This is a genomic window from Streptococcus cuniculipharyngis (assembly GCF_007859195.1).
Classification (GTDB): Bacteria; Bacillota; Bacilli; order Lactobacillales; family Streptococcaceae; genus Streptococcus; species Streptococcus cuniculipharyngis.
The window spans coordinates 460,495-575,837 of the sequence record NZ_VOHL01000001.1 but is presented as its reverse complement, the minus strand read 5'-3'; the positions used below and the strand labels follow the sequence as shown (position 1 = coordinate 575,837).

Below are 115,343 nucleotides of genomic sequence, written 5' to 3'. Positions count from 1 at the left end.
AGCGACTTTAGTCATCGGCGGATTATTCTTGGGTATAGTGAGGTTGGCTCTGTTTCTTTTCGGCGAGTTGAGTTGGTTAAGGGGGCGGTTTTGACGGATGCGGGACCGGCACCAGAAGATGGCTTGACTGAGGTGGAATCCCTGAAAACGACGATTCGTCAAACGGCCAAAGGGGTTGAACAATTGTCTAGTCAAATCGTGGCATCCGAGAGGAAAATGTCAACGGCGGAAACGCAAATCAGGCAGTTAATCGGTGACGTGAGTTCAAAGGTGTCGCAAAAAGATTTTGACCAAACTAAGCGCTTGGTTAATCGTCAGGAAACCCTTATCCAACAGACCAGAGATCAGATTCAGCTGAAAGCTGATCAAGTGACGACGGATGATTTGATTCGGCAAGTTAGCCAGGCTCAGTCAGAGTTGAGACTGACGGCTAAGGGCTTGGAAGGTAAGGTCTCACAGACAGATTTTGACCAAGTTACAGGACGCTTGACGACAGCTGAAACCAAACTGAGTCAAACGGTTAGTGGGATTGAGCAACTCTCTAGGAAAGTCACTGCCTCAGAACAAGGGCTTTCGACTGCGGAAACCCAAATTCGGCAGTTAGTTGGCGAAGTGAGTGCCAAGGTGGCTCAGACGGACTTTGACCGTGTCAAGCAGACGGTAGATCGTCAGGAAACCGCTATTCGTCAAACCAGCTCTGCGATTTTGCTCAAGGCTGATAAGACGGTGACGGATGGTTTGCAGCGGACGGTTAGTCAAACCCAGACGGACTTGACGGTTTTGGGCAATGCGGTGAGGACCAAGGTGGCCCAGACAGACTTTGACCGTGCTAGTCAGCGGCTGACGACTGCGGAAAGTTCTATCCAGACCATGGCCGGCAAGATTGAGACCAAACTGTCACGGGCGGATGTGACTGGCATTGTGTCTCACAGCATTGAGCAATCTGAGCGGGGCATGACGGCAAGAATCAGTCAGGTGGAGGGGAAAATCCCTCTGGAAAGTTCTGGTAATCTCTTGGTAGATAGTGGAGCTGGCTGGACCAATCTTCATCAGAAGGACTTTGTCATCAGTGAGCCGATGTATGTAGGCTCCACCTACACCATCACGACGAGGTGGTGGCGAAGTGATAATAGTCGGCTGAATTTTGGTCTGCGGAGACATGCTAGTGATAGCTGGCAGTGGGTGGACTTGGCCTACCATCAGCGAATTGATGCTTGGACGGCGACCTTTACCTTGACCAAGCGGCTCAATGCTGGTGACGTGGTTTCTTTCTTCACGATTGAGACTGATGGGCGTGGTAGCGCTGCATGGGCGACCTTGACCAAGGGGAATATTCCCTTGTCGGTTTGGGAGCCTAGCTACAAGGAGCTGGTAACCACCAGTAAATTTCATGAGGTTAGAGACACGGTGGATAGTCATACGAGAACCATTGCTGAGCAGGGACAGTCACTGAGTCAGGTGGTGCAGACGGCTAATGGCTTGGTGACCAGGGTGGAGAATCTGTCGGTCGGTGGACGAAACTGGGTACGGGGGTCTAGTCAGATGAGAAAGGGCTCTGGGACTTGGGAGAGTGGCACCTTTAGGCATTCGGGGTCTGGGCGTTCAGAACAGATGACAATTCTCGATTTTCCAGGCAATGAGCTGGTGTCAGGGATAAGGTTGGTTGGTCAGGGAGCTGGTATTGCTCAAGACGCTTGTTTTGTCACTGAGGGCCCTTGGACAATGTCTTACTGGGTCAATGGGCAAAAGGGGACTCAAGTGAGGCTACAGGCCTATTGGTCAAGCAGTAATTCTCAAACGGGGGTATCGCCCACTGTGACGCTGAAAGGCGGTTGGGAGCGCCTCAGTTTTTCGGCCCAGAATCGTGAAGCTGGGCGTTGTAGTATTGCTTATCTGTACTTGGTGACGGGTCAGGAAGTGGTAGTGGCAAGACCTCAGTTGGAAAATGGGGCCCTGTTGACGGACTATCGGCCTGCGCCAGAAGATGGGGAGACGGCCTTGCAGGCGGTGAGTACGCAAACCAGTCATTTAGCTGGGTCTTATGCGATACGGAATTTGACCAGTTCAGGGACCATCCTCAATCAACTGAATCTAAATCGTGATGGCTCTGTAAAAATTGATGGTCAGCTTGTTCAAATTACAGGCCAGACTTATATTCAAGATGGGGTGATTACGTCAGCTAAAATTGCTGATCTTGATGCTGGTAAAATTAGGACAGGTCAACTGAATGCGGCTAATGTGGATATTGTCAATCTTAATGTCAATCAACTGGTTGGTCTTGATGCGAGTTTTATTCGTTCCAAAATTGAATATGCTTTAATTGATTGGTTAAAAGGAAAAACCATAGCGGCTCAAAATGGTGCCATGATGATGGATTTAAATGAGGGTGCCCTTAACTTTTTCACTGAAAATCCAGCCATGAGGCGGGCAGTTCCGGGCTATGGCAATCAGTTTATCAAGTTTGCGACGGGTCACTTCAACCAGACCGGACAATGGCAGGATAGTTTTGAATCTAATCAGACCATTATCGGGTCCAATCGTAATGGGATTGAGAGTGTTGAGGACGGTGGTTTTGCTGGTTTTAGGATTTGGAACATGCGGGTCAATAATGGGCGTCAGGCTGATATGGCCGATATGATTGACGTGATTGGCGACCGAATTGTTTTTCAGGATGCGGCAACGGGAAGCACTCGGTCACCTTGGATTTTGGAGACTTATAGTGGCAGTCATGATTTGCGCTTTTACCCACGTAATGACAATGGCCGTCGTCACCATTTGGGGGCTGAGGGCAATAAGTTCAAGACCATCCATGGGGAGGACATTTATGCCAATCAAATCATTATTGGTGGGGAACGGTTGGCCATGATGTTAAAAGATTTGGCTAATAAAATTGGCTACAGTGGTGTTAATGGCTGGGCAGATAGAATGAGATAGAAAGGAGTAGCGGATGGAAGAGGTTAATCAGGCGTTGCGGTTGGCGATTCAGGACTTGACTAGTCGTCTGGCTGATGAGCTAGCCACCAAGTATTTATGGGAGATTCAGTTAAGAGAGGTAAGGTCGCTTAATGAATCACTTCAAGCACGAGTGAATGAGCTGGAAGCTCTGCTTGATGAGAGAACACAACCGGCTGAAACAGATAAGGGAGGACAAGCATGAGGAGTTGGAAGCTAGAGGGGAAGTACCCTGTCTATAATGACATGGGGGTTATCACGCATACGGTGGTGACTCTGTCTGCGACTAGTGGGGGTTATGCGACCTTTTCAGAGAAGCTCTTGGGAGATCAGACAGCTAAGGGTGAGATGGACTTGGTGGATTTGGCTCGTGAGGCTTATTTTAAGTCGGAGTTTGCCGACCGTGCCATGGCTGAGTCGGTGCAGAAAATTGATGAGCTGGAAGCAACAACTGCTAGGGTCAAGGCTTTTATGACGGAGGCCAAGGCCTTGTTTGATGAGATGCAGGGCTCACAGAAAGCTTTGGAAGAGCGTCTAGGTCTGGCTGAGGCAGAACGCAATCAGCGTTTCCAACTCATTGAGGAGAAGTTTGTGATTCTCAATGGTTCGGTGATGGAGATGGTGAATGAGTTTTATGCTGGTGCAGAAAAGGATGAAGACGATGAAACAAGTTTGGCGACAACTGGCAGTGATGAGCAAGTCGGCGGTAGCGACAGTCCTACCGATCACACAGATGAAGAAACGGAGTAAGAAGATGATGGTAATGTTAATGGCGATGAATATTGTGGATGAGAAGTTTGATTTTTCTTTTAAGGATGTCCCTCGGGTGTTCAAAAAGAAGGTCAAGGCCCAGCTGGAATTGATGGGTTATCCGGAATTGGCTGATGACAAGGTGGTCAATTATAGCCCTAAGCGAGATGAGAAAGGGTGATATGGTGACCATTTTAGATATCATTTCTAACTATGCCCCCACTGTTGGGATGATTGCGACAGCCTTTTTTGGCTATAAGGCCTCGACCAATGAGAGTGTGGGCAAGGCTCGTTTTGAGGAGTTGAAGGGTGAGCTGGGTGCTATCCGCAGTGATGTCAATGTGGTGCAGGAGATTGGCCAGCTCAACAACAAGGAGGTCAAGCAGGTCAATGACAAGCTGGACCTGCACGATGAGAGCCACCTCATTGTCATGTACAATCGCTTGAAAAAAGACATCAATCTTGCCTTCAAGCGGGGTTATACGACCAGTGAGGAGTTTGCCTTTATCACCCGGATGCATAGTAATTACAAGGCTCTGGGTGGTAATGGCTATATTGACAGGCTCTATGATGATTTTAAGCAACTAACCATTAAGGAGGTAGAGGAATGACAAGTGTTCAAGAATTGATGATGGCAGGCTTTTTGTCTGTCTTGACAGGGTTGGCCCTATCCTTGGTGCAGGCCATCAAGCGTTATTTACTGGCCAAGGGTGGGGAAAAATTGGTTAAAATCGTTGAGATTATCGCCAAGAATGCCGTTAATGCGGTGGAACAAATGAGTCAGGACCAGACCATCAAGGGGCAGGCCAAGCTAAACCGTGCCTTGGGACTGGCTCAGGGTGAGCTGGAGAAATACAAGATTAGCATGACGGACCAAGAATTGGCTCTCTTTTTGGAGAGTGCGGTTAGGCAGTTGCGTCAAAGCTGGAAGGAGGAGTGAGAATGACCTATCAAGCATTCAAAAGTGAGGTGCTGGACAAGGGCTTTGACCTGGATGGCTCTTTTGGTTGGCAGTGTTGGGATGGCTATGCCAAGTGGTGCCAGTATGTCGGTGTGCCCTATGCCAACTGCACGGTGTCTGGCTATGTCAAGGACATCTGGGAGCAGCGGCAGACCAATGGCACGCTGACCTATTTTGACGAGGTGCCCATCAATAGCCTAGGGGCTGGCGATGTGGTGGTTTTTAAGGTCAGTCAGTCCACCCCTTATTCTCATATTGCGGTTTTTGATAGTGACGCAGGCAATGGCTGGGGGCTTTTCCTTGGGCAAAATCAAGAGGGAAAATACCGTCATGCCAATGGTGGGTCTTCCTTTAATCTGGCCAAGTTGCCCTATTCAGCCCTGTACCCAACAGCCTTTAGGCTCAAGTCAAGCTATCAGAAAGGAAAACAAGGCTTGGGGATTCCGACCAAGCGGGTCAATGGCGACCTCTTTTCTGGCTTGGTGACCCATGTTGACCCTAATGTCATGAATGCCGATAACAACCGTGCTCGGGTCAATCTGATTGTCATCCATCATAATGCGGGAACATCCGACGAGGCAGCACGGCGGACCTGGTATGTGGCAACTGGTGTGGGAACATCTGCCCACTACCAAGTGGCTGATGACAAGATTTGGGGCTGTGTCGGTGAGGAGTCTGTCGCTTATCATGCGGGCGATTATCCGACCAACCAACGTAGTATCGGGATTGAGCACCTCAACAATAGCGGAGCCCCTAACTGGACCATTTCGGAAGCAACCTATCGTAATTCGGCCAAGTTGATTGCGGATATTTGCCAGCGGTATGGTATTCCCATTGACCGTAACCATATCGTGCCGCATCAGTCCATTAGTGCGACAGCCTGTCCAGGTGACATTGACCTTGACAAGCTCGTCCGCATGGCTCAAGAGGTGGCTAAGGGGGCAAGTCTTGCAAAAAGTGAAACAGTTGCCCAATCAGGGAGTTTCCGTGTCAAGGTGGTGGTCAAGGACCTAAATGTTAGAAAAGCTCCGAGCCTGTCGGCTGCCAAAAGTGGGGTGGCCAAGATGGGTGTTTATACCATTACCGAAACCAAGACGGCAGATGGCCATGAGTGGGGCAAGCTCAAGAGTGGCGCAGGGTGGATTGCTTTGACTTATGTGAAACGATTATAAAACTCAAGTCCTTTGGATTTCTCCAAAGGGCTTTTTTTGTTTTAATCGGGTTTTATCGGCTTTATCTTGACAAAAGATGATACGATATGAGACAATATGGATGAACAAGAACGGTAAAATTAGCCCTTTCCTCTGTTCCGACCTATCAGTCGTTAAATCTACTCACTTATCTATGGTGACATAGACGTATAGTTGAAGCACACTATGCGGCTTGGCAGAGCTAAAAAACTGTTCCCTGGTGATAAGCCTAAGAAGCACTAAGGGGAGTTAGTGATTTACCCCTCACTAATCGTTGACCTAGCAGGGGTCGAAACCTGCTCAGTGCTTTTTTATTTTGTCATGGAGTTGATTGTGGAACTAAAAAAGCTTGTCAGTGATTATCGGGAACATTTTGTTGGGAAAACTTGTCAAGTTTCAACCAACTATAAAGATTTGGCTCAGTTGATTGTCACATTTCAGGCGACGGATTTACATCATCTTTTTGGTTTGCATAAGTTAACAAGCGATTATGCTAGTCAAACCTTAGAGCAGATTGAAAGTGGAATTTTTTGTTTAGAAAAATTCAGTAAATTACCGAACTTTCGTGAGGTAAAACAAAGGGTTGAGCTTTATCCTTTTATTGCGGATGTGTTTATCAGACAAGCTACGGAGTATTGTCTTATTCGCAAGGATTTATCAAGAAACACGATGAACCTTGATTTGGTTTTCTTTGAGGGAAATAGGCGTCATGTCACTGTTTTGGGCTTGAGAAAATCAAAAGAGGGTTATTATCGGTTGATAACCTTACATCGGTCACTAGCTCAAAAATATAACAAGGTTAGAAAAACAAAAATTACGGGTATCAAGTGGCTATAAAAATGATAATGAGGTCAGAAAGGCTCCTGACGCACTCGCAAGAGTACCTGAGATGTTGGATACGCCGCCCAACCGCTATCATTGTATTTCAGATTAAGTCCTTTGGAGAAATCCAGAGGGCTTTTTTGATACCCAAAATGATACCCATAATTATTGAATATGGTATTTTGGAGGAATCTTTTAGAAGTTAAACTGTTGATTTATTAAGGTTTGCAAGATTATTATAAAATAGTTTTCTTTTATTATATACAACAAGTATCTGTTTACCCAATCGCTAAATAATTCGTAAACACTAGCCTTGCCTAGTGTTTTTTTGTGCAATTTTTCGGCTTAATAGCTAAAATTTTGTTATAATGGGAGTATTAGACTGGAAAGAGAAGCGAATAAGGATGAATATTCAACAATTACGTTATGTGGTGGCCATTGCTCGCAGCGGCACTTTTCGTGAGGCGGCGAGCAGTCTCTTTGTGAGCCAGCCTAGCCTATCGGTTTCCATCAAGGATTTGGAGGAAGAGTTGGGGTTTAAGATTTTTACCCGCACGGCAACGGGAGCGGTCTTGACCAAACGGGGCAGGCTCTTTATGGAAAAGGCTCAGAAGTTGGTTACTAATTTTGAGAGTTTTGAAAATCAATATTCCCAATTAATCGGTCGTGATCGTGATTTTTCCTTGGCTAGTCAGCACTATGATTTCTTGCCTGATTTGATTTTGCAGTTTGCTAAAGCCTACCCTGAGTATAATCAGTTTCGGATTTTTGAGTCAACAACCATTCAGATTTTGGATGAAGTTGTGGAGGGCTATAGTGAGTTAGGCCTTATCTATCTCAACGAGCAAAATCGTCCCAGTCTCTTGGCTAAGATGGAACAAGAAGGTTTGGAATACATTGAATTAGCCACCTTCCAAACTCATATTTACCTAAGACAGGCACATCCTTTGGCGGAAAAGTCTCTCTTAACCATTGATGATTTGGCTAATTTGCCCACGGTTCGTTTCACGCAAGAAAAGGATGAATACCTCTACTATTTTGAACATTTGGTAGATCGTCGTTCCAGTTCAGCCATTTTTAATGTGACGGATCGGGCAACGTTGACGGGGATTTTGGAACAGACAGATGCCTATGCGACGGGGTCCGGTTTTGTCCCCCCTTCTTCCGGTCAAATTATTGCCCTCCCCTTGGCTGATGATTCCGTCAATCACTTGGTTTACGTTAAGCGCTCAGAAATGGCCTTATCGCCTTGTGCCGATAAGTTCGTGGAAACCATGAAAACCTATTTTGAGCAAGCAGGGAAAGGAAGAAAAGCATGAAAAAAGTTAGTGTGATAGGCTTGATTGTTATTTTGATTGCCCTTGAACAGGTGACAAAGTGGTGGACGGTTAAGAACATTGACCTAGGAGAGTTGCGTCCTTTTTTGCCAGGTCTGGTTAGCCTGACTTACTTAAGAAATTACGGAGCAGCCTTTTCCATGCTCCAAAACCAGCAGCTCTTGTTTACCTTAGTCACCATCTTGGTTATTAGTGGGGCAACTTACTACCTGTTCCGGACTTTAGGAAAAAACTGGTTGCAAAGCCTGGCTCTGGTCTTGATTATTGCGGGTGGTTTGGGCAACTTTATTGATCGCCTACGTCAGGGCTTCGTGATTGATATGATTCATTTGGATGTTATTGATTTTGCTATTTTTAATGTAGCAGATATTTACTTGACCTTGGGGGTGATCCTGCTCATGCTAGTATTTTGGAGAGAAGAAGATGAAATTAGAAATTAAAGAAAATAGCCTTGGCAGCCGTTTGGACAAGGTTTTGGCAGATTTGACCGTCTTGTCACGTTCCCAGGCTAATGAGGAAATAAAAAGGGGGACGGTTCTGGTCAATGGGCAGCCCAAGAAAGCTAAGTACGCGGTCCAGTTGGGCGATGTTATTAGCTACCAGGTGCCAGAAGTCGAAGAGCTAGACTATGTGGCAGAGGACCTTCCCTTGGCCATTATCTATGAAGATGAGGACCTTGCAGTGGTCAATAAACCTCAAGGTATGGTGGTTCACCCTTCAGCGGGTCATACTTCCGGTACGCTAGTCAATGCCCTGCTCTACCATATCAAAAACCTATCCAGTATTAACGGTGTTGTCCGGCCAGGTATCGTCCATCGGATTGACAAGGACACGTCGGGCCTTTTAATGATTGCTAAAAATGATTCAGCCCATCAGGCACTAGCTGCTGAATTAAAAGACAAAAAATCGCATCGGCAATATTTGGCTCTGGTTCATGGCAATTTACCAAATGACCGTGGTGTTATTGATGCCCCGATTGGTCGCAGTGACAAGGACCGTAAAAAACAAGCTGTCACTGCCAAGGGCAAGGAGGCTATCAGCCGTTTTCAAGTCCTAGAACGATTTGGTGACTATAGTTTGGTGTCAGTGGTTTTGGAAACTGGTCGTACCCATCAGATTCGGGTTCACATGGCCTATATTGGTCACCCAGTGGCGGGAGATCCCTTGTATGGGCCGCGAAAAACCCTCAAGGGTCAAGGTCAGTTTTTGCATGCTCAAACTTTGGGCTTTACCCATCCTAAAACAGGAGAATTACTAACTTTCGAAGCTGAGTTGCCAGAGATTTTTCAGGAAACCTTGGAAAAATTACGAAAATCTCAAAAAAACTCTTGAAAACTTCTGGAAATATGTTATACTAATCAACAATGAATAGAAATCCTTTAAGGACTGTCCCGTGAGGCAGGTAAGGAGCAACAAAGACAAGTAATGCAGTCGTGGATTGTATTGATATTTTTGTGGAGCCTCCTTGCTTAAAGGAGGCTCTTTTCTAATGACAAAAGGAGGTTGACATGGCAGTTAAGGAAATCTTAGATGATTTGACTATCAGACGGACTATTGTACGGATGACATACGAGATTATTGAACGGCACAAAAGTCTGGATAATGTAGTTTTGGTAGGCATTAAGACACGGGGGGTCTATATTGCTAGACGGATTCAAGAACGGATAAAGCAAAGTGAGGGGCTTGATCTGCCGCTTGGCGAGTTAGATACGCGTCCCTTTCGTGATGATGTCAAGCTCGCTGAGAACACGACCACTATGCCCCTAGATATTACTGGCAAGGATATCATCCTGGTTGATGATGTTCTATATACTGGAAGAACCATTCGAGCAGCCATTGATAATCTAGTCAGTTTGGGTCGGCCAGCTCGTGTTGGATTGGCTGTGCTGATTGACCGTGGGCATCGTGAATTACCGATTCGGGCAGATTATGTTGGTAAAAATGTACCAACGAGTTCTCAGGAGCAGGTGATTGTTGGCATGAAAGAGATTGATGGGCAAGATCGTGTTTGTTTATCAACCTTAACGGATGTAGGAGGAAAATAATGGAAAATGTAAAATATGATGTGCATGATGTGCCCCGGCCAGGTCAATTGTTAGGTCTCTCCCTACAACATCTCTGTGCCATGTTTGGGGCGACAGTTCTCGTTCCTATTTTGGTTGGTATCGACCCGACAGTAGCCCTGTTATCCAGTGGTTTGGGAACTTTGGCCCATTTGTCAGTGACTAAATTTAAGATTCCTGCTTATATGGGGTCGAGCTTTGCTTATATTACAGCCATGCAGGGCTTATTAAAGACCGATGGGATGGGAGCAGTAGCTCAGGGAGCTATTGTTGGAGGCCTAGTCTATCTTTTAGTGGCAATGATTGTTCGCTTTGCCGGCAATGCCTGGATTGATAAGATTTTACCGCCCATTGTAGTCGGACCTATTGTTATGGTTATTGGTTTAAGTTTGGCAACGACTGCGGTCAATGATTTGATGTTAAAAGATGGCCAGTATAATATTCACTATGTGGTGATTGGTCTAGTCACGCTCATGGCAGTTATCTTCTTTAACATATATGGTCGTGGACTCATTGCCATTATTCCAATTCTGCTCGGTCTTTGTACGGGCTACCTCTTTGCCTTACTCTATGGTTTGATTTTGGGGCAGGATTTTGTCAACTTGACGGAAGTTGCTGCAGCTAGCTGGTTGAGTTTACCTAAACTCTATATTCCCTTGATGAGTGAACCATTCAAAATTTACCCAAGTGCTATCTTGACCATGGCGCCCATAGCTTTTGTGACCATGACTGAGCATTTTGGCCATTTAGTTGTCCTAAACAGCTTAACTGAGCGTGATTTCTTTAAGGACCCAGGTCTGGATAAGACCTTGACAGGAGATGGTTTGGCTCAAATTATTGCTGGATTTATTGGTGCCCCTCCAGTTACCTCTTATGGAGAAAATATCGGTGTCATGGCACTTAACAAGGTTTACTCAGTGTCTGTTATTGCTGGAGCAGCTGTTTTGGCCATTGTTCTTAGTTTTGTTGGCAAGGTATCAGCTTTGATTCATTCTGTTCCTAAGCCAGTCATTGGAGGTTTGTCTGTCGCCTTGTTTGGAGTTATTGCAGCCAGTGGATTGAAAATTCTTATTGATTCAAAAGTGGACCTGGATAATAAGAAGAATTTATTGATTGCTAGCGTGATTCTAGTGTCAGGTATTGGGGGACTCATGCTGCAAATTCAAGGCTTCCAAATTACGGGAGTTGCTTTCTCAACTCTCTTGGGAGTGATTCTTTATCAAATCTTACCAGATTTAGATTAAAAAACGGTGGAAGCTTGGCTTCCATCGTTTTTTAGTGGCCGAATAATTTTTTGAAAAAAGATTTTTTCTGTGTTTGTTCGGGTGCTATAGCAGTTTTTTCCGGTAAATAGGCACTTAAGTCGGTGGAAGAAACTGTAACCGCTCGATCATGATGAACCACGATACCATAGGGAGATTTGGCAGTTGTTTCATTGACAATAGTGGCAGTTGCTTTTGCTTGCTGAGAGAGTTTGAGGTAGGTCATTTGGTGGTTGAGTGTTAATTTTGGAGAAATTTTCACAGACAAGTTAGGGAAATCTCCCTTTAATTGAGCAAGAATCTGGGGAAAGACGTCAAGTGTGAGGTCTTGGTCGGCCTGTTCCTCTTCAATAGCCAAGATGACCCGTTCGGCAAAGGTGCCGAGATAGATTCGCTGTTGGTCAGGATTTAGTCGACGTTCACCAGCCGAGGCCTCTAAAATTTTTTTATCAAGATGTTCCATAGCAACTCCTCATTGATCTAATATCCTTATTCTACCATCAAATGATGAGAAATAGTGTTTTCAAGGCTTTTCATCTCTTTTTTTCAAAAGATATACCTTTGATTTGCCTAATGGCTCGAATTGTGGTATGATAAAAAGGTAACAAATTAAACTCAAAGGAGAGTAATAACATGTCAATTATTACTGATGTTTACGCTCGCGAAGTCCTAGACTCACGCGGTAACCCAACACTTGAAGTAGAAGTTTATACTGAATCAGGTGCTTTCGGCCGTGGTATGGTACCTTCAGGTGCTTCTACTGGTGAGCATGAAGCAGTAGAACTTCGTGATGGTGACAAATCTCGTTACGGTGGTCTTGGAACACAAAAAGCTGTAGATAACGTTAATAATGTTATCGCAGAAGCTCTTATCGGTTATGATGTTCGTGATCAACAAGCGATTGACCGTGCAATGATTGCGCTTGATGGTACACCTAACAAAGGTAAACTCGGCGCTAATGCTATTCTTGGTGTGTCTATCGCTGTTGCCCGTGCAGCTGCTGACTACCTTGAAGTACCACTTTATAACTACCTTGGTGGCTTCAATGCTAAAGTTCTTCCAACACCAATGATGAACATCATCAATGGTGGATCACACTCAGACGCACCAATTGCCTTCCAAGAGTTCATGATTTTGCCAGTTGGCGCTCCAACATTTAAAGAAGGACTTCGTTACGGTGCTGAAATTTTCCATGCCCTTAAGAAAATCCTTAAAGAACGTGGTCTTGAAACAGCTGTTGGTGACGAGGGTGGTTTTGCACCAAAATTTGACGGTACTGAAGATGCTGTAGAAACAATCCTAAAAGCGATCGAAGCTGCTGGTTACAAACCAGGTGAAGAAGTCTTCATTGGATTTGACTGTGCTTCATCAGAATTCTACGATAAAGAGCGTCAAGTTTACGATTACACTAAATTTGAAGGTGCAGGTGCTGCCGTTCGTACAGCAGCAGAACAAGTTGACTACCTTGAAGAATTGGTTAACAAATACCCAATTATCACTATCGAAGACGGTATGGATGAAAACGATTGGGATGGTTGGAAAGCTTTGACTGAGCGTCTTGGTGACCGTGTTCAATTGGTTGGTGATGACTTCTTCGTAACTAATACAGAATATCTTGCAAAAGGTATCAAAGAAGGTGCAGCTAACTCAATCCTTATCAAAGTTAACCAAATCGGTACGTTGACTGAGACATTTGAAGCGATTGAAATGGCTAAAGAAGCGGGTTACACTGCGGTTGTATCTCACCGTTCAGGTGAAACTGAAGATTCAACAATCTCAGATATCGCTGTTGCAACTAATGCTGGCCAAATCAAGACAGGTTCATTGTCACGTACTGACCGTATTGCAAAATACAACCAATTGCTTCGCATCGAAGATCAACTTGGTGAAGTTGCAGAATACCGTGGATTGAACTCATTCTACAACCTTAAAAAATAATCAAACTAAGGCCTTCGGTGCTTTAAGATGAGAGAAACATTCTAGGATATTCCTAGGATGTTTTTTCTGTTTTTCTTGAAAAATACTGAAAAACATTAAACATCATTCGGTTTATGTGATATAAGCCTTATAACCTATAAAATTATTTAATTATGATACTAATTTGTGGAGTAAAGATACCTTTTTTTGCTATAATAAAGGTGTAAATGGGTGTAAAATGGAGGAAGGAAAATGAATCAAAAGAAGACAGATTTATTTAACAAACATTTAAGATTTTCGATTAGGAAATTGTCAGTTGGTATCGTCTCTTTGGCGATAGGAGCCTTTTTTGTCGGAGGCGGCCTAAGCAGCCCTGTCCAGGCAGATAGTCAGGTGACGACTAGCCTGTCTCACAGTCCCCTGACCCAGTATAATTATGTGACCGAGGATGAATTGAGTGCAGATGAAAAGGCCCTTATTCAAGAGGGGTTGCCGACAACTCATGATGCACATTGTCATAATTATTACTTGGTCTATCGTCCAGCAGGCAATAGTATCCTGCCAAGTACAGCCAGCCAGGCCCTCTCTCTATTAACAGTAGGTGGTCAGGTCTTGTTTGTGGTCTTGGGCATTAGTCTGGTGGCAAGTAGCCGAGGTAAAAAGGAGCGTCTGGTCTCATCTATCATGTTGATTACCCTATCAGGGACAATCTTTGTGCCAAGTATTCAGGCCCTACAAAGTCAGAAATTATCAGCCTATAATCAAGTTTACCACTTACAAACCGGCCAAAAAATGCCAGACGTGGCCGAGATTCCAGGCTACAAGTATATTGGTTATCTTTCCCTTTGTAGCTGTCAGGACAAGGTAGTGACAGATCTCTTGCCGACGAGCTCCAGTGAGACAGAAACCAGCCTAAGCTCTAGCAAGACTGAAGCAAGTTCAAAGATTTCTGAGCCAGTCTCAAGCTCAGTGGTCACTGGTAAACCAGAACAAGTGGCGACTGTTCCAGGCTCCTCAACAGCACCCTTGGAAGAAGTTAAGGGCCCAGTAGCTGAGCCAAAGCCGGAGAGTGAGTCCATCCAGCCAGAACCAGCTCCAAGTCAGCCGACTAAAGAGAGTCAAGCAGTAGTGACTGTTCCATCTTCAAGCCAGGTAGTCAAGGAAGTGGAGAAAGAGGTCCTAGTTCCGTCATCAAGTCAGGTCATCAAGGAAACCGAAGCAGTAGTGACTGTTCCATCCTCAACTCAGGTCGTGAAAGAAGTAGAGACGATAGTGACTGTTCCTTCAGCGACCACAGTGACGACAACTGAAGAGGTTGTCAAGGAAGTTCTTGTGGATGTTCCAGTGGTCAAGACCAGTGAGACAATTAGCTCAACTACCACCTCAGAAGGGAAAGTAGAAACCATTGTATCTGAGGTAGAGACGATAGTGACTGTTCCTTCAGCGACCACAGTGACGACAAGCGAAGAAGTTGTCAAGGAAGTTCTTGTGGAAGTTCCAGTGGTCAAGACTAGTGAGACGGTGATTGAAAGTTCAACAACGGTGGAAACGACAGTCCTTGTACCAACGGAGACCAAGACAGAGCAGACACTGGTGCCATCAAGTACTAAGGAAACTGTTGAAGAGACCGTGCCAGCCTCTTCAACAGTCAGTCCTGTTCCAGAGCTACCAGCAAGTTCAACCAGTGTCGTTAAGGAAGTTCCAGTAAGCCCATCTAGCACTTCTCAACCAGAGTTAGGCAGCAGCGAGCCATCAAGTAGTGCAAGTGCTTCTCAGCCAGAATCAAGCAGTAGTGAGCCATCAAGTAGCGCAAGTTCTTCTCAGCCTGAATCAAGTAGCAGCGAGCCATCAAGTAGCTCAAGTTCTTCTCAACCAGAGTCAAGTAGTAGTGAGCCATCAAGTAGCTCAAGTGCTTCTCAACCAGAGTCAAGCAGTAGCGAGCCATCAAGTAGCTCAAGTTCTTCTCAGCCTGAATCAAGTAGCAGCGAGCCATCAAGTAGCTCAAGTTCTTCTCAACCAGAGTCAAGTAGCAGCGAGCCATCAAGTAGCTCAAGTGCTTCTCAACCAGAAACAAGCAGCAGCGAGCCAGATAGCACGCCAAGTTCATCAACCGAAGAGCCTGTTGTGGACAAGTCAGCCCTGGCCCAATTAGTTAGCCAGGACCCAGAGCTGCAAGAAACCATTCGATATGTTTACGCGGATGTACAGGCCAAAGAGCAGTATGACCAAGCCTTACAAGCGGCGCAACAGGTGTTGTTGACTAATCAAGTAACCCAGGAACAGGTGGATGCCAGTCTCTTGTCCTTGAAAGAGGCTATGGAGCGGCTGAATGGACGCTTAAAAGCGACACCAGAATTGAGCTTAACCAAGGTAGAAAAAGATGATGATGCGGCTAATGCTCAATTATCCTACCGTTTAAGTGATCCCGATCAAGCTGTTGAGCGGTTGATTGTACGTGTCTATGACGCTGATAAGTTGGTAAAAGAAGTAAGCGTGACAGACTTGAGTCAACCGTTTGAGATTAAGGACTTGTCTTATGGTGTGCCGTATACTTTTGAGTCTGAGTTGGTTTATAATCTGAGAGATGGTCAACAATCTAAGACGGTCTCTCATGACCAGACAGTGGAGTTGAGCCTGAAAGCAGAGCCAAGCCTAGCCTTAGTGGAAGTCGTCAAGAATGATGACACCCGAAGTGCCCGTTTGACCTTTGAGTTAACCGATAGAGATAAGACGGTTAGCGGTGGTTTGGTCAAGGTGTACAATGGAGACCAGCTAGTTAAGGAAGTAAGCGTCACTGACTTTAGTGAGCCAGTAGACTTGTCCGACCTGTCTTATGGTGTGCCGTATACTTTTGAGTCTGAGTTGGTTTATAATCTGAGAGATGGTCAACAATCTAAGACGGTCTCTCATGACCAGACAGTGGAGTTGAGCCTGAAAGCAGAGCCAAGCCTAGCCTTAGTGGAAGTCGTCAAGAATGATGACACCCGAAGTGCCCGTTTGACCTTTGAGTTAACCGATAGAGATAAGACGGTTAGCGGTGGTTTGGTCAAGGTGTACAATGGAGACCAGCTAGTTAAGGAAGTAAGCGTCACTGACTTTAGTGAGCCAGTAGACTTGTCCGACCTGTCTTATGGTGTACCCTATCGTTTCAAGACGGACTTAACTTACGACTTGCGAGATGGTCAACAATCTAAGACGGTCTCTCATGACCAGACAGTGGAGTTGAGCCTGAAAGCCGAGCCCAGCCTAGCTTTAGTGGACGTCGTCAAGAATGATGACACTCGAAGTGCCCGTTTGACCTTTGAGTTAACCGATAGAGATAAGACGGTTAGCGGTGGTTTGGTCAAGGTTTACGAAGGAGACCAGCTAGTTAAGGCAGTAAGCATCACTGACTTTAGTGAGCCAGTAGACTTGTCCGACCTGTCTTATGGTGTACCCTATCGTTTCAAGACGGACTTAACTTATGACTTGCGAGATGGTCAACAATCTAAGACGGTCTCTCATGACCAGACAGTGGAGTTGAGCCTGAAAGCAGAGCCAAGCCTAGCCTTAGTGGAAGTCGTCAAGAATGATGATACTCGAAGTGCCCGTTTGACCTTTGAGTTAACCGATAGAGATAAGACGGTTAGCGGTGGTTTGGTCAAGGTGTACAATGGAGACCAGCTGGTTAAGGAAGTAAGCATCACTGACTTTAGTGAGCCGGTAGACTTGTCCGACCTGTCTTATGGTGTACCCTATCGTTTCAAGACGGACTTAACTTATGACTTGCGAGATGGTCAACAATCAAAGACGATCTCTCATGACCAGACAGTGGAGTTGAGCCTGAAAACAAAACCGGTGCTTGAGCTGAAAACTGTTGAAACAGATGATGAGGCCAAGCAAGTCCGCCTGACTTATCAATTGACGGATTCAGAGCAGGCTTACCAGGCAGCTGTGGTTAAATTCTATGACGGGGAAAAATTGATTAAGGAAGTGCCCGTGACAGACTTGAGTCAACCAGTTTTGGTAGAAGGCTTGGCTTACAATCTTCCTTATACGATAAAAACAGAGATGACCTATGACCTTCGTCGTGGACCTGAACAAGAAACTCAAACTTACCCAGATCCAGTAGAGTTAAACCTGAAAAAAGTCGTCTTTAAAGATGTTTATCAAACGACTCTCTATAAATATGACAATGGGCAATTGGTCAAACAAACTGATTTGACTGGTATTCCGGAGGATCTATCAACTTACTTTGTTAAACTTGAATCTGATAAGATTAAAGATGTTTTATTACCAGTTGATCAAATCGTTGCAGATGGTGATAGCTATAAGGTCAAATTAGCATGGCCGGAAATGGTTGAGACAGTAGATGGTCAGACCAGCTACCGTGATGGTTTTGAGTTTACTCTTGGAGAAACTCAAGAACGTCGAGTGGATTATAGTCAGCTACCGGGTTATCATAGTGCTAATCAGATGGCTTATAACAATATTGAAAAACTATTGCCACTATATAATGCAGAGACCATTATCAAATATGGAAATCAGGTGGACAAGTCTAGCAAGCTCTACACGACGGAGTTGGTTAGTCTAGTGCCGATGGTTGACAATCAATTTGTAACGGATTACTATAGTCAGCATGGACAGATCAATCGCTTGATGTTGCATTATCTCGATGGAACAGTTGATTATGTTGACTTAACCAACGGTCAGTTCTTTAAGAATAGTCAGGTTAAGGAGTATAGCCTAGCTGGTACAGCATTGATCTATACCCCAGATCAATTTATCCAAGATCAGGAGGCTCTTCTAGATGAGTTGACAGAGAGTCTTCAAGCTGTCGATTATTTCAATGGATTAACTAAGCTTTATCCAAACTTGAACTATGACAATAGTCTTCTGATTGCTGAAAGAGAGCGGATAAAAGCTAGCAACAATGAACAGGCCAAACAATCCTTAATGGCTCGCCAAATAGATCCACTCTACCTTCAACCAACCTATGATAAGGTTAAAGAGAATATCCGTACTTATCTCAAATCACTTTTATCTCAAGAAGCTATTTATGCAACGAAAGCTGATGGTAGGGCTAATCTAGATTACCTGCGAGATAAATTCTTGAAGAACAAAGAAAAGCTCCTGCTGGGCTTGGCCTATGTGGACCGTCTTTATAATGTTAATTATGGTGATAAGAACATTAAAGACCTGTCTCTCTTCAGACAAGATTTCTTTGGTCAAACAGTTAACCCAACTGACCTAATCATCAATCTGGGTGCTAGTGGTGTGAATAACTTGATGTTTAGTAAGAGTTCTGAAACGTATCAGACTTATCTAGGTAGTAAGAATGGTAAAACAACCATTATGGATTACCTCAGCGCCTACAATAAGTTATTGACCAGTCAATCCGATAATGATTGGTTCAAATCTTCAAGTAAGGCCTATATTGTTGAGACCCCTTCACAAGAAGTCCCAAGTGCCAACACAGAAGTTTACCAATCCTTATCATCCCGGCCAAACCTACAATCTTATCTTCTGCCTTTGTTGACCCTGTCAGATGAAGGAATCTTCATTATCAACAATATGACAACCATTAACTTTGGCATGTATGACCGTGGTATTGACATGTCGCTTAAGGAGAAAGATCCAGCAGCTTATCAGAAACAAGTAGAAGATTATCAAGCTAAGGTGAGAAAGGCGGCTGAAAAACAACGAGATTATTACGATTTATGGTATCGAATTGCTAAACCAGAGGTAAAAGATAGGTTACATACGAATAGAGGGATGCCAATTCCAAACTGGGATGGTTACCTCTACAACAATCGAAAAACCTGGATGCAACCTTATGGGGAGACCGCTTCTAATCGGATGTTGGACTTCTTTGGTCCAATCGGTAAATGGTATGCGCCTAATGGAACAGGGGCCTATGCAACAGGTAGCCTAACCCACTTTGTTGTTGATACTATGATTAGTGATTATGGTCAAGCCTTGACAACCCATGAGATGACCCACAATCTAGACGGTCGGGTGTATCTCGGCGGTTATGGTAGAAGACCGGGTCTAGGTGCGGATTCCTTTACAACTGGTTTCTTTGAAAGTGTTAATGGTGCCCAAAATAAACGTATCGGCCTAAACTTACATGCGGATTATCTCAATGACAATGATGGTAAATTTGCAACGCAAAGGAATTATAATGCTAATGTTGACCGTTTCCAAAATATGGCTGACGTTGATGAGTACGTTCGGGGGATGTTTGATGTTATTTATACCCTAGATGCCATTGAGGGAGAAGTTTACCTTGCTAGCCCACTCCAAAAACAAAAACAATTGTTTAGACGGATGGATGCTGTTAATGAAGGTAAAGTTCTAGCGCGTAACCGTGCTATTACGGCAGAGGAATGGGCGAGTCTAAGCTTTAATAGTTTGGCAGATTTGGTTAATAACCAAGTTGTGATTGCGACTAACGATGAATATGCTAAAGATCGCGCTTATGAAAATACAGGTTACAATGTTAGTTTAATGTTTGTTCCAATGTATGGCGCCTTGACTTATGACAAGTCACCAGATAACCTAACCTTCAAGCGTTTATCCTATGAATTATGGGCGGAACTCGGTTATGAAGGTATGCTTAATTACGCTTCTGATAAATTGAGACGAAAAGCCATTAATGATCGTCAAGATTATAATGATCGCTACATTTTGAAAGAAACTTTCGGAGATAAATACCAAGATTTTGCAGCCTTTAAGTTGGATATGTTGGAAGGTCGATTAGCTAAGGCTAAGGCAGGCAATTTGAAACCTGTCAGCTTTACCTATAAAGGCAAGACCTATCAGGCGACTTATGAGCAAATCAAGACCTTGATGACTCAGACAGTTGCTAATAATCCAAAAGAAACAGCAGTCTTGAAAGAGGCTATTTATCGAGCTTATCTATTAGATACCGATGATTTCCGACAATCAATCTATCAGTAGAGTTAATCTAAAAAACCACCTCAACACTTTTAGTTGGGGTGGTTTTAGTCGTTGATTTCAATAGAAATAGCAAAGGATTTAACCTCATCAGGTTAAATCCTTTGCTTTAGATTGAGATGGTTAGGCCTTCTTTTTTAATAGAATATTTAAAACTAGGGCGACTAAGGTTCCTGTTGAAATGCCAGATGAGAAAATCATTTGGAGAGCAGTAGGAAGATTTTGTAAAAAGTCAGGGCGAACAGTGACACCGATACCGAGAGCAAATGCGATAGAAATAATCAAAAGTTCCCGGTCGCCCAGGTCAATTTGACTGAGAATTTTTAAGCCTTGTGCTGCAACTAGGCCGAACATAATCATCCCCACACCTCCTAGAACAGGTTGTGGCATGACTGAAATTAGCGCACTTAATTTAGGAAAGATACCGAGTAAGGCTAGGATGGCACCCGCTACAATCATGACGTGAGTGCTGGCTACCTTGGTTAGGGCAATGAGCCCAACATTTTGTGAGAAGGCGGTGTTAGGACCAGCGCCGAACAGGCCAGAAATCAGTGAACCTAGGCCGTCCGCTAGAACACCAGCAGCAGCACGGTCTTTAGAGACCTTAACCTGTGATGCTTGGCCGATAGCCATCATGACCCCGACGGTACCAATGCTTGAAACAATGTAGGCAGGAACAAAGGAAAGGGTCGAAGCTAAATCAAATTTGAGGCCGTAGCGGAGAAGATTGGGAATCTCTAGCCAGCTGGCTTCTTGAACTGCACTGAGGTCCACCATGTTTAAAGGAATACAGATGAGATAGCCAAAAACCATACCAATAAAGACGGCGGCTGTCTTCCACATGCCTTTGCCAAAATGATTCAAGAAAAGGGTAAAGAGCATGATCGTAAAAGCAATGGCGAGATTTTTTAGGGAGCCATAATCAGCAGCACCGTAGCCACCAGCTGCCCAATCGATACTGACAGGCAGGAGGGTAATTCCAATGAGGGAAACCACAATTCCAGTAATCAGAGGTGGGAAAAATCGCATGAGGGGTTTAATAAATTGGCTGAGGATGATTTCAACGACAGCCCCTGTAATCGTTGCTGTGACAATACCTGCTACACCAAATTTGGCGCCAACACTAATGGAGGGATTGACAAAGGTGAAGTCAGTTCCCATCATTCCTGCTAGACGGGAGCCAACAGGACCGAGTCCCCGTGATTGAATCATGGTTGTGATGCCAGAGGCAAAAATGGTAGCTCCAACCATGAAGGAAATGTCTTGCACCTTCATATTGAGGGCACTGCCAATGACGAGAGGAACGGCGATGATTCCGGCGAAAGCAGCCAAGATATGTTGGCAGGCTAGAATTAGGGTGATGGCAAAGGGTGGTTTATCATCAATCCGGTAAATCATCTCTTGCTGGGTAGTAGTAGATGGATGTTTTGACATGTGAAACTCCTTAATGTTAAGATAGGGCTATTATATCAGAAACAAAAGAAAAAAACAACTGATTATCATGTGGTATAAACGAATAATTCGATAAAACAAAAAATAAACTCTCTTTCTAGTATTGGCAAAGAAAAATATGTGTAAAAAGCGAATGTTAAATAATTTCAGGGTTAAGAAAAAGACCCACATAGAGTAACTGTGGGTCTTATGTGATGAGTTAATCATCATCGTCATCATCTGAACTGAAGAGCATGTCATTGATTTTCATGGTGTTAACTTTGGCAAATTCAACCAAATCTTCATCAAGATTAACCAATTCATTATTGATAAAGCCGATGACCATTGGCATGCTCATGCCGGCATAGAGGTCAAACTGGCGACCTTCAAGGAGCAGGCGAGAAGCAACGTTACATGGTGTGCCCCCTTGCAAATCACAGAAGACAACAAATTCTTCAAAATCTTTGATGGTGTCTTCTAGCTTTTGCCGGAAATCATCAGCTCCCTCGCTTGGTTCAAGGACAACAGTGTGGATGTTGTCTTGAGGTCCCATCAGCATTTCTGTACTGGCCTTGAGGCCTTCACAGAAACTACCATGACTGATTAGTACAAGTTGTTTTGCCATATCTTACCCCATTCCAAAGAAGAAGTGACCGAAGGCAGAAACACCAACTGCAAGCAGGATGATGATTAGGATAGCCTTGGTAGGAGTCATGCCCTTACGGCCAAGAATCCAGAACACAAAACCAGTAAATAGAGCAGGAACAAGTCGTGGGAAGATTGAGTTCAAGAGGTCTTGGACATCAATGACTTTTTCACCGATTGTTGGTGCCCAAGAGACTTCAAAGTTAATCATTGTTGCAATCAAGGCTCCGACCATGAATACCCCCATGACAGAAGCAGCATCAACAAGAGCATTGAGTTGGCTACGCATGGTTGTTACCAGTTTGGTTCCTTCACGGTAGGCAATTTCTAGCTGTTTCCAGCGGAAGACGTTGATGGCCATGGCAACAGCCACCCACATGAAGATACCAACAGGGCTACCTTGTGAGGCCATGGTTGCTGCGATTGTTCCCATGATAGCTGGAACGAGTGAGGCAAAGACAGAGTCACCGACTGGGGCAAATGGTCCCATGAGACCAGTCTTGATACCGTTAACCGCATCTTTTGAAGCCACCCCTTCAGTTTCTTCAAGGGCAAGGTCAATACCAGTAATGATGGTATGGAAGTAGTTTGAAGTGTTGAAGAATTGAGTATGCAACTGCATCATTTCTTTCAATTCAGGTGTTCCATCACCATACATTTTACGCAACTGTGGCAAAATAATGTAGAGATAGCCTGAACCCTGCATACGCTCGTAGTTCCAACCGAGTTGGTAAGCAAAGAGACTACGTTTGTTGATTTGGTTAAAATCTTCTTTTGTTAATTTGTAATTAGATTTCGTCATCTTCAATTTCCTCGCTTTCTACAGATGATGCTGGTGCAGCGACAACAGTGCGTTGGCTGTTTTTATAGTGTTGGACTGAGAGGAAGATACCGACAATGGCGATACCAATCATTGGAAGTCCTTTGAAGTTATTGCTAAAGGCAACTGCAGCATCTTCTGGCAAGAGTTTGTTAACTGGTTCAAGCATGCTAGCAACAGCACCACCAAGACCTTGGATGTTAGCGTAAACCACCATGAGCATAGCAGTAATGGCAAAACCAAAAGCTAGGTAGTGTAGGTTACGTTTAAGTGGTAGGTAACGAAGCAAGATAGCAAAACCAAGACCTGGCAACATGCGACCTGCTAGGGTTAGACCATTAGCCAACCATTGAACTTGTTCAACGCCAGCAACCAAGGACTCAACCAAGCTACCACCAAAAGCAAGGGCAAGAAGTACGGGAACTGCACGAGAAGCAGCCCAAGGGATTGCTCCCATCAAGTAGTTGCGTTCGATACCTTTGTAGTCAAAGCGTTCCACTGCAGCATCGATACGGTGAGCGAAGAAAGTTGTTGAGAAACGTCCAAGAACGTCTGTATAAGTAAGTAGAGAAGCTACTGGTACGGCGATAGTCGCAACGGCAATTTCAGGCTTAATCCCTTGAGCAATTGAGAAGGCAGTTGCAAGAACAGCACCTGAAGTTGCGTCGATACGAGATGCTCCACCGAAAGTTCCGACACCAAGTACCATGAGCTGCAAGCTAGCACCGATGGCTAGACCAGTTGCTACATCTCCCATAATCAAGCCAGAAACAAATCCAGCGAAAACTGGCGATCCAGCAGATGATACGATGGTCAACTCATCACAGATTTGATAAGCTGAGTACAAGGTTAGTAAAAGTATTTGCCACCATTGAATCATGATGTATCCTCCTAAAAAATTTATTTCTTTATTATCTTACTTTATCAAGTAGTGGTAGGAAGGGTTTTGCCGTATCTCCTGGCACCATTTGAGCAATCAGGTTAACCCCTTTGGCATTAAGCTCATCAAAGACGCGGATATCTTCGTCAACCACATTGATTGATTGAGTCACTGAGCGCGTTTCTGGGCTGTGTGACATGTTACCAACGTTAACTTCTTTTAAGTCAACACCGTGTTCTACCAAACCAAGGAAGCGGTCAGGTTTTTTAGCCACAATAAGCAAGCGTTGGCTATCATATTTACCCGCTAGGATATTTGCTGCGGCTTTTTCTACGGTTAAAATAGAAAGTTTGACACCAGCAGGGGTAGCTAGTTTCAAACCAGCTTTTTCAATATCACTGTTAACCACTTCATTGTCAACAACCATGATACGAGTAATGTTGAGTTTTGTCGTCCATAGGTTAGCGACCTGACCATGAATCAGACGACCGTCAATACGTGTTGCAATAATTGCCATAAGAATTATCCTCCATTATATAAGATATTTTTTTGTTTAACTTCTGATGGTAGGCGATTATCAAGGAGCTGATACACTTTATAGAAGATTGTTATCGCTTCTTGGAAAACGCTTACCTTATACCTATATCTTACCCCCATTTAAAAAGAAAAGCAATCTTTTAATTTAACAATTTTAGTTTTTTAGACAATATTTTTACAAGAATAAAGGGTTTTCATTTAATAAAGTTAGTTTTGCATGGTATAATAAGAGCATAGAAAGGGAGGGAGAGCATGTTCACTAAAACCTCTGCAATCGCACAGAATAGTTATTTTAAATCAGTTGCCAGTAGTGGTCCCAAGTCTTATGCCAAAAAGATTGTTGATGTGGATAATAAGGCCATTAATTACCTATTTTCCTATGATCGGCCCGTTTTTCTGACGGCTAAATCAGGCATTACCATGTTGGCAGTGGCTCAGGAACCTGATGGGAGGTTTGAAAAATTCATGCTGCACGGTAGTATTAAGATTAACCCACATGTTTATTTCAATATTATCAGTGTGTCCGATGAAAGTCAGGTGATTTTTAAGCAATCGGTGGCTTCTAAAATTTCAAAACACCCCTTGACGGCTTCTTTGGAGTGGCAATCAATTGAACAACAGGTTCAGATTGATGAAATTTTTACGCTCTATTATCAGGTGAAAAAAGCTCCTTACCATTTTCCAACAGAAAGTCATAACTATTGTGAATTAACGATTGTTGAGCAAGGGAGTTTGGAAACAACCGTTGATGGGATTTCCTATCATTTAGAGCGTAACGATGCGATTCTCTACCAGCGCAATCAATCGCATTCTCAATCGGTGGTTGTTGATAAGACCACGACTTATATTACTATCTTATTCAATATGACCCTTCTTGATACGCAGTTTTTTGATCGCGTTTTTCACTTAACACAGGGGCAAATTGCTCAACTAGAAACCTTTGTACGAATTAGCGAGGAAGAAAACAAGCCCTATAAAAATGATTTATTATTGGGGCATTTGAAATTGTTTATCCTGTCCTTGATTTTTGAATCTTCTTCGCAAACCGAGCAATCTAGTCCAATTTCTTCGATGAAAGAGAAATATGATCAAGATATTTTCCAAAAACTCACAGCCTATATTAAGGAGAAACCAGATATTCGAGTGGCTGATTTGAGTGAAACTTTTGGGATTTCTCGGTCGAATATTCAAACCCTCTTTCAGCGTTTCATGGGGATGGCCCCCCATACCTATATTGGTCAACAACGGTTGAAGCAGGCCAAAATTTTGATGAGGGATTCGAGTTACTCCTTGGCTGAAATAGCTGTGCTCAGTGGTTATAGTTCTTTGCCGGCTTTCTCTAGGGCCTTTAAAACAACTTTTGGTTATTCTCCTTCGCAGTATTCAAAAAAATTATATAAACAGATTTAAGCCTGACCAAGTTTTGGTCAGGTTTTTGCGTCTTGAGAGTCAGGTCAGGACCAGGTAGAAATCATCTTATACTGTTAAGAAAGCGCTTAAATTTGTTAAATAAAGCGGTAGCACTTCCTAAAGGACTTGGTTATACTGAGAGTAGTTGGAAGTATTCCACTTAATATCCTATATTATTGGTTACCAAACTTATTGTGGTTAATTATTTTCTCTTTATCATTGAGGAAAAAGGAGGTCTTTTATGTTTCAACTATCTAAAGCTGAACTAGAGCAACTGGGGGCTGAAATCACAACACGTGAAATCAAGCAGCAACCGGAACTCTGGACAGAAGCTTTTACCTATTATCAAGATAACCTTGAGCGTATTCAAGATTTTCTCAACCAATTGCCTTCAGGCAAATTGCGTGTGATTTTTACTGGTGCAGGAACATCTCAATATGCCGGAGATACCGTCCTACCTTATTTGAAACGTGTGGGTGATGAGAAACGTTTTGAATTCCAGTCGGTAGCAACAACTAATCTGGTGTCTAACCCACATGACTACTTCAAAAAGGATGAGCCAACTGTCTTGGTATCCTTTGCTCGCTCAGGCAATTCGCCAGAAAGTGTAGCCAGTGTTGAATTAGGTCAGCAAATCGTTGATGATTTCTACCAAATCACGATTACTTGTGCTCCAGAAGGCCAGTTAGCTCAAAAAGCAGCTGGCGATGAGAAAAATCTCTTGCTCATGATGCCAGAACGAGCTAATGACGCAGGTTTTGCCATGACAGGAAGCTTTACCTGCATGACCTTGACAGCTACTCTCTTGTTTGATCAAGCGTCTTTGGAGGAAAAGGCTGGCCATGTGGGAGCTATTGTCAAGATGGGCGAGCAAGTTTTGGCTGCTGAGGAGCAGTTGCAGGCCTATGTTGACCTTGATTTTGACCGTATTGTTTATCTAGGTTCTGGAGCTTTGGCAGGTTTGGCACGTGAAGTTCAACTAAAAATCTTAGAATTGACAGCTGGTAAGATGGCAACGGCCTTTGATTCTTCTCTTGGTTTCCGTCACGGTCCAAAATCCTTTGTGAATGAAAAGACTTTGGTCTTTACCTTTGTCTCAAACGACGCTTACACGCGTCAATATGACCTAGACATCTTGGAAGAGTTGGCTGGCGATGAGATTGCTAAATTGGTCTGTGGGGTCCAAGTCCAACAGGAGCGTAATTTTGCTGGTGAGAACTTTAGGTTTGAAGAAGGCTATTGCACTATTCCAGATGCCTATCTGGCTCTGCCATACGCTGTCTTTGGTCAAACCATCTCCCTCTTGGCCTCAATCAAGGTTGACAATAAACCAGATACACCATCGCCAACAGGAACGGTCAACCGTGTGGTTAAAGGAGTTATTATTCATCCCCTAGCTTAGAAAGTTAATGCTTATGACATCTTATCTTTACGCTAAACGTTTCTACTATCTTAATGAAGAAAAAGAGGCCGGTTATCTGCCAATTTTAGAAGATGGTCGCTTTGGAGATTATCAAAAAGAAAAGCCGACAGATGGTCAGATTATTGATTACGGCAACTTTAGCATCGCCCCAGGTTTGGTTGATACCCATATCCATGGTTTTATGGGGCATGACGTCATGGATGCTTCAGCGGAAGGTTTGGAGAAAATTTCTGAACATCTTCCCTCTTGTGGGGTAACCTCCTATTTACCAACGACCTTGACCGCAGCCAAGGAAGAATTGGATAAGGTCTGTCAGTTGATTGGTCAAGTTGCTCCGCATGCCAAGGGGGCAAAAATGCAAGGGATTTTCCTTGAAGGGCCATTTTTCACCGAGACTTACAAGGGGGCACAAAATCCGAGTTATATGGGGGATCCAGATAAGACTCAACTAGACCAGTGGCAGGAACTATCACAAGGACTGGTCAGGAAAATTGCTCTAGCCCCTGAACGTCAGGGAGCGGTTGACTTTATTCAACATGCCAAGCGTGAGGGTATCTACACTGCCCTAGCTCACACGGATGCCACCTATGACCAATGCCAAGCAGCGGTGGAAGCAGGAGCCAACATCTTTGTTCATACCTACAATGGTATGCGGGGGCTTCATCACCGAGAACCCGGTGTGGTCGGGGCAGCTCTTACCTTGGGTCAATTCAATGAGCTGATTTGTGATGGTCACCATGTTCACCCTGTATCAGCCAAGATTGTCAAGGAAATGTCGGCACCAGACAGACTGGTCTTGATTACCGACTGTATGCGGGCTGGCGGCTTGGGTGATTGCCAATCTAAACTGGGAGAATTTGATGTAGAGGTCAAAAATGGGGCAGCTCGCTTGACTTCTAACGGTAGCCTGGCAGGTTCAGTCCTTGAATTAATGACTGCCGTGCAAAACGTCATCAAATGGGGGCTAGCCAGTCCAGCCCAAGCCCTGCAAATGGCCAGCTACAACCCAGCCTTGTCTGTCGGACTGGAAAAGGTGTGTGGTCAACTAGCAGCCGGTCACCCAGCAGACTTTATCGTCCTTGATGACGACTTTAATTTACAAGCAACTTATATCAATGGGCAAGCCCATTATGAAAAATAGTTTGAAGAAAGGAACTATCATGAAAAAACTAACACTTACACCAGGAAAATTGCAACACATGAAAAACTTGTCTAGCGACGACCATGTTATTGGAGCTCTTGCCATTGACCAACGTGGTGCCCTTCGCAAGATGATTGCAGCAGGTGGTGGCTCTACTGGTGAGGACGGTATCGTACGTTTCAAAGAATTGATTTCGCAAGAATTGACACCATTTTCAACCTCAATCCTGCTTGACCCTGAGTACGGTGTGCCTGCAACCAAACTTCGTCATGAAAATAGCGGTTTGATTGTGGCTTATGAAAAAACAGGTTACGATGCGTCAGCAGTTGGTCGTATTCCAGACCTTTTGCCAAACTGGTCAGCAAAACGCATTAAAGAATTGGGTGCAGACGCTGTTAAGGTCTTGATTTACTTTGATGTTGATGATAGTGATGACATCAACGATGTTAAAAAAGCGTGGGTTGAGCGTGTTGGTTCAGAATGTGTGGCCGAGGACATTCCTTATTTCTTGGAAATTGTTAGCTATGATGCCAGTGACATGGATGTTCAAAGTCCTGAGTATGCTAAATTGAAACCTCATAAGGTTATTGAGGCAATGAAGGTATTCTCAGATGACCGTTACCATGCAGATGTTTTGAAGGTAGAAGTACCGGTCAATATGGCCTATGTTGAAGGATTCACTAAGGAGGGTGTTGAGCCACTTTATAGTCGCCAAGAAGCTCTTGACCTCTTCAAGGCGCAATCAGATGCGACACACCTACCATTTATCTTCTTGAGTGCAGGGGTTTCAGCAAGTCTTTTCCAAGACACCCTCTTGTTTGCTAAAGAAGCAGGGTCAACCTTCAATGGTGTTCTCTGTGGTCGTGCAACTTGGGCTGATGCTGTAGCTGTTTTTGCTAAAGATGGTGATGAAGCAGGGCGTGCTTGGTTAGCAGAACATGGTCGAAAAAATATTGAGGACCTTAATGCAGTCATTGCTCAAGCGGCAACCCCATGGACAGAACGTGTAAACTAAGCGTTTCATTAGGAATTTGGTTAAGTGCCAAATTCAACCCCCTCTTTTGCCAATGCGGTCAAAAGAGGGCTTTGTCGTGGATTAATGTGGGTGTCAGCACTCACATTATTTCACCACATAAAAGAAAGCGATTTCAATATTAGAAGGGAGATTATTTCAATGTTACCTATGAATCAAAAACCTAAATATGCCTTACGAAAATTGAGTTTTGGCCTATGTTCTAGTTTAATTGCCATGAGTTTTTTGGCTGTGGGAACAGAGACCAGTGTTTTAGCAGAAGGCGCAGAAACTGAGACAGTAAGTTCAGTAGACTCATCTACTCAAGAGACGGAAACGACTCCGTCTGAATCTTCAGCAACTCCAGTAGCAGATGAACAAGACAATCCAACACCATCAAGTTCAGTGGCCGAAACGGAAACTGGGGAAGGCAATGTTCTTGAGCTAGGCAGTGACCGTGTAGAGTTGACGGGAGATGTTAAAACAGTTCAAGAGGCAGAGAATCTAGCAAAATTAACGGATGGTGATAAGAGTTCATCTTCAGTGGCAGCATTGCAAGTTCAATCAGCTAGGGAAACTGATACTGCTCAGCCAACTCAGCTATCCCAAACCCTGACTATTACGGTCAAGGCAGCTGAGCAACCAATTCAATTAAACAAATTGGACATTTACAAGCAGGTTAGTGAAGAGGCTAGCCTAACTCAGTATCAAGTAGAAGCTTACCAAGGAGATGAACGAGTTTACGATAGTGGTCAAGTAAGCATTCCTTATGATCAAGCAGTGGTATCTCATCAGTTGAATAATCTGGAAGCGAATCGCTTGGTATTGCGACTGTTGAAAGCAGAAACAGTCAGTGGTAATCCAGTTAACCAGGTTGGCTTGCGCGAGATAAAATTATATGAGTTTAAACCACAACCTCAGGAAATGGCTGCGCCTTCTTCGGCAGGAGGTGGCACACCAGATGATGTCCTACCAGACCTACCATTTGAAAAGCCAGCCAATGGTCTTGGTGCTATTACTGACTTTACTTTTGCCAATGGTCAGGCCCTTATCCGCTTTGAAACAGGTCAAAAAGCAAAGCTCAACCTCTATACGGATAATGTTTTCCGCTATAATATTGAAAAAGCTGACGCGGAATTTGTTGATACACCAGTGCCAAGTCGTGCAGACCGTCCAGCAACCATCACCATTAAGGACAAGGCTGCCTATCAGGCCCAATATGGCACCATTGGTCGCTTAGTGACAGATGATAGTAGTTATGTCGTTGAAACAGATACGCTCAAATTGGTCTTTGACAAGCTAACGGCTCGCATGAGCATTGTTGACAAGGCGACTGACCGTGTCATCACCAAGGAAGTTTTGCCGGTGCAATTTGACAAAGACAGCACTACTCAAACCCTTTCCCAAGGGAAAAATGAGTATTTCTTCGGTGGTGGGATGCAAAATGGTCGCTTCACGCATAAGGGCGAAAAAATCAATATCGTCAATGAAAATAACTGGGTTGACGGTGGGGTCGCTTCACCAAGTCCATTCTACTGGTCAACGCGTGGTTATGGCGTTCTGCGTAATACGTTCAAACAAGGGCAGTACGATTTCGGAACCAATAATGATAAACTCCTGACTAGCAGCCACAAGGAAGAACGCTTTGATGCCTACTACTTTGTTAGCCCAGGAAAGGATGCCACTGAGATTTTACGGGCCTACTATGAGTTGACAGGGGCACCAGCGGTCTTGCCAGAGTTTGCCAACTACTTAGGACATCTTAACACCTACAACCGTGATTACTGGGTAGAAGTTCCAGAAGGGACACCAGGAGCAGTGCTTCTTGATGGCAAGTACTACCGTGAGTATCAACCAAATCAACTGCCAGAGGATAAACGTCCTCAAGCCGTTCAAGAGTCACTCAATGGTGAGAAAAACAACTACAAGTTCTCGGCTCGTGCGGTTATTGACCGCTATAAGAACTATGATATGCCAATTTCTTACTTCATGCCAAATGATGGTTATGGTTCAGGGTATGGTCAAGAGTCAAATATTGATGCCAATATTCAAAATCTGAAATCCTTTGTTGATTATGCCAAGGAAAGAGGGATTAAGGTTGGTCTTTGGACCCAGTCTGACCTCTATGACACTGACCCTAAGAAAAATCCAATTCTCCATCGTGATTTTGACAAAGAGGTAACAGAGGCTGGTATTCGTGCGGTTAAAACTGACGTGGCCTGGGTAGGTCCTGGTTATTCCTTCGGTCTCAATGGGGTTGATGCGGCTTCAAAACTGTTGACAGAAAAGAGTCCAGAAAGCGCTCGTCCATTTATCGTTTCTCTTGATGGTTGGGCTGGTACCCAGCGTGCGGCCTCTATCTGGAGTGGTGACCAGGTTGGCGGTCAGTGGGAGTATATCCGTTTCCACATTCCAACCTATATCGGTATGGGCTTGTCTGGTAATCCAAACGTAGGTTCTGATATGGATGGTATCTTTGGCGGAGCAGACCCTGTCATCAATGCCCGTGAATATCAGTGGAAAACCTTTAGCTCAGTCATGATGAATATTGATGGTTGGGGGGCTAAGCCAAAAACACCATTCTCATTTGACGACAGAATTACCGACCTTAACCGTATCTCGCTCAAGACCAAGTCAACCTTGCTACCGTATGCCTATTCATACGGTCATGATGCGGCAAGCTCTGGTAAACCGATTGTCCGTGCCATGCTGATGGATTTCCCAGATGACATGATTAACTACACCAAGGCGGTGCAATACCAGTACATGTATGGGGATAGCTTCCTTGTGGCACCAGTTTATAAAAATACAGCCATGAAAGCTAACGGTGATGATGTTCGTGATAATATCTACCTGCCAAATGGTGTCGAATGGCTAGACTTCTACACTGGTGAGAAATACGAGGGTGGTCAGGTTATCAATGGCTTTGCAGCCCCACTTTGGAAGATTCCAGTCTTTGTTAAGAACGGTGCTATTATCCCAATGGTCAATGCCAATAACAACCCAGAAGAGATTGACCGTAGCAATCGTTTACTGCAATTCTATCCACATCAAGGTAGTCAATTCAAGCTTTATGAAGATGATGGTACAACAATTGGTTACAAGACTGGTCAGCTAGCAACTACTCTGATTGAAAGCCATGCTGCTGACTCCAACCAAGTTGGTCAAGCAGTTTTGACCATTAACCGTACTCAAGGTAGTTTTGATGGTTTTGTGAAAGAAAAAACGACAGAACTTCATGTCAATGTTTCCCAAGATGTCAATAATGTTACCGCAACCGTCAACGGTCAAGAAGTGACCCTCAGACGTGTCAACAGTTTGGAAGAATACAAGGCTGGCAGCAATGTCTTCTACTATGACGCTACACCGAAGATGGACACTTACAACCCTCGTAGTAGCGACATTCAAAACCTTGAAGTGGTGAAAAATCCACTGGTTAAGGTTAAATTGGCCAAGCTTGATGTGACCCAGTCTGACATTCAAGTGACTTTGGACGGCTACACCAACCAAGCCAAGCCAAAAGAAGTGCCAGAAAATCTTGCTCTTCCAGCTATGCCAGAGAACTTGGCTGTGCCAGAAAGCTTTATCTCATCAAACAGCATGAAGGTAACTTGGTCACCGTCAGAAGGGGCAGAAAGCTACCAAGTTCGCCATAATGGCGTGGTTTACAGTGGCATCAAGGCAACTGAATTTAACTTTGGTGATTTGCCATACGCTAGCAGCCATAGCTTTGAAGTGCGTGCAGTCAATGCCAAGGGCGTTTCTGATTGGACCAATGTCGTCAATGCCAAGACCAGTGAGGACCCATGGTTGAATGCCATTGACATCGATCCTACCAAGGTTGACACCAACATCAAACAACAAAAGGGTCAAGGTATCGACAAGTTCTTCAACAAGAAGAAAGGTGATATTTTCCACAGTGATTGGAAGACCAAGGTAGAGAAAAATTCTTATATTCAAATCGACCTCGGTGGTATCTATGACTTGGATTATCTCGAGTACCATCAACGTGGCGATGGTGGTCGTAACGGTAAGATTAACTGGGCAACCTTCCAATTTAGTGAAGATGGTGAAGACTGGAGTGACGCTTACCAAGCTGACTGGCGTGGCGAAACTAAGGTCAAGAAATTAAATGTTGACCGCAAGGCTCGCTACATTTACATGAACATCAGCAACAGCCACAATGGTTATATCTCTGGTGAAGAATTGCTCTTCTTCAAGAAACCAGGTAGCAAGATGATTGTTCCAGGTGACATCAACAACGATGGCAAGATTACTGAAGATGATAAAACGTCCTTCCTCAACTACACCGGCTTGCGGAGCGTTGACAATGACTTTGATTATATCAAGCATGTGGATAGCAATAAGAATGGCTTGATTGACGCTCAAGACATCAATGTTATCGCGACCCAATTAGAAGGTGGCATCGCTAGACCAGAAACGCAAAAACCAACCGGCCATCTCTACTTTACTAGCAATAAATTGGAATTGAAAGCTGGTGAGGAGACCGAAGTAACCCTCATGGCAGAAGACCTCAACCGAGTGAATGCCTTGACTTCAACCTTCAAGTTGGATGCTAGTGCCTTGGCTGTTGTTGGTAATAAGGTCACAGCCAACAATGCCTTTACCAAACAGGCGGAAAACTTCTCCAACGTGAAAACACGTGGTTCTGAAACAGATGTTGTCTTTACCTTTGTCAACTTTGGCGACAAGCCACTCATGACTGGTTCAGGAGCAGTGGCAACTGTCCGTCTGAAAGCTCTTAAAGATGTGACCCTAGACTTCAGCAGTAATGAAGGTATCCTAGTTGGTAACAATCAAGCAGTTACATCTGTCAACAATGAGCCTGTCCGTTCAGCTGAAACCTACAATCAAGTGCCAGTAGCACCGCTTAATCTCCAAGTCGGTCGTGAAACACAAGGTAGTTTAAGTTTGAGTTGGGATGCTAGCCCAGAAGCAAGACGTTACATCATTGAAAAAGAGGTAACCGAGAATGGCGAAACTCGCTATGTTGAGGTAGCTCGTACTGAGGAAACCAGCTTTGACCTTTATAGCCTTGACCCAAGCACTAGCTACAAGCTACGCGTGTCTGCGGTCAACCCACTTGGTAAATCAGCTCCAAGTACCATTACCGGTCAAACCTTGGCTAAAACACCAAGTCGTCGCTATGTTCCAGTAAGTGCTCGGGCAGAAGCAGCAGACCAAGCAGGCTACGACGTTAATCGCTTGATTGATGGCGATGAAAACACCCTCTACCATAGTGATTGGGAAAATCCAGATGCCGTGCCATCTTCTCTTGTCCTTGATATGGGCAAATCAGTCAACCTTGACCATTTGGTTTATGTCCCACGTCCTGACGCTGGAAATGGAACCGTGATTGCCCTATCGCTAGAAGTTAGTGAAGACGGTGTCAATTACACCCCTGCTAACAAGGGCAAATACATTCTTTGGGACTACAATAATCAAGATAAGGTTGCCCTCTTCAATCCAGATACCAAGGGTCGCTTTGTCAAAATTAACTGGTTAGGTAGTCTAGGAGGCTTTATCTCTGGTCAAGAGGTCTATGTCATGCCAGATGCCCAAGCTGAGATTGAGCAACTAGATGAAACACCATGGAATAAGGCTCTAGCGGCAGCCCAAGAACGTTTGCAAGGCGCTAAAAACGAAGGTGTCTTGGCAGAACTTGAAGCTGCTCGTCAAGAGTTGAAAGACAATAACCAGTGGACCCCAGAAAGCATGGATTGGATTGTTGGTGTTCTGAATGCCTTGAAACCTGAACTTGATGAAAGCCCATGGGAACAAGCTCTAGCAGCAGCTCGCGAACGTTTGCAAGGTGCCAAGAATGAGCACGTTCTAGCTGAGATTGAAGCAGGCAAAGCTCAGTTGATTGAGGCTGGTGAATGGAACCGTGAGAGCCTAGACTGGATTGTCGGTCTCCTGAACGGCTTGACACCAGAATATGAGACTCAAGTCGGCACTCCGGAAAGCGTAGAAGTGCCCCGGTATGACTTTGCAGTCGGTACTCCGGAAAGCGTAGAAGTGCCCCGGTATGACTTTGCAGTCGGTACTCCGGAAAGCGTAGAAGTACCGAAGTATGACTTTGCGGTAGGTCAACCAGAAACTGTAGAAGTACCGAAGTATGACTTTGCAGTCGGTCAACCAGAGACTGTAGAAGTACCGAAGTATGATTTTGCAGTCGGTCAACCAGAAACTGTAGAAGTGCCGAAGTATGACTTTGCGGTAGGTCAACCAGAAACTGTAGAAGTACCGAAGTATGACTTTGCGGTAGGCCAACCAGAGAGCGTAGAAGTACCGAAGTATGACTTTGCAGTCGGCCAACCAGAGACTGTAGAAGTGCCGAAGTATGATTTTGCGGTAGGTCAACCAGAAACTGTAGAAGTACCGAAGTATGACTTTGCGGTAGGCCAACCAGAGAGCGTAGAAGTACCGAAGTATGACTTTGCAGTCGGCCAACCAGAGACTGTAGAAGTACCGAAGTATGACTTTGCAGTCGGCACTCCGGAAAGCGTAGAAGTACCGAGGTATGACTTTGCGGTAGGTCAACCGGAAGAGGTAGAATACCCAACTTATCCATTGGAAGAAGTGAAAAAATCAATGGTTGAAGAGTCTTGTCAGCCTGTAGCTAAAACACACTCACCACTGAGTCTAGCGCAAACTAATCCGCAAGACTATCAACAATTGGTTGCTAAGGTTGAACAAGCCATGACTCAACCAAAACCAACTAGTATCAATCAAGCGGTCAGTCAGCAGGAATTGCCTAAGACAGCTAGTCAAAGCAGCCTTCTTCTGAGTCTGACTGGTTTGGGACTAAGCCTATTAGCAGGACTAGGTTTACGTAAAAAAGAAGACTAAGTTAGTCGTTTGAGTTATCAATGGGGGTCCAAAGGCCCTCATTGATTTTTAATGGCATCAATAAAAGCTGATAGAGTAATGGGAAGAATTTTTCTATAAAGATTTTTCTGAAAATTTATTGACACTAACAACCTTCTGCCTTATAATAGAATAAAAAAACAAGGAGATACGATGATGACAAGTGTTGAAAAATTATACCAAGCCTATAAAACCAATAGCCCCCTACCATTAGGTCTGGTTGAAGCCAAGACCAAGGAAGAGGCCTATGCTGTTCAAGATGCTGTTTTGGCTTTGAAAGAAGCAGATGGGGAAGTCTTAAAAGGTTATAAAATCAGTCTAACTAGTCAAAAAACACAAGATTTATTTGCTAGTGACTCCCCTCTTTATGGCGGCATGACGGATGTAACGGTTAAATCGACCTATTCACTCAGTCAATACAATCAACCCCTCTTGGAGTTGGAGCTGGTCTTTTTGACAGATGAGGAACTCTTGCCGACGGATTCTTTGGAAGAATTGATGGCTAAGTGCCGTGTTGCTCCAGGTCTGGAAGTGCCAGATGCTCGCTATGCGGATTGGTTCCCGCATACGTCGCTTTATGAGGTCATTGCTGATGGTGCGGTCAATGGTGGGGTGGCTTATGGCAAAGCTCAGAAATTGACTTTGGAAGATATTGCTGATATTTCTGGTCAACTCTTTTTCAATGGTGATTTGGTTACGGAAGGACGCTCAACCGAGGTTCTGGGTCACCCAATCAATTCCCTAAAATGGTTGGTGGATACCCTGGATCAACATGGTAAGACCTTGCCAGCAGGTATGTTTGTCTCATCAGGCACCTTTGTCATGCCAGTGAAACTGGAAGTCGGTACCTATAAGGCAGTCTATGATACGGTCGGTGAGGTTGAGTTGACTGTTACAGAATAATTAATAGAAAACTAACCTTGAAGTCATGGCTTCAAGGTTGTTTCTGCAGAAAAGGAGCTGAGTGAAATGAAAGCGGAGGATAAATTAAATCTTGGTGAATTTTACAAGGAACTACGCCTAGCTAGAGGGATTAAACAAAAAGAAGTGGCAAGGGATGGTTTGTCTGTTTCACAACTGTCCAAATTTGAAACAGGTCAGTCAATGCTTTCGGCAGATAAGTTATTAATCGCCATTGAAGGAATCCATATGACTTTTGAAGAATTTGGTTATGCCCTTTACAATTATCAAAAACCTCTCTTTGTTAGAGAGGCAGAAAAGATTAACGAGTTATTTCAGGCTCAAGATAAGCAGGGATTGATAAATCTAAAGGAAAAATATAAACAATCTGATACCTGCTCTTTCTTAAATTATGCTATTGTAAAAAATATTTTATACATATTAGATGGTTCCAGTGAACTGGCTAGTGGGGAAGAAAGAGAGAGGGTTACCCATTACCTTTATTCTATAGAAGACTGGACTAATTATGAACTTTATGTATTTGGTAATACAATTCCATTTTTATCTGATGAGGATATTGTGTTTTTAGGAAAAGAATTTTTACCTAAAGTAGTACTCTACGGAGAATTACCAGATATGAGACGAAAAGTAAAACAAATATTAATCAATCTTATTTCAGAATTTGTGGATCGTGATATCTATTATTATGTAGACTATTTTGCTGAAAAGCTACAAAATATACTAACTTATCAAGATATTTTTGAGCAAATCCTTCTGACTTTTTTGAAAATGTGTGCTGACTATAAAATGTCAAAGTTAGCTTTAGCTGAGTTAGAAGCTTATGTTAAAGGCTTAGAAATATTGAACAATCCAGAATTGTTAACTATTTTAAAATTGAGAATAATGAACTTAAATCGTGATAAAAATGATTGAAATAATGATATTTTTAAGTGTGGAACAGGTAAGCCACCAAAGTCGACTAGTAAATTATCTAATCCCATTAGATATCTTAGAAGTTATAGATTGAAAAATCGCATATATGAAAAAATAAATTTCATATATGCGATTTTATAAAATAATTAAAAATTCAGGATATAATGGATATAGATAGTGTTGCAGTTCTTTCTTTTGAATTGTTTTTATGCCTACTCTTACGAGCACCTTAATTCTTGTTTATTGGATGAGATGCTTCAAATTTATCTGCTTATTTGACTAACTATTTTTTGAGGTGATTAGTATGAATCTATTATTACGTCATAAACTGTATCGGGTTTTGGCAGCGGCCAATTTTTTCAATCGCTTTGGTGCCTCGATTTACAATCTGGTTTTTGTGGTTTATGCCTCTCTGATGCCCCAGCCAGAGTTGGCGGTTGGGCTTGCCAATGTTATCGTTTTTGTCCCATCTATTTTTAGCATTTTTATTGGTATGCAAGCGGACAGGACGCAACAGAAGATGAAGTGGTTGGTGACCTTTGGTTTCCTGCAAACCCTGCTTTTCTTGTTGGTTGGTCTTTTATCTGGCTCCCTAACTTGGTTGGCTTTCTCTTGTGTCTGCTTGATAAATCTGATGTCAGATATGATTAGCGACTACCGTGGTGGTTTGGAAATGCCAATCTTTCAGCACAATATTGCTGAAGAAGATTTGATGGAGGCTTACTCCTTCAACCAGTTTATTTCCTTTGTTTGCATGTTGGGCGGACAGGCCTTTGGCGTCTGGCTTTTATCACTTAGCCAAAATCGTTTTGGTCTAGTGGCGGTAATCAACGCTCTCTGTTTCTTACTATCTTCTGTCATTCTCTATCTTAATCGTCAAAGTCTTTCTCATCCTCCTGTGGTAAGCGAGGACAAGGGTCTGGCAGAGTCCTTTAGGGATATTTTCAAGAATTTGGAGCAAGTTTTTCAAAGTCAACAAGAGGGCAGTCTTCTCTTGACCCTGACCTGTGTTTTGTTGGTCAATGCCCTCGGCGGTGCCTTGGTGGCCATGTATAACATTTACTTTCTCCGCGTGCCTTTTGCTGATTTTTCTTATTCTACCTCTATCTTTCTCATTCAAGCCATGATGATGGGGGGCATGATTGTTGGTAGTTTGACCCCTAATGATTTTTTCGGCAAGGCTGATATTTTCACTATTCTCAAAGGTGCGAGCTTGTTACTGGCTCTGCTAGGACTTTTCAACAGTTTGCGTTTACCCCATCTGTTATCATTTCTGGTTATTGCCTTTCTTTTCTATCTTAGCGGCAAGGTCAATCCTAAAATTGACAGTCTTTTGATGGCCAATGTTCCAAGCCATATGTTGGCCCAGACTAGTAGTGCCTTGGCAGTCTTGTCAATTGCAGCCATGCCCTTGGGAACTGCTGTTTTTAGTGCCCTAGTGGTGTGGAACTTGTCTGTCAGCTGGCTGATTTTTACAGGACTGGCTCTGGTCTGCTTGCTCCTATTGAGTTTTAAGTCAAAGAAAGGTTAAGAGCATGGCAAAGCTGATAAAGCATTTTGGAGTTTATGGCTTGTGTGTCAAGGAAGGTAGGCTCTTGTGTATTGGCAAAACGAGAAGACCTTATCGTGGTCGCTATGATTTACCAGGAGGGGGTCAAGAAAGTGGTGAGAGTTTGGTCCAGACCCTGAAAAGGGAGTTGTTAGAAGAAACAGGCTATAAAGTCAAGCCGCTTAGCCAGCCCTCTATCGCTGATGTTTTTGTGCAAGAACTTGGTAAGGAGACCATCTTGTACCATCAGTTTGCCCTTTATGATATTGAACTCTTGCCGGATCAAGGGGCAGTAGCGTCGTTAGCCTTGCTTGAGGGAAAGAATGATTCATCGGGGGCTTCTTGGGTCCCCTTAGATGATTTGACTGAGGCTAATGCCTCTCCCCTAATATTATGGGTCAAGGCCAGCTTGACTCAGCCAGCGATACCTTTTGAGGCTATTCATTATCAAAATTGGCAGGTTAAACAACCCTGATAGTTGATTCAATCATTGGGCAGTTGGGTATTTTGATAGTTTCTAATGAATTCAAGAAAATATTAGAAAAAAATAGAAATGTATAAAATCTTCTCTTACCAAGTGCTTGTTTTTTGTCGTTGAGGAGATTTTTTATGTTTTGTTCAAAATTTTTTGTATAATTTGTCAGATAATATTAATTAATTCTGGCAATAGTGGTAACTTATACAAATACAGCTCCTTATAAAAGTTTGTTGGGGCTTATTATTGGAATCACCAAAAATCTTGTTTAAACTCCATCTTTTTCTAATTATTTTGTTTTATTATAAACTTGTACTAGGATTGAACAGAGGACTGTGCGAAATTTTGCCTTGCACATTTGAGTAATTTCTTGTAGAATAAAATCATTCATCAAAAATTATTTGATTATCAAACTTTTGGAGATGAGTGTGAAAGGAAAAAATATGACTTATAAGGGAATTCTTTATGAGGTGAAGGATGAGGTCGCGGTTTTGACCTTTAATCGTCCGGAAGTTTCAAATGGCTTTAATATTCCAGTCTGCCAAGAGATTTTAGATGCTTTGGCCAAGGCTGGACAGGATGAGACCGTTAAATTGTTAGTGATTCAGGCTAATGGTAAGGTTTTTTCAGTTGGTGGTGATTTGGTGGAAATGCAGCGAGCAGTGGAGGCTGATGATGTTCAGTCTTTGGTCCTGATTGCTGACTTGGTTAATCAAATTTCATTTACGCTGAAACGGTTGCCAAAACCAGTGATTATGAGCATTGATGGGGCAGTAGCAGGAGCGGCGGCCAATATGGCTGTGGCAGCTGATTTTGTAGTTGCAACTGAACAAACTAAATTTATCCAGGCTTTTGTCAATGTTGGTTTGGCTCCGGATGCGGGTGGTCTATTCTTGATGAGTCGTGCCATCGGCACAACGCGTGCTACTCAATTAGCCATGACGGGTGAGGGGTTATCGGCTGAAAAAGCTTTGGAATATGGCATTGTCTATCGCCTTTGTGAGTCAGATAAGCTCGAGCGGACGACAAATCAGTTAATCAAACGCCTTTTACGTGGTTCCGTTAATTCTTACAGAGCCATCAAAGAAATGGTTTGGGCTTCATCTTTTGAAGGCTGGGAAGCCTATACCAAAGTTGAATTAAGCTTGCAGGAAGAATTGGCATTCAAGGAAGATTTTAAAGAAGGTGTGCGGGCTTACGGTGAGCGTCGTCGTCCGAAATTTACTGGAAAGTAAGCTTTGTTAGCAACATTTTTTTAATTTTTATCCTCAAATATTTGCCAAAACTCAGAGTATTTGATATACTTTGTGGGTCAAAGTTTGTTACTAGAAGGAGGTTGGACTTGGAATATAATCAAATTAATGATTATCTGGTCAATATTTTTAATCGTATTTTGGTCATCGAAGAGATGAGTCTGCGGACGAGTCAATTTAATGATGTCTCACTCAAAGAGATGCACACTATTGAAATTATAGGGAAAAGAGATCAGGTCACTCCAAGTGATATTGCGCGACAGTTAATGGTTACCCTAGGGACTGTTACCACCAGTCTAAACAAACTTGAGACAAAAGGGTATGTTGAGCGAACACGTTCAAAATCAGATAGACGGGTTGTCTATCTAAGCCTAACTAAGAAGGGAAGGCTTTTGGATCGCTTGCATAGCAAATTCCATAAATCAATGGTTACCCATATCATTGAGGACCTGGATGACGCTGAAATTGACGTCTTAACTAAGGGCTTGGGTAATCTTCATAAATTTCTTGAGGAGTTAGTTTGATGTTATTTGCAAAAATCAGTCAAGTGGCTCACTATGTGCCAGAGCAGGTTGTGACAAACCATGACCTGTCTCAGATTATGGAGACGAGTGATGAGTGGATTAGTTCACGGTCTGGCATTCGTCAACGGCATATTAGTTATGACCAGTCAACCAGTGATTTAGCCACAGAAGTGGCGAAGCAGTTATTGGTCAAGGCTGGTTGTGAAGCCACTGAACTTGATTTTATTGTTCTAGCAACGATTACACCTGATTCGATGATGCCGTCAACGGCAGCTAGGGTACAGGCTAACATTGGGGCTCAAAAAGCCTTTGTCTTTGACTTGACAGCTGCTTGTAGCGGTTTTGTGTTTGCCCTGTCAGTTGGTCAAAAATTGATTGAGGCAGGGACCTACCGGAAGGGCCTGGTCATTGGAGCTGAGACCCTTTCTAAGACCATTGACTGGTCAGATCGGTCAACAGCGGTTCTCTTTGGAGATGGTGCTGGAGGTGTTTTGCTAGAGGCAAGTGAGGAACGACATTTTTTAGTGGAATCATTGCATTCTGATGGTAACCGTGGTCAAGGCTTGCTATCAGGTTTGACAGGTTTACGTTCGCCTTATTCTAAGGAGGAGTCAGATGCCCCTTATCTCAAAATGGATGGTAGAGCAATTTTTGATTTTGCTATTCGTGAGGTGTCCAAGAGTATCTTAGATTTAATTGACAATTCCGAGTTTGCTAAGGAGGAGCTAGATTACCTTCTTCTCCATCAGGCTAATCGTCGGATTTTGGATAAGATGTCTAAAAAAATGGAAATTCCTCTGGAGAAGTTTCCGGCTAATATGATGGCCTATGGTAATACCAGTGCGGCCAGCATCCCAATCTTGCTATCCGAATGTGTGGCTGATGGCAGGATAAAGCTAGACGGGTCGCAAACCATTCTTCTATCAGGATTTGGTGGAGGTTTGACATGGGGCAGTCTTATTGTTAAAATATAGTTATCAAGCTTGTGTGTTACACGAGAAATGAAATTTATTTATTTTTAAGGAGAAAATCATGGCAGTATTTGAAAAAGTACAAGAAATTATTGTTGAAGAACTTGGTAAAGAGGCTGAAGAAGTAAAACTAGAGACAACGTTTGATGAGTTGGATGCTGACTCACTTGATGTCTTCCAAGTTATTTCAGAAATCGAAGATGCTTTTGACATCCAAATCGAAACTGAAGATGGCCTTAACACAGTTGGTGACTTGGTTGCTTACGTGGAAGAAAAAACTAAATAATATGGCTTGAGAATATTCTGTTGAAGAGTATTCTCAAATCTTAGTCTAATAGTTTGATAATCAAATTATCGTAAGTAAGGATTGATGAAAACAAAATGAAAACAAGAATTACAGAATTATTAAATATTAAGTACCCTATTTTTCAAGGGGGCATGGCCTGGGTAGCAGATGGAGACCTGGCTGGTGCGGTATCAAATGCCGGTGGCCTGGGGATTATCGGTGGTGGTAATGCGCCAAAAGAAGTCGTGAAGGCTAATATTGACCGTGTCAAGCAAATCACAGATAAGCCATTTGGTGTTAATATCATGCTCTTGTCGCCTTTTGCTGATGACATTGTTGACTTGGTCATTGAAGAAGGGGTTAAGGTTGTGACGACTGGTGCGGGAAATCCAGGCAAATACATGGAACGTTTCCATGAAGCAGGGATTGTCGTGATTCCAGTTGTGCCAAGTGTCGCCCTTGCTAAACGCATGGAAAAACTGGGAGCGGATGCCGTCGTTGCCGAAGGTATGGAAGCTGGTGGCCATATTGGTAAATTAACGACCATGAGTCTGGTTCGTCAAGTGGTGGACGCAGTGGATATTCCAGTTATTGGTGCTGGTGGGGTTGCCGACGGGGCAGGAGCAGCAGCTATCTTTATGCTAGGAGCGGAAGCCGTTCAGGTTGGCACTCGGTTTGCTGTGGCTAAGGAGTCAAATGCCCATCAGAATTTCAAGGACAAGATTTTGAAAGCCAAGGATATTGATACTGTTGTATAAGCTTCAATCGTTGGTCACCCTGTCCGTGCCATTAAAAACAAGCTCTCAACGACCTATGCCAAGGCAGAACAAGATTTCATGCGTGGCTTGAAAGATGAGAAAGAAATTGAAGAGCTGGGAGCAGGTGCCTTACGCAACGCGGTTGTTGATGGCGATGTTGAGTATGGCTCTGTCATGGCTGGACAAATTTCCGGCTTGATTAAGAAAGAAGAAACCTGCGAAGAGATTTTACAGGACCTCTATTACGGTGCAGCTGCAGTGATTAAGGCTGAGGCAGCTCGTTGGGCAGATGTGGAGAACTAAGGAATGACGAAAACAGCTTTTCTCTTTGCTGGTCAAGGGGCTCAAAAATTGGGCATGGCCTATGACCTTTACCAACAGTTTGCCTGTGTCAAGGAAACCTTTGAGCAAGCAAGTCAACTGTTGGGCTATGATTTAAGAGCCCTCATTGATGAAGATGAGGAAAAATTAAATCAAACCCGTTATACTCAGCCTGCGATTTTGACAACATCGGTTGCGATTTATCGCTTGTTACAAGAAAAGGGCATCTGCCCAGATATGGTGGCTGGACTTTCTTTGGGAGAATATTCCGCCTTGGTGGCTTCTGGTAGTTTGTCCTTTGAAGAAGCCCTGCCCTTGGTTGCCAAACGTGGTGAATTGATGGAAACAGCAGCTCCAGCAGGGACAGGAAAAATGGTGGCTGTTTTGAATACACCAGCAGATGTGATTGAAGCTGTTTGTGTTCAGGCTGCTAGCAAGGGTCTGGTTAGCCCTGCCAACTACAACACCCCTAATCAGATTGTTATTGGCGGTGAAGTGGCAGCAGTTAATGAAGCAGTTGAATTACTCAAGGCCCAAGGTGTCAAGCGACTAATCCCACTTAATGTGTCTGGCCCATTTCATACTGCCTTGCTCCAGCCAGCCAGCCAGCAGTTGGCCCAAATTTTGGAGAAAGTAGAAGTTGGTCCATTTGAGCGGCCTCTGATTGGTAATACGGAAGCCAAGCCCATGGCGAGAGAAGCGGTCAAGCACTTACTGGCTCGTCAAGTCATGGAGCCGGTTCGTTTCTACGAATCAATTGAAACCATGAAGGCGATGGGGGCGACTCGTTTTATCGAGATTGGTCCAGGTCAGGTGCTTAGTGGTTTTATTAAAAAAATTGACAAACAGTTGGCGTCTGCCCATGTTGAGGATGTGACAAGTCTTCAGCACTTGCTAGATACTATGGAGGCATAGAATAGATGGAATTACAAGGAAAGAATGTCTTTATTACGGGTTCAACACGGGGAATCGGCTTGGCTATTGCCCACCGTTTTGCCAGTTTAGGGGCCAATGTTGTGCTTAATGGCCGTAGCCAGATTGCTCCTGATTTGGTAGCCAGTTTTGCTAGTTATGGCGTTGAGGTTGCCACCATTTCAGGTGATGTTTCTGATGGGGCAGATGCCAAACGCATGGTGGAAGAGGCTATTTCTCAACTAGGAAGTGTTGACATCTTGGTTAACAATGCCGGCATTACCAATGACAAGCTCATGTTAAAAATGACAGAAGAGGATTTTGACAAGGTGTTGAAAATCAACTTGACTGGTGCTTTTAACATGACACAATCGGTCTTGAAACCGATGACAAAGGCTCGTCAAGGTGCTATTATTAACTTATCTAGTGTGGTCGGTTTGACGGGCAATATTGGTCAAGCCAACTATGCCGCGTCAAAAGCGGGCTTGCTTGGTTTTACCAAGTCAGTGGCTCGTGAAGTGGCAGCACGTGGTATTCGTGTCAATGCCGTAGCACCAGGCTTTATTGAGTCTGATATGACAGATGCCATGGCGGATAAGGTAAAAGAGGCGGCTATTGCTCAAATTCCTATGAAGCGGATTGGTAAACCAGAAGAAGTTGCTAGCCTAGTGAGTTTTTTGGCAGAACAGGAGTACCTGACTGGTCAAGTCATTGCAATTGATGGTGGCATGACCATGCAAGGTTAAATGATAAAAGAAATAAAGGTAGAAAAATGACAGTTAATCGCGTTGTAGTAACAGGATACGGTGTGGCATCACCGATTGGTAATACACCAGAAGAATTTTGGCAGAGCTTAGAAAGTGGTCAAATCGGGATTGGTCCCATTACTCGTTTTGATACATCTGAGATTCCTGTCCATAATGCTGGTGAAATCAAGGATTTCCCATTTGACAAATATTTTGTTCGCAAGGATAAAAACCGCATGGACATGTACTCTATTTATGCTATTTATGCGACCTTGGAAGCCTTGGAAAATGCTCAATTAGATATGGATAGTGTCAATCGTGAGCGTACAGGGGTTATCGTGTCGTCAGGTATTGGTGGTTTGCAAGAAATGCAGGAACAAATTATCCGGATGCATGAGAAGGGGATTAAGCGTATTCAACCCATGTTTGTGCCCAAAGCCTTGTCAAATATGGCAGCAGGTAACATTGCCCTGCGTATCGGTGCCCAAGGGGTTTGTAAATCAATTACGACAGCCTGTGCCTCTGCCAATGATGCCATTGGTGAAGCCTTCCGTGAAATCAAGTTTGGTTTACAAGATGTGGTTCTAGCTGGTGGTGCAGAAGCGACCATCAATGAAATTGGTATTGGTGGCTTTAATGCCTTAACGGCCCTATCAACTACTGAAGATCCTAAACGTGCGTCAATTCCATTTGACAAGGACCGTAATGGATTTGTCATGGGAGAAGGGGCAGGTGTATTGGTGCTTGAAAGTCTTGAACATGCTCAAAAACGTGGTGCAACCATCCTAGCAGAAGTTGTTGGTTACGGCAATACCTGTGATGCCTACCACCAAACTAGCCCGTCACCAGATGGGTCAGGAGCAGCTCGTGCCATGCGTTTAGCCATTGAAGAGGCAGGCCTTACAGCAGCAGATATTGATTATGTCAATGCTCATGGAACCTCAACACCAGCCAATGAAAAAGGGGAAAGTCAGGCCATTGTAGCCGTTGTCGGTAAAGAAGTGCCTGTCTCATCGACCAAGTCATTTACCGGTCATTTACTGGGGGCTGCAGGTGGTGTTGAAGCGATTGCGACTATTGAAGCCATGCGTCATAGCTTTATTCCAATGACTGCTGGGACACAAGAATTATCAGAAGGTATTGAAGCTAATGTCATCTATGGTCAAGGTCAAGCAGCAGACATCAAATATGCCCTGTCTAATACTTTTGGCTTTGGTGGCCATAATGCTGTAACAGCCTTCAAACGTTGGGAGGATTAAGCGTGAATATTAAAGATATTAAGGACTTGATGGCTCAATTTGACCAATCAAGTCTGAAAGAATTTTCTTATCGTAATGGAGCAGATGAGCTAAGTTTTAGTAAAAATGAAGCCAAGTCTGCACCGAGTCCAGTAGCAGCTATTCCTGATTCAGTAGTGGCAGCAAGCCCAGTTGCTCAGGTGGCTGATGCGGTGACTAGCCTTGAGGAAAGTTCAGTACCCGCTAATCCTCTTGCGGAAGGTGACGTGGTGGAAAGCCCACTGGTTGGGGTTGCCTATCTAGCACCGGCTCCAGACAAACCAAGCTTTGTTTCGGTGGGCGATACGGTTAAAAAAGGACAAACCCTATTAATCATTGAAGCCATGAAGGTCATGAATGAAGTACCCGCTCCTCGTGATGGCGTGGTGACAGAAATCCTGGTTAGCAATGAAGAAGTGATTGAATTTGGTAAAGGTTTGGTGCGTTTGAAATGATTGATATTAAGCAAATTCAAGCAGCCCTCCCCCATCGCTACCCCTTCCTCTTGGTTGATCGGGTCTTAGACGTTAGCGATGATCGCATTGTTGCCCTAAAAAATGTTACTATTAACGAGCCTTTTTTTGAAGGGTATTTTCCAGGCTATCCTGTCATGCCAGGCGTTTTGATTATGGAGGCCCTGGCTCAAACGGCAGGTGTCTTGGAATTGTCAAAAGAAGGGAACCAAGGGAAATTAGTGTTTTATGCTGGTATGGACAAGGTTAAATTCAAAAAGCAAGTGGTTCCAGGTGATCAATTGGTCATGACAGCAACCTTTGTTAAGCGCCGTGGCAGTATTGCTGTCGTGGAAGCTAAGGCAGAAGTTGATGGTCAACTGGCAGCTAGTGGGATTTTGACCTTCGCTATTGGTAGTTAGGAAAAAATAAGAGAGGAAGTCAACCTCAACATGTTTAAAAAATTATTGATTGCCAATCGTGGTGAAATTGCTGTGCGGATTATCCGTGCCGCACGCGAATTAGGAATTGCCACGGTAGCAGTATATTCTGAAGCAGATAAGGAGTCTTTACACACTGTTTTGGCGGATGAAGCCATTTGCATTGGTCCAGCCAAATCAACAGATTCCTATCTCAATATGAACAGTGTCTTGTCAGCAGCTATTGTGACAGGGGCAGAGGCTATCCACCCAGGATTTGGTTTTCTTAGTGAGAATTCAAAATTTGCCACCATGTGTGAGGAGATGAACATCAAGTTTATCGGTCCAAGTGGTCAGGTCATGGACAAGATGGGGGATAAAATTAACGCTCGTAAGGAAATGATTGCGGCAAATGTTCCCGTTATTCCAGGTTCAGCTGGTGAAATTACTAGCCCAGAAGAGGCCTTGCGCGTTGCCCAAGAGGTGGGTTATCCAGTCATGCTCAAGGCCTCAGCCGGTGGTGGTGGTAAGGGAATTCGTAAGGTCAAGCAAGAAGAGGACTTGGTGGCTGCCTTTGAGTCTGCTTCGCAAGAAGCCTTGGCTGCCTTTGGCAATGGGGCCATGTATATTGAAAAAGTTATCTACCCTGCTCGCCATATTGAGGTGCAAATTCTTGGTGATAGCTATGGTAACATTATCCACCTGGGAGAACGTGATTGCTCTTTGCAACGCAATAATCAAAAAGTCTTAGAGGAAAGTCCGTCCATTGCCATTGGTCAAACCCTGCGTCGTCAGATGGGAGATGCGGCTGTCCGTGCAGCCCAGGCAGTGGCTTATGAAAATGCAGGGACCATTGAGTTCTTATTAGATGAGTCTACGGGTCAATTCTATTTTATGGAGATGAATACGCGTGTTCAGGTGGAACATCCCGTCACCGAATTTGTCACGGGAATTGATATTGTCAAGGAGCAGATTAAAATTGCAGCAGGTCAAGCACTCAGCCTTAGTCAAGATGAGGTGACCATTACTGGCCATGCGATTGAATGTCGGATTAATGCTGAAAATCCCGCCTTTAATTTTGCCCCAAGTCCTGGTAAAATCACGGACCTCTACTTGCCGAGCGGGGGCGTTGGTTTGCGTGTTGATTCGGCGGTTTATCAAGGCTATACCATCCCTCCCTACTATGATAGCATGATTGCTAAAATCATTGTTCATGGTGAAAATCGTTTTGATGCCTTGATGAAAATGCAACGTGCCCTCTATGAACTGGAAATTGAGGGTGTGATGACCAACAGTCATTTCCAACTAGATTTGATTTCGGATAAACGGGTCATTGCTGGTGATTATGACACGTCCTTCTTGATGGAAGCCTTTTTACCAGCTTATCATCCGGGAGATGAATAGGAGATGTCATGGCTTTATTTAGTAAAAAAGATAAAAATATTAGGATAACGCCGAACCGTTCCTTGAGACAAACTGTTCAGCGAGAAGTTCCTGAGGTCCCTGATGAACTCTTTGCCAAATGCCCTGCTTGTAAGCATACCATTTATCAGAAGGATCTGGGGCTAGCTAAGATTTGTCCGGCTTGCAGTTACAATTTCCGAATTTCAGCCCAGGAACGTCTGGCCCTGACGGTTGATGAAGGGACTTTTGAGGAATTATTCATTGGTTTAGAGACCAGTAATCCCTTAAATTTCCCTCAGTATGAGGAAAAATTGCAGGAAGCTCGTCAAAAAACAGGCTTAGATGAAGCGGTGGTTACTGGTCTAGCCAAGGTCAAGGGAGAAAAAGTTGCCCTAGCCATCATGGATGCCCGTTTTATCATGGCTAGTATGGGAACGGTTGTGGGAGAAAAAATCACTCGTCTCTTTGAACTGGCCACTGAGCAGGGCTTGCCAGTTGTCATTTTTACGGCTTCTGGCGGCGCTCGTATGCAAGAAGGGATTATGAGTTTGATGCAGATGGCTAAAATTTCAGCTGCTGTCAAACGTCACTCTCAGGCAGGTCTCTTTTATTTGACCGTTCTGACTGACCCTACGACAGGTGGAGTAACTGCTAGCTTTGCCATGGAGGGGGATATTATCTTAGCAGAGCCCCAAGCCCTGGTTGGATTTGCTGGTCGTCGCGTCATTGAAACAACTGTGCGTGAAACCCTGCCTGATGATTTTCAAAAAGCAGAATTTCTACTGGAACATGGTTTTGTTGATGCCATTGTTCCTCGTATGGCATTGCGGGATAAAATTGCTTATTTAGTTGCATTTCACGGAGGTAGCCAATGAGTCGGATTGCAAGAATTGTCAAGGAAGCTCGTGACCAGAGTCGTCTGACTGCCTTGGACTATGCCAATTTAGTTTTTGATGATTTTATGGAACTACATGGGGACCGGCAGATGGCTGATGATGGGGCTATCGTTGGTGGCCTAGCCCATTTAGCTGGTCGTCCAGTCACGGTTATTGGGATTCAAAAAGGAAAAAATCTCCAAGATAATCTAAAACGCCGCTTTGGTCAACCAAATCCGGAAGGTTATCGTAAGGCCCTGCGTTTGATGAAACAGGCGGAAAAATTTGGCCGCCCAGTCATTACCTTTATCAACACAGCAGGAGCCTACCCTGGTGTTGAAGCCGAAGAACGTGGTCAGGGTGAAGCCATTGCCCGTAATCTCATGGAAATGAGTGATTTGAAGGTGCCGATTATTGCCATCATCATTGGCGAAGGTGGCTCTGGTGGCGCCCTGGCCTTGGCAGTAGCTGACCGTGTTTGGATGTTAGAACATACCATTTATGCTGTCTTAAGTCCAGAAGGCTTTGCTTCTATTTTATGGAAGGATGGTACCCGGGCCAATGAGGCAGCTGAATTGATGAAAATCACAGCTAATGAGCTCTTGCAGATGGAAGTTATTGACAAGATTATTGTGGAACATGGTTATTTTACCAGTGAGATTATTGAGTTTTTGAAGGAAAACTTGATTGAGGAGTTGAACCATCTCACAAGTCTCGACTTACCACAATTATTGGAAGAACGCTATCAACGCTTTAGAAAATATTAATAGACTGGCTGGGGTAACCCAGCCATTTATGCTATAATAGAAAGGAGCAAAAGGAAAAGAGAGACAGATGTTAAGTAAAAATGATATTATCCGTGTAACAGTGACAGATTTGACCCATGACGGTTTAGGTGTCATCAAGCATGATGGGTGCGTTTTTTTTGTGGATAATGCGCTGCCAGGTGAGGAACTGGAGATGCGCGTCTTGAAACTGGGGAAATCAATCTCCTATGGTAAGGTGGAAACATTTCTGAGCCAGTCGCCCCATCGTCAAACTGGTCTTGCCCTTGATTATCTGCGGACCGGGATTGCAGATTTGGGCCATTTGGCCTATGAGCAGCAACTCTTGTTTAAGCAGGAGCAGGTCAGAAAGAACCTAGCCAAGATTGCCGGAGTGACAGGTGTTCCTGTTTTGGAAACCTTGGGCATGGCCAATCCCCTAGCTTATCGCAATAAGGCTCAGGTGCCAGTTCGGCGGGTCAAGGGTCAGTTGGAAACCGGTTTTTTCCGTAAGCAGTCTCATGATCTCTTGCCCTTGTCAGATTACTATATTCAAGATCCAGAAATTGATCAGCTCATCAATGCCGTACGGGACTTGTTGAGACATTTTGACCTTAAACCTTACGATGAAGTTGAGCATACGGGTCTGATTCGTCATCTTTTGGTGCGACGGGGACATTACTCAGAGGAATTGATGCTGGTCTTGGTGACCACTCGTCCCAAGATTTTCCGCATTGAACAAGTCATCCAGCAGTTGACCGAGCAATTTCCCAAGCTAGTGTCGATCATTCAAAATATCAATGATCAAAAAACAAATGTGATTTTGGGGAAAGAATTTCGGACGCTTTATGGTAAGGACACTATTACAGACCAGATGTTGGGCAATAACTATGAGATTTCTGCCCAGTCCTTTTATCAAGTCAATACGGAGATGGCAGAAAAACTCTATCAAATAGCCATTGATTTTGCAGCCTTGACCCCAAATGATGTGGTGATTGATGCTTATTCGGGTATCGGTACTATTGGGCTTTCCTTTGCCAAACATGTCAAGCAGGTTTATGGCGTTGAAGCCATTGAAAAAGCTGTTGAAGACGCTAAGAAAAATGCGGAGCGAAATGGCATCACCAATAGCACCTATGTAGCAGACAGTGCAGAAAATGCCATGGCACAATGGGTCAAAGACGGCATCAAACCAACTGTTATTATGGTAGATCCACCACGCAAAGGCCTGACCGAGAGCTTTATCAAAGCCAGTAGCCAAATGACTCCTCAAAAGATTGTTTATGTGTCTTGCAACCCAGCAACAATGGCGCGTGACATCAAACGCTATCAAGAACTAGGCTATCAATTAGAAAAGGTCCAGCCTGTAGATCTTTTCCCACAGACGCATCATATCGAGGTTGTTGGACTGCTAGAGAGAAAGAGATAAAGCCCACCGTTTTAGGGTTTACAAAAGGCTTGATACTAAGCCTTTTTTGAATTTTTGAGTGAAGTATCAATCTAACAGTCTGAAATGAGGCAGTAGGATTGATAGTGGTCAAGTATAAAATATATATAGAGGGGGTGCAAAATGTTCCAGCAGATAGGGTGTCTGTGGGAATTGTTTTACACCCCCTCATTTTTAATTTCTGATATCACTAAGATAGTCGATGGAGGTCTGAGTTTAGTAATTGATACAATTTTTTAGAAAGACTTTCTTAAAATATTAAAAACTCTCAAACAATTTGTTACAGAGTTTTTCAGACATATTATTAATGAATATCTTTGTCAAAATTTTGCAAGTATTCATTGATTTTCATCAGCATCAGTTCATTATCAAATAGTTTACAGATTTCTTTTGCTTCTAAATAGTAATTTTTTCGCTCCTCAATAGATAATAATTTTTCACCAGCATTTCCTACGATGATAAGAAGAGGAGCTAACTGGTAGGTGGTCTGCCATTTTTTACAAATGTCAATTGTTTCCAAGGCTTCTTGGATCGCATCAAAGTTACGTTTTTTTGAGATTAAATAATGTGCATGGTTATATCGAACACGAATATATCCAAACAAATATTCTTGATGACCTAAATCCTTGTTATCATAGGCTTGTCTTAAAATCAGATAGTTTTTTTCATAGTCATCGTCGCGATTGACTAGTGAGTAGAAGTTAGATAAAGTATTAAGGATTTTCAAGTGAACCATGGAATTTGGAGACAATACTTGAAGGCTGCTTTCCAAATTGGCTATTGCCGAGTTCTTATTGTCGTATTTATAAAAATCAATAATAGCCTTTACCCAGTTTAGATAAGTTCTGTCCTCAGAGGAAAGTTTTTTTGTTTTCTCTTGTTCTAACTGGTACAGATATTCCAAATCATTATAATTTCTATCCTCTAATAGTTTTGTTGCAAGCTGTTTAAAGTTAGTGATATTAGATTTTAACTCTATATGCTCGTTAAAAAAATAATCAAGAGGTACGTCTAGCCTTCGAGCAAATTGAAAAAGCATTTCTGCTGATGGCATAAATGTTCCTCTTTCTATTTTACTAAGTTGACTTTGACCGCAAATACCATCACAAAGTTCTTTCTGTGATAAATTAAGCTCTTTTCTTCTTAGTTTAAATTTTTCTGCAAGGATACTCATATTATTTTGCCCTTTTCTTTTAATATTTACCTTTAAAGTATACACCTTTTAGTTAAAATAAGCAACAAAGCAAGGCGATGGTATTCCTATAGTGAATAAAAATACAAAAAAGTCAAAAAAGAAATATAAAATATTTACGACAGATGATTTTGGTGATACAATAAAAACGTAAAGGAAAAAAGGGGCTTAAAAAATGAAACGAAATAAACACTTTTCGAAGTTACTTGCTTTATTTGCAGTAGCAAGCGTAGTATTAAGTAGTGTTAATTTTTATCCTAATATTGGAAAACTTGGCAACTATCCTGAAGTAAGAGTCCAGCAGAATAATAAGTCTGGCGGGCTTGATGTAGGGAAAGCTGATTAGCAAATAGGCTCGTAGGGTAACTTGAATGAAGTCTATTCAGCCGAGCTGTTTCATCATTATTTTGAACTATTTTGAAATTAAAAGTGATGGCTTCCGAACAAGTTTAATATACGTATTAAGAGGTGATACCAATGTACTAGTCAAGATAGCAATGCTTTTTAGTAAAAAAATAATTTATTGATCAAGTCGTGACGTAATAAATTACATAGAAACTTGTTAGAAAAGGTGAAATATATGTCAAATGAAGTATTCTTATTTGAAGAAATTGAAGAAATCTCAGTGCCGGTTAGTGATTTTTCAGTTGGACTTGCTACAGGTATTGGATTTGGTTTAGCAATTCTTGGTCTTGTTGGCTGTTGAGGTTTGTTAAATTAAAAAACGAGAAAAATAAATGTATTTGCGGAATAGTTCTCTGTTTTAGTCAGATAATTTACTAACGTCAAGTTTATTTCCATTTCATTTGGATATTTTTATTAATGTCATATTATTCTTATTTTTTGGATATTTATTATATTAGGAATAGTGTGTATTAGTTATTATTTGACTTTATTATTTAGTAAGGAGGTTTAGTATGTTTAAAAAATTAGGCATAATTAGCGTTTGCATATATATAACTATTTTATACTTCTTGAGAACATATCATATTATCAATAATAATGAAACAATCTTGCTATCGGTTATCTGCTTAATGTTATTGTTTTTTTTAAGATATTTATTTGACAGAGGTTAGTAAATTAGATATTGAGTAAAAATGTAGAATATAAAGGAGGTACAATGCGTATGATTGAAGTCAGCCATTTATCAAAAAGTTTTGGAGATAAAATAGCTTTAAAAAATACAAGCTTCACTGTTAAAGAAGGTTAGATTTTTGGATTTTTAGGACCATCTGGTTCAGGAAAGACCACAACGATTAATATTCTGACTGGACAGCTCTCCTTACCGATAAAGGACATTCTATTATTTTAGGACAAAATCTCAAAATTTAACAAGCAGTGAATTAAAGAGAATAGGATTGGTTAGCGATACAGGTGGATTTTATGAGAAAATGTCTCTGTATCACAATCTTCTTTTTTACAGTAAATTCTATAATGTTAATCAGTCACGCATTGATAATTTGCTAAAGAGAGTAGGATTATATGAGAGTCGCAAAATCGTAGCGGAAAAATTATCCACTGGAATGAGGCAGCGAATGCTTTTGGCACGAGCTCTTATCAACAAACCCGATGTACTTTTTCTTGATGAACCTACCTCAGGTCTAGACCCCACAACTTCTCGAACAATCCACGATTTAATTTTAGAATTGAAAACAGGGGGGACAACAATTTTTTTAACAACTCATGATATGAATGAAGCAACTCTTTTATGTGATTATGTTGCCTTATTAAATAAAGGGAAATTAGTTGAGCAAGGGGCTCCTTCTGAACTCATTCAAAAATACAATAAAGATAAAAAGATTAAGGTTACAGATTACAATGGAAATAGGTTAACTTTTGATTTTAGATCACTAAAACAGATGTCTCAGGCTAATATAGAAAATATTTTTTCAATTCATTCATGTGAGCCTACTTTAGAAGATATCTTTATCGAATTAACAGGAGGAAAGCTAAATGTTTAAACGATTTCTGGCTTTGGTATGGTTACGTTGTCAAATTGTACTTTCCAATAAGAGTATTTTATTGCAAGTTTTAGTGCCTTTTGCTTTCACATATTTTTATAAATATCTGATGGAAACACAAGGTGAGGTCAACAATCAACAAACATTAGTTCTTCTGAGGATGTGTTTGCCTTTTTCTTTGGCTTTAGCTGTTGGAAATCCTATAACAGTTATCTTGTCTGAAGAGAAAGAAAAGCACAATTTACAAACTCTTATGTTGAGTGGTGTTAGAGGTTATGAATACATTTTATCAACTTTATTTCTCCCGTTTTTTCTGACTTTTGTGATTATGGGGATTACTCCTCTTATTTTAGGAGCAACGATTGTACATGCTTTTAGTTACATTACAATTATTCTTCTAACCTCATTCTCAATCATTTTATTCTATTTACTGATAGGTTTAATTGCGAAAAACCAAGTAGCAGCTCAGGTAATCAGTCTCCCTTCTATGATTTTAGTTGCTTTTTTACCGATGCTATCTGGTTTGGATAAGACTGTTGCAAAGATAACAGATTATAGTTTTATGGGATTGTTTACTAAGTTTTTCATAAAGTGGGAGGAATTTTCATGGAGTAAAACTCTGATTCCTAATCTAACACTACTTGTTTGGATTGTTCTTTTATTAACTTTAATTACGATAACTATTAGGAAAAAGAAAATTTCTTAAATGAGTCGCTTTATAAGACTGATAATTGCCTTATAGTAAGGGAGAATGAGACTTAGAAAGTCCTATTTTGACAGTAAGAGGTAGACGGGCTTACTGGGGAGATACCTGATTATGGGCAGTTATGAAGACTACCATCAGAAGAAGGAGCGACTATGAACGATTATTTTACTGTTCAATAGGTATAAAATTCCCAACTATTTTCCCTACAATTCTTAGTTCTTTCTCAGCTGGCGCAAACTTATCTAGGTAAGAACCAATATGGACATGAATCTGTAGGCGGTTGACATCAACGACTCCTGGTTTATATGGTGAGTTGGCATTGACGAAGTAGGCATTTTGATAAGCTTCACCATCAGGACGTTCTAATTCCCCATCACGAAGTGGAGTTTTTAGAATCTCAAGTGCTGGAACAGATTTTCCGTTACCTTTGAGTTTTGATTTGTCTTCCTTGTAGGCAAGTTCAATGGCAGCTTTGATTTTATCGACAGTCTCAATATCATCCTTTGGAATGATGAGTGAGACACTGTATTTTGGTTTGCTGCCGTTGATGGTTTTGGGTTCATTGGCATTCAAGTAGCTGGAGTGATTATTTTTACCTGTAATTACTTTTGTTGACATGTGTTTATACCTCTTTAAAGTCATTTTTTTCTAGGTTCATTTCTTGACGTGTATTATCAATTGGAACGAGTGTTGGTTTGACGATAAGACAACCAAGCAGGTCATTGAAGGTTTTCTTACCAAGGAGCTTGGTCATGGCAGTGATCGTAAGAAATTTCTTCTAGTAAGGGTCAAAGCTAGCGTCAATCACAGCTTTGCTGACGGCAACTTCGTCTGATATCTTACGAACCGAACGTCCCTCTACCAGTTTGACCTGGTATTGTTCTACATTCAGTAGCTTCTTGTAAAGCGTAGGCTTTGATGTCATTTGCCCATGAAACCAGTAAGTCCAGCTTTGGGCAAGAGTTCGTTTTCCGTCCACTTAAGCAGTTCAATTTTGTCCATCTCAAAGGTGGAAATGTTATATTTTTGTGGTTGGAATATGGTCATAGTAACCTTATCAAAATCATAAATACCGTTAAACATATCTAAAGCACCTAGTGCATAACACATCATTTGTGGGTTAAGGAAAGACTGAAGTGATTAAAGGTTTTGAGAGCATCTGATGACTTCCATAACTAGTTAATTTTTACATTGATAAAAAGCCTTGACATTTCTTGGTGTCAAGGCCTTATCTTAATAGTCTTGTGATTGGACAGAATCTGTTGAGCGACCAATCAAGAGCAGAGATTTCTGATTCTTGTTCATTATTAATGCTATGTCTTGTTAGAACTGATAACCGTTGGGGTTGCCGATGTCACCAGTAATCAAATTACCTTAGCTGGAATGTAAGGCTTTGGTAATCTTAATTGTCTGTTGCTTGGCTAGCAGGAGCTTCTAGTTGACTGGTACTGGCTTCGGAACTAGCTTCTGGTGTCAGAGAACTGCTGTCATTAGCCGGTGTGGTTGAGTCTTGGCTACCTAGCTCATCTTGACTAGTTGTGGTACTGGTGTCAAAACTGGCTGCTGGAAACTCTTGGCTGGAGCTAGGTGTTTGGTTAAACCATTGATTATCTGTGTTCGTTGTGGTTGTGTCTTTGAGATAGCTGCTAGGTTCGTTAGTGGGCTCTACCTTATTTTTGTTATTGAGGGCGTTGTTAATGGTGATAGAGGCTACAATAATGCTTAAAATACTACCGATGAGGGCAATGGTTTTTTGTAGGGCAGAAAACCCGGTTTTGATATGGACGGTAGGTGGAGTGGCTGATTTTCGGTCTTTTTTTGCTTTGCGTGAGTATTGGCTAGTCATTGTTACTCTCCTTTTTATACTATTATACGATTTTATTCGAAAATTTTCCATTAAAAGCTAGGGGAATCAGGCACCTATTAGCGAATAAATAGTCAAATAAACCATAAGATGGTATAATAAAAACTATTATGAGAAGAAAAATAAAAGCAACACTCATTTGGTCCTTTTTTTTCTTGGTATTTCTGCTCATGATTGGAGCAAATGCCCGTCAAGGAATTAAAAAATCCAATCTCAAGTCTAATCAGGAAACCAACCAGTCAGTAGCTAAACAGTCGCAAGAGGAGAGAAAACAGCAGACAATCCAATCTCTAATGGCAAAGATGAGTTTGGAGGACAAGGTTGGCCAGTTATTTTTTGCGAGGGTACCTGCTCAGAATGCCTTGGCTGACTTGGAAGATTATCGGTTGGGAGCCTATTTGTTATTTGCGAGAGACTATGCTGACAAGGATTTGACAGGGGTCAAGGAGATGACAACTAGTTTTCAAGAAGTGTCAAAAATCCCCTTGATTATTGGTTCTGATGAAGAAGGTGGAACAGTGACGCGGATATCAGAGATTCTAGATAATCCTTTCCAATCTCCCATGGCGCTTTATCAGGTCGGTGGACTAGCAGGGGTGCTAGCTGATAATAAGGCTAAGGTAGAACTCTTGAAGTCAGTCGGTATTTACACTGGCCTGTATCCCGTTGCTGACATTGCTCAAAGAAGCAGTTCTTTCATCTATAGTAGAACCTTGGGGGAAGATTTGACCAAGACTAGTGATTATGTTAGTCAGGTGGTTCGTCAGTTAAAAAAGGAAAAATTTGGCTCGACCCTCAAGCATTTTCCTGGGTATGGTGACAATGGTGATAGCCATACGGGGGTTATTCAGGATGACCGTTCCTTATCGCAATTGGCTGCTTATGACTTGAGAGTATTTGAAGCAGGGATTAAGGCTGGGGCAGATAGTGTTTTGGTCTCGCATAATATTTTAAGTCAGATTGACGATGTACCCGCTTCGATTTCGCCCAAAATGACACAGATTTTGCGGCGGGACCTAGGCTTCCAAGGAGTGATTATGACAGACGACTTTGATATGGCTGGCTTGGCAAATCTAATGAGTCAGGAAGAAGCGGCCTATCAGGCCATTCAGGCTGGTAACGACATGGTCATGAGTTCGTCCTATCAAACTCAGATTCCTTACCTTTTAGAGAAAGTCAAATCTGGGCAGTTGAGTGAGGAGCGTCTAGAAGAGTCGGTTAAGCGTATTTTGGCTTGGAAATATGAGTTAGGTTTATTATCGGACAAGGCAGAATGAAAGGTGTAGTGATACATCTTTTTTTCTTGGGCTATCCTGAGTTGTTAGAAGATTTATCTTATGGTAAAATGATAGGTATTGAAAATGAGAGGTCTTGTATGATTTATTTTGATAATGCCGCAACGACAGCCCCCTATCCAGAGGTTTTACAGACCTATCAGGAGGTTGCCAGTAAGCTGATGGGCAATCCATCTAGCTTGCATGATTTGGGAGTTCAAGCCAAGCGACTTTTGGAAGCCAGTCGCCAGCAGGTTGCCAGTCTTTTGGGCAAATCTGCTGAGGAGATCTTCTTTACCTCTGGGGGAACTGAAAGTGACAATTGGGCCATCAAGGGACTAGCCTTTGAGAAAGCAGTTTATGGCAAGCACTTAATTGTTTCTGCCATTGAGCACCCTGCGGTCAAAGAGTCAGCTAAGTGGTTGCAGGCCCAAGGTTTTGACGTGGATCTTGCTCCAGTGACCAAGCACGGTTTTGTTGATTTAGAAGCTTTGGAGAACCTATTGCGGCCAGATACGATTTTAGTGTCGGTCATGGCAGTTAATAATGAAATTGGTGCCATTCAACCCATCAAGGCCATTGCCCAGCTTTTGGAAAATCGGCCGACCATTGCCTTTCACGTGGACGCTGTTCAGGCCATTGGCAAACTTCCTATAGCAGACATCTTACCACAACGAGTGGATTTCGCTTCTTTTTCTAGCCATAAGTTTCATGGGGTGCGAGGGGTCGGTTTCTTGTATAAGAAGCAGGGCAAGAAGATTAGTCCTCTCTTGACAGGAGGAGGTCAAGAAGCTAACTTGCGGTCAACCACAGAAAATCTGCCAGGGATTGCAGCAACTGCCAAGGCCTTGAGATTGACCTTGGAGCAGGTTGACCAGCCAGCCCAGATGCAAGAGTTACGAGATTATTTGTTGGAGGAGTTGGCAAGCTTTCCTGACGTAACCGTCTTTTCTGGGCGGGAAAATTTTGCGCCCAACATTGTGACCTTTGGTTTAAAAGGCCTTCGGGGAGAAGTTTTGGTTCATGCCCTTGAAGAAGAGGGCATCTATGTCTCGACGACTAGTGCTTGCTCGTCCAAGGCTGGCAAACCAGCGGGAACCCTTTTAGCCATGGGCTTTCCCCTTGATTTGGCTCAGACAGCAGTGCGTGTGAGTTTTGATGGGGAAAATCAGCTGTCTCAAGTGGAAGCCTTTGTCGGGGCCTTTAAGCAGATTTATCAACAGACAAGAAAGGTGAGAGTTTAATGCAATACGCTGAAATCATGGTGCGCTATGGTGAATTGTCCACCAAGGGCAAAAACCGTATGCGTTTTATCAATCAACTAAAGCGGAATATCCAACATGTACTAAGTCGTTATCCCTCTGTCAAAGTCACGGCTGACCGTGACCGGGCTCATGTCTATCTTCATGGAGCCGATTATCAGGCGGTGGCAGAAGCCTTGAAAGAAGTTTTCGGTATTCAGGCTTTTTCCCCAGTTTATAAGGTGGAAAAGGATGTGGTGGTTTTGAAAAAGGCGGTGCAGGACATCATGCAAGGCCTTTATCGTGAGGGCATGACCTTCAAGATTGCCACTAAACGCAGTGACCATAGTTTTGATTTGGATACGCGTGAACTAAATCAGACCCTGGGTGGGGCTGTTGTTGAGGTTCTGCCAACCATTCAAGCTCAAATGAAAAAACCTGATGTGACGCTCAAGGTGGAAATTCGTGATGATGCTGCTTATCTTTCCCATGAGGAGGTCAAGGGAGCTGGGGGCTTACCTGTCGGAACATCTGGTAGGGGAATGCTTATGTTATCTGGTGGGATTGACTCGCCAGTAGCAGGTTATTTGGCCTTGAAACGTGGGGTAGAGATTGAGGCAGTGCATTTTGCTAGCCCACCCTACACCAGTCCGGGAGCCTTGAAAAAAGCCCATGACCTGACGCGTAAATTGACTAAATTTGGTGGTCATATTCAGTTTATTGAGGTGCCGTTTACCGAAATTCAGGAAGAAATCAAGGAAAAAGCTCCTGAAGCTTATCTGATGACCCTGACCCGTCGCTTTATGATGCGGATTACAGATGCCATTCGAGAACAGCGGTCAGGTTTGATTATTGTCAATGGTGAAAGTTTGGGACAGGTTGCCAGCCAGACCTTGGAGAGTATGCAGGCCATCAACGCTGTAACAAACACGCCAGTCATTCGTCCAGTGGTTACCATGGACAAGTTGGAAATCATTGAGTTGGCTCAGAAGATTGATACCTTTGACATTTCCATCCAACCCTTTGAAGATTGTTGTACCATTTTTGCACCAGACCGTCCTAAAACCAATCCTAAGCTCAAACATGTGGAGCAGTATGAAGCTCGTTTGGATGTTGAGGGCTTGGTGGCACGAGCAGTTGAGGGAATTAAGGTGACAGAAATCACTCCACAGGGTCAAGAAGACCAAGTTGATGACTTAATTAATGTCCTGTTATAAATGATGAAGACTCTGTCTTGGGCAGGGTCTTTTTACGGCGATTTTTTGTGAAAACGTTAACATATTTTGTGCTTAAAATGCTTAAATTTGATATAATAAGGTTATGGATATCTGGATGAAGCTAGCAGAATTTTCTTTAATTGAAACGAAAGACCTTCTTTTACGTCCTTTTCTATTTAACGACCGGCAGGAATTTTTGGAGATTAGCACTGCCGCAGAGCCATTGCCGTTTATTTTTCCGCAAGGTTTGACGGTCCTTGAGAGTGACTATGTGTTTGTTCATGATTTTTTGAAAAATCCTTTAGGCATTTGGGCGATTGAAGAAAAGAAAACCGGTACCTTACTAGGAGCAATTCGGCTAGAAAATCTATCTTGGGCTGATAAAAAGGCAGACTTGGCCTATTTTATTAGAAGAGAGTCCTGGGGTCAAGGCTATGCGACCCAGGTGGTTAAGACCATTAGTTTTTTAAGTTTTCAGGAGTTCGGCCTGGCGGAGTTGAACATTGTGACGCATCTAGAGAATCTAGCTAGTCAACGGGTGGCCCAGAAAGCAGGCTTTCAGGAACTTGGCCAATTTAAAGGAAGTGACCGTCATAGTCGCAAGACTAGGCGATACAAGGCTTTTGTTCTGAGGAGAAGGGATTATAGCGATGAGTAAACATCAGGAGATATTGGATTATTTGGAAAATCTAGCGGTTGGTAAAAGGGTCAGTGTACGTCGTATCGCTAGTCGTTTGAATGTTAGTGACGGAACTGCCTACCGGGCGATCAAGGAAGCAGAAAATCGTGGGCTGGTAGAGACCCATCCTAGGAGTGGAACCGTCCGTATTCATCAAAAGCAGGGCTTGCGATTTGACCAGTTGCGCTATGCTGAAATTGCTCAAATTAGTGAATCGGTGATTGTTGCGGGTCACCAAGGGTTGGAAAAGGAATTTAGCCGTTTTGCGATTGGTGCTATGACCAAGGAAAATATTCGCCCCCATTTGGCTAGAGGGGGGCTGCTGATTGTCGGTGATCGAACTGATATTCAGGAGTTAGCTTTGGAGATGGGCAATGCGATTTTAGTGACAGGTGGTTTTCCGGTTGAAGCGAGGATTAGGGACTTGGCAGATGGCCTGGCCATTCCAATCATGGTTAGTCATCATGACACGTTTACAGTAGCGACCCTGATTCACCAGGCCTTTACCATAGCTAGTGTCCAGAGTCAGACGAAACGAATCGCTGATATTTATCAGAGCAAGGAGTCCTATGGGTTTCTGGGAGAGACGGCGACAGTGGCAGATTATTTGGCCTTAAAAAAGGCAACCAACCGAGTGCGTTTTCCTTTGGTTAATGGGCAGGGGAAAATTATTGGGGTTATTAGCCTGAGGGATATTGTGGGTTACACAAGTAAGGTCTCATTAACCAAACTCATGTCAGAAAATCCTGTTTCGACCTGTTTGGCAGAAGGCCTGGATAAGATTAGTCAAATCATGATTCTGGAAGACTTTGACATGTTACCGGTAATAGATGAGCAGCAGGTCTTGCTTGGGGTGGTGACGAGGAGGCAGGTCATGGAAAACTTAATGCAACCAGCCTATCAGCCATTGTTGGGGCATGCTCGGCCGACCTTACTGAGCCAATTAGTCAGAGACAGGAATAACTTTAGTCTTGTCATTGAGCCATGGATGCTAGATGCTAGGGGGCAGTTTTCTAAGGCTGCTTTGACCGAATTATTGACCCTGATGACTGGAAAAATTACCCATGAAGTATGTCAAAATCATATCATTATTGAGCAAATGATGATATACTGGTTAGAGGAGATTTTGCTTGGGGCTCAATTAGTTATCCAGGCAAGACCGGTTTTTTCCACAAGCAAGCAGGTTATAGACTATACCCTGCTAGTTGATAAAAAAGAGGTGGGGAAGGCGATTATTACCAGTAAAGTAGACTAAAAGGAGTTTTTCCAAATGATGACATTAAAATCCACTCGTGAAATTGAAGCCATGGAACGTGCTAGTAAGGTTTTGACCAGTATCCATGTGGCTTTGCGTGACTTGATTAAGCCAGGTCTTGACATGTGGGAGATTGAAGAATTTGTCCGCAGACGCTGCAAGGAAGAAAATGTCCTCCCCTTACAGATTGGGGTAGATGGTAGTGTGATGGATTATCCCTATGCGACTTGTTGTGGACTCAATGACGAAGTTGCCCACGCCTTTCCCCGTCATTATATGCTTCAAGAAGGGGACTTGCTTAAGGTAGATATGGTGCTCAGTGAGCCTTTGGATAAGTCAGTAGTGGATGTTGCCAAGTTGGATTTTGACAATGTTGCCCAAATGAAACAGTATACCCAATCCTACAAGGGAGGGGTGGCAGACTCTTGTTGGGCTTACGCGGTTGGTCAAGTGTCAGAAGAAGTCAAAGATCTGATGGCGGTCACGCGTGAGTGCCTCTATAAGGGGATTGAACAAGCTGTTGTGGGCAATCGCTTGGGTGATATTGGAGCAGCCATTCAAGACTATGCCGAAAGTCGTGGCTATGGCGTGGTGCGTGATTTGGTGGGGCATGGAGTTGGCCCAACCATGCATGAGGAGCCAATGGTGCCCCACTATGGTGTGGCAGGTCGTGGCCTGCGTTTGCGTGAAGGCATGGTCCTAACCATTGAGCCAATGATTAACACAGGAACTTGGGAAATTGATACGGATTTGAAAACGGGTTGGGCCCATAAAACCTTGGACGGAGGTCTGTCTTGTCAGTATGAGCACCAGTTTGTCGTCACTAAGGATGGGCCAAAAATCTTGACCAGCCAAGGTGAGGAGAGAACCTATTAAGATGGAGAAGAAAACCTTGGGCAGTCGGTTACAAGAGTTGCTGACCTGGCGCCCTCTCCAAACCTTTATCAGTCACTACCAGAGTGCAGAGATGGATTTATCAAGTGTTGCGGTCGCCTATTATCTTATGCTGACCGCTTTTCCACTCTTAGTTATCGTGGCTAATTTGGTGCCTTATCTGCCCATCAATGTGTCTGATATTTTGGAGATGATGGAAACCAATCTGCCACCTCAACTTTACCAAATGACTCAGGGAGTGGTACGAACTATTTTTGCGAAACCAGCCCAAGGAATTTTGGGGATCGCAACAATAACAGGATTGTGGACCATGACAAAGAGCCTGACCTCTCTGCAAAAAGCAGTTAACAAGGTTTATCAGGCTTCACCCCACCGAGATTTTGTGATTAGTTATGCCATTGGTATCTTGACCAGTTTGTTAATTCTCTTTCTTTTGACCTTTGCCTTGATGTTGACGACATTTTCTGAAGCTATTTTACAGGTGATTAACCGTCGTTATCCCTTGGGAGATATGGCTGATTTGGCCTTAAAGTTGACCCAGCCCCTCCTTGGTTTGATTATTTTTATTGGTATTGGTGTCTTATATTTTATTTTGCCCAATGTCAAAATCAAGAAAATTCGCTACATCTTACCAGGAACTGTCCTGACCAGTTTTGTGATTATTTTTTTGAATAATCTGCTAGGTGCCTATGTAGCTAAACAGCTTGAACGTCTGGGTGATTTGAGGGTGTTTGGATCGGTGGTCGCACTAGTTATTATGGCTTGGTTTATTGTTTTGGCTAGGATTTTGATTACAGGAGCGGTCTTTAATGCTACCTTACAAAATCTATCTCAGGGCAACCTTGAAAGCCGGCGTGGCGATGTTAAGGCTCTTTTACAAGGAGTTGGTGAGGAGCCTTCAACCAATCATGCAACAAGTAGTAAAGAAGCGAGTGGTGACAATCACTAAGGTCCTAGTTAGTGTGGATTTGAGAAATTAGCTCGTTATAGAACATACCTCATTAGTTGGCTAATGGGGTATGTTTTTTAGTAAGAATTAGCTTGGGAGTCTTTCTAGACATGGCTGGTTAAAAAGATTCAGAATAGACTAGACAAATTTAAGGCTTTATGATTTAATAGATGTATTGGGAGACCAATGTTGTGAAAAATAAAATAGGGGGTCATGATATGATAAGAAAAGAAACGTTTTCACTTCGGAAATATAAGATTGGTACTGTATCCGTTCTTTTGGGTGCAGTTTTTTTATTGGCCGGTCAGCCTAGTGTTGCTGCTGATGACTTGCAACCGGCAGAAACGACGACTCAGCTGACGGTTTCTGACACCACTATTCAAGAGGTGCCGCTCCTGGCTAGCCAAGTGGAAAATCAAGTGGTCTTAGGTGACAAACAAGAATCGACCATGGCAGTAGTGGCTGATGAAAGTCCAGTTCTTGCTCCATCTCCAACTCCTGTGGAAGAGGCAAAACTAGCTCAAGTGGCTACTGAGACCAGTTTGGTTCAGGGAAACACAGAAACAAGACGTGATTCAGAGACTGAAACCAGTGCCCAAGTAGTAGCAGTCGGCTATCAAGCTCCACAGGCTAAGGCTGAAGAGGCCAGTCCACAAAATATTGATAGTAATACCATTGTAACCGTTCCTCAAGTTTGGCAAAGTGGCTACAAAGGGGAAGGGCAGGTTGTTGCTATTATTGACTCGGGGTTAGATGTTGACCATGATGCCTTGCGGATTTCTGATCTGTCAAAGGCTAAATATAAGACCAAAGAAGAGTTAGAAGTGGCTAAGGTTGCAGCAGGGATTGACTACGGGCAATGGTATAACGATAAAGTTGTCTTTGGTCATAACTATGTTGATGTCAATAACAAACTCAAGGAAGAAGAAAAAAGATCTCATGGCATGCACGTTACGGGGATTGCAACGGGAAATCCAAGTAAAGAAGTGGCTGGTGAGTTGATTTATGGGGTTGCGCCCGAAGCCCAAGTGATGTTTATGCGTGTCTTTTCTGATCTAAATCAAACGACCAATCCGGCCCTCTATGTTCGAGCCATCGAGGATGCTGTCAAATTGGGGGCAGATAGTATTAACCTAAGTTTGGGAGGGGCAAATGGCTCCGTGGTCAATATGGATGAAACAGTGACCGCAGCCATTGAACTGGCAAGAAAATCTGGAGTCACGGTGGTTATTTCTGCTGGAAATGATGGTGCCTTTGGTTCCGGTCATTCTTTGCCAGCAGCGGAAAATCCTGATTATGGCTTGGTTAGCAATCCGTCAACAGCGCGTGATGTTATTTCTGTTGCCTCTTACAACAATACAACCATGGCTAATAAGGTCTTGAACATTCTCGGATTGGAAGACAATGCAGAATTGAATTATGGTAGAAGTTCTTTTGCTAATCCAGATAAAAGTGACTTAAAATTTGAGGAAGGGAGGATCTATGAGTATGTTGCCGCAGGTCTAGGGCTGCCAACAGATTTTGATGGTTTGGATTTGACAGGAAAACTGGCCCTTATCAAACGAGGAGAGATTACTTTCACCGAAAAAATTGCTAATGCGGCAGCAGCTGGTGCGATTGGGGTCGTGGTTTATAATAATCGGCCAGGGGAAGCTAATATTACCATGTCTTTAGAAGAGGCAGGCTTTGTGGTACCATCGCTCTTTATTCCTTATGAATTTGGGGAGGCTCTCGCAGCAAATGCTTATAAGATTCAATTGAATAATGAATCGGTCAAAGAGGCAAATCCGCAGGCAGGTCGTTTGTCTGATTTTACCAGTTGGGGCCTATCTGCTGATGGAGAACTTAAGCCAGATTTGAGTGCTCCGGGTGGTTTTATCTATGCGGCAATCAATGACAATGATTATGGGAGCATGAGTGGTACAAGTATGGCGGCCCCCCATGTGGCTGGAGCAGCAGTATTGGTAAAACAACACCTTCAAACCCAATATCCTGAAAAAACAGCACAAGAAATTGAGGCCTTGATTAAACACCTCTTAATGTCCACTGCTCAACCTCACGTTAATCAGGAGACAGGAGCCTACACGTCTCCAAGACAACAAGGAGCCGGAATCATGGATACGGCGGCAGCCATCTCTCGTCAACTTTACCTAACGGGAGAAGAGGGATATAGTAGTGTTACTCTGGGTAATGTTGAGGATCAATTTAGTTTTGACCTAACAATCCATAACCTTAGTCAAGAAGATCGGACCTTAGATTATGTCACACATTTAAATACGGACACGGTAGCTGACGGATTCATTACGCTAGCCCCACGCGCCCTTGCAGAAATTCCGGGTGGGCGCCTTACTGTCAAAGCTAATCAATCAACCACGGTAAGGATTACGGTTGATGCCTCAACTTTTCGTGAGGAATTACTTGGTTTGATGAAAAATGGTTACTTTTTAGAAGGTTTTGTTCGGTTTACGGATGCCACTGACGGTAGTGATTTGGTCAGCATTCCTTACGTTGGTTTCCGCGGAGCCTTCCAAAATCTCCCAGTGGTTGAAGAGCCAATTTATAACTTGTTAGCAGATGGCAAGGGAGGCTTTTATTTTGAGCCGGTAGCAGATGAAGCGAGAGTACTTGAGGAAGGTCAGCACTATACAGGCCTAGTTACTGGGCAGACAGAGTTGATTTATTCAACTGATGACAGAAGTGATTTTAAACTGAAAGCCCTGGGAACGTTTAAAAATGAAGCTGGTCGTTTTGTATTGCAATTAGATGAAACTGGTAAACCTCACTTGGCACTGTCGCCGAATGGTGATAATAATCAGGATTCACTTGCCTTTAGAGGGGTCTTTTTGAGAAATTACACCAACTTAGTGGCTAGTGTTTATGCAGCGACTGATCTAGAGCGTCAAAACCCCTTGTGGACAAGCAAGCCTCAGGCGGGGAACAAGAATTTTTATGCAGATAACCCAGAGTTAGAAAAATCTAGCCTGATTACCGCAACAGAGTGGGCAGGTAAGGATCAGGAAGGTAGTGATTTGCCTGATGGTAAATACCAGTACGTGTTAACCTATTCATCAGAAGTGCCAGGGGCAGATCAACAAACCATGATTTTTGATGTGATTGTGGATCGTCAAGCTCCGGTGATAACCACGGCAACCTATGATGATAAGACCTTTAATTTCCGAGCTAGAAAGGCTTTGGACAGGGGAGAGTCAGGTATTTTTAGAGAGCAGGTCTTTTATTTGGTGGCAGATGAATCAGGTCAAACAACTCTTGTTAGCCTGACGGAAAATGGAGGAGCAAGCGTTGCAGATAATAAGGTATTTGTTGCTCGAAATACAGATGGCTCCTTTACGCTTCCTTTGGACTTGGCCGACTTGTCTAAGTTTTATTACACAGTGGAAGATTTCGCAGGTAATGTCACTTATGCCAAGGTTCAAGATTTACTTAGCATTGGCAATGATAGGGGGCTTGTGACGGTCAACATGCTTGATAAGGAGACCAACCAAGCGACACCAGTTGAATTTTCTTATGCGGTCAGAGATCAGGCGGGAAATCTTGTTACTGAACTTCCTCGTTATGCGGGAGATAAACAGACCTTGATGTTACCATTTGGGACCTATACCTTTGACCTTTTCCTTTATAATAAGGAGTGGGCTACTGTAGCCGGAGAGACTAAGGTAACAGTGACCATTGATGAAAAAAATAGTAAGGAAGCTATTAATTTCTATGTCACAGTCAGAGATAAGGCCAGTCTTTTGGTTGATGTTGATAAACAGTTGCCAGTAGGATCAAGCCTTGGCTTGGAAACCCCTGAAGGCCAACTATTGATTCTACCAAATGCTAAATATTCTAAAACAGACTATGGCAAATTTGTTCCGCTAGGTGAGTACAAGCTGGTCGTTAATTTACCAGAAGGCTATGAATTTTTGGAAGATTTAACCGTATCTGTTTTGGCTGATAAAGCCAATGTCAAAACATTGACCCTTTTAGATAAAAGAGAGCTCCTCGCTCAATTAGCAGCGCTTCTTAATGTAGAAAAAACACCAGCCTACTATAACGCTGATCTAGCCCAACAGGTTGCTTATCAACAAGCCCTCACCTTGGCTCAAACTACGGTAAGTAGCAAGCAAACTCAGGAGGAAATTGATACTGTCTTAGCTGCTTTAGTAACTGCTAAGGACAAGTTACAGGGACAGCCGACTGACAGGCGTGGCCTGCAAGCAGAGATTGATCAATACCAAAGTATCTTGGCAAACTATCAGTATTACAATGCCACAAAGACCAAGCAGGTACAATATGAAACCTTGGTTCGTTCGGCTCAACTTGTTTTAGCAGATGAGCAAGCTAGCCAAGTTAGTGTTAATCAGGCCCTGTCAAGTCTTAGTCAAGCAAGGGAGGAGTTAGACGGGCAAGAAACCGATTACCGAGCTCTTCGCGATGCGGTTGGCTTTTCTTCACTGCTAAAAGCAACAGCAGCCAAATATAAAAATGCTTCAGAGACAAGCAAGGTAATTTATGATAAGGCAGTGGAGCTGGCGCAAGCACTTCTAGCAACAAAAGAAGCCACTCAAGACATGGTTGATCAAGCCTTGGCCCAATTAACTGAGGCTCACGCAGGATTGGATGGCAGAGATTCAGCACATTCAGAGCAAGCATCGTCAAGTCAAGAGACGGAAGAGCTTAAGGAGGAGCAAGCAAGCCCACCGGATATCCAATTAAATCAGGAATCGCAAGAGCCTAAAACAGAACAGGAGACATCACCGGCTCGTAAACAAGACCAAAAAATAAGTCTACTGGTATCTGAGACAGATTATCTGGTGTCAGCTCAGCCCTTACCGACTGATCAGTCAGATCTTATGTCGGTGACGGCTAAAGCCCATCTATCAGGAAATGGGATTAAGTCAGTAACCCTTGTCGCTCCTAGCAAGACGGAGACAGTGAGCGCTACAGGTAAGCGGGCGCTTTCAAGAAGAGTAGTGGAACAAAACCTACCTCAGACAGCTGGTCGCCAAAGTCCTCACCTACTAGTTTTAGGGTTAGTCTTGACTGGTTTGACTCTTGGTCAGCTAGTGATTAGCAAGCGAAGAAAATCTAATCTTTAAGGATAATCAGTCATTTGACCTAGTGGTCGTGAACTTGGATGGTTTAAAGAACCGTCCAAGTTTTTTACTTCATTAAGTTAGACTGACAGCCCTTACCTGATAGTTGTGATAATTTTTATGGTATAATAGAAAAATGAAAACCATAAAAGAAGTCTATGCAAGTCATGCAGAAATCCCATATATTGCAGAAGAATATCAGGAAGAATTACTCGTTAAGCCGATTCCCAAGTGGGCAATGGTCAGGACAGAAGAAGGGTTATTGCCCGGGCACCTGATTATGCTTTGGCGTGTGAATTTTGGTACCTACACCACTAGCCATCCTCATCATAAATATTTTGCGACTAGCTATGGGATTGATGCCCAAAAAGAGTTAGATTATTTAATTGAGCAGGGCTATGCTCAGAAAGATGGTGCGTTTGCCTCCCTTCAACACTTACCAGCTAGGCAATTAAAAGAACTGCTCAAGGAAAAGCAGGTTGCTGGCTTGTCTAAAATGAAACGTCAGGAGTTAGACCAAGCCATGCAGAGGGTCTATACAGAAGAAGAACTGGCAGGTAAATTTGAGTTGCGAGGCTATTCTGTTTTGCCTAAGGGGGCACGCTTGTTAGAAAAATATCCTGAGATTGTTGCCAAACACCCGCAGAAAAAATATTAATCAGGAGGTATCTAGATGCTGCTGTCCTCGCAACCCTACCTGGTGACTTTTTTTAAGCATGATGATTATGCTTATAACCAACAACCCATCCTGCTTTATGCAGGAACGTCACCGCAAGATCTCAAACTCTATAAGGAATTACCCATCAAGGGGAGAGACCCGTCGATCATTAAACGAGGGGATACCTATTATATTTTGGTGACGGATTATAGCTTGAAAAATCCCCATGACATGACCATTTATACTACCAAGGATTTTGAGAAGTTTCAGCGGTATGATTTGTCGGCAGGCCTGCTTTCTGAGGAGAGGCCCCATGTGTGGGCCAGTGATTTCTTTGTAGACAAGACAGGTCAGCTATGGGTGGTAACTTCGGTCAATGATCGGGGACGGGAGAAAACCTATACCGGTTATTGGCAGCCGTCTTTTAGTCCTTATTTGGTTCCGTTGGATTTGGAGAAAATGACCTTAGGGAAACCGAGGAAGTTAGAACTAGCTGACACTAACTATATTGATGGCTATATTTTTACAGTTGGTAGCCAGTATAATATGGTGATAAAAGATGAGACCAATAAACAGTTGGAATTGTGGTCCAGTGAGGACTTGCTTAATTGGAAACAGGACCTGGATATTATTCCCAATACAGGCCGCTGGGTTGAGGGAGCTTCTGTCTTGTACGACAAGGAAAGTAAAGAATACACGATTTATATTGACCAATACAATCCCACTCAGACAGCAGAAGCAGGCATGTATTATGTTAAAACCAAGGATTTTAAAAGCTTTAGCAAGCGTTATCGGTTGGTGACGGACCAGCGTGTGCGTCATGGCAGTGGCATTGTTGATGATAACTTTAAGCCCAAAAAGTGGTGGCAGACCTTGTCAGAAAAAATCAAGGCCTGGTTACGAAAGTCTTGGCATTTCTTTTTTACTTAGATGTGAGATTATGCTATACTAGATATTATTGAGAGACAGTTAGGAGAAAAAAATGGAACTAGTCCGTGAACAAGTATTTTTAAATCAGTACCACTATGATGCGCGCAACCTGGAGTGGGAGAAAGAAAATGGTACTCCTGAGACGACTGCAGAGGTGACTTTTCAGTTGGTTAAAAAAGACGAGGTGGCCAATGAGACAACCATCGTTGCTGTCCTCCAATCAATGATTGTGAAAGAAGAATTTGTCTTGACCGCTGTGGTGTCTCAGATGATTCACATTAAAGACCGCTTGGTGAATGAGCCGAGTGAATTTTCACAAGCAGAGGTAGAAAACTTGGCTGCTCCTCTTTTGGATATGTTGCAGCGCTTGACTTATGAGGTGACAGAGATTGCCTTGGATCGTCCTGGTATCGCATTGGAGTTTTAACAATGAAATTAGCCGTTATTACAGATTCGTCTGCTTATTTGACGGAGCATGAACGACAACATCCAAATTTATATTGCCTTGATATTCCCATTATCATTGATAAGGAAAGTTATGTCGAGGGTAAAAATCTATCTTTGGAGGAGTTTTACAGGCACTTACGTCAGTCAGGAGACTTGCCAACGACGAGTCAGCCTAGCTTGGCGGAACTGACCACTCTTTTGGAACAATTGGCTCAAGAAGGCTACAGTCATGTGTTAGGTTTGTTTCTATCTAGTGGTATTTCGGGTTTTTGGCAAAATATTCAGTACTTGATTGATGATTATGAGATGACTCTTGCTTTTCCAGATACTAAGATAACCAGTGCCCCCTTGGGAAGTATGGTGAAAAATGTCTTGGCTTGGTCTGAACAGGGCTACGACTTTCCTCAGTTGTTGGAATTGCTCCAGCAGCAGATTGATGGGACTGGGGCCTTTATCATGGTGGATGATTTAAATCATCTGGTTCGAGGTGGTCGCCTATCAAATGGGGCAGCCTTGTTGGGAAACCTCTTGAGCATTAAACCAATCTTGTATTTTAATCAGCAAGGGGTTATTGAGGTCTTTGATAAGGTGCGCACAGAGAAAAAGGCCCAAAAGCGCCTGATTGATATTTTAGAGGAGTTGACTGCAGGTGATGCCTACGAGATTTTTATCATTCATTCTCGGGCAGATGATAAGGCTGATAGTCTCTACCAGCAACTGTTGGCAGAGGGTTACGCAGAGAAAGACCTGACAATTGTTCCTTTCAACAGTGTTATTGCTACCCATTTGGGTGAGGGAGCCATTGCTCTTGGGATGACACCAAAATTAACGAGTTGAGATAAGCGATGAAGATATTAAATCCTTTGCCTTCTGAGTTTCAGAAGGCTTTACCCATATTGGAAAGTATTAGACAGGCAGGTTATGAGGCCTATTTTGTTGGCGGGAGTGTCCGTGATAGTTTGTTGGGACAAGCCATCCATGATGTCGATATTGCCACCAGTGCTTACCCACAGGAAATCAAGCAGATTTTTGAACGAACAATCGATGTAGGGATTGAGCATGGCACAGTTTTGGTTTTGACCAAGCAGGGCGAATATGAAGTGACGACCTTTCGGACAGAAGATGTCTATGTGGATTATCGTCGTCCGAGCCAGGTGTCTTTTGTGCGTTCGCTAACAGAAGATTTAAAGCGGCGGGATTTCACGGTTAATGCCTTTGCTCTGAGTGAGACTGGAGAAGTGATTGACCAGTTTGATGGCCTGTTAGATTTGTCAAATCAAACCCTACGAGCAGTGGGTCTGCCTCAAGAACGTTTCAAAGAGGACGCCCTACGTATTATGCGTGGTTTTCGTTTTGTGGCAAGTTTAGGATTTGAGATAGAGGAGCAGACCTTTGTAGCCATGACAGCCTGTGCCCCCTTACTAGAAAAAATTTCTGTGGAGCGTTCGTTTATTGAGTTTGATAAACTATTGATGGCTCCCTACTGGAAAAAAGGGATTGAAGCCCTGGTTCGCAGTGAGGCCTATGATTATCTCCCAGAAATGGCTGGTCAAGGGGCTAGTTTGACGCAATTATGGCAGTCTTTGGAGGCGGACTTTTCATTTGCCTGTGCGGAGCAAGCCTGGGCCTATGTGATTATTTGCCTGGATTGTTCAAGTAAGCCGTTTTTGAAAAAATGGAAGACCTCTGTTAATTTTCAAAAGACAGTCAGTCAATTGGTTGAAGCCTATCACTATCGTCAGACAAATGACTGGACTCTACGCCAGCTTTATGATTATGGGCAAGGACTCTTGCTATTAGTGGAAGAATTGCGGCAAGGTTTAGGTTTATCGGTTGATTTAGAGGCTATTACCCAGCTAGCAGACCAGCTTAGTATTAGGCACAAGACTGATATCTTGGTCAAAGGAGCTGATCTCATGGCAGCGTTCGCCATCAAACCTGGACCACAATTGGGTCAGCTCTTGACCAAAATTGAGGACCGTATCGTGATGGGCAAGCTCGCCAATGATCGGCAAGCTATTTTGACTTTTGTGGAAGGAGAATTAGATGGGTGATTTTTTAGTTGATAGATTGACGAAGTCTGTAGGTGATAAGACGGTTTTTCAAGAGATTTCCTTTGTCATCCATGAAGGTGATCGGATTGGCCTAATTGGTGTCAATGGAACGGGCAAAACCACTCTCTTAGATGTTTTAGCTGGTCACACAGGATTTGATGGGGATCGTTCTCCTTTTACCAAGGTCAGTGATTATCAAATAGCCTATTTGACACAGGAGCCGGATTTTGAGGACCATCAGACGGTCCTAGAAGCGGTCTTGTCAGCTGATTTACGTGAGGTACAGCTTTTACAAGCCTATGAAGGTTTAATGAGGAACTATCAAGAAGAGTCTCAGCAAGACCTAGATCAGCTCATGGCTGAAATGGATGCCTTGAATGTCTGGGCCTTTGAAAGTGATGTTAAAACCATCCTGTCGAAGCTTGGGATTCAAGACTGGTATCAAGTAATCGGTCAACTATCAGGAGGTTTACGTCGACGGGTACAATTGGCTAAGGCCTTATTAGCGGATGCTGATCTCTTGCTTTTAGATGAACCTACTAATCACTTGGATATTGAGAGTATTGCTTGGCTGACTAATTTTTTAACTACCAGTAAAAAAACGGTTCTTTTCATTACTCACGACCGTTATTTTTTAGATAATGTTGCAACGCGGGTATTTGAATTAGATAAGGCTAACCTCAAGGAATATCAAGGGAATTATCAGGATTATGTCCGTTTAAAGGCTGAGCAGGATGAGCGAGACCTCGCCAATTTTCATAAGAAATCTCAACTGTACAAACAAGAATTGGCCTGGATGCGGACTCAACCCCAGGCTAGGGCGACCAAACAACAGGCTAGGATTAATCGTTTTCATGACTTGAAAAAATCCCTGCAAAATCAAGAAGGCCCCACAGACTTGACCATGACTTTTGAAACGAGTCGTATTGGTAAGAAAGTTATTGAGTTTCAGCAGGCTGGTTTTGCTTATGGAAGCAAGCAGATTTTCCGAGATTTTAATCTTTTAATTCAGAATCGTGACCGTCTAGGGATTATTGGTGATAATGGCGTGGGCAAGACTACCTTGCTTCATTTGATTAACGGTGATTTGGACTTGACAGAGGGCCAGTTAAGTATTGGTGAAACAGTCAAGGTTGGTTATTTTTCTCAACAAATCAAGGATATGGATGGCAGTAAAAGGGTCATCAATTATTTACAAGAAGTGGCAGATGAGGTAAAATTATCAAGGGGTAGCATCAGTGTCACCAACCTCTTAGAGCAATTTCTATTTCCCAGAACCAGCCACGGCAGCTTGATTGAAAAATTATCGGGAGGAGAAAAGAAGCGACTCTATCTTCTCAAACTATTATTAGAACAACCCAATGTTTTGCTCCTTGATGAGCCAACGAATGATTTGGATATTGCAACCCTGACTGTCTTGGAGCAATTCTTGGCAGAGTTTACGGGACCAGTCATTACGGTTAGCCATGACCGCTATTTTTTGGATAAGGTGGCCAATAAAATCCTGGCCTTTGAAGCGGGAGGAATTCGTGAATTTTTTGGTAATTACACAGATTACTTGGATGAAAAAGACTTTCTGTTGACCTATGAAGCAGATATGGCCCAAATCAGCAAGCAGAAAGTTGAAAAAACAAAGGAGACGAAAAAACGCCTTTCTTATTTTGAACAAAAGGAATGGGACACCATTGAAGATGAGATTGTCAAATTGGAGGAAGATATCATAGCCCTTGAAGAAGCGATGGCCCAGCATGCCAGTGATTATGGCAAACTTGCAGAACTGCAAAGAGAATTAGATGATAACAACGAAGCCCTCTTAGCAAAGTATGATCGCTACGAGTATTTGAGTCATTTGGCTAACTAGGAATTTTTTCAACCACCTGTTTTGGTGGTTTTTTTGCTGACCTGACTTTTCTTTAACATTCCTTAAATCGTTTGTTATAGCCGGATTATCGGTTGACAAAGGGACATCAAAGTTTTATAATTACATTAAATAAATAATACAAGTTAGCTTGTTTAGAGGAGGAACTTCATGTCAAGAAACCGGAGAAAAACAACACCTAAGAAGCGAAAGGGTCTAGCGATTACCTTAGGGCTTCTGTGCCTTCTAGGAATTGGAGGTTTTTTCTATATTAAGCAAAGCAAGACCTCAGGGATATCTTCTGACAACTTGTACAAGGTTGCTAATGTTAAAGAAGGGTCTTTGGCTTCTGCCACCTTGTTGTCAGGAACGGTTAAGGCCTTATCGGAACAGTATGTTTATTATGATGCCAGCAAGGGAACTAGTGCAACCCCAACAGTAGCAGTCGGAGACCAGGTTACCGAAGGTCAGCAATTGGTTCAATATGACACGACTAAGGCTCAAGCGGAATACGATGCGGCGGTACGTAATCTTAATAAGATTGGTCGGCAGATTGAATACCTGAGAACTTACGGAAACCTTCCAACAACCAGTTCATCAACGGATGAAAACACCGGTGAGACAGTCACAACGACGACTCCACCAACTCCTCAAGCGACAGCCAGCTATCAGCAACAGTTACAAGAGTTGAATGATTCTTATGCCAATGCCCAGGGTGAAATCAACAAGGCCCAAGCGGCCCTTAATGAAACGGTGGTGACCAGTACGGTATCAGGAACGGTTGTGGCGGTCAATAATAATATTGATCCAGCGTCTAAAACTAGCCAAAGTATTGTTCATGTGACCAGCGAAGGACAACTCCAGGTTAAAGGGACACTGACAGAATATGACTTAGCTAACATTCGGACAGGTCAAGCAGTAAAAATCAAGTCTAAGGTCTATGCTGATAAGGAGTGGACAGGAACGATTTCCTCCATTTCAAACTACCCAAATCAGCCAAGTTCAGAAGGTAACGCCAATGGTGGCGGTGGTGTGACCTACAATTACACCGCTGATATCACAGGTGATTTAGGTGAATTGAAACAAGGATTTACCGTATCAGTTGAAGTTGTTAATGAGAAAAAAGGCTTTATTGTGCCAGTTGGGGCAATTGTGACGGACGGTGACAAACGCTATGTTTGGGTGTATGATGAAAACACCAGCAAAGTTTCTAAGAAAGAAGTTGTTGTTGGCAATGCGGATGCCCGTTCTCAAGAAATCAGTAGTGGGGTTGAACTAGGTCAAGTGGTAGTAACCAACCCAGATAGTCATCTCAAGGATGGTCAAGTCTTAGAAAGTGTTCTCTCAGAAGATACCTCAGCAGAGGCTGGGGCTACACCAGAATCAGGAGACACAGGAGGTAACTCTAGTGAATGATAAACCGAAAGAATTAATGTCTTTAGAAAAGATTACCAAGTCTTATCGCAGTGGTGAAGAAGAGCTCCAAGTGCTTAAAGGGATTGATTTGACGGTTTATGAGGGAGAATTTGTGGCCATCATGGGACCATCAGGATCGGGGAAGTCTACCCTGATGAATATTATTGGTCTGCTAGATCGGCCAACAATGGGTTCTTATCACTTGGCTGATAATGCCATTGAAGAATTGTCTGAGATTGATTTGGCTCAGGTAAGGAATGAAGAAATTGGGTTTGTTTTTCAACAATTTTTTCTCTTGTCCAAATTAAATGCCTTGGAAAATGTTGAATTGCCCTTGATTTATGCCGGTGTCGGTGCTAGAGAGCGTCGTGAATTAGCTGAGCAGTTTCTAGAAAAGGTTGAACTAGGTGAGCGAATGTACCACATGCCATCTGAAATGTCTGGTGGACAAAAACAACGCGTGGCCATTGCTCGTGCCCTTGTCAACGATCCGTCAATTATCTTGGCCGATGAGCCGACAGGGGCCTTGGATACTAAAACCAGTAATCAAATTATGGAGTTACTGACCCAACTTAATCAGGAAGGTAAGACCATTATTATGGTTACCCATGAGCCTGAGATTGCCGATTATGCTACGCGGAAAATTGTTATTCGTGATGGTGAAATTACCATGGATACGACGGATAGCGTTAGGATTGATTAGGAGAGGAGAATGGATGCAAAATTGGAAATTTGCGATTAGCTCAATTCTAGGCCATAAGATGCGTTCTTTCTTGACCATGCTAGGCGTTATTATTGGAGTAGCAGCGGTGTCAGTCGTTATGGCCATAGGAACGGGGGTTACGAAGAGTATCACTAAACAGGCCTCACAGTCTCAACACGATGTTAGGTTATTTTACCAGAAAAAAGGGGATAATGCTTTTTATCCAGAAGATGTAGGGACCAATGTCAAATCACCCTTGCTCAGAGAGGAATGGCTACAACAGATTGCAAAGGAGATTCCTGGAATCAGTGGTTACTATGCAACCAATAGCACCACAGCGGCCATTGCCTATCAGAATAAACGCTCTAGTCAGGTAACGGTGACGGGAGTTAATAGCACCTATTTTGGTATTAAGAAATATAAGATTTTAGCAGGTCGTCAATTGGGACCGTCAGATTATCGTCAGTTTTCTCGTCTGATTATGATTGATAAGGTTTTAGCTAAAAAACTCTTTACGTCTTATGATGCGGCTCTCAACCAAACGGTGGATGTAGGCAATAAGAAATACCGGGTGGTTGGCGTCTATAAAGACCCCGCTGCAGGCTCATCCATTTATGGTGCGAGCTCAGAAGGCAATGCCATTTTGGCCAATACTCAGCTAGCGGCCGAATTTAATGTTCCTGAAATCAGTTCGGTTTACTTTTATGTGCCAGATGTTCTAGAGGCACCGACCGTTGGTAAGCAGGCTGGAAAACGATTGACGGAATTGTCAGGGGCGAAAGAGGGAGAGTTTACCATGTTTGATATTTCTCAAATGCTAGAAGCCATCAAACAACAGGTTGGAACCATGACACTTTTCATTGGTTTTATTGGAGGAATTTCCCTCTTTGTCGGTGGTATTGGCGTGATGAATATCATGTTGGTTTCAGTAACTGAGCGGACACGAGAGATTGGTCTTCGTAAGGCCTTGGGAGCTACTCGCCGTAATATCTTGGTCCAATTTTTGATTGAATCAGTTGTTCTGACTGTTTTAGGCGGAATCATAGGTCTGATTATTGCCTATGCTATCAGTGCTTGGCTAGGAAGTTTACCAAGTTTGGTTCAGAACTTAGGTAAGCCAGAAATTTCTCTCACAACTGTTCTGATTAGCATAGCTTTTTCAGCCTTAGTTGGAGTTGTCTTTGGTGTCTTGCCTGCTAGCAAAGCAAGTAAGTTAGATCCAATTGAAGCCCTGCGCTATGAATAAGAAAAAATCAAAAGGTGTCAAGAAAAAAACTTGACACTCTTTTTTTACTATGCTATACTATATGAGGTAGGGGTGAATTAGCCCTCTAAAATTAAGAAATAGAAAAGAGATTTTACACATGGCAGTAAAAATTCGTTTGACTCGTATGGGTTCAAAGAAAAAACCATTTTATCGTATTAACGTTGCAGACTCACGTGCACCACGTGACGGTCGTTTCATCGAAACAGTTGGAACTTACAACCCACTGGTTGAAGAAAACCAAGTAAGCCTTAAAGAAGAGCGTGTGCTTGACTGGTTGTCAAAAGGTGCACAACCATCTGACACTGTTCGCAACCTTCTTTCAAAAGCTGGTGTGATGAAGAAATTCCACGAGCAAAAATTCTCTAAATAAGTATTAGCCTATGGACACGATTGAAAATCTTATTATTGCGATTGTGAAACCCTTGATTTCACAACCAGATAAACTGACAATAAGGATACAAGATACGCCTGAATTTTTGGAATACCATCTTGACTTGGATGCGCAGGATATTGGACGTGTTATTGGTAGAAAAGGTCGCACAATTTCTGCAATAAGGTCGATTGTCTATTCCGTGCCCACTCAAGCTAAGAAAGTTCGTCTAGTGATTGACGAAAAAGAAGCATAAAACAGTCTTTAGGGCTGTTTTTTCTTATATCAGCTTTAGCGACTAAGACTGGTTTTTTTTAGCTTATCATGGTAGAATAAATATGATTAGAAATCTAAGATAAGTGGAGAAATCATGAATTATTTTAATGTCGGCAAGATTGTCAATACGCAAGGACTACAAGGTGAATTGAGAGTCATGAGCGTGACCGATTTTGCAGATCAACGCTTTAAGAAGGGAAGTCAGTTGGCCCTATTTAGCCCAGAAGGAAACTTAATCAAGCTTGTGGAAATTGCTAGTCATCGAAAACATAAGCATTTTGATATTGTCAAATTCAAGGACCACTACCATATTAATGAGGTGGAAAAGTACAAGGAACACACGCTCAAGGTAGCGGAGCAGGACTTGACCCAACTGGCTGAGGATGAGTTTTACTACCACGAAATTATTGGTCTAGATGTCTATGAACATGACGTCCTAATTGGTCACATCAAGGAAATCTTGCAGCTAGGTGCCAATGATGTTTGGGTTGTAGAGCGTCAAGGCAAAAAAGATTTATTATTGCCCTACATTCCACCAGTTGTCTTGGCTGTTGATTTAGCAGCAGGTCGGGTTGATGTGGATATTTTGGAAGGATTAGATGATGAAGATTGATATCCTAACCCTCTTTCCGGAAATGTTTGCTCCTTTGGAACATTCGATTGTGGGCAAGGCCAGAGATAAGGAGCTTTTGAGCATTCGTTACCATAATTTTCGTGACTATGCTGAAAAAGCCCGTCATGTTGATGACGAGCCGTATGGTGGTGGCCAAGGGATGCTTTTGCGGGCCCAGCCAATTTTTGATGCTTTTGATGCTATTGAAAAGAAAAATCCTCGGGTCATTCTTTTGGACCCTGCTGGTCGGCGTTTTGATCAAGCCTACGCTGAGGAATTGGCCAAGGAGGAGGAACTTATTTTCATCTGTGGTCACTATGAGGGCTACGATGAACGGATTAAGACCCTGGTGACTGATGAGATTTCTTTAGGAGATTTTGTCTTGACTGGGGGAGAATTGGCAGCCATGACTATGATTGATGCCACTGTTCGTTTGATTCCTGCGGTCATTGGTAAGGAAGTTAGTCACCAAGACGATAGTTTCTCATCAGGTCTTTTGGAGTATCCCCAATACACGCGTCCTTATGATTATCGTGGCATGCTCGTTCCAGATGTTCTGATGAGTGGCCATCATGAAAATATCCGCCGCTGGCGTCTGGAAGAATCTCTAAAGAAGACCTACCTGCGGCGTCCTGATTTATTAGATGATTATGTTCTAACGGCAGAAGAAAGTCAGCTTTTAGAAAAAATTAAAGAAGACCTCCTATCAGAATAGGAGTCTTCTTTTGTTTATCTTAGTACAATTTAAGCGGAGCTGCTTCTGGTGGTAGTGGTGCATCGTATGGGTTGTGACGAAGTTTGAAGTTTTTCACATCCTCGATAGTTTGAGTACCAGCAAGCTGCATCACCATCTTCAATTCATCATTAAGTTTTTCAAAGACTTGGCGAACTCCGACGCTTCCTCCAAGAGCCAATCCATAGATAACTGGACGACCGATGGCAACAAGGTCAGCACCTGATGCCAAAGCCTTGAAGACATGTTGACCACGACGGACACCAGAGTCAAAGACGATTGGCACACGTTTGTCAACAGCTTCAGCCACTTCTTGTAGAGAGTCAAAAGCAGCAGGTCCACCATCCAATTGACGACCACCGTGGTTGGTTACCCAGATACCAGATGCGCCAGCACTAAGGGCGATGTCAACGTCTTCTTTACATTGAGGACCTTTGACATAAACTGGTAGACCAGAGTATTCAGCGATAAATTCAACATCGCGTGGAGAGAGTTTTTGTTTAGCTGATTTGTAAACAAAGTCCATGGTTTGGCCAGCACCTTGTGGAAGGTATTCTTCAACGATTGGCATACCAACTGGGAAGACGTAGCCGTTACGAGCATCTGTTTCACGGTTACCACCAACAGTCGCATCAGCAGTCAAAACAATAGCCTTGATACCTTGCTCTTTTACACGGTCCATGATATTACGGTTGATACCATCATCTTTACTGAAGTAGAATTGGAACCATTCAGGTGCTCCGTTTAGGGCTTTTGTTACTTCAGGTAAATCAGTTGTTGAATAAGAACTGATGGTGTAAATGGTGTTAAACTCGCCGACACCTTTGGCACTGGCAACTTCACCTTGGACATTAGCTAGTTTGTGGGCAGCAACTGGAGCCATGATAATTGGAGATGAAATCTTGTCTCCATAAATTTCAGTATTTGTTTCAGGGTTTTCGACGTTACGCAAAACTTGTGGAACGATAAGCTTGTGGTTGAAAGCACGGATATTTTCATAGAGGGTGAAAGTATCGCCTGCTCCACTAGCAATGTAGCCGAAGGCACCTTTAGGGATAACACTTTGAGCCATTTTTTCTAGGTCATAAACGTTGAAAAAATTAACGGGTCCTTCTGCAGTACTTGTTTTGAAAGTCATGAGCTTTCCTCCTAGATAATTTTTGATAGCGCTTTCGCGATTACAGTATTATGGTAGCATGAAAAAAAAGAGATGTCAACCAATTTGCTTAAAGCGCTTTCAAATTATTTTATTCACAATTTTGTATATAATCGAGGCTTAAATTTATGCTATAATATAGGGGTAAAGAAAAAGGAGAAGCCATGTCTGTGGAAGAAATTTATGATATTACCATTGTTGGAGGTGGACCTGTGGGTCTTTTTGCAGCCTTTTATGCAGGTTTGCGTGGGGTTTCGGTCAAGCTGATTGAAAGTTTGGCTGAGCTAGGTGGCCAACCGGCTATTTTATATCCAGAAAAAATGATTTACGACATTCCAGCTTATCCGGCCATTTCAGGTAAGGACTTGGTTGAGCAGCTGATTCAACAATTGGAGCGCTTTGCCAGTAGCACGCAGATTTGTCTGAAAGAAGAGGTTAAATCTTTTGAGAAAACAGATGATGGCTTTTTAATTCAGACGGATAAGGGCCAACATCGAACAAGGGCTATCATTTTAGCTTGTGGTAATGGAGCTTTTGCCCCGCGTCCGCTAGGCTTGCCTGGTGAAGAGGTCTATGCTGATAGCAATTTGCATTACCATGTCAAGTCCTTGGAGGACTTTGTTGATAAGAATGTCGTGATTTGCGGTGGTGGTGATTCTGCGGTAGATTGGGCCAATAGTCTGCAAGGTTTAGCTAAATCAGTGACCCTTGTTCATCGCAGGAATGCTTTTCGGGCTCATGAGCATAGCGTAGCAGTTTTGGAACAATCATCAGTGACGAAATTAACCCCTTATGTGCCAGTGGCGCTTTTGGGGGATGGTCAGAAACTCAAGGGGTTGCGTGTCCAAAGGGTCAAGTCTGATGAGGTGCTTGACCTAGACTTAGATGCTTTGATTGTTAGTTTTGGTTTTTCCAGCTCCAATAAAAATTTGAAAGCTTGGGGTCTGGAGGCAGAGCGGTCTAGTGTCAAGGTGTCTGCTCTTTTGGAGACCAGTCAGGCAGGGATTTATGCTGTTGGCGATGCAGCTACCTATGTAGGCAAGGCTGATTTGATTGCGACAGGTTTCGGTGAGGCCCCCATGGCGGTCAACCAAGCCATCAATTATATCTACCCAGAGCGGGACAATCGTCTTGTTCATTCAACCTCATTGATTAAGGAAAAAGAATAGGATTGGCATTGAGCCAATCCTATTTTATGACCAAGCAAAGGCATCTGTCTGGGCTTGGAGATGGGGCAACCAAGTGGGGTCACTTAGTCGGCAGAGGGTCACTGAAATTCCTGTCATGTCAAGGCTGGTCATGAATTTTCCCATTTTAATCAGTGGGATGTCTAACTCTTCAATCTCCAGCAATTGTTGGAGATCATTAAGAAAAATCCCCATTTCAAGGTCGGTTGTTGTGCCTAGATTGTTGACCAAGAGCAGAAAGGATTGCCCTTTTTTCCAGTGGAAGTGGAGCTTGAGTTTATTGATGACCTCAATGGCTAGCTTTTCTGATTGTTCAAAAGGGACCGTTCGATAACCATCTTCACCGTGAATGCCGATGCCATAAGAAATGGTCTCAGCTGCTAGTTCAAAAAGCGGTAGAGCCGCTCGAGGACGGCTAGCAGGTTTGGTTGCAAAGCCAATAGTGGCAATCTGGGTAGCTAGCTGAAAACCAGTCTGCTCTAGCTGGTCCAAGTCAGCTCCTTGACCGGCTAGTTGTCCCAAAATTTTGTGGAGGATAATGGTTCCAGCCAAGCCTCGACCACGAATTTGAAAATTTTTTTCTGGCTCAATAGAAATATCGTCGTGGGAGAGGATGTATTTGACTTGATGACCGTCGGATTTAGCTTGGGAAATGGCCTGACGGAAGTTGTTAACATCAGCTTCAAAATTTTTAACAATGACAAAGACCCCCTTGCCTTGATCCAAAAAGCGGATAGCCTGGTAGATATCCTGAGTCGTTGGTGGGCTGAAAATAGGCCCATAAATAGCCGCTGTTAGCATGCCCCGTCCAACAAAGCCCATGTGGGCGGGTTCATGGCCACTGCCACCGCCAGCTAAAATAGGGACCTGAGTCTGGTTCCTATTTTTGTCATAAACTAAGGGCAGTTGAGGATGCTTGGCTAGATGGGGATAGGCCGCCATGAGGCCTGCTAAATAATCAGAAATAAGGTCTTCTTTTCGGTTATGGATAAAGGTCATAGTGTTTCTCCTAGTGGCTACGATGGCTAATTTCATAGATAAAGTAATCAGGATTAGGCCGGTCAATTTGCTTTTGGACAAAGGATTTGATGGTTTCAGCTAAGGCATGGGCGTGGTAATCTTGATGGAAGGCTAGAAAATCAAATTGGTTTCTGGGTGGGATGGGACAGGCATATTCTCGGATGATTTTTTCCACAACGGTATGGCAGTAGCCAATAAAAAAATCGTAGAAATTATTTTGTCCCTTGATATTAAAAAGTTGCAGGTAAAAATACCGTTCTTCTTCAAAATAGAGAAAGAGCTCTTTGAGCAGTTGGCGGCCGGAAATAAAATCGAGATTATCCGTAATTTTTTCTTGCAGGTCATTTTCAAAAATCCAGTCCATCAATTGATACTTGTCAAGAAAATGATTGTAAAAGGTCTGGCGGCGAATGTTTGCCAGTTTCATGATATCAACAACAGACACCTTATCAAAGTCTTGATTTTCCAAGAGATTTTTGAAGGCCTTGGCAATACGTTTTTTGGTGATGAGGGATGATGTCATAATAATCCTCCAAACTTTCCTAATCCTATGATAGCAAAATGTGGCTTGATTTTTACTAAAAAACTAGAAAAAGGGACAGATTAGCTAATCTGTCCCTTACTTTTTAAGCCCAATCAGTCTATAATGGCAGTGTCAAATAAGTTACATTTAAGGAGGTCTCTGATGAAAAAAATTATCAATAATCCAGTTGATGTGGTCAATGAAATGATTGAAGGGATTGCTTTCGTCCATGATGATTTAGTGGAACGATTGGAAGGCTATGATGTCTTGGTCCGAAAGGTAGCTAAGGCAGGCAAGGTGGCCTTGATTTCTGGTGGAGGCTCAGGACATGAACCTGCACATGCTGGTTTTGTCGGTGAGGGCATGTTGTCTGCTGCGATTTGTGGGGCAGTGTTTACCTCACCAACGCCAGATCAAATTCTTGAAGCCATCAAGGCAGCTGATGAAGGGGCCGGTGTCTTTATGATTATCAAAAATTATTCAGGAGACATCATGAATTTTGAAATGGCCCAAGAATTGGCAGAGATGGAAGGGATTGAAGTGGCTAGCGTCATTGTTGATGATGATATTGCCGTGGAAGATAGTCTCTATACTCAGGGGCGTCGCGGTGTGGCAGGGACTATCCTTGTTCATAAGATTTTAGGACATGCGGCACGGGCTGGTAAGTCCTTAAGTGACATCAAGGAATTGGCAGATGACTTGGTTCAGGAGATTAAAACCATTGGTCTGGCCTTGTCAGGAGCGACCGTGCCCGAGGTTGGGAAACCTGGTTTTGTTTTGCCTGACGATGAATTTGAATATGGGGTTGGGATTCATGGGGAACCCGGATATCGTAAGGAAAAAATGCAGGCTTCAGCCACCTTGGCTAAGGAGCTGGTTGACAAACTCTTAAACAATTTTGAGGCCCAGCCTGGTCAGTCTTTTGGTCTGTTAATCAATGGTTTGGGGGCAACGCCTTTAATGGAGCAATATGTTTTTGCTAATGATGTAGCCGCCTTATTAGCTGAACACGGGATTGACGTGGCCTATAAAAAATTGGGTAATTACATGACTGCAATTGATATGGCAGGTCTATCATTGACTCTGATTAGACTAGCAGATGATAGGTGGTTAGAGGCCTTGAACAGTCCAGTCAAGACAGTAGCTTGGTAAGGGAGGTTAAACGCATGAAAGCAGATAAGGTACTGGCTTGGATGACCCTGTTTAATGATAAAATTCAAGCTAATAAAGACTACCTGAGTGAGCTAGATACCCCAATCGGAGATGGTGATCATGGGGGCAATATGGCCAGAGGCATGGCAGCAGTGATGGAGGAATTGGCAGGCAAGTCCTATCAGCAAGCCAGTCATATTTTTAAAACCGTTGGGATGCAGCTCTTGAGCAAGGTTGGTGGAGCTTCTGGTCCTCTCTACGGCTCTGCTTTTATCGGCATGAGTAAAGTGGCAGATGATGAGCGATTGGTTGAGTGTTTACAGGCGGGCTTGGAGATGATTATCAAACGTGGGAAGGCTAATCCTGGGGAAAAGACCATGGTGGATGTCTGGACGCCAGTAGTAGCAGACCTACAAGCTGGCCTGCTAAAGGTAGAAGCTATTCAGGCTTATGCTGAAAAAACCAAGGATTTGGTGGCAAGCAAGGGTCGGGCTTCTTATGTGGGTGAACGGTCACTAGGCCATCTTGATCCGGGGGCTTATTCTTCAGCCTTGCTTTTTCAAGCCTTGGTGGAAGTAGGTGGCTTGGATGACTAAGCTAGGATTGGTGATTGTCTCTCATTCGCAATTGTTAGCCCAGGGTTTGGTTGATTTAATCAAGGAAGTGGCAAAAGATGTTGCCCTCACTTATGTTGGCGGTTTGCCTGATGGTGAGATTGGGACGAGTTTTGAGCAGGTTGAGGCGGCGGTAGCAGCCAATTCTAGTTCAGACTTGCTGGCCTTTTATGACTTGGGTTCTGCACGGATGAATTTGGAGCTGGTCATGGACTTATCGGATAAGGACCTGACTATTCAAAATGTTCCTTTGGTAGAAGGGGCTTATACGGCAGCAGCCTTAATTCAAGCAGGGGCAGATAAGGCTAGTATTTTGGCACAATTAGCAAGTTTGACCATTGAAAAATAGGGCTTAGTTAATGATGGCTTTTGTCAGGGGATTTAAGGAAAAATTAAGATGTTGGGAGCATAATATAAGTATCCTAAAACTTTTCTTTTTATAATCTCCAAGAAACCCAGAATCATAGGTCTTGATTCTGGGTTTCTTTTTATTTACCAAGGCAGAATTGGCTAAAGAGTTGGGTGATGAGTTCATCTGGGGCAGCATCACCAGTGATTTGTCCGAGAATTTCCCAAGTGCGGGTCAAGTCAATCTGGAGCAGGTCAACTGGCATGCCCATTTCCAAACCTTGATTGACTGCTTGTAGGCTCTCGACAGCTTGTTCAATCAGGCTGATGTGGCGAGCATTAGATAGGTAGGTGGCATCCTGTTCCACGATGCCAGCATTGTCAAAGAAGAGTTGGTTAATCTTCTCTTCAATCAAATGGATATTTTGATTGGCTAAGACAGAGATGTTCAAGACATCAGCAGGAAGTTGGTCACGTTCAATCTTTTCTGGTAGATCTGTTTTGTTGAGCAGGATAATGCGATTGCTGTCTTGACTGAGGGTTAATAATTCTCGGTCTTGTTCAGTCAGTGGCTCAGAACTGTTCAGCACCAAAAGGACCAAATCAGCTTCTTTGAGGGCTTTACGTGAACGTTCGACACCGATTTGTTCGACAATATCATCTGTTTCACGGATACCAGCCGTATCAATCAGCTTGAGCGGGACCCCATTGATATTGACATATTCTTCAATCACATCACGGGTAGTCCCCGCAATATCGGTAACGATGGCCTTTTCCTCGCGTAAGAGGGTATTGAGCAGGCTAGATTTTCCCACATTGGGGCGGCCAATAATGGCAGTGGCCAAGCCTTCTCGCAGAATTTTTCCGCGTTTTGCTGTTTTGAGCAAGTGGGTCAAAAGCTGCTCAAATTCTAGGGTCTTCTCTCGTAGCAGGGCAGTGGTCATTTCTTCCACATCGTCGTATTCGGGATAATCAATATTAACTTCCACCTGTGCTAGCGTGTTGAGAATTTCTTGGCGAGTTTGGTTAATCAGGTCAGAAAGGGAGCCGTCCAATTGGTTGATGGCGATTGCCATGGCCTTGTCGGTCTTAGCTCGAATCAGGTCCATAATGGCTTCTGCCTGAGTTAAGTCCACGCGACCATTGAGAAAGGCCCGTTTGGTAAATTCTCCTGGCTCTGCCAGTCGAGCTCCCTGTCTGATAACCAACTGCAAGATTTCATTGGTCACCGCCAGCCCACCGTGGGTGTTGATTTCGACAACATCTTCACGAGTAAAGGTTCTAGGGGAACGCATGACACTGACCATGACTTCATCAAGGACTTGATTCTGTTCAACAAGATGGCCATAGTTAATGGTATGGGAGGCTACCTTCTCCAAGTCCTTGCCCTTAAAAATGCTACGAGCAATGCTGATGGCCTCTGTGCCTGAGAGACGGACAATGCCGATAGCCCCTTCCCCTAGAGGGGTGGCAATGGCTGCAATGGTATCAAATTCTTTTGTGATCATCATATGCTATCTTAACTCCTTATGTTACAAGGTTTCTACTGCTTTTGCCCCAGATTCTAGTATGGATTGGGGAAAATACTTGCTTTAGCTTAATCTCTATTATATCATGTTTGGTCCAAGATTTTGAAATAGGGATATTGTCTTGCTTAATCTTGATTCTTTATTTTTAAAACGCTTTCTGATATAGTAAAGGTGACTAACTCTTTTTGATATGCTAGGAGGAGATAGAAGGTGAAGATTCTTATCATAGGTGCCTCATTTGCAGGCTTATCTGCTGCGGTTAAGGCAAGACAACTTTATCCAGAAGCTGATATTGAGGTTTTGGAAAGCCGGTCCCAGCTACCGACAGTTCCTAATGCCTTGAATTGGTCTTTGACAGGGAAAAAGCAGGGCTGGAGCAAGCACTTCTTTTCTGAGGAGCTGCTTTTGGCAGTAGGTATTAAGCTTAGTCTAGCTACTGAAGTGGTTAAGATTTTACCGGAATCTAAGCGTTTGATCTTGGCTAATGGAAGCAGTCGATGCTATGATCATTTGATTTTAGCGATGGGGTCAACCCAGAAATCCCATTATATTCGGGGAAGCGAATTAGAAGGAGTATTTGGTTGCAAGGATGACCAAGATATTGAGAGCAAACAAGAAGCTTTAGCAGCGGCTAATCGAGTGGCGATCATTGGCGGTGGTCAGATTGGGATTGAGGCGAGTGAGACCTATTTGGCGATGGGAAAAGAGGTCTACCTTTTTGAGGCGAATCCGAGTTTAGATTTTAAATGTTTTGATACTTCTTTCTTAACGCCTTTGGTGGAGACAATGGAGACCGAAAAGATAAGGATTTTTTGTGGGGAACGGGTACAGGCTATTGAGTTAGGAACTGAAGGTTTGGTCTTGGTAACTGCGAGACAACGCATAGCGGTTGATGTGGTTATGCTTTGTGCTGGTCTGCGACCTAATACCAAACTTTTACAAGATTTGCCTATTTTAGCCCTAGATCAAACCGTTCAGGTAGATGCTTATTTGCAGACAGTTCTACCAGCCATTTGGGCGGTGGGAGACCTGATATCGCTTCCCTTACTGGCCAAGGATAATATGACCTATATGCCCTTAGCTAATAGTGCTTTAAAGACGGGGGAGCTGGTCGCCTATAACCTAACTCAACCTCGTTATGAACTCCCTCTTTCTGTTCGTCCGGTATCAAGTTGTCAGTATGGTTGGTATCGGACAAGTCTAGGATTAACGGCAGAAGAAGCCGATTTATATCAAGATATCTCTATTGTCGATTATCAAGCTCCTTTTTCTTTGGCCAATCCAACTCCCATTTATTTGAGATTGATTGTTGCTAGTGAGACAGGACAAATACTAGGGGCGCAAGCCTTGTCAAAAGGGGATTGTAGTGCCATCTTTCAGCCCTTGGTCTATGCAATGGCTGAACAGGCAATAGATGAGCAATTAGCTTTTCAAGATTTTTTATTTACAGCAGGAGAAGGGGAGATTTTCTACCATTTGCACCAGTTGTTATTGAAAAGCTTAGATCAAAGAGGTGCTTAATGCAAATTATTAATTTGATGGAAAAGACTGAGGCAGGTGCTTATCGGATATTGTGTTATCTAAGGGGTGCAGGGCAGGCAGTCAGTATCAAGGCTTTGGCACAGGAAGTTGGTTTATCTCGCTCAACCATTCGGAAGTATTTGGCCTTGTTGCAAGAAAGCTTTGAATTGTCAACTCAGGGAGTCAGTCTATTGTTGAAGGAAGACCTTTGTGAATTGAGATTACCAGCTGATTTGGAGTGGTCCAAGCTTCTAAGGGGGTTTTTGACACCGGCGATTAAGTACCAAATTTTAAATTACCTCTTTCGTAAGCCGTCTTTTACCATCCAGGAGCTAGCTCAGCAACTGTTGATTAGTGAGGCTACCCTCCATCGCCATTTGGCTGGTCTAAATGATATCTTGGCGGAATTTCATATTAGCATTTATAACGGTCACTGGCAGGGGCCAGAGCATCAAATTCGTTATCTTTATTGGCTTTTATATCGCCAGACATGGTCAGTGGTGGAGATTAGGCAAGAAGTCGAGCACTTGTCGGTGCAGAAAGAAGTGCAACTGGTTGAACGTTTGTGTCAGTCAGAGTTGACAGCCTTAAATCGTCAATCGCTAGGCTTATGGCTGGCCATTAGCCATCAACGCTGGTCCAATCTGAGAAAGGATGGTCGGACCTTGGCAGCTCTTTTGGATCCTTATCGGGATAATATCTTCTTTCAGCGATTAGAAAAAGCTTGTCTTCGTTATTTTAGTCGCTATGCGGTAGAATTGGATGAGATTGAGGCGCATTCCCTCTTTGCTTTTTTAGTTTCGATGGCAATTTTGCCTCCCCATACCATGAGTTTTTTGTTGGGGTTTGGTGGGCCAGTGGCAGAACAGCTGACTCAGGCTATTCAGTGTTTACGAGAAAAGAAACTTTGTGGGTTTCCCCTGCCTCAGATGGTCAATGATGTTTTGGGGAAGCTTTTTCATCAAGCTTACTTTTTCCAAGGGTTTTTGTGGACTTTTCCGGATGAATACCAACTTGAAGGGGCTTATTTTCAGGGATTGGTTGAAAAAGAGCATGTTGATTTGGCAAGAAGCCTTTTTTCTGAGCAGTTTGGTGATGGAGAGGCTCTTACCTATTACCGTTGGAACTTTTTAGGCTTGCTAGTCTATTTGAAACGGCCAATTCGTCAGCGTTTAACAATAGGTTTGGCTATGGAAGAGGGACAAATGATGTTGGATTTGCTTAAAGCTGGTCTAGATGAAGAATTGGGAGGAAATCCTTTGATTGACTTGCTCCCTTATCAGTCAGGACAGGCCTATGATGGTTTAATTTTGAGTCAAGGCTACCTTGAACAAGTTTCCTGTCCTATCTATCGTTTATCTGGTCCCCTCCAACTGATTGACAAAGAAAGGCTTGGAGATTGGATCCAGAAACTGCAAGAGAGTAAGAAATTGGATTGAGGTTTTTGGGAGGCTCTCATGATTTTATCAATCCTGAAAAAAAGATGATAGCTAACCAGGAGGAATTTTTGTTACAATGAAAGCGTAAACAAAAAATACAAGGAGGTCTTGACATGACGACAGAAGAAAAATACATTATGGCCATTGACCAAGGAACAACAAGTTCGCGGGCCATCATTTTCAATAAAAAGGGCGAGAAGGTTAGTGCCAGCCAAAAGGAATTTACTCAGATTTTTCCACAGGCAGGTTGGGTAGAGCACAATGCTAATGAAATTTGGAATTCAGTTCAATCTGTTATTGCAGGTGCCTTTATTGAAAGTGGGATTAAGCCGTCACAAATTGAGGCCATTGGGATTACCAATCAACGGGAAACGACCGTGGTTTGGGATAAGGAAACAGGGTTACCGATTTATAATGCCATTGTCTGGCAGTCGCGTCAGACAGCCCATTTGGCAGATCAGCTGAAAAAAGATGGCTATGAGGAACTTTTCCACAAGAAAACAGGTCTGGTCATTGATGCTTATTTCTCTGCAACCAAGGTGCGTTGGATTTTGGACCATGTTGAGGGGGCTCAGGAGCGGGCAGAAAAAGGAGAATTGCTCTTTGGAACCATCGATACTTGGTTGGTTTGGAAATTAACTGATGGTCAGGCTCATGTGACCGACTATTCCAATGCCGCTCGGACCATGCTTTACAATATTGAAGAACTCAAATGGGATGAGGAGATTTTAGACATTCTCAATATTCCTAAGGCCATGTTGCCAGAAGTCAAGTCTAACTCAGAGGTTTATGGCCATACTGCACCATTTCATTTTTACGGTGGTCAAGTACCGATTTCAGGAATGGCAGGTGACCAGCAGGCGGCCTTGTTTGGCCAGTTAGCCTTTGAACCAGGTATGGTCAAAAATACCTATGGTACAGGGTCATTTATCGTCATGAATACTGGTGAGAACATGCAGATTTCGGACAATAAGCTTTTGACGACTATCGGCTATGGCATCAATGGCAAGGTTTACTATGCCTTGGAAGGATCAATCTTTATTGCAGGAAGTGCAGTCCAATGGCTCCGTGATGGTCTTCGCATGGTTCACACCTCACCTGAGTCGGAAGAATTGGCCTGCAAGTCAGCCAGTGATGATGAGGTCTATGTGGTCCCAGCCTTCACAGGTCTAGGAGCCCCTTACTGGAACTCAGAAGCTCGTGGGTCAGTCTTTGGTTTGACCCGTGGTACCAGCAAGGAAGATTTTGTCAAGGCAACCCTACAATCGATTGCTTACCAAGTTCGTGATGTTATTGATACCATGCGGGTAGATTCTGGTATTGATATTCAGGTCTTGAAGGTTGATGGCGGAGCGGCCATGAACAGTTTCCTCATGCAGTTCCAGTCAGATATTTTAGGCATTGATATTGCGCGTGCGAAAAACCTTGAAACAACAGCCTTGGGAGCAGCCTTCTTGGCCGGTTTGTCAGTGGGTTACTGGAAAGATATGGACGAACTCAAGGCCTTGAATGAAACGGGAGAACTCTTCACACCAAGCATGAACGATTCGCGTAAGGAACAGCTCTATAAGGGCTGGAAGAAGGCTGTTAAGGCCACTCAAGTCTTTGCCGAGGAAGATTAAGGGAGGACAATAATGGAATTTTCAAAAACAACCCGTCAATTAGCCCTACAAAAAATGCAAGACCGCACCTTGGACTTGCTGATTATTGGAGGGGGAATTACAGGAGCAGGTGTTGCCCTGCAAGCAGCAGCCAGCGGTCTTGACACAGGGCTTTTGGAAATGCAGGATTTTGCTCAGGGAACTAGCAGTCGCTCAACCAAGTTGGTTCATGGTGGTTTGCGTTATTTGAAGCAATTTGACGTTGAGGTGGTAGCTGATACGGTTTCTGAGCGGGCAGTTGTTCAGCGGATTGCTCCCCATATTCCCAAACCAGACCCCATGCTCTTGCCTGTTTATGAGGAAGAGGGCTCAACTTTTAGCCTTTTCCGCCTCAAGGTAGCCATGGATTTGTATGATCTGTTGGCCAATGTTAATAACACTCCCTTAGCCAATCGTGTCCTCAGCCGTGAGGAGGTTTTGGAACGTTTACCTCATCTCAAGCCGGAAGGTCTGCTTGGTGGCGGGGTTTACTTGGATTATCGTAATAATGACGCTCGTCTGGTCATTGAAAATATCAAACGTGCCAATCGGGATGGTGCCTTGATTGCCAACCATGTTAAGGTTGAAGACTTTCTTTATGAAAACGACAAGGTAGCGGGTGTGGTTGCTAGAGACCTACTAAGTGATGAGTTAGTCCAGATTAAGGCCCGTCTAGTCATCAACACCACAGGCCCATGGAGTGATGAAGTGCGAAATCTCTCAACTGCTAGGGAGGTCCGTCAAATTCGGCCAACCAAGGGGGTCCATCTGGTGGTTGACCAGAGTCGTTTGCAGGTTCCTCAGCCCGTTTATTTTGACACAGGACTCAATGATGGTCGGATGATTTTTGTTCTGCCACGTGAGGGCAAGACCTATTTCGGTACCACAGATACGGATTATCAGGGAGATTTGGCAAATCCTCGGGTCACTCAGGAAGATGTGGACTATCTGCTAGCTATTGTTAATAACCGTTTCCCAGAAGCTCAGTTGACCCTGGATGATATTGAAAGTGCTTGGGCAGGCCTAAGGCCTCTCTTATCAGGCAATAGTGCCTCTGACTATAATGGTGGCAATAGTGGTAAGATGACCGATGAGAGTTTTGACCAGCTGGTGGCAACGGTCAAGGATTATTTGGCAGACGAAAAGACACGGGCAGATGTGGAAGCAGCAGTGACGCATTTAGAAGGAAGCCTGTCTGAAAAGGTTTTAGACCCTTCGGCAGTTTCTCGTGGTTCTAGTCTGGAACGTGATGATAATGGTCTCATTACCTTGGCCGGTGGCAAGATTACAGATTATCGTAAGATGGCCAAGGGAGCTATGGAGATGATTTTGGATATCTTAAAGGCAGAACATGGTCGCCAGTTCAAACTGGTTCATTCAGAAACCTACCCTGTATCTGGTGGCGAACTCAATTCTGCCAATGTTGACAAGGAGCTAGAAGTCTATGCCCAACTGGGAATTGTCAAGGGCCTTAGCCCGGAAGAAGCCCGTTATCATGCCAATCTCTATGGTTCAAATGCCCCTAAAGTCTATGCCTTGGCCGAAACAGTGGCACAAGCTCCAGGCTTGACCTTGTCGGAAACCTTGTCACTTCACTATGCCATGCGGTATGAGATGGCTCTAAGTCCAGTTGATTTCTTCCTTCGTCGGACCAATTACATGCTCTTTATGCGGGAGAAGATGACAGACTTGGTTGAGCCTGTCTTGGCAGAAATGGCCAACTATTATGCTTGGTCAGAAGCAGAAAAAACAGCAATGGCTGAGCAGTTAGAGTTGGCCATGCAGGAAAATGATTTAACCCATCTCAAATAAAAAGGAGGTCTATCAAGAATGGGAAATGATGTATTTGCAGAATTTTTAGGAACAGCCCTCTTGGTCTTGCTGGGCAACGGTGTCGTGGCCGGTGTGGTTCTTCCCAAAACAAAAAATAATAATGCTGGTTGGATTGTCATCACAGCAGGCTGGGCTTTTGCGGTTATGGTAGCAGCCTACATCTCAGGAAATTGGGGGCCAGCCCACCTCAATCCAGCAGTCTCTCTAGCCTTCGCCGTTAAGGGGGACATCACTTGGGCAACCTTTGTCGCCTATACAGTGGCTCAATTCTTGGGTGCCATGTTAGGGACAAGTCTGGTCTGGTTGATGCATAAACCCCACTATGAAGAAGCCAGCAATGACCCAGCTGGCATGCTAGCAACCTTTGCAACAGGTCCAGCCATCCGTAACACAGGCGCCAATCTTCTCAGTGAAATTCTCGGCACCTTTGTCCTCTTGTTGGCGATTTTGAGCTTTGGTTTTTACGATATGGCCAATGGTTTGGAAACGCTTTGTGTGGCCTTTACCATCTGGGGCTTAGGCTTGTCCTTGGGTGGAACAACTGGTTACGCGCTTAATCCGGCTCGTGACTTGGGGCCTCGTTTGATGCACGCTATCTTACCACTCAAAGGCAAGGGCGACTCTGACTGGGGCTACGCTTGGATTCCAGTACTTGGTCCATTTATTGGAGCTGTTTTGGCGGTTATCGTTTATAATATGATGTAATATCTCATGGTTCCTAGAGTACTATCTAGGAACTTTTTATGACAAATGGAAAAATATTAGGGGAAAATCTTTAATATAGGATAGATTTATGGTAGAATAGAACTGGTAATTAATTAAATAAAAATAGAAGAGGTATGTGAAATGTCACGTAAACCAATCATTGCAGGAAACTGGAAAATGAACAAGAATGTTCAAGAAGCTATGGCTTTTGTTGAAGAGGTGAAAGGGCAACTCCCTTCTGAAGAAGTGGTTGAGTCTGTTATCGGAGCGTCAGCAGTGCTTTTGAATGGTGTGAAATTCCAAGCAAGTGGAAGTGCTTTGAAAGTTGCTGCACAAAACTGTTATTTTGAAGATGCGGGTGCCTTTACGGGTGAAACATCACCAAAAGTTTTGGCTGACCTAGGTGCTGATTATGTTATTATTGGTCACTCAGAGCGTCGTGACTATTTCCACGAAACAGATGAGGACATCAATAAAAAAGCTCATGCCATTTTCCGTAATGGCTTGACACCAATCATCTGTTGTGGTGAGTCATTGGAAACTTACGAGGCTGGCAAGGCAGTTGAGTTTGTTGGTGCTCAAGTATCAGCAGCTCTTAAAGGCTTGACAGCTGAGCAAGTGGCAGCATCAGTTATCGCTTATGAGCCAATCTGGGCAATCGGTACAGGTAAATCAGCAACCAAAGATGACGCTCAAACCATGTGTAAGGCAGTTCGTGATGTCGTTGTCGCTGACTTTGGTCAAGAAGTGGCTGATAAGGTTCGTGTGCAATACGGTGGTTCTGTAAATCCAGCTAACATTGCTGAGTACATGGCTTGTCCAGACGTTGACGGTGCCCTTGTTGGCGGTGCTTCTCTTGAACCAGCAAGCTTCCTAGAATTGCTAGCAGCAGTAAAATAATCACAAAAAATAGACCTTCCACAGGGAGGGTCTATTTTTTGTCTAGTAAGTAAGAATCTCCCTAATGAACTAGGGAGATTGCTTTGTTTAGCGATTTAAGACTTTTTTCATGAATTGAATAGCCTTGTATTTTAGAGGTTTGGGATAATAGTAAAAACTACCAGGTTTTCGTTCCACATGGCCATTGAAATTTTGTTTGAAACGCAAAATACCATCCTTACCAGAGAAGTCACCAGAAAAGCCTAGTAAATTATATCTGGTGATGCCTCGCTTGAGGCTTTCAAGCATGACGTATTCTTGCAACAAGGCGGGAGCATAGAACTTATTGAATTCAGTGTAGGAGCCACTAAAGAGATAGACTGATTCTTGAGGCTTGTAAACAAAGAGACTCCCTGCTAGAATCACATCTTCTTGCCCGTATTGTTCAATCAATTCTTGAGCCTCTGTCTGGCGGACAGTGAAGGTTTCAAACTGGCTACTGAGCTCACGAAGTTGATTTTGTTTTTTTGTCGAATTGGGATTAATGACTAGGTCATCTTGTAAGTTTTGGATTTGCTTGGCGAGTTTTTCCTGATCAGCTTTTAAGTTTGATAGGTAGTTGGAAAAATTCAAACTAGCCACCATAAATTCACAATTTTCCGCAAAACGATCATAGAAGAATTGATAGTATTCCAAATTTTTAGCGGCATAGCCACGCCGATCGGACGTGCGATCTACAATGTCTTGAAAAATGGCTAATTCTTCGCGTTGGAGGGCCCGTAATGTGATCCCAAAGGTGTGGGCTTTTTTTACCAAGGGGCGGCCTTTTTTACTAAATGATTTCAGTAAATTAGTTGGGGTCAGACCAGAGAGATCCTTAATATAATGCCAATCGCTGGTTTCAAACCCTGAGGTTAGGCCCCCATATTGAAAGCCTGCTGCTTGAAAAATGTCAAGTAATTCAAGGTCTTCTTCACTAGTTGCTTGGCCCTGGTCGTTAAACCTTTGATAGGTATCGTAGGGCTTGATTTCCAGTTCAATGACAGCTTGTTTTTTGGCAAAATCTTTTAATTCAATCAAAAAATCCTTGAGGAAACTCCGGTCATTGTAAATAGGCCCGTAGTGAATTTCCATCCGTAGACCACCAGCAACTGCTTGGCCGAAGAGAATGGCAGCAACTTGAATCTGATGATTTTGGTCGAAAAGGGCTAAGGCATAGGTTTGATAGCCCCGGTCTGTTAAGAGTCCCATCATCTGACTGGTTTGTTCAAAGCTAGCTTCGTTGACCGTCTGAACAAACTGGTCAAATTGATTGGGAGTGATAATATCTAGATACATGAGGAATTACTTTCTGTTGAGTAATGCTTTGATAAGTTGAATGGTTTTGTGTTTTAATGGCTTGGGGTAATAGCGGAAGGTCCCCATTTTACGAACAATATAGCCGTTAAAATTTTGCTTGAAACGGAGAACACCGTCAGAGTGATCAAATTGCCCTGTGATACCGAGGAAATTATAGAAGGGAATACCTCTTTTGAGACTTTCAAGCATGACGTATTCTTGCAAGACGGCTGGGGCATAGAATTTATTGAACTCAGTGTAGGAACCGCTAAAGAGATAGACGCTTTCTTGGGGGGTGTAAATAAAGAGACTACCTGCCAAAATCACATCATCTTGACCATATTTGCTAATAAAGTCTTGGGCTTCTTCTTGCCGAGTGATGAGGGTTTCGGCTTGTTTGACGAGTTGTTGGCGTTCCTTTTTCTTTTTGGCTGAGTCGGGGTTAACCGCTAAGTCCTGCTCAACTTGGTTAATCTTATCGTCAAGGGTTTGGTATTCGAGTTGGAGATTGTTGAGATAGTCTTGGAAATTTAGGCTAGCTACCATAAACTCACAATTTGCCCCAAAACTGTCATAGAAATCTTGATAGTAGTCAAGGGATTTGTCGCTATAATCTCTCCGGTCAGAGGTTGAGGCGGTGATGTCCTTGAAAATGTGGAGTTCATGACGTTCCAAGGGGCGAATCTTGATGCCAAAGGTTTTGACTTTTTTTATCAAGGGGCGCCCTTTTTTACTGAAGGATGGAATCAGTTGTTCAGGGGTTAGTTGGGAGAGATCTTTGACATAGTGCCAATCAGGCTCACCACCAGGATAGCCAGTTTTAAGACCATCATGCTGATAGCCCAAATGAGTGAGGGTTTCAATTAATTTGGGCTGCTCAGGACTGGTGGGGTTACCCTCGCTATCAAAATATTGGTAGGTCTGACTGGGTTTGATAATCAGCTCTAAGGCACCATTTTTCTTGGCATAAGTCTGTAGTTCTTGGTAAAATTCTCCCAAATGGTCAAGATTCTCCGTGACAGGTCCGCCATTGATTTCCATGTGTAAACCACCCGTCATGGGAAGGGTATAAAGAAGGGCTGAGACGCTAATCTGCCCTTCTTTTTCTAAGCCGATAAAGCTGACTTGATAGCCTCGTTTGGTCAGGAGAGTTGCCATTTCTGGTGATTGAAGGAAAGATTTTTCCTTGACCTGACTAATGTGATTTAGAAATTGCTCTTGCGTCAGAGTGGTTAAGGTCATTAGTGTTTGCTCCTTAATTTTTTTCGCCAATCATAGGCTAACATAGCTAATTTGTAAAGTAGGGGATTAACAGGGATGTTGAATTCTCCGACAAATTCTTCAATGACAGGATTAAGTTTGGACTTAAATTGATAAAGTCCTCCAGACAAGTCATTTTCAATCCCGCCCATGTTTTGCCAGTCAATGCCCATATCAAAGGCGTGTTGGGCGGTTTCATACCAAGTGAGGAGGGGGGCATTGTAACTTCGGTAGGCTTCATCCATCCCAGCATAGAGATTTTCAGAGGTCTTGCCAAAGTTAATCGATAAGGTAGCGGCCAAAGGTAGCACACGATTTCCTTGGGTACGGGCTTGCTTGATACTGTCTAGTTCTTTTTGGAGACGTTGAATCTCGGCTTGGAGATTTTTGATGCGCGATTGGTTGGCCATTTGACTGTACTTGGCCAAATCATTTTCGGACTTGGTTAGGGCAGCTTTTAAGAGGTTTTCTTTTTCGTCAAGATCAAGGGTTGCCATCGTAATATAGGCCTGGTCACCATAAGTGGTTAAGAGTTTCGTGTAGTAATCCTTATTGCGGAGATGGATATGCTTACGATCTTCTGTTTTAGCCATTAATTTGGCAAAGTCGTCAACCAATTCCAAATGACCAAAGCTAATGGACACCCCTTTATTTTTTGCTGTTCGGATGGCCTGACGTATCTTTTTAGGCAGATGTTCCAAACGGTAGTCCGTCGCATAGAGGTTGGCTTGAAAACGTGGTTGAATCGTTTCTGCTAGCTGCATGGTGCGACCCGACCAATCTAGCCCTAGGCTAGTTAGGTGCTCAACTTGACTCAGAGTGAGAGGATTTTCTTCTGTTTCTTCGTTGACTGGATTTGCCTTGAGATGAAGAGAAGGGTCAATTTTAATAAAAATTGCTCGGTGTTTGCGACCAAGTTCCTTGAGGGATTTGATAACAAAGGCCACTAAGTCTTGGTTGCTATAGTCCATAATAGGGCCACGAGGAATATAGAACATGGTAAAACCAAGTGGGAGGGGCTTGATAAGGATAGCAGCAGCGGCAACTAGCTGATTGTCTTGGTAGACTCCAATACGTTCATTTCCCCAACTATCCTTGATTTGAGCCCATTTTGAACTTTGAAGTAGGTTGGCCTGGGGATGATTTTCAACAAAGAGGTCATGTTCCTCAGCTGAAATTCCGACTTTGTATGAATACATTTAGTTAAGGCCCCACTTTCTAATGGCGTAGGCAACGCCAGAGTCATCATTTGATTTGGTAATGTATTTAGCAATCTTTTTCAATTCAGGATTGCCATTTTCCATCACAACAGGGGTGGCAACGACTTCTAGCATGGCACGATCATTTTCCTCATCGCCAATAGCCATGGTGTCAGCCATATCAATCCCCAGCTTGTCAGCCAGATGAATGATAGCATTGCCCTTGCTGACGGTTTTAGCCACCACTTCCAGATAAAAAGGTTGAGATTTAACCAAGGTATAGTTGTCGTAAAATTCCGCAGGAATTTGTGCAATGGCTTGGTCTAGTAGCTCTGGTTCGTCAATAAACATGATTTTAACAATTTCCTTATCCGCCATTTCTTCGGGCGTGCGGTAGAAAACAGGCATATTGACCAGTTGAGCCTCATGGACGGTGTATTTGCCAATGTTACGGTTGGCAGTGTAAATCCCTTCTTTGGTGATGGCGTGCATGTGGACGCCAAGCTTGCGGGCTAAAAATTCTAAAGCCAGATAGTCATCGTAAGAGAGGGTTTCTTTGACCAAGTCTTCTTGACTAGCCACATCTTGGACCAGGGCCCCGTTAAAGGTGATGACGTAGTCCCCTCTTTCAGTGAGCTTGAGTTTTTCAAGGAGATGGGTAACGCCAGCGATAGGACGTCCAGTGGTAATGACGACCTTGATGCCAGCAGCTTTGGCTTCTTGAACAGCTTCAAAGACTTCTGGTGTGATTTCTTTTTGACTGGTGATAAGGGTGCCGTCAATATCAACGGCGATCAGTTTTACAGGCATTTTAATCAATCCTTTATTGTTTTTTCTTGAAAAATTCCATTTACTATCTTACTAAAATTATAGGGATTTGTCATGTTTAGCAATCAGTTCTTACATTTTCTCTAGTTCTGCCAAAAAGTTTTCTTTGGTGGCCCTGAAGAGGTCATCGGGTAACAGCATTTCTTTGGGGAAATAGAAGCGTTGATCTCCATGGAAGGTCCCCATAAGCGTAGCGACCAAAGGAGATTGATGGGAGAGTTCTAAGAGGTGGCCATTGGCCTGGATAATGTCAATCTGAGTTCGTGGATTGGCGCTATCCGGGCGGTAGATATCATAAGGTAAATCAAAACTAGTATTGATGGCGGTGTAGTAGGTTGGCTCATAGCCTACAGCCTGAATCTCTTTTTCTAATTGCCCCAGATTAGCTTTGGAAGCGTCTGAGAAGGTGACGGATTTAAAGATTTTTCGGTTGATAAACCGGCTAGCTAAATCAGCTAGAATGGGATCGTGACTTTCAGTCCAGGCTTGGAAATAGGCATTGAGCACGCTATCGTCCAATCGAAGGTAGTCATCTAGTTGATAGTTATTTTCAAAAAAAGGAATCAATCTAGACGATTCTTTTTCAAAAAAGGCGACATGTTTGGGATAGAGGTGCTGAGCACGTTTTAAAAGATTTTTGAGCAAAACTTCCATGGCCCGGCTGGCAGGGTGGAAATAAACCTGCATGTACATTTGGTAACGGCTGAGTAGGTAGTCCTCTACGGCATGATACCCACCATAGGTAAAGGCAATGCCATTTTTTATGGGCCGAATACTGGATAAAATTCTAGCTAGGTCAAATTGACCATATTGAACACCGGTAAAATAAGAGTCTCGTAGGAGGTAGTCCATGCGGTCGCAGTCAATCTGGCTAGAAATCAGTTGAACCACCTGCTTATTGGGGTAACTGTGATTGATGACGCTAGCAACCTTATCAGGAAAGTCAGGAGCCACCTTACTCAAAATGTGATGCACATTGGTTTGAGGATTGGTGATGATTTCTTGGGTAAAAGCTTCATGATCAGTACCAAAGAGTCCCTCAAAGGTGTGAGAGTAGGCCCCATGGCCAATGTCATGCAAAAGGGCGGCCACCATAGTGAGTAGATTGTCTTCTACCTGCCAAATATCGGGGTACTTATCGGTAAAGAGGTTGGTGATTTGCCGAGCGAGTTCATACACCCCCAAACAATGAGAAAACCGGCTGTGTTCACCACCGTGGAAGGTAAAGCCAGTCGTTCCTAGTTGCTTAATGCGTCTGAGACGTTGAAATTCTGGAGTGTTGATGAGGTCGTAGATGACCTGGTCTGATACGGGGATTTGCTGGTGGACAGGGTCGCGAAATATTTTTTCTTTCATACCCCTCATTATAACAAAAAAATAAGAAAATTATAAGAAGAAACCAGGCTTGAAAGATTGGAGAATTCCTGATAAAATAGGCTGAGAGAAAGGGAAAAAGATGAAAGTTGAGATTAGAAATAAAATTCTTGTTGATGGGCAGGCAGAACTTTTTCATGAAGTGCATGCAGCTCAAATGAGAGACAAGGGAGACTATACCTATCTGATCTACCACAATGAGGAACAGGAGAAGGTTGTCCTTAAATTTAATGCACAGGAGTTAACCATGACCCGTTTTGCCAGTCCTCAGACGGTCATGAGATTTCAGGTTGATGACTTAGCTCTAGCAAGGATTCCTAGTCCCTTGGGAAATCAAGGGTTGGTGACTCGGACCAAGCAGTTTGTACTAGGGCAAAATGACTTATTTTTGGCCTATGATTTGTTGCCTTTTGCAGAAGCTAAGGAGGTTTTTGCTAGTTATGAATTAACCATTAAATGGTTTGAGAAATAAGGATAAAGGAGAAATAATGTTTAAGAAATTAGCCTTAGTGGCCAGTCTATTGTTTATTTTTACAGGTGTTTTTTTGTTATATAGACCTTTGGGGAGTTTGTTGGGGCTGACCTGGCTATTTGCTCTTAACCTTTTCGGTTTGGGCCTGGCAGAGCTTGTGGCCTATCTTCGTTCCGATAAAACTGGTCGTAGCATTTGGGAACTTATCCATGCCTTGGTCAGTTTAGGTTTTGGTATCTTCTTTTTATGTGGTCCTTTGGTCCAACGCCTCTTTATTGTGCCAACAATCTTGGCCTATTGGTTGGTCGTGATTGGTCTGTGTCGGATTTTTGCTGGACTTAGTTTAAAACATCATTTTGATACGGGCCACTACCTGGTCTGGTTGGGTGGTTTTTCATTGGCTCTGGGTCTTGTCCTACTGGGGCATCCCCTCTTTAGCGCCCTCTTTTTAGCATATCTTGTCGCCTTTACCATGATTTATAAGGGCATTGAATGCTTTATCGTCTTTATTCGTTTGGTTCGCCTTTCTTAAATGAATAAAAATCCTTGTTAATTTTCTAGATTTTGTGTAAAATAGAAGGGAAATCAAGGGAGTAGCGACGGTATTACCGTGACAAGGTCGTCAAGCCGAAAGAAATTTCCGGCCTTGTCTTAAACAGCAAGACTTGTTTAGAAAATAAACAGGTCTTTTTCTATGGAAAAAGATCGCTAGAGAGGAGTTTTATTTTGTCCAAAGAACAAAATAAAGAGTTGTTTTACACCAAACATCAAGATGATGTTTTGCAAGCCTTGGGGGTGACCAAGGAGGGTCTGACCAATAGCGAGGCCAAGAAACGCTTGGACGAGTATGGTCTAAACGAATTGGCAGAAGGGGAGAAACGGTCGCTCTTGGCCAAATTCCTCGACCAGTTCAAGGATTTGATGATTATCATTTTGATTGCAGCCGCGGTTGTCTCAGTCATTGCCTCACACGGTGAGGAGTGGGCTGATTCACTGATTATCATGGCTGTAGTTGTCCTCAATGCTGCCTTTGGGGTTTATCAAGAAGGTAAGGCCGAAGAAGCCATCAATGCCCTTAAATCCATGTCTAGTCCCCTAGCTCGTGTCCGTCGTGATGGTCATGTGATTGAGGTGGATTCTAAGAAATTGGTTCCTGGCGACATTGTCATGTTGGAAGCCGGTGATGTTGTGCCTGCTGATATGCGTTTGTTGGAATCAAATTCTCTGAAAATTGAAGAGGCAGCCTTGACTGGAGAATCAGTTCCCGTTGATAAATTCCACGAAGCTATTATTGCTGATGATGCTGGTATCGGTGACCGGGTCAACATGGCCTATCAAAATTCCAACGTAACCTATGGTCGTGGTCTTGGTGTGGTCACTAATACAGGGATGTTCACTGAGGTTGGTCACATTGCGACCATGTTGCAAAATGCCGATGAGACAGATACGCCTTTGAAACAAAACCTGCACCAATTGTCTAAGGTTTTGACTTATTTGGTGCTTGGGATTGCGGTTGTTACCTTTATCGTTGGTGTCTTTGTCCAAGGGGTTGCGCCATTGAAAAGCTTGATGACGGCTGTGGCCTTGGCGGTAGCTGCCATTCCAGAAGGGCTACCAGCCATCGTAACAGTTGTTCTATCCTTGGGAACTCAAGTATTGGCCAAGCGTAATGCCATTATCCGTAAGTTGCCGGCAGTTGAAACCCTAGGAGCAACGGAAATCATCGCTTCTGATAAAACGGGTACCTTGACCATGAATCAGATGACCGTTGAAAAAATTTATACCAACGGTGAGCTTTTACCGTCAAGCGCAGACCTAGCAGCTGATAACAATACCTTGCGCGTCATGAATTTTGCCAATGATACCAAGATTGACCCATCAGGTAAATTGATTGGTGACCCAACTGAGACAGCCTTGGTTCAGTTTGGTTTGGATCATCATTTTGATGTGCGTGATGTTTTAGAAGCAGAACCACGCGTGGCAGAATTACCGTTTGACTCAACGCGTAAGCTGATGTCAACCATTCACAAACAAGCTGACGGAACATTCTTCGTTGCGGTTAAGGGAGCTCCTGACCAATTGCTCAAACGTGTTCGTCACCTTGAAATCAATGGTCAAGTGCGTGAGATTACAGCAGAAGACAAGGAAGCCATCCTTGCCATCAATAAATCGATGGCCAAGCAAGCCCTTCGTGTCTTGATGATGGCTTACAAGTATGTGGATACGGTGCCAACACTTGAAACTAGCATTGTGGAAAATGACCTGATTTTTGCTGGTTTAGTCGGCATGATTGACCCAGAACGTCCAGAAGCTGCGGAAGCTGTTCGTGTGGCTAAAGAAGCTGGTATCCGTCCAATCATGATCACTGGTGACCACCAAGATACCGCGGAAGCTATTGCCAAACGCTTGGGGATTATCGACCCTAATGACAAGGAAGACCATGTCTTTACGGGTGCCGAACTTAATGAATTGACCGATGAAGAATTCCAAAAGGTCTTCAAGCAGTATTCTGTCTATGCCCGTGTATCACCTGAGCATAAGGTCCGTATCGTTAAGGCTTGGCAAAATGACGGTAAGGTCGTTGCCATGACCGGTGATGGGGTTAACGACGCCCCATCTCTGAAAACAGCGGACATTGGTATCGGTATGGGGATTACTGGTACAGAAGTATCCAAGGGAGCTTCTGATATGGTCCTTGCCGACGATAACTTTGCGACCATCATTGTAGCGGTTGAAGAAGGACGTAAGGTCTTCTCTAACATTCAAAAAACCATCCAGTATTTGCTATCTGCCAATATGGCCGAAGTCTTTACAATTTTCTTTGCGACCTTGTTTGGTTGGGACGTGTTGGCTCCTGTTCATCTGCTTTGGATTAATCTGGTAACAGACACCCTACCAGCCATTGCTCTGGGTGTTGAACCAGCTGAGCCTGGTGTCATGACCCACAAACCTCGTGGCCGTAAGTCAAGCTTCTTCTCAGGTGGTGTCATGAGCTCTATCCTTTACCAAGGGGTACTTCAAACAATTCTGGTGCTGGGCGTTTATGGCTTTGCCCTTGCCTTTCCTGAGCATAGTACTTACAAGGAAATCCATGCGGATGCCTTGACCATGGCCTATGCAACCCTAGGCTCAATCCAACTCTTCCATGCCTTCAACGTTAAGTCTGTTTACCAATCAGTCCTAACTGTTGGTGCCTTCAAGAACAAACTCTTTAACTGGTCTATTGTCATTGCCGCTATCTTGTTGGCAGCAACTCTTGTAGTGCCAGGATTTAAGAATTATTTCCACGTGACAACTTTGAGTCTGACCCAGTGGTTGGTGGTTCTTATCGGTGGCTTCTTGATGATTGTTATTGTTGAGTTGGTTAAGGCTTTCCAACGCAAACTAGGATTAGATAAGAATGCTATCTAACCATATTAATTTAAAAACTCCTGGCTTAGGCTAGGGGTTTTGTCTTTGGCTGGCTAAAATTCTTCTCCTAATTTAAGCGACCGCCTTGCACTATTCTTCTTTTTCTTTTAAGATAGTAGTATGAGCATCAAGGAAGACATTCAACAATTAGCCAAGGAGATTGGGATTTCAAAAATTGGCTTTACCACAGCGGATGATTTTGCCTATTTGGAGAAATCGCTACGCTTAGCCTATGAAAATGGCACCAACTCAGGTTTTGAACATAAGAACATTGAAGAACGGATTGATCCTAAACTGTCGCTGGCCAGTGCCAAGACCATCATTTCGATTGCGGTTGCCTATCCCAATAAGTTACCCATCCCTCCGCAAAAATCCGATTACAAGCGGGGGAAATTTACGCCCAACAGTTGGGGGATTGATTACCACCATGTCTTGCAGGACAAGCTCAATCGCTTAGCAAGGGGAATCGAGGAATTGTGTGCAGATTTTCCCTTGGAACATAAGGCCATGGTCGATACGGGTGCCCTGGTTGATACGGCGGTAGCTAGGCGGGCCGGTATTGGTTTTATTGGAAAAAATGGTCTGGTGATTTCCAAAGAATACGGTTCCTACATGTATCTAGGTGAGCTGATTACAAACCTAGAAATTGAACCTGACCAGCCAGTAGATTATGATTGTGGTGATTGTCGCAGGTGTTTGGACGCTTGCCCCACCTCTTGTCTCAACGGTGACGGAACCATGAATGCCAAGCGTTGCCTGTCCTTTCAAACTCAAGATAAGGGCATGATGGATTTGGAATTTCGCAAAAAAATCAAGACCGTCATCTATGGTTGTGACATTTGTCAGATTTGCTGTCCCTACAACAAGGGGATAAATAACCCCTTAGCCAGTGAGATTGACCCGGAACTTGCTCACCCAGAACTCTTACCATTTTTGGAATTAAGTAATAAAACCTTCAAAGAAAAATTTGGCATGATTGCAGGGGCTTGGCGAGGGAAAAATATCCTGCAACGTAATGCCATTATCGCACTGGCCAATGCCCACGACCGCTCTGCCATTATCAAGCTCTTGGAAATTATTGAAAAAAAACAAAATCCCATTCATGTGGCGACGGCTATCTGGGCCTTGGGAGAAATCGTTCGGCAACCTTCGGAAGACCTGATTGAACTGATTAGGGACTTGTCTTCAGACCATGAAGACATCTTGACGGAGAAGGAACGCTTGCTTAAAAAATGGCAGGTTTTGGCATAATGTGCTAAAATAGAAAAGATATTAAGATGTGAGGTAAAACCAAATGGATATGGCAGAAATTCGCCAAAAAATTGAACATTACCAAGAGAAACTAGCTAGTTTCGGGAGGTCTCTTTGACTTAGAGGCCTTGGAAGAAGACATTGCCCAGCTGGAAAATCAGATGAGTGAGCCTGACTTTTGGAATGATAATCTAGCAGCTCAAAAAGTGTCTCAGGACCTTAATGGGTTGAAACAAACCTATCAGACCTATCATGACATGGCGACCCTCTTGGAAGAGGTTGAACTCTTGCAGGAACTCTTGGCTGAGGACCAGAGTTTGCAGGAAGAGTTAGTGGCTAATTTGGCTCAACTGCATCAGATGATGACCAGCTATGAGATGACGCTCCTCTTATCAGACCCTTATGATAGCAATAATGCTATCTTGGAAATCCATCCTGGTTCGGGTGGTACAGAAGCCCAGGACTGGGGAGATATGTTGTTACGCATGTACACCCGTTTTGGCAATGCTAAGGGCTTTAAGGTTGAGGTTTTGGATTATCAGGCGGGAGATGAAGCAGGAATCAAGAGTGTGACCCTATCCTTTGAAGGCCCCAATGCCTATGGCCTTTTGAAATCAGAAATGGGCGTTCACCGCTTGGTCCGCATTTCTCCTTTTGATTCAGCCAAGCGCCGGCATACCTCTTTTGCATCAGTAGAAGTCATGCCTGAATTAGATGACACCATTGAGATTGACATTCGTGATGATGAAATCAAGATGGATACCTTCCGCTCAGGAGGAGCTGGTGGTCAGAATGTCAATAAGGTATCAACCGGGGTGCGTTTGACCCATATGCCAACAGGGATTGTGGTAGCATCAACTGTTGACCGGACCCAATATGGCAACCGCGACCGTGCCATGAAGATGTTGCAGGCCAAACTTTACCAATTAGAACAAGAGAAAAAAGCAGAAGAAGTCAATGCCCTCAAGGGTGATAAAAAAGAAATCACTTGGGGTAGTCAAATTCGCTCCTATGTCTTTACCCCCTACACCATGGTCAAGGACCATCGGACGGGTCATGAAGTAGCCCAGGTGGATAAGGTCATGGATGGCGATTTGGATGGCTTTATTGATGCCTATCTTAAATGGCGTATGGAATAAAAGGAGTAAAAAATGGCAATTATTGAACTGCGAGGGGTTTCCAAAAAATACTCGCGCTCGTCAACCGTTCTCCGAGGTTTGGATTTGACAGTCAGCCTAGGTGAGTTTGTTTATCTGGTGGGACCATCGGGAGCAGGAAAATCAACCCTCTTAAAATTACTTTATGCGGAAGAAAAGGTCAGCAAGGGCCATTTGCGAGTGGCGCGTTTTGATTTGACCAAGCTAAAAAAGAAACAGGTTCCTATTTTACGACGCAGTCTAGGAGTGGTCTTTCAGGATTATAAGCTATTGTCACAAAAAACAGTCTACGAAAATGTTGCCTTTGCCATGGAAGTAATCGGCAAGAGTAAGCGTGACATTAAAAAACGTGTTCCCCAGGTGCTGGAGATGGTCGGTCTCAAACACAAAATGCGTTCTTTTCCTAAGCAGCTTTCAGGAGGTGAACAGCAACGGGTGGCCATTGCTCGCGCCATTGTCAATAATCCTAAGGTCCTGATTGCAGATGAGCCGACAGGTAACCTTGACCCTGAAATCGCCTGGGAAATTATGCAGTTGCTAGAAAAAATAAACCTCCATGGGACAACAGTGATTATGGCAACTCATAATAGCCAGATAGTCAATACCCTCCGTCATCGGGTGGTTGCGATTGAAGAAGGACGTATTGTGCGTGACGAGGAGGAAGGAGACTACGGATATAATGATTAAGAGTTTGTGGGAATCACTCAAAAGTCTAAAGCGTAATGGCTGGGCTAGTTTTATTGCTATCTCGTCAGTTGCCTTTACGTTAGGCCTGGTTGGATGTTTTGTGACGGTTTTGCTTAATACAGAACGACTAGCAACCGGTATTCAAAATAATGTCAAAATCAATGCTTATTTAGCAGCAGATTCAACTGAGACACAAGAAACGATGACAAATGCTGAGGGGCAAGTGACCCCTAATCCCAATTACCATCAAGTTTATAATCAGCTAGTGGCTCTTCCAGACGTGAAGTCAGTAACTTTCTCGAGTAAGCAAGAACAACTAGATCAGTTAAAGGCGACTTTGGGAGAAGCGTGGGATACGGTTGAGGGGGATTCGCTTTCTGATGTCTATATCGTCGAAGTTACTTCGTCGGATAAGTTAAAAGGTGTGGCAGCCCAGATTGAGGGGATGGCAGGCATCGAAGAATTTAACTACGGTGGTATTGAAACGGAGAAATTGATGAAGGTCACCAATTTGATTCGACTTTGGGGCTTAGTAGGAGCGGGACTCTTGGTTCTGGTAGCGGTGTTCCTCATTTCCAACACCGTTCGTATGACCATCATGGCCCGCCGTCGAGATATTGAAATCATGCGCTTGGTTGGGGCTAAAAACTCTTATATTAGAGGACCTTTCTTTTTTGAGGGGGCTTGGATTGGTTTGCTAGGTACCATTTTACCAGCTATCTTGATCTTTTTCCTCTACCAGTTTGCTTATGGCTATTTTAGAACTGCCTTAGAAAGTTCTGGCCTGAGCATGTATCCACCTGGCTTATTTGTTCCAGCTATTATTGGGGGCATGGCCTTACTGGGGATTTTGATTGGCTCATTTGGTTCTCTTTTTGCCATGCGACGCTATTTGAAATTCTAAATAAAAAAACAGACGATGGTCTGTTTTTTTATTTATTCACTAAGTGGTCACTAACGAAAGAAAGGGTTGAAGGATTTTTCATGACCAATGGTGGTCTCCCAACCGTGGCCAGGATAGACCTTATAGTGATTAGGGAGGGTGAAAAGTTCTTGTTTTATGCCTGCAATCAGGTTGTCAAAATTACTGGTTGGCAAATCACTTCGTCCAATTGTTTCTTTAAACAAGGCATCACCAGAAAAAACGATGGCTTCTTGTGGGAAGATGAACGAAACACCCCCATGTGAGTGGCCGGGCGTTTTGACCACTTGAAACTGAAAACCAGCCAGCTCATAAGGCTGGTCATATTGAAAATGGTGGTCAGCCGGAGCAAGGATGACATTGGGGATATCGTCATGACGAGAGAGCCCGGATAGATTGTCTAAAGGAGACATAAGCCAGCTAGCTTCCTTGTCTGAAATATAGACAGGTGGTTGCTGATAGTGTTCACGGACGGCATCAACACTTATAATGTGATCGTAGTGGGCATGGGTCAGGAGGATAGCAGCTACCGGTTTACCAATAGTAGCCAATTTGGCCAAAATATGGTCGGTGTCACTGCCTGGATCAATCAGGAGACAGGCGGTTTCATTCACGAGGTAATATGTGTTTTCTTTAGCAAGGGTGTTGACAGTTTTTAAAATCTTCATGCTCCTAGTCTATCAAAAATTTCTCAGTTTGGCGACTAAAAATGATATAATAAAATCATTATGGTAGAGCAGATTTCTAATAAATACGCTGTTGTGGATCTTGAGGCGACGGGGTCGTCGGTAGATGCAGCAATTATCCAAGTTGGGATTGTTATTATAGAGGATGGGGTCATTCGTCAAACTTATGCGACGGACATTAATCCCCACCAGTCCTTGACCTCACACATCATTGATTTAACGGGAATTACAGACCAGCAGCTAGCTCAGGCTCCTGATTTTTCTCAGGTGGCTGGAGATATTTACCGCTTGATTGAGGATTGTGTTTTTGTAGCCCACAATGTGACCTTTGATGCTAATCTTTTGGCTGAGCATCTGTTTTGGGAGGGGTATGAGCTCAAGACTCCGCGAGTGGATACGGTTGAATTAGCCCAAGTCTTTTTTCCAACCTTGGAGAAATATAGCCTATCACGTCTGGCGAAGACGCTGGGTGTCGAGTTAGAACAGGCCCATACGGCCATAGCGGATGCAACAGCTACTGCAGAGATTTTCCTGCTGTTGATGGAAAAAATCAAGCAACTGCCTCGTCATACCTTAGAGCAACTGGCGACTTTGGCTGATAATCTGATTTTTGAATCGCGTTTATTGATTGATAGGGCCTTAGCAGAGACGCCCAAAATTCCGCTATCCCCCTCTTATCAGTTGGTTAATCAATTGGTCTTAAAGCGTCAACCAGCCAAGGCTAAACCTCGTCAGTTATCACGAGATTTTGATAAGAATATTGCCTTGTTGGGTTTACAACCTCGTTTCAAGCAACAATTATTTGCAGATAAGGTGTATCAGGGATTATTTGAGGATCGACCGAGTTTGATTCAGGCCCCATCTGGTATTGGTAAGACCTTGGGCTATTTGTTGCCCTTGTTGAGTCAGCTATTCCAGCAGCAATTGATTCTTGCGGTCCCTACCAAGGTCTTACAGGATCAGCTGATGGACCAAGAGGCCAGACTTTTGTCGCAGGTATTTCATCTTTCTTGTCATAGCATTAAGTCCCCCACCAACTACCTAAAATTAGATGCTTTTCAAAAGAGTTTGCAGAGGAGGGATGACAATCGCTTACTCAACCGCTATAAGATGCAACTACTAGTCTGGCTTTGCGAGACAGAGACAGGTGATTTAGATGACATTAAACAAAAACAACGGTTAGCGACTTATTTTGATGAGTTGCGTCATGACGGTTCCCTTGACGAGTCCTCTCCTTTTTTTGAGGTAGATTTTTGGCGTTTAAACACGCTAGCGAGTCAGCGGAGCCAGCTATTGATTACCAATCATGCTTATTTGTTGGAAAAAAGTAGCCGTGATCATCGTTTTTTGAAGAAAAAGACCTTGGTTATTGATGAAGCCCACCGCTTTTTTTCAGCCTTAGAAGAATTTTCTCGTCGACAACTCGTGTTGACAGAGGTTTCGGAACGGCTAGGAGACTTGTTAGATAAAGCCTCTGACCATCTGACTAGACGCTTATTGGAAAGTCTTGACTTTGAATTGAAACAGGTAATCCATCAGCCCTCTTTCTCAGAGCAAGAGACCCAGTTAGACGCCCGATTGGCCAAAATTCGTCAGGATGTGATGGAGCTAGCGATGGAGGAACTTTCTGATTTAGCAGCTGTTTTGGATCCCGATTTTTCTCTTGTTTGGTTGGAAAATAGTTCCCAGCTCATTTTGAAAAGCAGTCGGGAGGAGTTGGCTAGTTTTCCAGCCTTGCTGGAGGCGGACAAGCTCTATCTCATTTCGGCAAGCCTGCAATTGACCTCGCAGGTTACAGTGGCAGATTTATTGCAGCTACCAGATTATCATTTTGATTTGGTTGAGGAGTCCAAAAGCAAGAACCAACACATTTGGGTAGATAAGCAATTTCCGGATTTGACTAACCTGAGCGAGTCTGCCTATGAACAGTTGATTGCCCAGAGGATTGTCAGCCTTCAAGCCTTGAAATATCCCCTTTTTGTCTTATTTACCTCTAAAAAAACACTTTTTGCGGTATCGGAAGAATTGGAAAAATTGAATCTCCCACATCTCTGTCAGGAAAAAAGTGGCTCTAGTTATGCTCTCAAAAAACGGTTTGAGCAAGGAGAAGCAGAGATTTTATTGGCGACAGGTACTTTTTGGGAAGGGGTGGATTTTCACGAACAGGATCGGATGATTCAGGTGATTACCCGTCTTCCCTTTGATAATCCTAAGGATAAGTTGGTCGAAAAAATTAATCGTGACTATCGCCATAAGGGATATGATCCCTTTGATGACTACACACTTCCAGTCATGACCCTGCGGTTATTTCAAGCTTTGGGACGGGGACAACGGCGACAGGACCAAAAATCAGCTCTCCTTATCTTAGATAATCGCCTCTTGAGACGTTCCTATGGGGCCAAAGTTTGCCGACTCTTACAAGATAAATATGACCTAAGGCAAGAAAAAAGTCCACAAATACTATCAGAAATCGCAGAATTTTTGCTATAATAGAAATAGCCTAGATTTGTCTAGTCCAACCGTCATTTTTGGACAAGGTCTTGGTCCTTAGAGAGGAAATCGGTGTTGAAAGATTTATTTTTGCTCAAGCAATATCTTCTTGGGTTAGCCTTGCTTGCCTTTTCTTTGTTATTTGGTCTGTTTATCATCGGTTACCTATCCCTAAAACCTCATTTATCAGCGAGGCAAGAGGCAGAGGCGGTAGCTAGGAATTATGCCCAGTTGACAAGCGTAGCTGAGGTGGATCGCTATAGTGGTGAGAAGGTCTATTATACCGTTTATGGTCAAGACCCAGCTGGTCAAGCCCTCCTAGTATCAGTCAATCAAGCAGATGGTCAGGTAATCATTACGCCCCAAGACAAGGGGATTAGTAAGGAAATAGCTCAGGTCAAGGCCCAGGAAAATGGAGCG

At 43.4% G+C, this 115,343-nt stretch carries 100 protein-coding genes and 3 pseudogenes (2 of these 103 only partly in view); 83 read left to right on the top strand and 20 right to left on the bottom strand.

The genetic code is table 11. The annotated features are described in order from the left end of the window. The 13 genes from FRX57_RS02750 to FRX57_RS02690 form a co-directional block, all read left to right on the top strand. A protein-coding gene (locus FRX57_RS02750) for a gp58-like family protein (protein WP_146566399.1) crosses the window boundary here: on the top strand, positions 1-2,934 show its 3' portion. The gene continues 2,322 nt to the left of window position 1, outside the view; only the last 2,934 of its 5,256 coding nucleotides appear in the window; the start codon falls outside the window, past its left edge; the stop codon is at positions 2,932-2,934. Positions 2,935-2,947: 13 nt separating this feature from the next. After that, a complete protein-coding gene (locus FRX57_RS02745) occupies positions 2,948-3,157 on the top strand; it encodes a hypothetical protein (protein ID WP_146566397.1) in 210 nt (69 codons plus the stop codon). Then, a complete protein-coding gene (locus FRX57_RS02740) occupies positions 3,154-3,702 on the top strand; it encodes a DUF1366 domain-containing protein (protein ID WP_146566395.1) in 549 nt (182 codons plus the stop codon). The genes FRX57_RS02745 and FRX57_RS02740 overlap by 4 nt, the downstream gene beginning before the upstream one ends. Beyond that, complete coding sequence (locus FRX57_RS02735) at positions 3,614-3,883, top strand: CD1375 family protein (protein WP_146566392.1); 270 nt, start codon at positions 3,614-3,616, stop codon at positions 3,881-3,883. Before FRX57_RS02740 ends, FRX57_RS02735 begins: the two co-directional genes overlap by 89 nt. Position 3,884: 1 nt before the next feature. Next, positions 3,885-4,313 carry a hypothetical protein gene (locus FRX57_RS02730; protein ID WP_246100908.1) on the top strand — a complete coding sequence of 143 codons (429 nt, stop codon included), beginning with the start codon at positions 3,885-3,887 and terminating at the stop codon, positions 4,311-4,313. Further along, positions 4,310-4,642 (top strand): phage holin, encoded by a 333-nt coding sequence (locus FRX57_RS02725; RefSeq protein WP_146566390.1) that lies wholly within the window; start codon positions 4,310-4,312, stop codon positions 4,640-4,642. The genes FRX57_RS02730 and FRX57_RS02725 overlap by 4 nt, the downstream gene beginning before the upstream one ends. Before the next feature lie 2 nt (positions 4,643-4,644). Beyond that, the gene (locus FRX57_RS07740; protein WP_246100906.1) at positions 4,645-5,835 is read left to right on the top strand and encodes a peptidoglycan recognition protein family protein; all 1,191 of its coding nucleotides are present in this window, start codon (positions 4,645-4,647) and stop codon (positions 5,833-5,835) included. Between the two features lie 270 nt (positions 5,836-6,105). Then, positions 6,106-6,690, top strand: a complete 585-nt coding sequence (locus tag FRX57_RS02715) for a PBECR4 domain-containing protein (protein ID WP_246100904.1) — start codon at positions 6,106-6,108, stop codon at positions 6,688-6,690. Between the two features lie 389 nt (positions 6,691-7,079). Further along, the gene (locus tag FRX57_RS02710) at positions 7,080-7,994 is read left to right on the top strand and encodes a LysR family transcriptional regulator (protein WP_146566388.1); all 915 of its coding nucleotides are present in this window, start codon (positions 7,080-7,082) and stop codon (positions 7,992-7,994) included. Continuing rightward, on the top strand, positions 7,991-8,452 hold the full coding sequence (lspA, locus tag FRX57_RS02705; RefSeq protein ID WP_146566386.1) for a signal peptidase II: 462 nt from the start codon (positions 7,991-7,993) through the stop codon (positions 8,450-8,452). The genes FRX57_RS02710 and lspA overlap by 4 nt, the downstream gene beginning before the upstream one ends. Beyond that, positions 8,436-9,344 carry an RluA family pseudouridine synthase gene (locus tag FRX57_RS02700; protein ID WP_146566384.1) on the top strand — a complete coding sequence of 303 codons (909 nt, stop codon included), beginning with the start codon at positions 8,436-8,438 and terminating at the stop codon, positions 9,342-9,344. The genes lspA and FRX57_RS02700 overlap by 17 nt, the downstream gene beginning before the upstream one ends. 176 nt (positions 9,345-9,520) lie before the next feature. Then, positions 9,521-10,057: a bifunctional pyr operon transcriptional regulator/uracil phosphoribosyltransferase PyrR gene (pyrR, locus tag FRX57_RS02695; RefSeq protein WP_146566382.1), complete on the top strand. Its 537-nt coding sequence runs from the start codon at positions 9,521-9,523 to the stop codon at positions 10,055-10,057. After that, positions 10,057-11,319: a uracil-xanthine permease family protein gene (locus FRX57_RS02690; RefSeq protein ID WP_146566381.1), complete on the top strand. Its 1,263-nt coding sequence runs from the start codon at positions 10,057-10,059 to the stop codon at positions 11,317-11,319. The genes pyrR and FRX57_RS02690 overlap by 1 nt, the downstream gene beginning before the upstream one ends. Positions 11,320-11,350: 31 nt before the next feature. Here FRX57_RS02690 and FRX57_RS02685 read toward each other — a convergent pair whose 3' ends face one another. Next, positions 11,351-11,800, bottom strand: coding sequence for a YueI family protein (locus tag FRX57_RS02685; protein ID WP_146566379.1), 450 nt, complete (start codon positions 11,798-11,800; stop codon positions 11,351-11,353). 170 nt (positions 11,801-11,970) lie between these two features. Between FRX57_RS02685 and eno the strand changes: the two genes are divergently transcribed. Together eno and FRX57_RS02675 are read left to right on the top strand one after the other, a co-directional pair. Beyond that, positions 11,971-13,275 (top strand): surface-displayed alpha-enolase, encoded by a 1,305-nt coding sequence (gene eno, locus FRX57_RS02680; RefSeq protein ID WP_146566376.1) that lies wholly within the window; start codon positions 11,971-11,973, stop codon positions 13,273-13,275. 231 nt (positions 13,276-13,506) lie between these two features. Continuing rightward, entirely contained in the window at positions 13,507-20,196 is a 6,690-nt protein-coding gene (locus tag FRX57_RS02675) for a ZmpA/ZmpB/ZmpC family metallo-endopeptidase (RefSeq protein ID WP_146566374.1), read from the top strand. Between the two features lie 120 nt (positions 20,197-20,316). On the opposite strand, the gene FRX57_RS02670 is transcribed toward FRX57_RS02675, so the two are convergent. From FRX57_RS02670 to FRX57_RS02650, 5 genes are all read right to left on the bottom strand, one after another. Then, positions 20,317-21,627: a uracil-xanthine permease family protein gene (locus tag FRX57_RS02670; RefSeq protein WP_146566372.1), complete on the bottom strand. Its 1,311-nt coding sequence runs from the start codon at positions 21,625-21,627 to the stop codon at positions 20,317-20,319. Positions 21,628-21,844: 217 nt separating this feature from the next. Next, positions 21,845-22,249 (bottom strand): PTS sugar transporter subunit IIA, encoded by a 405-nt coding sequence (locus FRX57_RS02665; protein WP_146566363.1) that lies wholly within the window; start codon positions 22,247-22,249, stop codon positions 21,845-21,847. Between the two features lie 3 nt (positions 22,250-22,252). Further along, on the bottom strand, positions 22,253-23,071 hold the full coding sequence (locus FRX57_RS02660; protein WP_146566361.1) for a PTS system mannose/fructose/sorbose family transporter subunit IID: 819 nt from the start codon (positions 23,069-23,071) through the stop codon (positions 22,253-22,255). After that, positions 23,058-23,969: a PTS mannose/fructose/sorbose/N-acetylgalactosamine transporter subunit IIC gene (locus FRX57_RS02655; protein WP_146566359.1), complete on the bottom strand. Its 912-nt coding sequence runs from the start codon at positions 23,967-23,969 to the stop codon at positions 23,058-23,060. Before FRX57_RS02655 ends, FRX57_RS02660 begins: the two co-directional genes overlap by 14 nt. 31 nt (positions 23,970-24,000) lie before the next feature. Beyond that, positions 24,001-24,486, bottom strand: coding sequence for a PTS sugar transporter subunit IIB (locus tag FRX57_RS02650; protein ID WP_146566357.1), 486 nt, complete (start codon positions 24,484-24,486; stop codon positions 24,001-24,003). Between the two features lie 272 nt (positions 24,487-24,758). On the opposite strand from FRX57_RS02650, the gene FRX57_RS02645 reads away from it, so the two are divergent. The 23 genes and pseudogenes from FRX57_RS02645 (at position 24,759) to rlmD (ending at position 52,631) form a co-directional block, all read left to right on the top strand. Further along, entirely contained in the window at positions 24,759-25,916 is a 1,158-nt protein-coding gene (locus FRX57_RS02645; RefSeq protein ID WP_146566355.1) for a helix-turn-helix transcriptional regulator, read from the top strand. Between the two features lie 241 nt (positions 25,917-26,157). Continuing rightward, positions 26,158-27,318, top strand: coding sequence for an AgaS family sugar isomerase (locus FRX57_RS02640; RefSeq protein WP_146566353.1), 1,161 nt, complete (start codon positions 26,158-26,160; stop codon positions 27,316-27,318). Positions 27,319-27,331: 13 nt separating this feature from the next. Further along, positions 27,332-28,480: an N-acetylglucosamine-6-phosphate deacetylase gene (gene nagA, locus FRX57_RS02635; protein WP_146566351.1), complete on the top strand. Its 1,149-nt coding sequence runs from the start codon at positions 27,332-27,334 to the stop codon at positions 28,478-28,480. A gap of 19 nt (positions 28,481-28,499) precedes the next feature. Next, positions 28,500-29,495, top strand: coding sequence for a tagatose-bisphosphate aldolase (gene lacD, locus FRX57_RS02630; protein WP_146566349.1), 996 nt, complete (start codon positions 28,500-28,502; stop codon positions 29,493-29,495). 159 nt (positions 29,496-29,654) lie between these two features. Then, the gene (locus FRX57_RS02625) at positions 29,655-36,365 is read left to right on the top strand and encodes a discoidin domain-containing protein (RefSeq protein ID WP_186600809.1); all 6,711 of its coding nucleotides are present in this window, start codon (positions 29,655-29,657) and stop codon (positions 36,363-36,365) included. Positions 36,366-36,536: 171 nt separating this feature from the next. After that, positions 36,537-37,286 (top strand): 2-keto-4-pentenoate hydratase, encoded by a 750-nt coding sequence (locus FRX57_RS02620; protein ID WP_222431061.1) that lies wholly within the window; start codon positions 36,537-36,539, stop codon positions 37,284-37,286. A gap of 66 nt (positions 37,287-37,352) precedes the next feature. Next, complete coding sequence (locus FRX57_RS02615; RefSeq protein WP_146566345.1) at positions 37,353-38,216, top strand: Rgg/GadR/MutR family transcriptional regulator; 864 nt, start codon at positions 37,353-37,355, stop codon at positions 38,214-38,216. 304 nt (positions 38,217-38,520) lie between these two features. Continuing rightward, positions 38,521-39,747, top strand: a complete 1,227-nt coding sequence (locus tag FRX57_RS02610) for an MFS transporter (RefSeq protein WP_146566343.1) — start codon at positions 38,521-38,523, stop codon at positions 39,745-39,747. A gap of 4 nt (positions 39,748-39,751) precedes the next feature. Then, positions 39,752-40,240, top strand: coding sequence for an NUDIX hydrolase (locus tag FRX57_RS02605; protein ID WP_146566341.1), 489 nt, complete (start codon positions 39,752-39,754; stop codon positions 40,238-40,240). A gap of 443 nt (positions 40,241-40,683) precedes the next feature. Beyond that, positions 40,684-41,475 (top strand): enoyl-CoA hydratase, encoded by a 792-nt coding sequence (locus FRX57_RS02600; protein WP_146566339.1) that lies wholly within the window; start codon positions 40,684-40,686, stop codon positions 41,473-41,475. Positions 41,476-41,582: 107 nt separating this feature from the next. Further along, a complete protein-coding gene (fabT, locus tag FRX57_RS02595) occupies positions 41,583-42,017 on the top strand; it encodes a fatty acid biosynthesis transcriptional regulator FabT (protein ID WP_146566337.1) in 435 nt (144 codons plus the stop codon). Continuing rightward, positions 42,017-42,991, top strand: coding sequence for a beta-ketoacyl-ACP synthase III (locus FRX57_RS02590; RefSeq protein ID WP_146566335.1), 975 nt, complete (start codon positions 42,017-42,019; stop codon positions 42,989-42,991). The genes fabT and FRX57_RS02590 overlap by 1 nt, the downstream gene beginning before the upstream one ends. A gap of 58 nt (positions 42,992-43,049) precedes the next feature. Next, the gene (locus FRX57_RS02585) at positions 43,050-43,274 is read left to right on the top strand and encodes an acyl carrier protein (protein WP_146566333.1); all 225 of its coding nucleotides are present in this window, start codon (positions 43,050-43,052) and stop codon (positions 43,272-43,274) included. A gap of 95 nt (positions 43,275-43,369) precedes the next feature. Next, positions 43,370-44,335: pseudogene (fabK, locus tag FRX57_RS02580) on the top strand (enoyl-[acyl-carrier-protein] reductase FabK). Positions 44,336-44,338: 3 nt separating this feature from the next. Then, positions 44,339-45,268, top strand: coding sequence for an ACP S-malonyltransferase (gene fabD, locus FRX57_RS02575; RefSeq protein ID WP_146566331.1), 930 nt, complete (start codon positions 44,339-44,341; stop codon positions 45,266-45,268). Between the two features lie 5 nt (positions 45,269-45,273). Further along, complete coding sequence (gene fabG / locus FRX57_RS02570) at positions 45,274-46,011, top strand: 3-oxoacyl-[acyl-carrier-protein] reductase (RefSeq protein WP_146566329.1); 738 nt, start codon at positions 45,274-45,276, stop codon at positions 46,009-46,011. A 26-nt stretch (positions 46,012-46,037) separates the two neighbouring features. Further along, positions 46,038-47,270 (top strand): beta-ketoacyl-ACP synthase II, encoded by a 1,233-nt coding sequence (fabF, locus tag FRX57_RS02565; RefSeq protein ID WP_146566327.1) that lies wholly within the window; start codon positions 46,038-46,040, stop codon positions 47,268-47,270. A gap of 2 nt (positions 47,271-47,272) precedes the next feature. Beyond that, on the top strand, positions 47,273-47,743 hold the full coding sequence (accB, locus tag FRX57_RS02560) for an acetyl-CoA carboxylase biotin carboxyl carrier protein (RefSeq protein ID WP_146566325.1): 471 nt from the start codon (positions 47,273-47,275) through the stop codon (positions 47,741-47,743). Then, on the top strand, positions 47,740-48,162 hold the full coding sequence (fabZ, locus tag FRX57_RS02555) for a 3-hydroxyacyl-ACP dehydratase FabZ (RefSeq protein WP_146566323.1): 423 nt from the start codon (positions 47,740-47,742) through the stop codon (positions 48,160-48,162). The genes accB and fabZ overlap by 4 nt, the downstream gene beginning before the upstream one ends. A gap of 30 nt (positions 48,163-48,192) precedes the next feature. Continuing rightward, complete coding sequence (locus FRX57_RS02550; RefSeq protein ID WP_146566321.1) at positions 48,193-49,563, top strand: acetyl-CoA carboxylase biotin carboxylase subunit; 1,371 nt, start codon at positions 48,193-48,195, stop codon at positions 49,561-49,563. Positions 49,564-49,571: 8 nt separating this feature from the next. Beyond that, positions 49,572-50,438, top strand: coding sequence for an acetyl-CoA carboxylase, carboxyltransferase subunit beta (gene accD / locus FRX57_RS02545; RefSeq protein ID WP_146566319.1), 867 nt, complete (start codon positions 49,572-49,574; stop codon positions 50,436-50,438). After that, positions 50,435-51,205: an acetyl-CoA carboxylase carboxyl transferase subunit alpha gene (locus FRX57_RS02540; protein ID WP_146566317.1), complete on the top strand. Its 771-nt coding sequence runs from the start codon at positions 50,435-50,437 to the stop codon at positions 51,203-51,205. The genes accD and FRX57_RS02540 overlap by 4 nt, the downstream gene beginning before the upstream one ends. Positions 51,206-51,272: 67 nt before the next feature. Then, complete coding sequence (gene rlmD, locus FRX57_RS02535) at positions 51,273-52,631, top strand: 23S rRNA (uracil(1939)-C(5))-methyltransferase RlmD (protein WP_146566315.1); 1,359 nt, start codon at positions 51,273-51,275, stop codon at positions 52,629-52,631. A gap of 322 nt (positions 52,632-52,953) precedes the next feature. On the opposite strand, the gene FRX57_RS02530 is transcribed toward rlmD, so the two are convergent. Further along, on the bottom strand, positions 52,954-53,823 hold the full coding sequence (locus FRX57_RS02530) for a helix-turn-helix domain-containing protein (RefSeq protein ID WP_146566313.1): 870 nt from the start codon (positions 53,821-53,823) through the stop codon (positions 52,954-52,956). A 193-nt stretch (positions 53,824-54,016) separates the two neighbouring features. On the opposite strand from FRX57_RS02530, the gene FRX57_RS07595 reads away from it, so the two are divergent. The 5 genes from FRX57_RS07595 to FRX57_RS02515 all read left to right on the top strand — a co-directional run bounded on the left by FRX57_RS07595 (position 54,017) and on the right by FRX57_RS02515 (position 56,508). After that, complete coding sequence (locus tag FRX57_RS07595) at positions 54,017-54,187, top strand: PhrA family quorum-sensing system peptide (protein WP_186600808.1); 171 nt, start codon at positions 54,017-54,019, stop codon at positions 54,185-54,187. 234 nt (positions 54,188-54,421) lie between these two features. Then, a complete protein-coding gene (locus tag FRX57_RS07790) occupies positions 54,422-54,547 on the top strand; it encodes a hypothetical protein (protein ID WP_281287345.1) in 126 nt (41 codons plus the stop codon). 504 nt (positions 54,548-55,051) lie between these two features. Next, positions 55,052-55,153: an ATP-binding cassette domain-containing protein gene (locus tag FRX57_RS07865; RefSeq protein WP_146566704.1), complete on the top strand. Its 102-nt coding sequence runs from the start codon at positions 55,052-55,054 to the stop codon at positions 55,151-55,153. Between the two features lie 40 nt (positions 55,154-55,193). Then, the gene (locus tag FRX57_RS02520) at positions 55,194-55,802 is read left to right on the top strand and encodes an ABC transporter ATP-binding protein (protein WP_186600818.1); all 609 of its coding nucleotides are present in this window, start codon (positions 55,194-55,196) and stop codon (positions 55,800-55,802) included. Then, positions 55,795-56,508, top strand: coding sequence for an ABC transporter permease (locus FRX57_RS02515; protein ID WP_146566309.1), 714 nt, complete (start codon positions 55,795-55,797; stop codon positions 56,506-56,508). Before FRX57_RS02520 ends, FRX57_RS02515 begins: the two co-directional genes overlap by 8 nt. A gap of 267 nt (positions 56,509-56,775) precedes the next feature. On the opposite strand, the pseudogene FRX57_RS02510 reads toward FRX57_RS02515, so the two are convergent. From FRX57_RS02510 to FRX57_RS07735, 3 genes and pseudogenes are all read right to left on the bottom strand, one after another. Continuing rightward, positions 56,776-57,126, bottom strand: a pseudogene (locus tag FRX57_RS02510) (ssDNA-binding protein); the annotation flags it as partial. Between the two features lie 4 nt (positions 57,127-57,130). Continuing rightward, a pseudogene (locus tag FRX57_RS02505) lies at positions 57,131-57,630 on the bottom strand (DUF2800 domain-containing protein); the annotation flags it as partial. 280 nt (positions 57,631-57,910) lie between these two features. Beyond that, positions 57,911-58,354, bottom strand: a complete 444-nt coding sequence (locus FRX57_RS07735) for a DUF6556 family protein (protein ID WP_246100902.1) — start codon at positions 58,352-58,354, stop codon at positions 57,911-57,913. Between the two features lie 188 nt (positions 58,355-58,542). Between FRX57_RS07735 and FRX57_RS02495 the strand changes: the two genes are divergently transcribed. The 21 genes from FRX57_RS02495 (at position 58,543) to trmD (ending at position 82,284) form a co-directional block, all read left to right on the top strand. Beyond that, on the top strand, positions 58,543-59,649 hold the full coding sequence (locus tag FRX57_RS02495) for a glycoside hydrolase family 3 protein (RefSeq protein WP_246100900.1): 1,107 nt from the start codon (positions 58,543-58,545) through the stop codon (positions 59,647-59,649). A 98-nt stretch (positions 59,650-59,747) separates the two neighbouring features. Further along, complete coding sequence (locus tag FRX57_RS02490; protein ID WP_146566302.1) at positions 59,748-60,890, top strand: cysteine desulfurase family protein; 1,143 nt, start codon at positions 59,748-59,750, stop codon at positions 60,888-60,890. Beyond that, a complete protein-coding gene (thiI, locus tag FRX57_RS02485) occupies positions 60,890-62,104 on the top strand; it encodes a tRNA uracil 4-sulfurtransferase ThiI (RefSeq protein ID WP_146566300.1) in 1,215 nt (404 codons plus the stop codon). Before FRX57_RS02490 ends, thiI begins: the two co-directional genes overlap by 1 nt. A 115-nt stretch (positions 62,105-62,219) precedes the next feature. Further along, entirely contained in the window at positions 62,220-62,762 is a 543-nt protein-coding gene (locus tag FRX57_RS02480) for a GNAT family N-acetyltransferase (protein WP_246100899.1), read from the top strand. After that, a complete protein-coding gene (locus FRX57_RS02475) occupies positions 62,755-64,038 on the top strand; it encodes a DRTGG domain-containing protein (protein ID WP_146566296.1) in 1,284 nt (427 codons plus the stop codon). The genes FRX57_RS02480 and FRX57_RS02475 overlap by 8 nt, the downstream gene beginning before the upstream one ends. Positions 64,039-64,053: 15 nt before the next feature. After that, positions 64,054-64,914, top strand: a complete 861-nt coding sequence (locus FRX57_RS02470; protein ID WP_146566294.1) for a methionyl aminopeptidase — start codon at positions 64,054-64,056, stop codon at positions 64,912-64,914. A gap of 1 nt (position 64,915) precedes the next feature. After that, positions 64,916-65,881 (top strand): YihY/virulence factor BrkB family protein, encoded by a 966-nt coding sequence (locus tag FRX57_RS02465; protein ID WP_146566292.1) that lies wholly within the window; start codon positions 64,916-64,918, stop codon positions 65,879-65,881. Positions 65,882-66,099: 218 nt separating this feature from the next. Further along, on the top strand, positions 66,100-70,980 hold the full coding sequence (locus tag FRX57_RS02460; RefSeq protein ID WP_146566290.1) for a S8 family serine peptidase: 4,881 nt from the start codon (positions 66,100-66,102) through the stop codon (positions 70,978-70,980). A 133-nt stretch (positions 70,981-71,113) separates the two neighbouring features. Further along, complete coding sequence (locus FRX57_RS02455) at positions 71,114-71,635, top strand: hypothetical protein (RefSeq protein ID WP_146566288.1); 522 nt, start codon at positions 71,114-71,116, stop codon at positions 71,633-71,635. Positions 71,636-71,650: 15 nt separating this feature from the next. Then, positions 71,651-72,565: a glycoside hydrolase family protein gene (locus tag FRX57_RS02450; RefSeq protein ID WP_146566286.1), complete on the top strand. Its 915-nt coding sequence runs from the start codon at positions 71,651-71,653 to the stop codon at positions 72,563-72,565. A 52-nt stretch (positions 72,566-72,617) separates the two neighbouring features. Continuing rightward, positions 72,618-72,992 (top strand): DUF1149 family protein, encoded by a 375-nt coding sequence (locus tag FRX57_RS02445; protein WP_146566284.1) that lies wholly within the window; start codon positions 72,618-72,620, stop codon positions 72,990-72,992. Positions 72,993-72,994: 2 nt separating this feature from the next. Beyond that, positions 72,995-73,849: a DegV family protein gene (locus FRX57_RS02440; RefSeq protein ID WP_146566282.1), complete on the top strand. Its 855-nt coding sequence runs from the start codon at positions 72,995-72,997 to the stop codon at positions 73,847-73,849. Positions 73,850-73,857: 8 nt separating this feature from the next. Beyond that, the gene (locus tag FRX57_RS02435; protein WP_146566279.1) at positions 73,858-75,066 is read left to right on the top strand and encodes a CCA tRNA nucleotidyltransferase; all 1,209 of its coding nucleotides are present in this window, start codon (positions 73,858-73,860) and stop codon (positions 75,064-75,066) included. Beyond that, a complete protein-coding gene (locus FRX57_RS02430) occupies positions 75,059-76,927 on the top strand; it encodes an ABC-F family ATP-binding cassette domain-containing protein (RefSeq protein ID WP_146566277.1) in 1,869 nt (622 codons plus the stop codon). The genes FRX57_RS02435 and FRX57_RS02430 overlap by 8 nt, the downstream gene beginning before the upstream one ends. A 168-nt stretch (positions 76,928-77,095) precedes the next feature. Beyond that, positions 77,096-78,340: an efflux RND transporter periplasmic adaptor subunit gene (locus tag FRX57_RS02425; RefSeq protein WP_146566275.1), complete on the top strand. Its 1,245-nt coding sequence runs from the start codon at positions 77,096-77,098 to the stop codon at positions 78,338-78,340. Between the two features lie 16 nt (positions 78,341-78,356). Then, a complete protein-coding gene (locus tag FRX57_RS02420) occupies positions 78,357-79,043 on the top strand; it encodes an ABC transporter ATP-binding protein (RefSeq protein WP_186600817.1) in 687 nt (228 codons plus the stop codon). Positions 79,044-79,056: 13 nt separating this feature from the next. Continuing rightward, complete coding sequence (locus tag FRX57_RS02415) at positions 79,057-80,289, top strand: ABC transporter permease (RefSeq protein ID WP_146566270.1); 1,233 nt, start codon at positions 79,057-79,059, stop codon at positions 80,287-80,289. Positions 80,290-80,407: 118 nt separating this feature from the next. After that, the gene (rpsP, locus tag FRX57_RS02410) at positions 80,408-80,680 is read left to right on the top strand and encodes a 30S ribosomal protein S16 (protein WP_146566268.1); all 273 of its coding nucleotides are present in this window, start codon (positions 80,408-80,410) and stop codon (positions 80,678-80,680) included. Between the two features lie 10 nt (positions 80,681-80,690). After that, positions 80,691-80,936 (top strand): KH domain-containing protein, encoded by a 246-nt coding sequence (locus FRX57_RS02405; RefSeq protein WP_146566267.1) that lies wholly within the window; start codon positions 80,691-80,693, stop codon positions 80,934-80,936. A 114-nt stretch (positions 80,937-81,050) separates the two neighbouring features. After that, positions 81,051-81,569: a ribosome maturation factor RimM gene (rimM, locus tag FRX57_RS02400; protein WP_146566265.1), complete on the top strand. Its 519-nt coding sequence runs from the start codon at positions 81,051-81,053 to the stop codon at positions 81,567-81,569. Further along, positions 81,559-82,284: a tRNA (guanosine(37)-N1)-methyltransferase TrmD gene (gene trmD, locus FRX57_RS02395; RefSeq protein ID WP_146566702.1), complete on the top strand. Its 726-nt coding sequence runs from the start codon at positions 81,559-81,561 to the stop codon at positions 82,282-82,284. The genes rimM and trmD overlap by 11 nt, the downstream gene beginning before the upstream one ends. A gap of 19 nt (positions 82,285-82,303) precedes the next feature. Here the strand turns inward: trmD and lctO are convergent, their stop codons facing one another. Further along, positions 82,304-83,440 (bottom strand): L-lactate oxidase, encoded by a 1,137-nt coding sequence (gene lctO, locus FRX57_RS02390; protein ID WP_146566263.1) that lies wholly within the window; start codon positions 83,438-83,440, stop codon positions 82,304-82,306. 182 nt (positions 83,441-83,622) lie between these two features. Here lctO and FRX57_RS02385 point away from each other — a divergent pair, with 182 nt between their 5' ends. After that, positions 83,623-84,627, top strand: coding sequence for an NAD(P)/FAD-dependent oxidoreductase (locus FRX57_RS02385; RefSeq protein WP_146566260.1), 1,005 nt, complete (start codon positions 83,623-83,625; stop codon positions 84,625-84,627). A gap of 24 nt (positions 84,628-84,651) precedes the next feature. Here the strand turns inward: FRX57_RS02385 and dhaQ are convergent, their stop codons facing one another. Further along, on the bottom strand, positions 84,652-85,644 hold the full coding sequence (gene dhaQ, locus FRX57_RS02380) for a DhaKLM operon coactivator DhaQ (RefSeq protein ID WP_146566258.1): 993 nt from the start codon (positions 85,642-85,644) through the stop codon (positions 84,652-84,654). 10 nt (positions 85,645-85,654) lie between these two features. Then, positions 85,655-86,188 (bottom strand): dihydroxyacetone kinase transcriptional activator DhaS, encoded by a 534-nt coding sequence (dhaS, locus tag FRX57_RS02375; protein WP_146566256.1) that lies wholly within the window; start codon positions 86,186-86,188, stop codon positions 85,655-85,657. Between the two features lie 162 nt (positions 86,189-86,350). Here dhaS and dhaK point away from each other — a divergent pair, with 162 nt between their 5' ends. The 3 genes from dhaK to dhaM are packed head-to-tail and all read left to right on the top strand — an operon-like array spanning position 86,351 to position 88,303. After that, positions 86,351-87,340: a dihydroxyacetone kinase subunit DhaK gene (gene dhaK, locus FRX57_RS02370; RefSeq protein ID WP_146566254.1), complete on the top strand. Its 990-nt coding sequence runs from the start codon at positions 86,351-86,353 to the stop codon at positions 87,338-87,340. Positions 87,341-87,354: 14 nt separating this feature from the next. Then, positions 87,355-87,936 carry a dihydroxyacetone kinase subunit DhaL gene (gene dhaL / locus FRX57_RS02365; RefSeq protein ID WP_146566252.1) on the top strand — a complete coding sequence of 194 codons (582 nt, stop codon included), beginning with the start codon at positions 87,355-87,357 and terminating at the stop codon, positions 87,934-87,936. Then, positions 87,929-88,303, top strand: a complete 375-nt coding sequence (gene dhaM / locus FRX57_RS02360; protein WP_146566250.1) for a dihydroxyacetone kinase phosphoryl donor subunit DhaM — start codon at positions 87,929-87,931, stop codon at positions 88,301-88,303. Before dhaL ends, dhaM begins: the two co-directional genes overlap by 8 nt. Positions 88,304-88,442: 139 nt before the next feature. On the opposite strand, the gene mnmE is transcribed toward dhaM, so the two are convergent. Continuing rightward, positions 88,443-89,810 (bottom strand): tRNA uridine-5-carboxymethylaminomethyl(34) synthesis GTPase MnmE, encoded by a 1,368-nt coding sequence (gene mnmE, locus FRX57_RS02355; RefSeq protein WP_146566700.1) that lies wholly within the window; start codon positions 89,808-89,810, stop codon positions 88,443-88,445. Between the two features lie 231 nt (positions 89,811-90,041). On the opposite strand from mnmE, the gene FRX57_RS02350 reads away from it, so the two are divergent. The 6 genes from FRX57_RS02350 (at position 90,042) to tpiA (ending at position 97,869) form a co-directional block, all read left to right on the top strand. Beyond that, positions 90,042-91,352, top strand: a complete 1,311-nt coding sequence (locus tag FRX57_RS02350) for an FAD-dependent oxidoreductase (protein WP_146566248.1) — start codon at positions 90,042-90,044, stop codon at positions 91,350-91,352. After that, positions 91,352-92,791 carry an AcpB/EbpR/MafR family transcriptional regulator gene (locus FRX57_RS02345; protein ID WP_146566246.1) on the top strand — a complete coding sequence of 480 codons (1,440 nt, stop codon included), beginning with the start codon at positions 91,352-91,354 and terminating at the stop codon, positions 92,789-92,791. Before FRX57_RS02350 ends, FRX57_RS02345 begins: the two co-directional genes overlap by 1 nt. A 113-nt stretch (positions 92,792-92,904) precedes the next feature. Then, positions 92,905-94,413, top strand: a complete 1,509-nt coding sequence (glpK, locus tag FRX57_RS02340) for a glycerol kinase GlpK (protein ID WP_146566244.1) — start codon at positions 92,905-92,907, stop codon at positions 94,411-94,413. Positions 94,414-94,425: 12 nt separating this feature from the next. Then, a complete protein-coding gene (gene glpO / locus FRX57_RS02335) occupies positions 94,426-96,243 on the top strand; it encodes a type 1 glycerol-3-phosphate oxidase (RefSeq protein WP_146566242.1) in 1,818 nt (605 codons plus the stop codon). 18 nt (positions 96,244-96,261) lie between these two features. After that, positions 96,262-96,969 carry an MIP/aquaporin family protein gene (locus tag FRX57_RS02330; protein WP_146566240.1) on the top strand — a complete coding sequence of 236 codons (708 nt, stop codon included), beginning with the start codon at positions 96,262-96,264 and terminating at the stop codon, positions 96,967-96,969. 141 nt (positions 96,970-97,110) lie between these two features. Continuing rightward, positions 97,111-97,869: a triose-phosphate isomerase gene (tpiA, locus tag FRX57_RS02325; RefSeq protein WP_146566238.1), complete on the top strand. Its 759-nt coding sequence runs from the start codon at positions 97,111-97,113 to the stop codon at positions 97,867-97,869. Between the two features lie 87 nt (positions 97,870-97,956). Here tpiA and FRX57_RS02320 read toward each other — a convergent pair whose 3' ends face one another. The 5 genes from FRX57_RS02320 to FRX57_RS02300 all read right to left on the bottom strand — a co-directional run bounded on the left by FRX57_RS02320 (position 97,957) and on the right by FRX57_RS02300 (position 103,829). Beyond that, positions 97,957-99,186: an aminoacyltransferase gene (locus tag FRX57_RS02320; protein ID WP_146566236.1), complete on the bottom strand. Its 1,230-nt coding sequence runs from the start codon at positions 99,184-99,186 to the stop codon at positions 97,957-97,959. Positions 99,187-99,192: 6 nt separating this feature from the next. Next, entirely contained in the window at positions 99,193-100,428 is a 1,236-nt protein-coding gene (locus FRX57_RS02315) for an aminoacyltransferase (RefSeq protein WP_146566234.1), read from the bottom strand. Beyond that, the gene (locus FRX57_RS02310; RefSeq protein ID WP_146566232.1) at positions 100,428-101,645 is read right to left on the bottom strand and encodes an aminoacyltransferase; all 1,218 of its coding nucleotides are present in this window, start codon (positions 101,643-101,645) and stop codon (positions 100,428-100,430) included. The genes FRX57_RS02315 and FRX57_RS02310 overlap by 1 nt, the downstream gene beginning before the upstream one ends. Beyond that, entirely contained in the window at positions 101,646-102,455 is an 810-nt protein-coding gene (gene yidA, locus FRX57_RS02305; protein ID WP_146566230.1) for a sugar-phosphatase, read from the bottom strand. A 90-nt stretch (positions 102,456-102,545) separates the two neighbouring features. Next, the gene (locus tag FRX57_RS02300; protein WP_146566228.1) at positions 102,546-103,829 is read right to left on the bottom strand and encodes an HD domain-containing protein; all 1,284 of its coding nucleotides are present in this window, start codon (positions 103,827-103,829) and stop codon (positions 102,546-102,548) included. A 100-nt stretch (positions 103,830-103,929) separates the two neighbouring features. On the opposite strand from FRX57_RS02300, the gene FRX57_RS02295 reads away from it, so the two are divergent. From FRX57_RS02295 to ftsX, 7 genes are all read left to right on the top strand, one after another. Further along, positions 103,930-104,319 (top strand): YwiB family protein, encoded by a 390-nt coding sequence (locus FRX57_RS02295; RefSeq protein ID WP_146566226.1) that lies wholly within the window; start codon positions 103,930-103,932, stop codon positions 104,317-104,319. Between the two features lie 16 nt (positions 104,320-104,335). Further along, positions 104,336-104,851, top strand: coding sequence for an HdeD family acid-resistance protein (locus FRX57_RS02290; protein WP_146566224.1), 516 nt, complete (start codon positions 104,336-104,338; stop codon positions 104,849-104,851). A gap of 194 nt (positions 104,852-105,045) precedes the next feature. Beyond that, positions 105,046-107,730 carry a cation-translocating P-type ATPase gene (locus FRX57_RS02285; RefSeq protein WP_146566222.1) on the top strand — a complete coding sequence of 895 codons (2,685 nt, stop codon included), beginning with the start codon at positions 105,046-105,048 and terminating at the stop codon, positions 107,728-107,730. A gap of 120 nt (positions 107,731-107,850) precedes the next feature. Continuing rightward, positions 107,851-108,981, top strand: a complete 1,131-nt coding sequence (gene queG / locus FRX57_RS02280) for a tRNA epoxyqueuosine(34) reductase QueG (RefSeq protein ID WP_146566219.1) — start codon at positions 107,851-107,853, stop codon at positions 108,979-108,981. 43 nt (positions 108,982-109,024) lie between these two features. Beyond that, positions 109,025-110,120, top strand: a protein-coding gene (prfB, locus tag FRX57_RS02275; RefSeq protein ID WP_146566217.1) for a peptide chain release factor 2 whose coding sequence is annotated in 2 segments (ribosomal slippage) — positions 109,025-109,096 and positions 109,098-110,120 — 1,095 coding nt in all. Because the reading frame shifts where the segments join, the coding sequence is not laid out codon by codon here. A gap of 12 nt (positions 110,121-110,132) precedes the next feature. Next, the gene (ftsE, locus tag FRX57_RS02270; protein WP_146566215.1) at positions 110,133-110,825 is read left to right on the top strand and encodes a cell division ATP-binding protein FtsE; all 693 of its coding nucleotides are present in this window, start codon (positions 110,133-110,135) and stop codon (positions 110,823-110,825) included. Beyond that, positions 110,818-111,729 carry a permease-like cell division protein FtsX gene (gene ftsX, locus FRX57_RS02265; protein WP_146566213.1) on the top strand — a complete coding sequence of 304 codons (912 nt, stop codon included), beginning with the start codon at positions 110,818-110,820 and terminating at the stop codon, positions 111,727-111,729. The genes ftsE and ftsX overlap by 8 nt, the downstream gene beginning before the upstream one ends. Positions 111,730-111,779: 50 nt before the next feature. Here the strand turns inward: ftsX and FRX57_RS02260 are convergent, their stop codons facing one another. Further along, positions 111,780-112,415 carry an MBL fold metallo-hydrolase gene (locus FRX57_RS02260; RefSeq protein WP_146566211.1) on the bottom strand — a complete coding sequence of 212 codons (636 nt, stop codon included), beginning with the start codon at positions 112,413-112,415 and terminating at the stop codon, positions 111,780-111,782. A gap of 60 nt (positions 112,416-112,475) precedes the next feature. Between FRX57_RS02260 and FRX57_RS02255 the strand changes: the two genes are divergently transcribed. Together FRX57_RS02255 and FRX57_RS02250 are read left to right on the top strand one after the other, a co-directional pair. Then, entirely contained in the window at positions 112,476-114,923 is a 2,448-nt protein-coding gene (locus tag FRX57_RS02255) for a bifunctional DnaQ family exonuclease/ATP-dependent helicase (protein ID WP_146566209.1), read from the top strand. Between the two features lie 75 nt (positions 114,924-114,998). Next, positions 114,999-115,343, top strand: partial view of a cell wall elongation regulator TseB-like domain-containing protein gene (locus FRX57_RS02250; protein ID WP_146566206.1) — the 5' portion only. It continues 126 nt past the right edge of the window; only the first 345 of its 471 coding nucleotides appear in the window; it begins with the start codon at positions 114,999-115,001; the stop codon falls past the right edge of the window.

Excerpts from the sequence above, each read along its gene's own strand:
- FRX57_RS02295 (WP_146566226.1), top strand. The coding sequence starts at position 103,930 with ATGAAAGTTGAGATTAGAAATAAAATTCTTGTTGATGGGCAGGCAGAA.
- FRX57_RS07735 (WP_246100902.1), bottom strand. The coding sequence starts at position 58,354 with ATGACTAGCCAATACTCACGCAAAGCAAAAAAAGACCGAAAATCAGCC.
- FRX57_RS02470 (WP_146566294.1), top strand. The coding sequence starts at position 64,054 with ATGATGACATTAAAATCCACTCGTGAAATTGAAGCCATGGAACGTGCT.
- FRX57_RS02655 (WP_146566359.1), bottom strand. The coding sequence starts at position 23,969 with ATGATTCAATGGTGGCAAATACTTTTACTAACCTTGTACTCAGCTTAT.
- FRX57_RS02460 (WP_146566290.1), top strand. The coding sequence starts at position 66,100 with ATGATAAGAAAAGAAACGTTTTCACTTCGGAAATATAAGATTGGTACT.
- trmD (WP_146566702.1), top strand. The coding sequence starts at position 81,559 with ATGAAGATTGATATCCTAACCCTCTTTCCGGAAATGTTTGCTCCTTTG.
- FRX57_RS02405 (WP_146566267.1), top strand. The coding sequence starts at position 80,691 with ATGGACACGATTGAAAATCTTATTATTGCGATTGTGAAACCCTTGATT.
- FRX57_RS02550 (WP_146566321.1), top strand. The coding sequence starts at position 48,193 with ATGTTTAAAAAATTATTGATTGCCAATCGTGGTGAAATTGCTGTGCGG.
- FRX57_RS02730 (WP_246100908.1), top strand. The coding sequence starts at position 3,885 with ATGGTGACCATTTTAGATATCATTTCTAACTATGCCCCCACTGTTGGG.
- yidA (WP_146566230.1), bottom strand. The coding sequence starts at position 102,455 with ATGCCTGTAAAACTGATCGCCGTTGATATTGACGGCACCCTTATCACC.
- FRX57_RS02475 (WP_146566296.1), top strand. The coding sequence starts at position 62,755 with ATGAGTAAACATCAGGAGATATTGGATTATTTGGAAAATCTAGCGGTT.
- FRX57_RS02260 (WP_146566211.1), bottom strand. The coding sequence starts at position 112,415 with ATGAAGATTTTAAAAACTGTCAACACCCTTGCTAAAGAAAACACATAT.
- dhaM (WP_146566250.1), top strand. The coding sequence starts at position 87,929 with ATGACTAAGCTAGGATTGGTGATTGTCTCTCATTCGCAATTGTTAGCC.
- fabF (WP_146566327.1), top strand. The coding sequence starts at position 46,038 with ATGACAGTTAATCGCGTTGTAGTAACAGGATACGGTGTGGCATCACCG.
- FRX57_RS02315 (WP_146566234.1), bottom strand. The coding sequence starts at position 100,428 with ATGACCTTAACCACTCTGACGCAAGAGCAATTTCTAAATCACATTAGT.
- FRX57_RS02620 (WP_222431061.1), top strand. The coding sequence starts at position 36,537 with ATGATGACAAGTGTTGAAAAATTATACCAAGCCTATAAAACCAATAGC.
- FRX57_RS02495 (WP_246100900.1), top strand. The coding sequence starts at position 58,543 with ATGATTGGAGCAAATGCCCGTCAAGGAATTAAAAAATCCAATCTCAAG.
- FRX57_RS02585 (WP_146566333.1), top strand. The coding sequence starts at position 43,050 with ATGGCAGTATTTGAAAAAGTACAAGAAATTATTGTTGAAGAACTTGGT.
- dhaL (WP_146566252.1), top strand. The coding sequence starts at position 87,355 with ATGAAAGCAGATAAGGTACTGGCTTGGATGACCCTGTTTAATGATAAA.
- FRX57_RS02590 (WP_146566335.1), top strand. The coding sequence starts at position 42,017 with ATGTTATTTGCAAAAATCAGTCAAGTGGCTCACTATGTGCCAGAGCAG.
- pyrR (WP_146566382.1), top strand. The coding sequence starts at position 9,521 with ATGGCAGTTAAGGAAATCTTAGATGATTTGACTATCAGACGGACTATT.
- FRX57_RS02615 (WP_146566345.1), top strand. The coding sequence starts at position 37,353 with ATGAAAGCGGAGGATAAATTAAATCTTGGTGAATTTTACAAGGAACTA.
- FRX57_RS02480 (WP_246100899.1), top strand. The coding sequence starts at position 62,220 with ATGAAGCTAGCAGAATTTTCTTTAATTGAAACGAAAGACCTTCTTTTA.
- FRX57_RS02745 (WP_146566397.1), top strand. The coding sequence starts at position 2,948 with ATGGAAGAGGTTAATCAGGCGTTGCGGTTGGCGATTCAGGACTTGACT.
- eno (WP_146566376.1), top strand. The coding sequence starts at position 11,971 with ATGTCAATTATTACTGATGTTTACGCTCGCGAAGTCCTAGACTCACGC.
- fabD (WP_146566331.1), top strand. The coding sequence starts at position 44,339 with ATGACGAAAACAGCTTTTCTCTTTGCTGGTCAAGGGGCTCAAAAATTG.
- glpK (WP_146566244.1), top strand. The coding sequence starts at position 92,905 with ATGACGACAGAAGAAAAATACATTATGGCCATTGACCAAGGAACAACA.
- accD (WP_146566319.1), top strand. The coding sequence starts at position 49,572 with ATGGCTTTATTTAGTAAAAAAGATAAAAATATTAGGATAACGCCGAAC.
- FRX57_RS02345 (WP_146566246.1), top strand. The coding sequence starts at position 91,352 with ATGCAAATTATTAATTTGATGGAAAAGACTGAGGCAGGTGCTTATCGG.
- FRX57_RS02735 (WP_146566392.1), top strand. The coding sequence starts at position 3,614 with ATGAAACAAGTTTGGCGACAACTGGCAGTGATGAGCAAGTCGGCGGTA.
- FRX57_RS02650 (WP_146566357.1), bottom strand. The coding sequence starts at position 24,486 with ATGGCAATTATTGCAACACGTATTGACGGTCGTCTGATTCATGGTCAG.
- nagA (WP_146566351.1), top strand. The coding sequence starts at position 27,332 with ATGACATCTTATCTTTACGCTAAACGTTTCTACTATCTTAATGAAGAA.
- FRX57_RS02435 (WP_146566279.1), top strand. The coding sequence starts at position 73,858 with ATGAAGATATTAAATCCTTTGCCTTCTGAGTTTCAGAAGGCTTTACCC.
- FRX57_RS02330 (WP_146566240.1), top strand. The coding sequence starts at position 96,262 with ATGGGAAATGATGTATTTGCAGAATTTTTAGGAACAGCCCTCTTGGTC.
- FRX57_RS02465 (WP_146566292.1), top strand. The coding sequence starts at position 64,916 with ATGGAGAAGAAAACCTTGGGCAGTCGGTTACAAGAGTTGCTGACCTGG.
- fabG (WP_146566329.1), top strand. The coding sequence starts at position 45,274 with ATGGAATTACAAGGAAAGAATGTCTTTATTACGGGTTCAACACGGGGA.
- FRX57_RS02660 (WP_146566361.1), bottom strand. The coding sequence starts at position 23,071 with ATGACGAAATCTAATTACAAATTAACAAAAGAAGATTTTAACCAAATC.
- FRX57_RS02725 (WP_146566390.1), top strand. The coding sequence starts at position 4,310 with ATGACAAGTGTTCAAGAATTGATGATGGCAGGCTTTTTGTCTGTCTTG.
- lctO (WP_146566263.1), bottom strand. The coding sequence starts at position 83,440 with ATGACTTTCAAAACAAGTACTGCAGAAGGACCCGTTAATTTTTTCAAC.
- rimM (WP_146566265.1), top strand. The coding sequence starts at position 81,051 with ATGAATTATTTTAATGTCGGCAAGATTGTCAATACGCAAGGACTACAA.
- FRX57_RS02310 (WP_146566232.1), bottom strand. The coding sequence starts at position 101,645 with ATGTATTCATACAAAGTCGGAATTTCAGCTGAGGAACATGACCTCTTT.
- FRX57_RS02425 (WP_146566275.1), top strand. The coding sequence starts at position 77,096 with ATGTCAAGAAACCGGAGAAAAACAACACCTAAGAAGCGAAAGGGTCTA.
- FRX57_RS02455 (WP_146566288.1), top strand. The coding sequence starts at position 71,114 with ATGAAAACCATAAAAGAAGTCTATGCAAGTCATGCAGAAATCCCATAT.
- FRX57_RS07790 (WP_281287345.1), top strand. The coding sequence starts at position 54,422 with ATGTCAAATGAAGTATTCTTATTTGAAGAAATTGAAGAAATCTCAGTG.
- FRX57_RS02670 (WP_146566372.1), bottom strand. The coding sequence starts at position 21,627 with ATGTCAAAACATCCATCTACTACTACCCAGCAAGAGATGATTTACCGG.
- FRX57_RS02415 (WP_146566270.1), top strand. The coding sequence starts at position 79,057 with ATGCAAAATTGGAAATTTGCGATTAGCTCAATTCTAGGCCATAAGATG.
- lacD (WP_146566349.1), top strand. The coding sequence starts at position 28,500 with ATGAAAAAACTAACACTTACACCAGGAAAATTGCAACACATGAAAAAC.
- FRX57_RS02645 (WP_146566355.1), top strand. The coding sequence starts at position 24,759 with ATGTTCACTAAAACCTCTGCAATCGCACAGAATAGTTATTTTAAATCA.
- FRX57_RS02440 (WP_146566282.1), top strand. The coding sequence starts at position 72,995 with ATGAAATTAGCCGTTATTACAGATTCGTCTGCTTATTTGACGGAGCAT.
- FRX57_RS02700 (WP_146566384.1), top strand. The coding sequence starts at position 8,436 with ATGAAATTAGAAATTAAAGAAAATAGCCTTGGCAGCCGTTTGGACAAG.
- mnmE (WP_146566700.1), bottom strand. The coding sequence starts at position 89,810 with ATGATCACAAAAGAATTTGATACCATTGCAGCCATTGCCACCCCTCTA.
- rlmD (WP_146566315.1), top strand. The coding sequence starts at position 51,273 with ATGTTAAGTAAAAATGATATTATCCGTGTAACAGTGACAGATTTGACC.
- ftsX (WP_146566213.1), top strand. The coding sequence starts at position 110,818 with ATGATTAAGAGTTTGTGGGAATCACTCAAAAGTCTAAAGCGTAATGGC.
- FRX57_RS02430 (WP_146566277.1), top strand. The coding sequence starts at position 75,059 with ATGGGTGATTTTTTAGTTGATAGATTGACGAAGTCTGTAGGTGATAAG.
- FRX57_RS07595 (WP_186600808.1), top strand. The coding sequence starts at position 54,017 with ATGAAACGAAATAAACACTTTTCGAAGTTACTTGCTTTATTTGCAGTA.
- lspA (WP_146566386.1), top strand. The coding sequence starts at position 7,991 with ATGAAAAAAGTTAGTGTGATAGGCTTGATTGTTATTTTGATTGCCCTT.
- FRX57_RS02255 (WP_146566209.1), top strand. The coding sequence starts at position 112,476 with ATGGTAGAGCAGATTTCTAATAAATACGCTGTTGTGGATCTTGAGGCG.
- tpiA (WP_146566238.1), top strand. The coding sequence starts at position 97,111 with ATGTCACGTAAACCAATCATTGCAGGAAACTGGAAAATGAACAAGAAT.
- FRX57_RS02675 (WP_146566374.1), top strand. The coding sequence starts at position 13,507 with ATGAATCAAAAGAAGACAGATTTATTTAACAAACATTTAAGATTTTCG.
- dhaQ (WP_146566258.1), bottom strand. The coding sequence starts at position 85,644 with ATGACCTTTATCCATAACCGAAAAGAAGACCTTATTTCTGATTATTTA.
- FRX57_RS02530 (WP_146566313.1), bottom strand. The coding sequence starts at position 53,823 with ATGAGTATCCTTGCAGAAAAATTTAAACTAAGAAGAAAAGAGCTTAAT.
- FRX57_RS02605 (WP_146566341.1), top strand. The coding sequence starts at position 39,752 with ATGGCAAAGCTGATAAAGCATTTTGGAGTTTATGGCTTGTGTGTCAAG.
- FRX57_RS02690 (WP_146566381.1), top strand. The coding sequence starts at position 10,057 with ATGGAAAATGTAAAATATGATGTGCATGATGTGCCCCGGCCAGGTCAA.
- FRX57_RS02625 (WP_186600809.1), top strand. The coding sequence starts at position 29,655 with ATGTTACCTATGAATCAAAAACCTAAATATGCCTTACGAAAATTGAGT.
- FRX57_RS02450 (WP_146566286.1), top strand. The coding sequence starts at position 71,651 with ATGCTGCTGTCCTCGCAACCCTACCTGGTGACTTTTTTTAAGCATGAT.
- FRX57_RS02385 (WP_146566260.1), top strand. The coding sequence starts at position 83,623 with ATGTCTGTGGAAGAAATTTATGATATTACCATTGTTGGAGGTGGACCT.
- FRX57_RS02640 (WP_146566353.1), top strand. The coding sequence starts at position 26,158 with ATGTTTCAACTATCTAAAGCTGAACTAGAGCAACTGGGGGCTGAAATC.
- FRX57_RS02420 (WP_186600817.1), top strand. The coding sequence starts at position 78,357 with ATGTCTTTAGAAAAGATTACCAAGTCTTATCGCAGTGGTGAAGAAGAG.
- FRX57_RS02320 (WP_146566236.1), bottom strand. The coding sequence starts at position 99,186 with ATGTATCTAGATATTATCACTCCCAATCAATTTGACCAGTTTGTTCAG.
- FRX57_RS02515 (WP_146566309.1), top strand. The coding sequence starts at position 55,795 with ATGTTTAAACGATTTCTGGCTTTGGTATGGTTACGTTGTCAAATTGTA.
- FRX57_RS02540 (WP_146566317.1), top strand. The coding sequence starts at position 50,435 with ATGAGTCGGATTGCAAGAATTGTCAAGGAAGCTCGTGACCAGAGTCGT.
- FRX57_RS02740 (WP_146566395.1), top strand. The coding sequence starts at position 3,154 with ATGAGGAGTTGGAAGCTAGAGGGGAAGTACCCTGTCTATAATGACATG.
- ftsE (WP_146566215.1), top strand. The coding sequence starts at position 110,133 with ATGGCAATTATTGAACTGCGAGGGGTTTCCAAAAAATACTCGCGCTCG.
- rpsP (WP_146566268.1), top strand. The coding sequence starts at position 80,408 with ATGGCAGTAAAAATTCGTTTGACTCGTATGGGTTCAAAGAAAAAACCA.
- dhaS (WP_146566256.1), bottom strand. The coding sequence starts at position 86,188 with ATGACATCATCCCTCATCACCAAAAAACGTATTGCCAAGGCCTTCAAA.
- FRX57_RS02290 (WP_146566224.1), top strand. The coding sequence starts at position 104,336 with ATGTTTAAGAAATTAGCCTTAGTGGCCAGTCTATTGTTTATTTTTACA.
- FRX57_RS02300 (WP_146566228.1), bottom strand. The coding sequence starts at position 103,829 with ATGAAAGAAAAAATATTTCGCGACCCTGTCCACCAGCAAATCCCCGTA.
- fabZ (WP_146566323.1), top strand. The coding sequence starts at position 47,740 with ATGATTGATATTAAGCAAATTCAAGCAGCCCTCCCCCATCGCTACCCC.
- queG (WP_146566219.1), top strand. The coding sequence starts at position 107,851 with ATGAGCATCAAGGAAGACATTCAACAATTAGCCAAGGAGATTGGGATT.
- FRX57_RS02610 (WP_146566343.1), top strand. The coding sequence starts at position 38,521 with ATGAATCTATTATTACGTCATAAACTGTATCGGGTTTTGGCAGCGGCC.
- FRX57_RS07740 (WP_246100906.1), top strand. The coding sequence starts at position 4,645 with ATGACCTATCAAGCATTCAAAAGTGAGGTGCTGGACAAGGGCTTTGAC.
- FRX57_RS02445 (WP_146566284.1), top strand. The coding sequence starts at position 72,618 with ATGGAACTAGTCCGTGAACAAGTATTTTTAAATCAGTACCACTATGAT.
- glpO (WP_146566242.1), top strand. The coding sequence starts at position 94,426 with ATGGAATTTTCAAAAACAACCCGTCAATTAGCCCTACAAAAAATGCAA.
- FRX57_RS02710 (WP_146566388.1), top strand. The coding sequence starts at position 7,080 with ATGAATATTCAACAATTACGTTATGTGGTGGCCATTGCTCGCAGCGGC.
- thiI (WP_146566300.1), top strand. The coding sequence starts at position 60,890 with ATGCAATACGCTGAAATCATGGTGCGCTATGGTGAATTGTCCACCAAG.
- dhaK (WP_146566254.1), top strand. The coding sequence starts at position 86,351 with ATGAAAAAAATTATCAATAATCCAGTTGATGTGGTCAATGAAATGATT.
- FRX57_RS02685 (WP_146566379.1), bottom strand. The coding sequence starts at position 11,800 with ATGGAACATCTTGATAAAAAAATTTTAGAGGCCTCGGCTGGTGAACGT.
- FRX57_RS02665 (WP_146566363.1), bottom strand. The coding sequence starts at position 22,249 with ATGGCAAAACAACTTGTACTAATCAGTCATGGTAGTTTCTGTGAAGGC.
- FRX57_RS02490 (WP_146566302.1), top strand. The coding sequence starts at position 59,748 with ATGATTTATTTTGATAATGCCGCAACGACAGCCCCCTATCCAGAGGTT.
- FRX57_RS02600 (WP_146566339.1), top strand. The coding sequence starts at position 40,684 with ATGACTTATAAGGGAATTCTTTATGAGGTGAAGGATGAGGTCGCGGTT.